Below are 114,462 nucleotides of genomic sequence, written 5' to 3' on the forward strand. Positions count from 1 at the left end.
ATGAACTTCCAGCCGAACCCGCACAGGATCGCGCCCACCAGCGGGGCAAAGAGGATGGTGGTTTCCATGTGCCCTTACCCCTTCATCATATTGACGTCTTCAACCGCGATCGAGCCGCGGTTGCGGAAGAAGCAGACCAGAATAGCCAGCCCGATCGCCGCCTCGGCCGCCGCCACGGTCAACACGAACAGCGTAAACACCTGCCCGACCAGATCGCCCAGGAAGCTGGAAAACGCCACAAGGTTGATATTCACCGCTAGCAGCATCAGTTCGATGCTCATCAGCAGGATGATGACGTTCTTGCGGTTCAGGAAGAGACCGAAGATGCCGATGACGAACAGCGTCGCCGCGACCGTAAGATAGTGTTCAAGTCCGATCATAGCTTCGCTCCTGGCGAGTCGGGGTAGTAGAGTTTGCAGCCGCAAAAAAGATCAAAACGATCCTTCTTGGGCACCTTCTTTCCGAAGTCATCCAAAAGAAGCTGTTCTAAAGCCTCATCTACGGTGACTTGATCCGAAAACTCTGACAGATGGCTTTTCAATCCGGTAAGATTTGAGCCCTCTGTCAGCATGAATGGTCCGTCTTTCTCCAACAATGGAACGGGCTCCCGCCCCACAAAGTTGCAAGCTGAGTCCAGCCGCTCGACCGACCACTCTTCAAAGCTGAAAACGCGAAAAACTTCACGCGAAGTACAGTCTGCTACAAGAACGTCGATAACCTTATCTTCATTACGACCAAGCACTTGGTAATATCGAGAATTGCCGAGAGAAATCGCGGGTTCTGCACTGACACGGTCCCTGATACCAGCATTCAAAAACTCGCAGCTTTTACCTACTAGGACAGGTTCGCTTGATGCGCGTGCTGCCCGGTTTTTCTCACGTTTCTCAGCCTTGGTTGGCTCTTCTATTGAACAGGCCTCCGAGGTCTCACCCACAAGTGAGACGGCTGTGACGGCAATCGCCAAACTTATGGTTTTGCTAAACCTCACAACCCCTGCCCCGGTTTCACGTCCTTCAACTCCATCGCCTTGGCCGGGTCGCGCATCATCTGGCCGACGATGTCCTGACGCTTGATGTCCTGACGGTGGCGCAGCGTCAGCACGATGGCACCGATCATGGCCACCAGCAGGATCAGGCCGGCCAGTTGGAAAAGAAGGAAGTATTGGTCGTAAAGGATGATACCTAGTGCCTCGGTATTGTGACGATCCACTGGAACCGGCTGTGCCAGATTGGCGGCAGCACCCTGCGCGCTGTCCCAAGCCCCAAAGGCCATGACAAACTGCATCAGGATAACCAGACCGATCAGCAGGGCCAGCGGCATATAGCGCGCCATCTCGGCCTTGAGCTCAGCAAAATCCACGTCCAGCATCATCACCACGAACAAGAACAGCACCGCGACCGCGCCGACATAGACGATGATCAGCAGCATCGCCACGAACTCAGCCCCCAGCAGCACAAACAATCCTGCCGCGGACAGGAAGGACAGGATCAACCACAGCACGGAATGCACCGGCTGGCGGCTGATCACCGTGAACAGCCCGCCGGTGATGGCGCTGATGGCGAACAGATAGAAGGCAAAGACGGTCATTGATCCTCATCCTCGTTATCGCCCATGACCTCTTGCGCCAATTCCAGCGCGCGGGTCATGGCCGGGATGCCGGCAAAGACCGACATCTGACCGATCGTTTCCACGATCTCTTGTTTCTTGGCACCGGCTTCCACAGCGTGGCGCACGGTCTGACGCACCGCCGCATCCGCCTGCGCGCCCTGACAGGTCAGCCCGGCCAGTGTCAGCAACAGGCGCGTTTTGGCATCCAACCCGTCTTTGTTGACGGTGTTGCCGAACATCATCTCCATGACTTCTTTTGGCATGGTCGGCCATAGAGTTTCGAACCCTTTGGGCGAGAAGCTCTCCATCGCAGGGTTCATCGCCTTGGCCATGTCCTGCGCCTGCTTCATCATCAGCTCAAACGGATTTGTCGGGGCGTCAGTCATCGGTACGGCGCGTCCATTTCCAGATTGCGGGCGATCTCGGCTTCCCAGCGCTCGCCGTTGTCGAGCAGTTTTTCCTTGTCGTAGAACAACTCTTCGCGGGTTTCCGTGGCGAATTCGAAATTCGGACCTTCGACGATGGCATCGACCGGGCAGGCCTCTTGGCAGAAACCGCAATAGATGCACTTGGTCATGTCGATGTCATAGCGCGTGGTACGGCGGCTGCCATCTTCGCGCGGTTCGGCGTCGATTGTAATGGCCTGTGCAGGGCAGATCGCCTCGCAGAGTTTGCAGGCAATACAGCGTTCTTCACCGTTGGGATAGCGACGCAGGGCGTGCTCACCGCGAAAACGCGGAGACAGAGGACCCTTTTCATGCGGGTAGTTCAGGGTGGCCTTCGGTGCGAAGAAATACTTCAGCCCCAACTTCATGCCGACCCAGAAATCCTGTAGAAGAAAATACTTGGCGGCACGGGTGTAGTCGATTTGGGTCATATCAGCCTCCTACGCTCCAGCGGGCGAAAGCACCCCAGAACCAGTCGAATTTCGCCGCAAAGGCCACGAAGACTACCCAAGCCAGCGAGAAGGGCAGGAACACTTTCCAGCCCAGCCGCATCAGCTGGTCATAGCGGTAGCGCGGCGTGATCGCCTTGACCATTGCGAAGAGGAAGAAGAAGAACGCCATCTTAGCGACCATCCACAACACGCCGTCGGGCAGGCCCGGGATCGGGGACAGCCAGCCGCCGAAAAACAGCAGCGTGGTCAGCGCGCACATCAGGAAAATGGCGATATATTCGCCAGCCATGAACAACAGGAAAGGCGTGGCCGAGTATTCGACCTGATAGCCCGCGACCAGTTCGGATTCCGCCTCTGGCAGGTCAAACGGTGGGCGGTTGGTTTCGGCCAGCGCCGAGATGAAGAACAGGAAGACCATTGGGAAATGCGGCAACCAGTACCAGCTGAAGAACCCAAAGCGACCGTCTTGCGCATGCACGATGTCACCGAAGTTCATCGACCCGGTCGACAGGATCACACCGATGATGATCAGACCAATCGAGACCTCGTAGGAAATCATCTGAGCGGCAGAGCGCAATGAGCCAAGGAAAGGGTACTTTGAGTTCGACGCCCACCCCCCCATGATCACGCCATAAACCTCCAACGAGGACACGGCGAAGACATACAGGATGGCGACATTTATATCCGACAGCACCCAGCCGTCGTTGAACGGAATCACGGCCCAGGCGATCATCGCCAGAACGAATGAGGTCAACGGCGCGAGGATAAAGACGGTGCGGTCTGCACCCGCTGGGATAACCACCTCTTTAACCACATATTTCAGCGCGTCGGCCACCGTTTGCAGCAGGCCATAGACGCCCACCACATTGGGGCCACGGCGCATCTGAACCGCCGCCCAGATCTTGCGGTCTCCATAGACAAGGAACAACAGCGAAATCATCACAAAGGCCACAACGGCAAGCACTTGTGCCAGAATGATGAGGGCTATTCCGCCTGGGGTGTTAAAGAATTCAGCCATTGGTCCTCACACCGTGGGTATTCCGTTTTCCGCACGAAATGCTAAGGCCATGTGCCTGCGCAAAGTGCGTCTGGGTCGGCGCGTTGGTGTAAACAGCATCTGCAGCCGCTACGCCACCCTTTTTATTCCGTTTCATAGGCAAAACAGGGGCGAGCCCCTGTCCGACCAGCACAGGGTCGAGATGCGATATGACAGAGTTTCGGTTCATTCCGCCGCGATCTTTTCGCCTTTGCGTGCCTGCGTCTGCGCCGATAGCTCAGCCATCAACTGCGAGGCCCGTGCAATCGGGTTGCTCAGGTAGAAGTCCTTGACGGTGTGACGGAAGCTCGCCTTGCCCAGAGGGCCGAGCTTCAGCGCCTGAACCTCGTTTTCGATCACCTCGTCGATACGGGCCAGATGCGGCACCGCCTCGATCAGCGCGGTGCGTAGTTGCGCCAGCGAGTCATAAGGCAGCGTCGCACCCAGTTCGGCAGACAAAGCGCGCAGGATCGCCCAGTTTTCCTTCGCCTCACCTGGTGCAAACCCGGCACGCATCGCCAGTTGCGGGCGGCCTTCGGTGTTCACGAACAGGCCGTTTTCCTCGGTATAGGCTGCGCCCGGCAGGATCACGTCGGCGCGGTGCGCACCTCGATCGCCATGGCTGCCCTGATAGATGACAAAGGCGCCGTCGCCGATTTCAACTTCATCGGCACCGAGATTATAGATCACATCCGCCGCGCTGATTGCATCCATGCCACCTTCGTTGGTGGCATCGACATCCATAGAACCAACACGTGAGGCGGCTGTGTGCAGGACAATCAAACCGCTTTCGGTATTCGCCGCAATGGTTTGCGCAGCGGCCAAAACCGCAGCGCCATCCGCTTCCTGCAATGCACCCTGACCAATGATGACCAACGAGCGTTTGCCCTTGACCTCATCATCTCCGCCCATATCCACCACCTGCTGCAACGCCGCACGATCATCGCCGACATGGTGGTAATCATAGGTCAGATCGACTGCCGGGCCGACCACAGCAATCTCGGCCCCATGCGCCCAGGCTTTGCGAATGCGCGCGTTCAGCACCGGCGCCTCATCGCGCGGGTTGGTTCCGATCAGCAGAATGCGCTCGGCGCTGTCGATATCTTCGATCGCAGCGGTCCCGGCATAGGCCGCGCGGTTGCCCGTTGGCAACTTGGCGCCATCGGTACGGCATTCGACAACCCCGCCCTGCCCTTCAATCATCTGCTTCAGAGCAAACGTAGCCTCGACCGGGGCCAAGTCGCCCACGATACCGACGGGCTTTTCAGCCCCTTTCAACGCCTCGGCCGCTTTGGTCAACGCCTCGGGCCACGTCGCCGGGCGCAGCTTACCGTTTTCACGCAAGTATGGCTTGTCCAGCCGCTGACGACGCAGGCCGTCCCACACAAACCGCGTCTTATCACTGATCCATTCTTCGTTCACGCCATCATGATTGCGCGGCAAAAAGCGCATGACTTCGCGCCCTTTGGTATCCACACGAATGTTCGAACCCAATGCATCCATCACGTCGATGCTTTCGGTCTTGGTCAGTTCCCAAGGGCGCGCGGTAAAAGCATAGGGTTTCGAGGTCAGCGCCCCGACGGGGCACAAGTCGATGATATTACCTTGCAGATTCGAATCCAGCGTCTGGTTCAGATATGACGTGATCTCGGCGTCTTCGCCCCGTCCGGTTTGACCCATCTGAGTGATCCCGGCCACTTCGGTTGTAAAGCGTACGCAGCGGGTGCAACTGATGCAGCGGGTCATCGCGGTGCCAACCAGCGGACCCAGATCCAGATCATCGACCGCGCGCTTGGCTTCCTTAAACCGCGTGCCCGACATGCCATAAGCCATCGCCTGATCCTGCAGATCGCACTCGCCACCCTGATCGCAGATCGGGCAATCCAGCGGGTGGTTGATCAGCAAGAACTCCATCACTCCTTCGCGGGCCTTCTTGACCATGGGCGAGTTGGTTTTGACCACCGGTGCCTGCCCTTCCGGCCCCGGACGAAGATCGCGCACCTGCATCGCACAAGAGGCCGCAGGTTTAGGCGGCCCCCCAACAACTTCGACCAGACACATCCGGCAGTTCCCGGCAATCGACAGACGCTCGTGATAGCAAAAGCGCGGCACTTCGACCCCGGCCTGTTCGCAGGCCTGAATCAGGGTCATCGCACCATCGACTTCGATTTCCTGTCCGTCGATGTTAACTTTGCGGAGGTCAGACATGATTTAAACTACCCTTTCAGGAATGTGCCGATAGCAGATTTTTTGGCGATTTCGCTTCGCCCTGCCGAGCACATCGTATCTGGAACGCCAATCACGATGCCGTTTCCTTGGATATAGCGAATAGCGTCGTCCTGTATCCGCTTCCGCGGCAAATTTCTTTCGAGATAGACAAAATCACTTTCCCGATACCCCTTGGCTTCTAGGTCGTCAGCTACCGTTTTCATGCTTTGCCTGATCTGCGAACGATTGAGCGACAAATTCGGACAACCGCCTGCAATCTGCTCTGCCATAGCGTTGGCAAAGGCCACATCATAGAGGCTCTGCGGAACCTGTGTACGAAACTGAGCGCGAGATGTGTCAGCGTCCAAAGCTTGGCTGGATGTTGACTCGCATCCAGCTAAGACCAAAAGCAAAACACCAGCAAAGCCCATCATCAAAGCTCTGAAACCCATACTCAATTCGCCCTCAAATACACGCCGATGGCGCTGTTTCTTTCAATTTCCGCACGCCCAAGCGTACAGAAAGAATTCGGCCGGCCATACGACACGCCATTTTGGGCCAGATAGGCCTCGCCCTTGGCGCGCATCCGGTCTTTTTCTGCATCCGAATCGACATAAGAGCGGATTTCACTGTCGGAATAGCCCAACTGGTTCGCTTTCGACCGCAAGCCCCACATCACACCAATCGCCTTCATACGCCGCCCGCTGATGGAGGGGCAGTATTCCGAAATTTCGTTCGCGATTGCGATGTAATAGAGTTCGTTGTCGATCTCTTTGACTTCGCGCAAGGGAGGTTTAGCCAAAGCAACCGCAGGCAGTGTCAGCGCCGTTGCAACGGCAAGCATTTTGATACCAGACATGACAAATCCTTTCGTCTTGGAAAGACCAAGACGACGGAGGCCAGCATTGCTATGCAATAGCAATGGGCCTGTCACGGCGTGATATGCAAAAACCCGCTTCATGGACGGCGGCAGCTCCCGGCAAAGGTTAGTCTGTCATCGTTGATCTGAAGGTTTTGTGGTTCGGTATCCGGCCCGACCTTCCAGTCGATCCTGGAGGATCCGAAATTCGCGATGCAAAACTTGGTGCCCTCATAACGGCCGGCCTCGCGTGCACCATCCAATGAGGCAGATACTCCTTTGATCACAACGGTGAAATCCGAAGGAGACGCTTTTTTGTTGATGTGCTTTGCTTTGGCTCTGAACGACTTGCCATCGAATAGAATACGATCTTCCGAAGGCTTAATCAGCCCGCAGGCCGAAACCGCCACCAGCAGTAAAACTGCGCCGATGAGGGAAACATTCTTGGTTCTGGTCACAAGATCAACAGTTCGTTCAATCATTAAAACGCCGCCACCAATGCCATGACCCCCATCACGAACATGCAAAGCCAGGCAACCACGTAAAGAACCGAGCGCAAGCCAGAGTTCGGTTTACCCAGTCCACGCAGATGAACAAACAGCATTGCCAGACGCGAAACCAGTGCCACCGAGGCGAGCAAGTTTACCCAAAACGGGCTGACCCCCACCAAAATTGCCGCGATCGTCACCGCCGCAAAAGCAGGAAGCGTTTCAGTGCCGTTCAGATAGGCACGGTTCAACCGATAGGCCCTGTCTGAATAATCTTGCTCGGGCGTGGCGCCTGGCGCCAGCCCCTTACCCTGTTTGGCCATTGCCGAAAATGGGGCTAGGAACAGGACGACGAGGGTGAAGATCATCACCGATGCAAGTGCATGGCCATAGTCCGAGAATACTTCCATTTGAATCACTCCGCTGCCATCGCACCCGTGCGGCCCGATTTCTGGGCCTTGATGCGGTCTTCGATTTCTTCCCGGAAATTGCGGATCAGGCCCTGGATTGGCCAGGCTGCCGCATCACCGAGGGCACAGATCGTGTGGCCTTCCACCTGTTTGGTTACGTCAAACAGCATGTCGATCTCTTCCAACTCGGCCTCACCGCGCACAAGGCGATCCATGACGCGCATCATCCATCCGGTGCCTTCACGACACGGTGTGCACTGACCGCAGCTTTCATGTTTGTAAAACTTCGACAATCGCCAGATCGCTTTGATTATATCGGTGGATTTATCCATCACGATCACGGCAGCCGTACCCAGGCCCGAGCCCAGATCGTTGCGCAGGTGGTCAAAGTCCATGATCGCGTCGCGCATATTCTCACCGCGCACACAGGGCACCGACGAACCACCCGGAATAACCGCCAGCAAATTGTCCCAGCCGCCGCGAATGCCGCCGCAATGGGTTTCGATCAGCTGTTCAAACGGGATCGACATTGCCTCTTCGACCACACAGGGGTTGTTCACATGGCCCGAGATCGCAAACAGCTTGGTGCCTGCATTGTTCTGACGGCCAAAGCCTGCGAACCAGTCGGCCCCGCGACGCAGGATCGTGGGCACAACCGCGATGGATTCCACATTGTTCACCGTGGTCGGGCAGCCATACAGCCCCGCGCCCGCCGGGAACGGTGGCTTCATCCGCGGCATGCCCTTTTTGCCCTCAAGGCTTTCGATCAGGGCAGTTTCCTCGCCACAGATGTAAGCCCCAGCCCCGTGATGCAGGAACAGATCGAAGTCCCAGCCTGACCCAGCGGCGTTCTTGCCCAACAAACCGGCGTCATAGGCTTCGTCAATCGCGGCCTGCAGCGCCTCACGCTCGCGGATGTATTCCCCGCGCAGGTAGATATAGCAAGTATGCGCATTCATCGCGAAAGAGGCTATCAGGCAGCCTTCGATCAGCGTATGCGGATCATGGCGCATGATTTCACGGTCTTTGCAGGTGCCAGGCTCGGATTCATCCGCATTCACCACCAGATAGGACGGGCGACCGTCACTTTCCTTGGGCATGAAGGACCACTTCAGACCGGTTGGAAAACCCGCGCCGCCCCGGCCGCGCAGCCCTGAATCCTTCATCGTCTGGATGATCCAGTCGCGCCCGTTGCCGATCAGGCCAGCGGTGCCGTCCCAATGCCCCCGGGCCTGTGCACCGCGCAATGTACGCTCATGCATCCCGTAGATGTTGGTAAAGATCCTGTCCTGATCCTTCAGCATCATGTGTTACCTTCAGCTGTCCTGACGCATGCGCCAGAGTTGAAAAATGTTGACGCCCGCATAGATGAACCCGGCCAGTGCGGCAAAATCAAACAGCAGCGCATAGCGTCCCGGCAGTTCCATCGCAGGGCCAATGAACATGGTCATGGCAAGCCAGACCAGCATGGTCACGGCGATGACCACTCCGATATGTCGACCCTTGCGGGCCATGGCCTGTTCCTTGTCCTTGTCCATCTTGTCCTAAATGCCCAGAGCGGGCACGCATCCTAGTCTTCGTATGTACCGTCGTCCTTGGCCCGCTTGGCGAACTCGGTTTCTTCACCCGCCGCCAGCTTGGTGGCCTGATCAATCCAGCCGTCACTCTCGATCCGGCCTTTGAACTTCAGCCGCGCATCAACCCAGGCAACCTGCTCGGGCGTCCATTTGGCGATCTGATCATAATGATAGAAGCCCAACTCGTTCAGCGTCTTCTCAAGCTTAGGCCCGACACCTTTAAGCAGCTTCAGATCGTCCGACTTGCCGTCCCGCGCACCCGAAAGCGTGTCGGGTTGGTCTTCTTTGACCGCCTTCGCTTCAGCCGCTTGTTTCACCGCAGGTTTGGCCGGTGCGGGGGCCTTGGGAGGATTCGGAGCAGCCTTTGTCGCCGCTGCCTTGCCATCCTTGCCCAGCCATGGCGTAAGGATCGGAACCTCGGTCCCGTCGATGCGTTTGACGGTATCCCCCAGATCAGTCGCCAACTGAACGCTGGCGTTATACTGGGTTCGGCCGCTGTCATATTCTGACAGGCTGGTCAGCCCCTTCAAAGGCTCTGCCGCATAGCGCCCGTTCTGAGGACCCGGTGTCGGCACTTTGCCAGCGGCCAGATCGTCGATGATCTTGCCAAAACCCTCGGCGGTCAGGTCTTCGTAATAGTCCTTGCCGATCTGCGCCATCGGCGCGTTGGTGCAAGAGCCCAGGCATTCGACCTCTTCCCAACTCAGCTTGCCATCGGCGGACAAAGCATGCGGCTTGGCGGCGATCTTATCCTTGCAGACCGCAATCAAATCCTCGGCCCCGCAGATCATGCAGGAGGTGGTGCCGCAGACCTGAATATGCGCCACCGAGCCAACCGGCTGCAGCTGGAACATGAAATAGAACGAGGCGACTTCGAGCACACGGATATAGGCCATTCCCAGCATGTCAGCGACGGATTCAATCGCCGGACGGCTCAGCCAGCCCTCCTGCTCCTGCGCGCGCCACAGCAGAGGGATCACCGCGCTGGCCTGACGGCCTTCGGGGTATTTGGTGATCTGCGCTTCGGCCCATTGCCGGTTGGCAGCGGTAAAGGCGAAGCTTTCGGGTTGTTCGGGATGAAGACGGCGGAGCATTAGCGGTCAATCTCTCCAAATACGACATCCATGGTGCCGATGATGGCGGCGACGTCGGCCAGTTGGTGGCCTCCGGCGATGTGGTCCATAGCTTGCAGGTGCAGGAAGCCCGGGGCGCGCAGTTTGGCGCGGTAGGGTTTGTTGGTGCCGTCAGCGACCAGATAAACGCCGAACTCACCCTTAGGGGCCTCAACGGCGGCGTAAACCTCACCCGCGGGCACGTGGAACCCTTCGGTGTACAGTTTGAAGTGATGGATCAGGCTTTCCATCGAGGTCTTCATGTCCGAGCGTTTGGGCGGGGTGATCTTGCCACGGGCCAGAACGTCTCCGGGGCATTCCCGGATTTTGGCGATGGCCTGACGGATGATGTGCAGTGATTGACGCATCTCTTCCATGCGGCAGAGATAACGGTCATAGCAGTCGCCGTTCTTGCCGACGGGGATCTGGAACTCGAATTCATCATAGCATTCATAGGGCTGCGCGCGACGCAGGTCCCATGCCAGACCCGATCCGCGCACCATCACACCCGAAAAACCGTATTTCTGGATGTCGTCCTCGGTCACCACGCCAATATCGGCGTTGCGCTGTTTGAAGATGCGGTTTTCGGTCAGCAGACCATCAATGTCGTCGAGGATGGTGGGGAATTCGTGGCTCCACGTCTCGATATCGTCCAGCAGTTCCGGCGGCAGGTCCTGATGTACGCCGCCGGGGCGGAAATAGGCCGCGTGCAGGCGGGCACCACAGGCGCGTTCATAGAACACCATCAGCTTTTCGCGCTCTTCAAACCCCCAGAGCGGCGGGGTCAGCGCCCCCACATCCATCGCCTGCGTGGTCACGTTCAGCAAGTGGTTCAGGATGCGCCCGATCTCGGAATACAGCACCCGGATCAGAGAACCTCGGCGCGGCACCTCAACTCCGGTCAGCTTTTCAATGGCCAGACACCAGGCATGTTCCTGGTTCATCGGCGCAACGTAGTCGAGACGATCGAAATACGGCAGGTTCTGCAGATACGTCCGGCTTTCCATCAGCTTTTCGGTGCCACGGTGCAACAAACCGATATGCGGGTCGCAACGCTCAACAATCTCGCCATCCAGCTCAAGCACAAGCCGTAAAACCCCGTGCGCCGCAGGGTGTTGCGGGCCAAAGTTAATGTTGAAATTGCGGATCTTCTGTTCTCCGCTCAGCGCGTCCGTGCTGCCGTCATCATATCTTGAGCCGTCCATCAACGCCCCCGCCTATTCTTTTTCGCTTCGGCCCGAACCCGGACCTTTTCGGCCTCGGCCGCCTTGGCTGCAGCCCCCGCCAGAAGGACCCCCAGCGCACCCAGCACGATCAGTTCCCCCAGCATCATCATCTCAGCGGCGCTCCAGCTCTTGCAGTTTCAGCCCGACCCACCACAACAACGCGATCGTGCCAAAGGGGATCAGACAGAGCAGGCACCAGTATTTGTTAATTCCGAAGAACGGCAAAATCTTCACCATCGGGATGATGGTCAGTGCAGATAGGATCAGCCACCAAATGCCACCCATTATTCGCTCTCCTGTTTCTCATCGCCGGGCAGGATGTAATTCGCACCCTCCCACGGAGACATGAAATCAAACTGACGGTATTCCTGCACCAGATTGACCGGCTCATAGACCACACGCTTTTGCGCCTCGTCATAACGGACTTCGGTATAACCGGTGGTCGGGAAATCCTTGCGCAGCGGATAGCCACGAAAGCCATAGTCGGTCAGGATTCGCCGCAGATCAGGATGGCCCGAGAAAAGGATGCCGAACATATCGAACACCTCGCGCTCGAACCAGTTGGCCGAGGGGTGAACGTCGACAATCGACGGCACCATGTCATCCTCACGGATCGACACGCGCAGCCGGATACGCTGGTTCTGGTACATCGACAAGAAGTGATAGACCACATCGAACCGCTTGGCCCGCTCGGGATAGTCAACGGCTGTGATGTCCACCAGGGTCGAGAACTTGCAACTGGCATCGCCGTTCAGAAATTCGATAAATTCCACAAGGTTCGACGGGGCCACGTCCACGTTCAACTCATCATGGGTGACATCCCAGGACAGAACGCAATCGGTCCGTTTGAGTTCCAGCTGCGCGCCGAGTTCTTTGAGTGCTTCGCTCATTGCCTCCTCCTCAGCGTACAATGGTGCCGGTGCGGCGGATTTTACGCTGCAGCTGCATCAGTCCATACAACAGCGCCTCAGCCGTCGGAGGGCATCCAGGCACGTAGATATCGACCGGCACAATGCGGTCACAGCCGCGCACAACAGAATAGGAATAATGGTAATACCCGCCGCCATTGGCGCAGGAGCCCATCGAGATCACATAGCGCGGCTCGGGCATCTGGTCATAGACCTTACGCAGCGCAGGCGCCATTTTGTTGGTAAGCGTTCCGGCCACAATCATCACATCCGACTGACGTGGGGACGCGCGTGGCGCGATACCAAACCGTTCTGCATCATAACGCGGCATCGAGGTGTGCATCATCTCAACTGCGCAACAGGCCAGCCCGAAGGTCATCCAGTGCAACGACCCGGTTCGGGCCCAGTTGATGATGTCCTCCGTCGAGGTCAGCAGAAAGCCTTTGTCCTGCAGCTCGGCATTCAGGGCCTGGGTGGCGACTTCTTTGTCGACGCCGGCGGTGTTTGCACCCGTCATCACTCCCATTCCAGGGCCCCCTTCTTCCATTCATAGGCAAAGCCGATGGTCAGAACGCCCAGGAACACCATCATGGACCAGAATCCGACATCGCTGATGTCTTTGAAAGCCACGGCCCAAGGGAACAGGAACGCAATTTCCAGATCGAAGATGATGAAAAGAATCGCGACCAGATAGAATCGGACGTCGAATTTCATCCGCGCATCGTCGAAGGCGTTGAAGCCGCATTCATAAGCGCTGACCTTTTCAGGGTCGGGATTGCGGACGGCCAGCACCACAGCGGCAAGAATCAAGACGATTCCAAGGCCCGCAGCGACGACCAGAAACACCAGGATCGGGAGGTACTCCCGCAGCAGGTCTTCCACGAATAGCTCCTTTCCTGCGCGTGCCCCGTAGGGGAGCGCCGTCAATTAGCGTGTTGACTGGACATTCTCTATCCGCGCGGGGTCAGAGGGTCAACCAAACACAACCGCATGGCACCCTAATATTCCGTTTCATTCCAGCCGAACTTCGATCCGTGAAACGCCCAAACCGACAGAACGTAAACCTAACTATTCCATACAGGTTTTCGCTTGTCGAAGAATGCGCTGATTCCCTCATGCGCCTCGTCAGTTTCCCAGCGCGCAACCAGCGCCCGGATCGTTTGGTCGATAACGGGATCGTCAACACGCGGCCCCAGACTATGGACCAAGGCCTTGGCCGAGGCCACCGCACCAGGCGCACATGACAAATAGGGTTCAACCTCGGCCTCGACAGCGTCCGCCATATCTTCTGCTGATACCGTTTTTGCCAATAGGCCCAAATCGACGGCCTCGGCCGCGTCAAACAATCGGGCCGACATAAAGACCCGCCGCGCACGTGCCGCCCCCATCCGAGCGACAACATAGGGGCCGATGGTAGCCGGGATCAGACCCAGTCGCGTCTCGGTCAGGCCCATTTTTAGGGTCTCGACACCTATTGCCACGTCGCAGACGGCGGCAAGGCCCACACCGCCACCAAAGGCGTTGCCCTGTAACGCTCCGATCAGCGGTTTGGGCATCACATTCAACGCCTGCAACATCTCGGCCAGTTTGCGTGCTTCGACAAAGCGTGTCTGAGGATCCGCTGCCATCTGGTCCTGCATCCAGCCCAGATCCCCACCGGCACAAAAGCTTTTGCCTGCTCCGGTCAGAACGACTACGCGCACAGTGCCATCGCTGCCCAACTGCACCGCCGCTTGTGTCAGTTCCCGGATCATCTGCGCGGACATCGCATTATGCTTCTCCGGGCGGTTCAGCGTCAGGGTTGCAACGCCACGTGGATCAACCGTGACCGAGATCGTTTCTAACATCGCCTACTCCGCCCTCATGGCCAGTGCCATTTGTGCCGCTTGTTCCACGATCCCCAGATCAAGTCCCGTTTCGTATCCAAGACGCTCTAGATGCGCGACCACGGCTTCGGTGGCCACGTTCCCTGCGGCGCCGGGTGCATAGGGGCAACCGCCCAGCCCCCCGACTGCTGAGTCAAATGTCCGCACGCCCAGCGCCAATGCAGCGTCGATATTGTCGATGGCCCGACCATTGGTGTCGTGGAAATGTCCCGCCAAGCGGGTAACAGGCACCGTCTCACGCACCGCCAGAAGCATATGGGCGATAGTGTCCGGTGTTCCTTGCCCGATCGTATCTCCCAGCGATACCTCATAGCAACCCAGCGCAAATAATGTGTCCGCAATCTCGGCCACCTTCTCGGGTGGGGTCGGACCATCATAGGGGCAGTCGGTCACGCAGGACACGTAACCGCGCACTGGCAGGTCAATATGGCGCGCAGCCTCTAGGATCGGTTTGAACCTCTCAATGGATTCGGCGATGGTCGCGTTGAGATTGGCCTTCGAGAACCCTTCCGAGGCAGATGCGAATACGGCAATCTCATCCGCTTTGGCAGACAAGGCGTCCTCGTACCCGCGCATATTCGGCGTCAGCGCCGCATAGCGCACCTTACCAACCCGCTGGATCCCGGCCAGAACATCGGCACTGCCAGCCATCTGGGGCACCCATTTCGGAGACACAAAACTGGCAACTTCGATCCGATTGAAGCCCGCCTTGCTCAGGCAATCGATCAGAGCGACCTTCTCGGCAACAGGAATTTCCCGCTGTTCGTTCTGCAGCCCATCACGTGGCCCTACTTCAAAAATGTCGACCCGTTCACCCATAGCTTTCGCCTCCCGTTATGCCGTGTTGTCCCGACTGTGCCACGTTGCGGCGCAGCGGGACAGATCATTCCTCCTCCAGCCGGACCAGCGCCGCGCCGGCCTCGACCTGAGCGCCCGTTTCGGCCAGCACCTCGGCGATCACGCCATCACGGGCAGCCAGCAAGGAATGTTCCATTTTCATCGCTTCCAGAATGGCCAGTCGATCACCCTCTGAAACGGCTTGCCCTACGGTGGCGAACATGGCCTTGACCAGACCGGGCATCGGCGCCTCGACCACATTGGTATCACCCAAGGCGCTTGCATCGCGATCCAGCGGATCGACATGCTCAAACACTTGCCCATAGTCATCGAATACTGTGATTGTCGCACCAGCCAGTGCCACGGGCGGCATCGGGCGGTCATCAATGTACCAGCCTCCATTGCGCCGTTGCGCCAGAACCGTTGTGTCCTTGATCTGCCAGACCTGCCGGTCAGGTCCTTCGACCTGTACGTCTAGATCAATGAGCTCGCTATCGCACTTCAACTGGACGGCCCGGTGCAGCGGCGCCCACAGGCTGAAACCCGTGTCGGGCCCGGTCTCGACCAGATCAAGCGCCGTCATGGCTGCTGCAACAATCAAGCGCGCGCGCGCATCAGAAGTTCGGACCAGCCCGTCGATATCCCGACCGATCAGCCCGGTATCGACATCGCCCGCCGCAAATCCAGGGTGCCGGGTCAGCGCGCCAAGAAACGAGAGATTCGTGACCGTCCCGGCAACCTCGGTCCGCCGCAGAACCCGGTGCAGGTTTTCCAGCGCCACTGCACGCGTCGGGCCATGCACCACGACCTTGGCAATCATCGGATCGTACCAGGGGCTGATTGTATCGCCGGACCGCGCTCCGCTATCGGCGCGGCATTCCGCAGGAAAGCGCAGATGTGTCAGCGTACCTGTTGCGGGCAGAAACCCTTTGGGCACGTCCTCGGCGTAAAGCCGGGCTTCGAACGCATGCCCGTTGATCGTCAGGTCATCCTGCGTTTTTGGCAACGCTTCACCCGAAGCGACTCGCAACTGCCATTCGACCAGATCAACGCCGGTAATCGCCTCGGTCACGGGGTGTTCCACCTGCAAGCGCGTGTTCATCTCCATGAACCAGAACCGATCCGGGCGCAGCCCGTCCGATGCATCGACGATGAACTCAACCGTGCCTGCGCCCTTGTAGCCAATCGCCTCGGCGGCGCGCACGCCAGCCTGCCCCATGGCCTCGCGCATTTCGGCTGTCATTCCAGGGGCCGGGGCCTCTTCGATCACTTTCTGGTGCCGCCGCTGCAGCGAACAATCGCGTTCGAACAAATGTACCGCTTGGGTGCCATCGCCGAACACTTGCACCTCGATATGCCGGGGCTTGGAAACGAATTTTTCGACCAGAACGGCGTCGTTGCCAAAGGCGGTTTTCGCCTCTCCCCGCGCACTGTCTAGAGCCTCAGTAAAGTCTTCGGGGTGCTCTACCAGCCGCATCCCCTTGCCGCCGCCCCCCGCAACGGCCTTGATCAGCACTGGATAGCCGATAGTCTGGGCCGCGCCCGCCAGATGATCAGGGTCTTGGTTATCGCCGTGATAACCCGGAACCACGGGCACGCCCGCCTGCTCCATCAACACTTTTGCCGCGTCTTTGAGGCCCATCTTGCGGATCGCATCCGCCGAGGGCCCGATAAAGATCAGACCCGCAGCCTCAACCGCGTCAACGAAACCGGGGTTTTCAGACAGAAACCCATAGCCGGGGTGGATCGCCTGCGCGCCTGTATCCAACGCTGCCTGAATGATCACATCACCCTTTAAATAGCTGTCCGCCGGGGCCGCTCCACCGATATGCACCGCCTCATCCGCCATTTGCACATGCTTGGCCGAGGCGTCCGCGTCCGAATACACTGCAACACAGGACACACCCATTTTCTGAGCCGTTTCCATCACCCGACAGGCAATCTCGCCCCGGTTAGCAATCAGGATTTTGTTGAACATTGATCGCCTCCTACCACCATGACCCACTCTTTTCGTCTGTCAAATGCACGCGAACAAAGTTCGGCAACGGCCATGCATCCCGATCCATGCCGCTAATCTTGCCAAGATGACCATCGCGATATGCGTGGTGATAAAGTTCGGGGTGAATAGTGATCTCGATCTCAGCCAGCGCGCCTTCGACCTTAGTCTTTGTTCTGTCAATTTCGTCCGCAAGCTTGGCTTCATCGCTTTTACCCATCAAGATGCGTGGCAAAGCGATGTCACCGAACACTTTCTTCCCTACGGATAGGGCGATTGCCAAAATTAAATTACCGACCAATCCGCCAACGATATCCACAGCCGAGTTCAATCCGAAACTCCAACTCAACCAACCACGCTTACCCTTCTCGGCTGCGAGTTCTGCACGCATCCGATCAAATTCACGCGCAAAAACCTGGCGAAATTCGCGCGCAAACCGAACGCGACTGAAATCGTCTCGCCCAGAGAATATCTTTAACGCCGGGCGAACGAAGTAGCCGCCATTCGACCGATCAACAAATTCCTCGAAATCAAAGAGAAAAAAGTAGTCCTCCGGATCGCGAGAGTTGTGCACCAGAAAAACAGAAATCTCGGCTCTTTTAGTGAGGTCCGGCACTTTGACCTCAGGCATGGTATCAAGAATTTTCTTTTTTAGATTCATCGTATCTACATCCTGAACACGCCGAAACGCGTCTCCTCAATCGGGGCATTCAGGGCGGCACTCAGCGACAAGGCCAGAACATCGCGACTTTTGCGCGGGTCGATGATGCCGTCGTCCCATAGGCGCGCCGAGGCATAGAGTGGGTGAGATTGTTCCTCGAACATATCCAATGTTGGGCGCTTGAATTCGATCTCTTCCTCAGCCGACCAACTGCCACCCTGCCGCTCGATCCCGTCTCGTTTGACGGTGGCCAGCACGCCCGCCGCCTGCTCGCCCCCCATTACAGAAATACGCGAGTTCGGCCAAGTCCACAGGAACCTGGGCTGATAGGCCCGCCCCGCCATGCCATAGTTCCCGGCCCCGAAAGAGCCGCCCACCAGCATGGTGATCTTGGGCACCGAAGTTGTGGCAACGGCTGTCACCATCTTTGCCCCGTGCCGCGCGATGCCTTCGTTTTCGTATTTGCGGCCCACCATAAAGCCGGTGATATTTTGCAGGAAGACCAGCGGGATTTTGCGTTGCGAACACAGCTCAACAAAATGCGCGCCCTTTTGGGCCGCCTCCGAGAACAGCACGCCGTTGTTGGCGATGATCCCAACGGGGCAGCCTTTGACATGGGCAAACCCGGTCACAAGCGTCTCACCAAAGCGCGGTTTGAATTCATCGAACCGAGAGCCATCGACGAGCCGCGCGATCACCTCGCGGATATCATAGGGCGTGCGCAGGTCGGCGGGAACAACGCCCAGAATTTCCTCGGGGTCATAAGCCGGGTCTTCGGGGCTGGCCCAATCCACGGTCTGCGGTTTGCGCAGATTCAGAGAACGCACCGCCTGCCGCGCCAAGGCCAGCGCGTGGGCGTCGTCCTCAGCCAGGTAATCGGCCACGCCGGACAGACGGGTATGGACGTCGCCACCGCCCAGATCCTCGGCGCTGACAACCTCCCCGGTCGCGGCCTTGACCAAAGGCGGACCTGCCAGAAAGATCGTGCCCTGATCTTTGACGATGATCGTCACATCCGACATCGCGGGCACATAGGCCCCGCCCGCCGTACACGAACCCATGACCACCGCGATCTGAGGGATACCCTTCGCGCTCATCCGGGCCTGATTATAGAAGATGCGGCCAAAGTGGTCGCGGTCGGGAAAGACCTCATCCTGGTTGGGCAGGTTCGCCCCGCCGCTGTCGACCAGATAGATACAGGGGAGTTGGCTTTCCTCGGCAATCTCCTGCGCGCGCAGGTGTTTCTTGACCGACATCGGATAATAAGTGCCGCCCTTCACGGTGGCGTCGTTGCAAACCACCATGACCTCGCGCCCCTGCACCCGGCCAATGCCCGCAATCACACCAGCGCTTGGCGCGGCATCGCCATACATCCCATGCGCCGCCGTCGCGCCGATTTCCAGAAACGGGGACCCTGGGTCCAGCAGGTTCGCAACCCGGCGCCTGGGGAGCATCTTGCCACGGGATTCATGCCGCGCGCGGGATTTTTCACCCCCGCCCAGACGGGCCGCTTCCGCAGCGGCAGAGATTTGCGCCAGCGCGTCGAGATGGGCCGCGCGGTTTGCTTTGAAACCCTCGGAGGCGGGCATGGATTTGGATGTGAGTTTCATTCCTGAACCTCTCTTTGAGCGTAAATCTGGAGTCGCTGCGCCGTACGCGCGTCTGCGAGGCGCATCGCCTCGGACAGCACACTGGTCAGTTGCGGTGGAACCGTAGGGCTTGGATCAAGGCGTATTGCCGGTTCTTTTGCGCGGGCAAATGCGAATCGGTAACTTCGGGATCGAAATGTGCCAGAGATGGTCTCGGGAAGATTCGTGATCGTTTTTTGTCGAATTTCGTCGATACTCATTTCGAGTTTAGAAAAGCACTGGTCCTGACTTTCCAGAATACCAACAGAACAAACATCGATTGCGAGCCCCGCACAAAGCGCCACATCCTGAGACGCTGCACCACGAACGTCAATCAATGTGCTTTCATCGGTCACTTTTTCCAGTGTCTCAATTAGGACCTCCGAAAAGGTTTGAAGGCATGATTTCATCAACGCATCAGCAAGGCGAAAATCTCCAGCTGCAACGAAAGACGGAAATGTTGCAAAGAAAAATGCGATGCTGACTAACATTCGACTCATTGCCTTACCTCACCCACCGCACGCGCCTTCAAATCCTTCCGGATCACCTTCCCCGTCACCGTCATCGGCAATTCTTCCAGAAACGCCACTTCGCGCGGATAGGAATACTGCGCCAGACGATCCTTGACCCAATCCTGCAACTCTCGCTCCGCAACCGTGGCTCCCGGTTTCAACACGACATAGGCCTTCACAATCTCAGTCCGCAAAGGATCAGGTTTACCGACCACACCAACTGTCGCCACCGCCGGATGGGTCAACAGGCAATCCTCGATCTCAGCAGGGCCGATGCGATACCCGGCAGAAGTGATCACATCGTCATCGCGGCCAACAAAGCGTAAGTACTCACCCTCCCACATGCCGCGATCTCCGGTGATCAGCCAATCGCCGCGGAACTTCTCGGCCGTGGCCTCAGGTCGGTTCCAGTATTCCAGCAGCATCGAGGCCGAGCCTCGGCGGATGGCCACGTCGCCCTCTTGATCTGTGGGCTGGCCATCCTGGTCGATCACTGCAACTTCATGCCCAGGAACCGGTTTACCGATGCAACCCGGGCGCACCGGAAAATCCTCAGCGCAGGAAGACACGACCATGTTGCATTCGGTCTGACCGTAGAATTCGTTGATCGTCAGGCCGAACGCCTGCTTCCCCCATTCCAACATCTCGGCACCCAGCGGCTCCCCTCCGGAAGCGACCGAGCGCAGACCGGGGATCGCCTGATCCGTGGCCTTGAGCATCCGCAATGCGGTAGGCGGAAAGAACACGTTCCGTACCCCGCCACGTGCGATCACATCCGCACAGGCCTCGGGGGTGAATTTCTCGAGCCGGGCCGCGACCACCGGAATGCCCAGCGCCAGCCCTGGCATCAGCACATCAAACAGCCCGCCAATCCAGGCCCAGTCGGCGGGCGTCCACAGGCAATCGCCATCGCGCAGATGGTTGTGGCTGATCGAGACCCCCGGCAAATGGCCGGTCAAAACCCGATGCCCATGCAGCGCGCCTTTGGGGCTGCCGGTTGTGCCGGAAGTATAGATCAGAACTGCCGGATCCTCGGGGCCGGTATCCGCAAAGGGCACCGGATCATCAGACGGAGCTATCTGATCGACCCGAACCGGTACGGCCAAATCCCCCAGCAGTGCAGCACCCTCTGCGTCTGTCAACACCTGTTGCGCCCCTGCATCCGCGACACGCGAGGCCAGCGCGTCATGTTTGAACAATTTAAACAAAGGCACCGAAATCGCACCGATCTTCCAGACCGCAAGATGCGCCGCCGCGCAGCCGGGTGACTGGCTGAGCAGTACTCCAACGCGATCCCCAGGCCGCACCCGATCGAGCAAGGCGTGTGCGATGTCATCGGCCAAGCGTCCGAGTTGTGCAAACGTGACAACCTTGCCCTCACCCCCGGTCAGGTCGATGATCGCCGTCTGCTCTGGGGGCTGTTCCAAACATTGCCGCGCCATGTTCAACCGGTCCGGCAGGTCCCAGCCCCCACCCTGATGCAAACCAGGTATGCCTTCAGCGGGACACATTGCCGAAACCCTTTGTTTTTCTAGGTCTTTTCTGAATTGAGCCGCCAAAGACGGTCACGGGAATTTGATGCAGATCAGAGTCGGCGGGCTTTGCTTCATGCAAAACCCGGTCATCAACAAATCCAAAGGCCGTAAAATGACCAAGAAACTCGCCGCTTTGACCCTTTCGACCGCGCTCATCGCGTTTGCTGCGCCCGTTTTCGCCCAAAATCAGGGCGACTGGACCGTTGGTGTCGGTGTCGGCTATCTCGACCCGAAATCCGACAATGGATCCCTCGCCGGGCTGGATGCAGATGTCGATTCCGACACACGCCCAATCTTTACTGCCGAATATTTCGTTCGGGATAATCTGGGTATCGAGCTGCTGGCCGCCACACCGTTCAGCCATGAGGTCACACTGGGTGGCAGCCTCGACGCAGGGACCGTCAAACACCTGCCGCCCACATTGTCGCTGAACTATCACTTCCCGACCAACTCGGTCTGGAAACCCTATGTCGGCGCGGGCATCAACTATACCATCTTCTTCGACGAAAAATCGGCTCTGGGTGATCTCGAACTCGACAACTCGGTCGGCCTCGCACTGCAGGCCGGTCTGGACTATATGGTCACCGAAAAAGGCGCCGTGCGTTTGAACGTACGCTGGTTCGATATCGACTCGGATGTCACACTGAACGGTGCCGATATCGGCACCGCTGAAATCGATCCTTGGCTGGTCGGCGTATCCTACGTTCACCGCTTCTGATCCTTTACACAGAACGCCCTGCCGTTACCTCGTCGGCGGGGCGTTTTTTTTGCTCAGAGCATTTCGTTCATCAGTTCCCGTCCGATCAGCATCCGGCGGATTTCGCTGGTGCCGGCGCCGATTTCCATCAGCTTGGCGTCGCGGAAAATGCGGCTGACCGGCGAATCCGACAGGAACCCCGCGCCGCCCATTGCCTGAACTGCCTGATGGGCCTGCGTCATGGCCTGTTCCGAAGCATACAGACAGCACGCTGCCGCATCTTGCCGGGTCACATCCCCGCGGTCACAGGCCTTGGCGACCTCGTAGACATAAGCCCGGGCTGAATTCATGGCCGTGTACATGTCAGCAATCTTGCCTTGCATCAGCTGAAAGCTGCCAATCGGTTTGCCGAACTGCTTGCGCTCGGCCAAATACGGCATGACTTCGTCCAGACAGGCGGCCATGATTCCGGTTCCGATCCCGGCGAGCACGACGCGTTCGTAATCCAGCCCTGACATCAGAACCGCGACACCCTTACCCTCCTCGCCCAGAACATTTTCAAAGGGCACCTCGACGTCATCGAAAATCAATTCCGCCGTGTTTGATCCGCGCATGCCCAGCTTGTCGAAATGGGGCGACGTGGAAAAGCCCGTCATCTCTTTTTCGACCAGAAAGGCGGTGATCCCTTTGGATCCAGCATCAGGATCCGTCTTGGCGTAAACGACCAGAGTATCCGCGTCCGGCCCGTTCGTGATCCAGTATTTGCTTCCGTTCAGCCGGTAGTGGTCGTTGCGCTTTTCTGCCTTCAGCTTCATCGAAACGACGTCTGATCCGGCGGACGCCTCAGACATGGCCAGCGCGCCCACATGTTCGCCGGAAATCAACCGAGGCAGATATTTCGCCTTTTGCTCTGGGCTGCCGTTCAGCTTGATCTGATTGACGCACAGGTTTGAATGCGCCCCGTATGACAATGAGATTGAGGCAGAGGCCCGGGCCACTTCTTCGACCGCGACGGTATGGGCCAGATAGGACATGGCCGCGCCACCATATTCCTCGGGCACTGTAATTCCCAGCAGGCCCAACTCACCCATCTCGCGCCAAAGTTCATTCGGAAACGCGTTCGAGGCATCGACCTTCGCGGCCATCGGCTTCACCCGCACTTGCGCCCAGCGATGCACCATTTCACGCAGTGCGTTCACATCTTCACCCAGATCGAATTGCATGGCCGCCGTGAACATCGAACTCTCCCAGTAAATGAACGATTGTTCAAATAATCTGCCATGACCATGAACCCGGGTCAAGCGCTGACCGAAAAAGGTTCACCCGCGAGCCGATCCGGAGCGTCACAAATTCACCATACTCGACGATTAGATCGCCAAAGCCGTTAAGGTTTTTGCTTCAAGGATTCTGCGAATGGCCCCAACCAATGTCATCGTAAATGGTACTTTTAATAGCGGTTCCGCAAATTGGTCTGGTACGGATATCGAAGCTGACCACACTGAGGGCGCCTATCTCGGGAATGGTTCATCGAATCGTGTGGCCGAAATGGATGGCAACGCAAGCCAAGTCACGGTGATGGAGCAAACCTTTACGCTGGATGACCCCAAATCCGGCGAGCTTAGCCTGGATTCCGCACTTAGGACGGCATCTAACTCGAATGCAGGCAGCGAAGGATTTACCGTCGAGATTCTGGACAGCAACGGCGTCGTTATCGCCTCGATGACTGTTCTGCCGACTGCGAACAGCTTTTCCACATTCACCATGCAGGTCGATTTCCCTTCCGCCGGTGACTATACCCTGCGCCTTACCGAACTTGGCCTTAATGATAGCCTTGGCGCCATTGTCGATAACATCGAGTTACTGGTATGTTTTTGTCAGGGCACCTTGATCGAGACGGAACTCGGGGAACGTCCCGTTGAAACCTTGCGTGAAGGTGATCTTGTGCTGACCCGATCCGGGCTGAAACCTGTCAGATGGATCGGACAGCGGCATCTTTCGGCAACCGATCTGGCAATCAATCCAAACCTGAATCCGGTTCGAATCGCGAAATCCGCATTGGGGGACGGTTTGCCGAAACAGGATCTATTGGTTTCCCGGCAGCACAGAATGCAAATCTCTTCGGCGGTGGCGCAGCGCATGTTCGGATCGCCGGATGTGCTGGTCGCGGCCATCAAGCTGTCGGAATTGCCGGGGATCGAGATAGAAAACAGCCTTGATCAGGTTGTGTATTACCACCTACTGTTCGACAACCATGAAATCGTTTTTGCAAATGGCGCCCCGAGCGAAAGCCTGTTGCTGACCGACACGTCGCTGGCATCCGTTACGGCGCAGGCCCGCGAAGAAATCCAAATGATCTTTCCGAATCTGCTGGAAGCCAAAAATACGGTGCCGTCTTATCCGATCCCTGAAAATCGGCTGCAAAAAAGACTGGTCGAGCGGCTGCGGAAGAACCAAAAATCCCCGCTCGAGTCACAGGTAATGTGATCAGGACTGGAACACCGCGCCGACTTCGGAGCGAATGATCCGTGCGATCAACCGGCAATCATCCAGTGAAAAGGTCAATGGCACCCGCATATCCATGATCCCGGTCAAAATGCGGTCACTCGCAGGCAGAGGCGCGCTTTCCACATATCGCCAACTGTCATAGCGCGAGGTAAACCCGGTGGGCTCTGCTCCGCCGAACCATTTCAGATCCACACCACGCGCCGCGCAGCGCTGCATCACAAGAGCAATCCGTTCGGGTGACCAGTCCAGCAGCAAGAACTGAATAGACGAGCCCACATAAGTTTCCGCCTCGGGCCGTTCGACAATGGTAAGACCCGGCGTGCCGCGCAGCCCTTTTTCGATCTCGACATAGCGCTCATTCCACCGGTCAATCTGTTGTTCCAGGTTGCGAAGTTGCGGCCTAAGGATCGCGGCCCTCAAATTGTCCATGCGCCCTGAGACATTGGGCGTGGTGTACTTGATCCGCTCGAACACCTCTGGGCCCGGCGCTGCAAGGTGGCGCTCATACAGCATGTAGGATCCTGAAAGGACCGTCGCCTTGGCAGCCAGTTCCTCGTCATCGGTAATCAACAACCCGCCTTCACCGGAATTTATGTGCTTGTAGGTCTGGCAGGAATAACACCCGATAACGCCCTGCCGTCCGGATTTTTGCCCGCGCCATGCGGCGCCCATCGTGTGCGCGCAATCTTCGATCACGGCCACACCGGCGGCATCGCAGATTTGCATCAACCGATCCATGTCGCACAGATGCCCGCGCATATGGCTGAGCATCAGCACATCTGACTGATCCAGTTTGCTTTCGAGATCATCCAGATCAATCGTCAGCGCTTCGGTCACACCGACAAATACCGGCTTGGCTCCGATCGAGGCAATCGCCCCCGGCACCGGCGCCAGGGTGAAAGCGTTGGTCAGAACCGTATCTCTGGGCTGCACCCCTATCGCGCGCAATGCTGTCGCCAGTGCATAGCCGCCCGAAGAGACCGCCAGACAGTATTTTGCGCCGGTCTGCGCGGCAAATTCCTGTTCTAACAGGGCGGTCTCGGCCAGTTCGCCGGGCGAGACGTTATATCTGTGCAGCCGGCCATGACGCAAAACGGCCAGAGCCGCCTCGATCGCCTCATCCGGGATTGGTTCCTGCTGGGTGAAATTGCCAGTAAACTTCTCAGTCATCTTTTCGCTCTTGAGGCCGCGATGGGCCGGGGTCAAGGGGTCAGGCTGCAGCTCCGACCAAATCAAAAACAAGTTTCGGCAGGTCATCAAAATGATGCAACAGCGCTTCGGGTTTCAGCGCAGCCATGTCGTCGCCAGATGGCCCGAATGTTACAAGCACCGAAGGTACACCTGCAGCACGCGCCGTATTCCGGTCGGTGTCGGAATCCCCGATCAGAACGCACAGATCCGGGTGTCCACCTGCCCGGCGGGCAGCTTCACGTAGGGGCTCCGGATCGGGTTTGCGAACCGGCAAAGTATCCGCACCGACGAGTGAGCCGAACCGGTCGCGCGCACCCATTTGGGTCAGCAGCTGATGTGCCAGAGCCTCGGGTTTATTAGTGCAGATACCAACGCCATAGCCGGCCTCTTTCAACTTTCCAACCGCGTCCAGCGCGCCTGGATAAAACCGGGTATGGGTGTCAATCGCCTCCGAGTACGCTTCTAAAAGCATCGGGTAATAAGCGTGAACAGCCTGCTCGTCATAGGCTCCGACCCGCTTCAAACCGTGGGTCAGCATCATCCGCCCACCACGCAAAGCGATGCCAGCATCCTGCCCGTGGACCAGCACATCGCCGTGCCCCATATCGCGAAAACAATGGTTTGCGGCCTCCAGCAAATCCCCGGAAGTATCCGCCAGTGTCCCGTCCAGATCAAAGATGACTGTTCTCATTACGCCTCCTGCCTCGGCGGGTTTTCGCCACGTCTTGTTGCAAACGGCAATCTAGTTTGATGGCTGAACCGCTTGCGACTTTACCCTCAGCGGATAAAACGGACTGCAACAAAACACAAAGAGAAAACGATTTCATGAGTATCGCCCTTGTCATCCTTGCTGCCGGTAAAGGCACCAGGATGAATTCGGATATCCCGAAAGTCCTGCACCCGATTGCTCAGGCGCCTATGCTGGTCCATGCCATGCGCGCTGGTGCTGTTCTGTCGCCCGAGCGGACCGTCATTGTCACCGGGCACGGGTCCGAAGCCGTTGCCAAAGCAACCCTGGCCGAGGACGAGACCGCACAAATCGCCATTCAGGCCGAACAGCTGGGCACCGCCCATGCTGTCGCACAGGCGCGCGAAGCGCTGCAGGGTTTCAACGGCGACGTGGTTGTTCTGTACGGGGACACGCCCTTTTTGCAACCCGATACGTTGGAACGTATGATCGAAGCGCGGACCAAGAACGATCTGGTTATTCTGGGTTTTAAGGCCGCAGATCCTGCACGCTATGGCCGGTTGGTCATGAACGGACAGACCCTTGAACGCATCGTCGAATACAAAGACGCCTCGGATAAAGAGCGCGATATAACACTTTGTAATTCTGGCCTTTTGGCCTGTGACGCTGAATTGCTGTTTTCGCTGATCGACAGCGTGGGAAATGACAATGCCGCCGGTGAATATTACCTGCCGGATGTCGTGGCAATCGCCCGATCCCGTGGCCTGAATGTCACCGCAGTCGCCTGTGACGAGGCACAGACGCTGGGTGTAAACTCACGCGTTGACCTGGCCGCTGCGGATGCGGTTTTTCAGGCCCGTGCCCGCGCCGAACTGCTGGATTTGGGGGTCACGCTGATGGCGCCGGAAACCGTCTATCTGGCCGCTGATACCGTCATTGGCCGCGATACGGTGATCGAACCCAACGTGGTCTTTGGCCCCGGTGTCACGGTGGAAAGCGGTGCAACGATCCGCGCGTTTTCGCATCTTGAGGGCTGCCATGTCAGCCGCGGCGCCATCGTCGGCCCCTATGCCCGCCTGCGCCCCGGCGCTGAGCTGGCAGAAAACACCCGCGTCGGAAATTTTGTTGAAATCAAGAATGCTGAGATCGCCGAAGGCGCCAAGGTCAACCATCTCAGCTATATCGGGGACGCAACGGTTGGGGCGGCGACAAATATCGGCGCGGGCACGATCACCTGCAACTATGATGGCGTGATGAAGCACCAAACGACCATCGGCCAGAACGTCTTTGTCGGATCGAACACCATGTTGGTGGCACCTGTCACCATTGGTGACGGCGCGATGACGGCCACCGGAACCGTGGTGACGCGCGATGTGGAAGCGGATGCTTTGGCCGTTGCGCGCGCCAAGCAGGACAACAAGCCCGGTTATGCGCGTAAATTGTTTGACATGTTGACGGCGAAGAAGGCTCGTCGCGACAAAGGAGCCTGACAGATGTGTGGGATTGTAGGCGTATTGGGCAAGCACGAAGCTGCCCCTATCCTGGTCGAGGCCCTAAAACGGCTGGAATACAGGGGGTATGACAGTGCAGGCATTGCTACGGTCAATGGCGGATCCCTGGGTCGGCGTCGGGCTGTAGGCAAGCTGGTAAACCTCAGCGACCTGCTGGTGCATGACCCGCTTCCGGGTAAATCCGGTATCGGCCATACCCGCTGGGCCACCCATGGCGCGCCGACAGTTTCGAATGCGCATCCCCACCGGGCCGGGCCGGTTGCCGTTGTTCACAACGGCATCGTTGAAAACTATCGGGAGCTGCGGACAGAGCTGGCGGAACACGGGATCGGGTTCGAAACCGAAACCGATACGGAAACCGTCGCCCTGATGGCTGAACATTACCTCAAATCAGGGCTGCCCCCGGTTGAAGCCGCCTATAAAACCATCGACCGGCTGGTCGGCGCATTTGCCCTGGCCTTTCTGTTTGACGGCGAAGATGACCTGATCGTGGCCGCGCGCAAAGGCTCGCCACTGGCAATCGGGCACGGGGACGGAGAGATGTTTGTCGGCTCGGACGCCATCGCGCTAGCGCCGCTGACGGATCGCATCACCTATCTGGAAGAAGGTGACCGTGCGGTTCTGACCCGCACATCGCTGGAAATCCGCAACGAGGCAGGTGAGCTTGCCAATCGCGAAACCCGCAAGATCAAAGTGGATCACAGCCGCGCCGACAAGGCCGGGCACAAGCATTTCATGGCCAAGGAAATCGCGGAACAGCCGATTGTGGTTGCCGAGGCGATCCGGTCCTACCTGCCCTCTGCCGGGGATCAGGTCGTTCTGCCGGGGGATCTGGATTTCACCAAGCTGGACCGTCTGACGATGGTCGCTTGCGGGACTGCTTTCTACGCCTGTTTGACCGCCAAATACTGGTTCGAGCAACTTGCCAGAATACCGGTCGAAGTCGATATCGCCAGCGAATTTCGCTATCGTGAACCTCCGATCCCGGAACGCACTATGGCGCTGTTTGTCAGCCAATCGGGTGAAACCGCCGATACGCTGGCCGCCCTGCGGTATTGCGACGGCAAAGCGGACAAGGTCGTCTCAGTCGTCAATGTTCCAGAAAGCTCGATCGCACGTGAAAGTGACATCGCCCTGCCGATCCATGCCGGGGTCGAGATAGGCGTCGCCTCGACCAAAGCCTTCACCTGTCAGCTGAGCGTGTTGCTGATGCTGGCGCTCAAGGCTGCCGCGGACCGTGGCACGTTGAGCGACGAGGAACTTGCCGATCACGCCGCCGCATTGCGCGGGCTGCCTTCGGTGCTGAACACCGCGTTGGATCAGAACCGGGCCATCAGGAAATCCGCCCAGCGCTTGTCCGAGGCGCGCGATGTTCTGTTTCTGGGACGCGGCCTGATGTACCCGCTGGCGATGGAAGGGGCGCTGAAACTCAAGGAAATCAGCTATATCCATGCCGAAGGTTATGCTTCGGGTGAGCTAAAGCACGGCCCCATTGCCCTGATTGACAAACACATGCCCGTGGTGGTTCTGGCCCCGCGAGACACGGTGTTCGACAAAACCGTGTCGAATATGCAAGAGGTCATGGCACGCAAGGGTAAAGTCATCCTGGTGTCCGATGATGACGGCATCGCCGAGGCCGAAGACGGGGTCTGGAGCACGATCCGCATGCCGCATGTGCACCCCAGCCTTGCGCCGATCCTCTATTCGGTGCCCGCTCAGCTGCTGGCCTATCATACGGCGGTGGCCAAGGGCACGGATGTGGACCAGCCGCGCAATCTGGCGAAATCCGTAACGGTGGAGTGACGCATGTCCAAGCAATTTCCGGCGCTGGATGACGCCCATCGCAAGTTTATCGAGGATCAGCATCTGTTCTTCGTCGGCACCGCCGGACCTGAAGGACGGGTCAATATCTCTCCCAAAGGGATGGACTCGCTGCGGGTACTGGGGCCCAATCGGATTGTCTGGATGAACCTGACCGGCAGTGGCAATGAAACCGCCGGGCATTTGCTTGAGGTCAATCGCATGACCCTCATGTGGTGTTCCTTCACCACACGCCCGCTGATCCTGAGGACCTATGGCACCGCGCGTACATTGCATGCCGGGGACGAGGGCTGGGACGCGTTGGCCGGGCTGTTTCCCGACCACCGCAGCGCCCGCCAGATCTATGACATTGCGATTGACATGGTTCAGACCTCTTGCGGGTATGCCGTACCGTTCATGGAATACCAGTCCGAACGGGACACGATGCAGAAATGGGTCGACGGTAAGTCCGATGACGATATCCGCGATTATTGGGTTGAGCGGAACCATCAGACGATCGACGGCAAGCCAACACGCGCTGCGGACCAATGACGCCCGTCACCTATCTTGACCAGATCCGGGCCCATGCCGACCCCGAGCGCGCCGTGCAGATGGCGGCTTATCACAAGGTCGAACGCCTCTATCTGGGCGTTGCAAATCCGGTTCTGAACGACCTGACCAAACTATGGCGACAGGAACTGGACGTTGCTGCGCGGGTGGATCTGGCTGACGCCCTCTGGCAGACCGATATCCACGAGGGCCGTCTTGCCGCAGCCAAGTTGCTGACCCAAGCCCGTATCCGCCCCGATGAGGCTGCTTGGGACCTGCTGCAAAGCTGGTTGCCGGATTTCGACGCCTGGGCGGTGGCAGATCACGCCTGTATGGCGATGCAGAAACGCTTGTCTGCGGACCCGGCGCGGTTGGATCAGGTCGAAAGCTGGACAGCGTCAGACCATATGTGGACACGGCGCGCCGCGCTGGTCGCCACCCTGCCCTGGACCAAGCAGAACCACCCTAAGCCAGAAGACCTGAACCGGCGCGACCGTATTCTTGGCTGGGCAGCGGGCTATGTGCCCGACCGTGACTGGTTCATCCAGAAAGCCGTTGCCTGGTGGCTGCGTGAGTTGTCGAAACATGACGCGGACCGAGTGGTTAACTTTCTGCGCGACCATAGTGCGGCCATGAAGCCCTTTGCTCGGCGTGAAGCTGGCAAATATCTGAAAGGTCAGTTGGAATAAACTTCCAGCTCGACAAGTTCGTCATAAGGCAAAAGCAGCGCCCGCATCGCATCCAGCGACAGCCTGCTTCCACTGCCTTGGGGCCCACGGGCCGGGACCAGCGTGATATAGGCCTGCGCCCCTGTTCTGGGCACGACAACGCGACCCGTGAACTCTGTCTCGACCAAAGGCGTTTCCATCCAGCGTCCCGGCGTTGTCGGGTCACCTAAGCTGGCAATGGTGGTCTTGGCGCCAACCCAACCTGCGGCGGTTGCGGGGACCCGAACGGATTCGGTGACGTCTGCTTCCGCGGCAACCTCTGGTTCAGCCGCAGGTTTGTCGCGACCGAAAACCCGATCAGTTGTCGAGCGGACAGTGTCACAGCCCGCAACAAGGATACAAATGGTCAGCAGAGCGTATTTCATGGCCTGAACTTAGCCCCCCTCACAGGACTGTGCCAGCACAAAGCACAGTTCAGGCTTGTCGCAGGCCAGTCGCCGCTTTACGTATGACGCATGACAGCTCCGCTTATCGACCCGTTCGCACGTGCCATCACCTATCTCCGCGTCTCCGTTACGGATCGCTGTGATTTTCGCTGTGTTTACTGCATGTCCGAAGACATGAAGTTCCTGCCGAAAAAGGACCTGCTGACGCTGGAAGAGCTGGACCGTATGTGCACGACCTTCGTGAAGATGGGCGTGGAAAAGCTGCGCATCACCGGGGGCGAGCCGCTGGTCCGCCGAAACATCATGTCATTCTTCAATGCCATGACCCGGCATCTGGACAGCGGCGCGTTGAAAGAGCTGACGCTGACAACCAATGGCTCGCAACTGCACCGCTTTGCTGACGATCTCTATGCGGCGGGCGTGCGCCGGGTGAATGTGTCGCTGGACACGTTGGATGATGAGAAATTCAGCCAGATCACCCGTTGGGGCCGGTTGAAACAGGTTCTGAACGGAATTGATACTGCCCAAAAGGCTGGCCTGCGGGTCAAGATCAACGCTGTGGCCCTGAAGGGGTTCAACGAGGCCGAACTTCCAACAATCACCCAATGGTGCGCTGAGCGCGACATGGATCTGACCTGGATCGAGGTAATGCCGATGGGCGATATAGGGAACGAGAACCGTCTGGATCAGTACTGGTCGCTCAAGGATGTCCGCAAGGAATACGAAAGCCACTATACCGTGTCCGATCTGGCAGAACGCACTGGTGGACCCGCGCGATATGCGCGGCTTGAAGAAACGGGCCAGAAGATCGGCTTTATCACACCGCTGTCGCATAATTTCTGCGAAAGCTGCAATCGCGTCCGCCTGACCTGTACGGGTGAGCTGTATATGTGTCTGGGGCAAGAGGACATGGCCGATCTGCGTGCCCCCCTGCGAGATCATCTCGATACCGAGGTGCCGCTGGAACAGGCCGTCCGCGCGGCGATAAATCTTAAGCCCAAAGGTCACGACTTCGACTATTCCCGCCAGGCGGTCGACGGCAAGATGAGCCGCCACATGAGCCATACGGGCGGCTGACATGACCGCCCCCTCTGGCCAGCCGACGCTGCTTTACCGTTTGTATTGCAGCCTGACCGCCGTTGCTGCACCTTTGGCTTGGCGCACCGTGCGCAAGAAACTCCTGACGGCAGATGTCCCGACAATTCGTCAGCATGAAAGGCTCGGCCATGCCAGCCTACCACGCCCCAAGGGCCGATTGATCTGGTTCCACGCTGCAAGTGTGGGGGAAACCCTGTCGGTCATCAGCCTGATCAAACGGCTGGGTGAACGCCTGCCGGATGCCCAGTTCCTGGTGACCTCGGGCACCCCAACTTCGGCGGCGCTGATCGAAAAACGGATGCCACCCCGTACGCGACACCAGTATCCGCCGCTGGACACCGCAGGGCCGGTCCGGCGATTTCTGGATCACTGGCGCCCCGAAGCCGGAGTATTTGTCGAAAGCGAAATCTGGCCACGCCTGATCGTTGACGCGGCTGGACGGGGAATCCCTCTGGCCCTGTTGAATGCCCGCCTGTCAGAGAAATCCGTCGAAGGTTGGAAAAAACGGCCGCAAACCGCACGATTCATTTTGGACAATTTCAGCCTGTTCCTGACCCAGAATGGCAAAACCGCCGCTAATCTGGTGGACATGGGGGCTGTGGCGGACCGCGTGCAACCGGGAACCAACCTCAAAGCGATGTCCGATCCGCTTCCGGTCGATAATTTTGTGTTGGAAGATATTCAGACCCAGATTGCAGGGCGTCCTGTGTGGATCGCCAGCTCGACCCATGCCGGAGAAGAAGAGATTGTTCTGGCCGCCCATGCGAAATTGTTGGAGCGCTGGCCCAACCTTCTGCTGCTGTTGATCCCGCGCCACCCCGAACGCAGGCAGGATGTGGCTGCGCTGTTGAAACAGGCTGTTCAAACTGCCGTATTCCGAACATCCGAAGGGCGTATCGACACCGAAACACAGGTCTATGTTGCCGACACACTGGGCGAGACTGGCACGTGGTACGCGCTTTGCCCGATCGTATTTCTGGGCGGTTCGCTGCATGAGATCGGCGGACATAACCCGTTCGAACCCGCTCAGGCCGGGGCGGCAGTAATAACCGGTCCCGGATACTTCAACTTTGCCGAAACCTTTGCGCCGCTCATCGAGGCCGGCGGCGCGGTTGAGGTGAACTCGGCGCAGGCCCTGGCAGACGCGGTCACGACCTGGCTCAGCGATCAGGACGCGCTGGATACTGCGCGCGATGCCGCAAAATCCTGCGTCAACACGCAGAAATCCGCGCTCGATTCCATTGTCGAGACCCTGTGCGACCGGCTAAATCTGAAGACCACCGGCGTTTAGGGACAGAGCATCTGCCTGCCCCTTGGGATCACGCCGCTGGCATCCTTTGTTCAACGATTTCGGCCCACCAACTGCATCCTGCAGGGATGGCCTCATCATTGAAGTTGTATTCAGGGTGATGCACTGCAGCGGTGTCCCCATTGCCCACCAGAATATAAGCGCCGGGGCGTTCTTCGAGCATAAAGGCGAAATCCTCGCCGCCCATGATCAGCGGAGCCTGGTCACAATCGCCCGAGACAGACCGCGCCACCTGGGCTGCGAAATCGGTTTGATCATCGCTGTTCACCATTACCGGATATCCCCGGTAATAGGTCACCTCAACAGCTCCTCCGAATGTGGCGGCCACTCCGGTGCAGATCTCGGTCACGCGCTTTTCAGCCATGTCTCGCATGTCCCGGCTCATTGTACGGACCGTACCGCGCAGCTTTACAGTCTGAGGGATCACGTTGAATGCGGTTGAAGAGGTTTCGAACGAGGTCACCGAAACAACCACCTGATCCACCGGGTCAGCGTTTCGCGCCGCGATGGTCTGGAGCGCCAGAACCGCCTGCGCCGCCATCACCGTTGTATCCACGGTTTCATGCGGCTTGGCTGCGTGGCCGCCTTTGCCTTCAAAAACGATGTCGAACTGATCAGTAGCTGCGAAAAATGCGCCAGGACGGATGGCGAAACTGCCCACCGGACGGCCGGGCCAGTTATGCATTCCGTATACTTCCTGAATGCCCCAGCGATCCATCATCCCGTCTTCACACATCTCACGACCACCGCCGCCACCTTCTTCGGCAGGTTGGAAAATGACCACCACTGTCCCGTCAAAATTCCGTGTTTCCGAAAGGTATTTCGCCGCCCCCAACAACATCGCAGTATGACCATCATGGCCGCAGGCGTGCATCGCCCCATCGGTATTCGAGGCATAGTCCAATCCGGTCGCCTCATGGATCGGCAGCGCATCCATATCGGCACGCAAACCGATAACCTTGCCGCCCGTGTCCGCCTTGCCCTTGATCATACCCACCACGCCCGTTCGGCCAATTCCGGTGACCACCTCATCGCAACCGAACTCTTTCAGCTTTTCCGCCACCAGCGCACTGGTGCGATGGGTTTCAAACAGGATCTCTGGATTTTGGTGGATATCACGCCGCCATTCCGTGATTTCACTCTGCAGTTCTGCGAACCGGTTTTTGATCGGCATGTGTATCTCCCAAAATCATCGTTCGTCGCTGTCACCGGGACGCAACGCGCCTGACAACAGGACAATGACAACAGCCAGCGGCAGCAAGGCCATGAATGCAACACGCAATGTAAGCATCTCTGCCAGAAACCCAATAAGGGGCGGGCCAATCAACAACCCGCCATACCCTAATGTGGCCACGCTGGCGATGGCTTGACCAGGCGGGACATGCGGATCATTTGCCGCCCTGCTGAACGCAACCGGCATGATCACTGCATATCCAAGCCCCATCAGTCCAAACCCAACCAGAGCAATCCCGGGGCCATCGGCCGAGACCACAGCCAGCACCCCCAAGGCGGCGCATACCCCTCCGAAACGGGCCGTTGCGGTTGGTCCGAACCGCGCGATCACGACGCCGCCTGCAAGACGGAAGGCGACCATCGTGACCGAAAACACCGCAAATCCCAGCGCCGCGACACTTTCGGGCGCACCGGTCACATCCCGCAGGAAGATCGCGCTCCAATCTGCGACGGCCCCTTCACCCAACGCCCCGCACAGGGCAAAGAACCCGACAAGTATCAACCCACCCGACGGGAGGGCAAAAACCGCCCCGCCCGAGGGCGCAACACGGCGCGAATTCCACTGCACCCGGGACAGGGCCAATGTCAGCCCAACCACGAGGCCACCGGCCAGCAAAAAGTGCTGCATCACCGTCAGGTCCGCTTGCACCGCGCCAAATCCGCTCAACGCGCCCAAACCCGCCCCCAAGCTCCACATGGCGTGGAACGACGACATGACGGGCCTGTCATAGGCGCGCTCAACCTCGGCGGCCCAGGCGTTCATCGCCACATCCATCGAGCCGTGGAAGGCCCCGAATACGAACAGGAAAAACGCCAGCGCCCAAAAGCTTCCGGCAAAGGCCAGCAAGATAAGGGATGCGGTATAAAGAATGGCGATGATCCGTGTGATCACCACAGCCCCGAACCGATCTGTCAGACGTCCGGTAACCGGGAACGAACACACAGCCCCAGCCGCCATGAACAGCAAGCCGTAGCCAAGCGCTTCGTGCGACAGGTCCAGGTGATCCCTGACTGCGGGAATACGCGAGGCCCAGATCCCGAACAAAGCGCCGTTCAAAATGAACATGGCCGCCACGGCCCGCCAAGCGGCCATAATTCCGATCACGTATTTTCCTTTGCTCCGCGCCCGCCCCTGTCAGTTCTACAGCCTAGGGAAGGTTTAGCAAACGCGGATCAGGCCAACCGCTTTCGTATATGCCTGATACCCAGCCAGACACACAGGACAACCGGCAAGGTTGCCGCCGCGGTCAGCATCCCCTTGCTGATCCCGGTGGCGGTCAACGGGTACAACAGATAGCTGGCCAGTGAGACCGCATAATAGCTAATCGCCACCACGGAAAGCCCCTCGACTGTGTGCTGCAACCTCAGGGCCAGATCAGCACGGCGGTCCATACTTTCCAGCAAGGCCTGATTCTGGGCGCTGCGTTCCACATCTACCCGGGTCCGCAGCAACTCACCCCCCCGGATCGCCCGGTCGGACAAGGTCTGCAGCCGACTTTCCGTGGCTTTCACTGTCCGAATTGCGGGCTCATACCTGCGCATCATGAAATCGGCAAAGGACTGACGGCCCTCGAACCTTTCCTCGCGCAAAACTTCGATCCGTTGGTTCACGATGGCTTCATAGGCCCCGGTAGCCCCAAAGCGAAATGCGCATCGGGCAGAAAGCGTTTCCAATTCGATGGATGTAGACAGCAGATCCGGCAGTAGTTCGTCAGGATGCGCCGAGTTATCTGTCATCTGCCCCATAAGCCGGGTCAGCTTTCCATCCAGCTCTCCGATTTTCGGCATCAGTTGCTTGATGCGAGCAAAGCCCAACATGGACATGGCCTTGTAGGTTTCGATCTCGCACAGGCGCTGGATGATGCGTCCGGTTCGGCGCTGTCCTGTTCCCTTGGTCACGAAGAGCGCGAACCGCATATGCCCAGCCGGATCAATCCGAAAGTCACTGGCACAAATCGCAGCATCATCCAGCACGCGCGCAACCGCAAGGCTTTCGGGTTCGAACCATTCGGCCAGCGCGGCTTTTACCGCCTCATCATCTGGTCTTTCAGTCACCCGAACCATGGCCGAGGTTATCCTCTGGCCCGGGCTGGCCATCAGCCAATCAGGTGGGAAAGCCTCAAAATCAGCGGGGTTGAAGGCCCGGTCACTGACATTCCGGGTGATCGCCGTATAGGTCACAAATTCCGTGTGCTGCTCCCACTTGAGCCAGTGACGCCCGATCTGACCCGCGTAATGCGTCGCGTCCGGCTGCGGGTGCTGCGCACCGTGACGGTCCAGAAGATTGACCAGATGGGCAATGTCTTCGCTCCGGTCCCGCGCAACCGCCGCCACGGGTTTCTTGATGGCCAAAAACGCAACGGTGCATGGCGTCGAGGCCACGGGAAACGGGCGCGCATGCAGCTCGTTGGCCAGCGAATAGCGCAGTGGATGATCGTCGATCGGCGTCATTGAATGCTCCGGCGTTGTCCGGCGCACTATACGACAGTTCAAAAATACATCAATTATCTTTTTATTTCAATAACTTACATGGATACTACGGTATACAAACCCCTTATGTCATTGATTTGGCTGCCACAGTTCGATTGGGTTGCCCTCAGGGTCGTGAATACGTGCGAATTTTCCAACCTCGCTATCCCATTCCGGATTGGTCTCGACGGCAATGCCTGCGGCTTGCAACTGGGTCGTCATGGCAGACAGATCGTCAACCCGAAAATTGATCATCCACTGCTGCTCGGCGCGGCCAAAATAATCGGTGTCCTGCGCAAACGGGGCAAAGACCGTATAGCCTTCGCGCTGTTTCCAGGGGACGGGATCGTAATGATGAACGCCAAGATGGGTCTCGTACCAATCCCGCAACGCTTCCGGATCTCTGGCGCGAAAAAACATGCCACCTATGCCGTTGACCTTTTCCATGGGGCACCTCCTAGTCTCTCTATAATAGCCCAAGGATACCACATTCCGCCCGCCTCATCTGGCCAAAAAAATCTTGGGGGCTTGGAGGCAAAGCCCCCAACATGACAAACAAGAAAAGGGCGCCCGAAGGCGCCCTTTGCATTTTGGTTAAGGCTTTAGATCAATCGATCATTGGCAGCAGCTTGTCCAGCGACTGTTTCGCGTCGCCATAGAACATGCGGGTGTTCTCTTTGAAGAACAGCGGGTTTTCGATACCCGAATACCCCGTACCCTGACCACGTTTGGACACGAACACCTGCTTGGCCTTCCAGCATTCCAGAACCGGCATACCGGCGATCGGGCTGTTGGGGTCTTCCTGTGCTGCAGGGTTCACGATGTCGTTCGAACCGATGACGATGGCAACATCCGTTTCCGGGAAGTCCTCGTTGATCTCGTCCATTTCCAGAACGATGTCATACGGCACCTTGGCCTCGGCCAGCAGAACGTTCATGTGGCCCGGCAAACGACCGGCAACCGGGTGGATCGCAAAGCGCACATTCTTGCCCTGCGCCCGCAGCTTGCGAACCAGTTCGGACACCGATTGCTGTGCCTGCGCCACGGCCATGCCATAGCCCGGAATGATCACCACGCTGTCGGCGTCATTCAGGGCTGCGGCAACACCGTCGGCCTCAATTGCAATCTGCTCGCCTTCGACAGCCATCTGCTCACCTTGCGGACCACCAAAGCCACCCAAGATCACACTGACAAAGTGCCGGTTCATCGCCTTACACATGATGTAGGAGAGGATCGCACCGGACGAGCCCACCAACGCACCGACCACGATCAGCAGGTCGTTGCCCAGCGAAAAGCCGATGGCCGCAGCCGCCCAGCCTGAATAGCTGTTCAGCATCGACACAACCACCGGCATGTCGGCACCGCCGATGCCCATAATCAGGTGATAACCAATAAACAAGGCGGCCAGCGTCATCAGGAACAGGGGCAGGAATCCGCCCGTGGACGTGTACCAAACCAGACAGATCAGCGAGAGCCCCGCCGCAGACGCATTCAGCGCGTGACCACCGGGCAGTTTGGTTGCCGTCGATGTGACCTTGCCAGCCAGCTTGCCATAAGCCACGACCGAACCGGTAAAGGTGATCGCGCCGATGAAGATGCCCAGGAACAGTTCCACGTGCAGGATTGCCAGCTCTGCCGCTGTCTTCTTGGCGATCAGCTTGGCAAACGCGCCCAGGTCGGACAGGTCGACGTCTTTGGCGGCATCAACAACCGCAAAAACTTCGGCGACATTCTTGATTTCAAAATGCGCGTTGAAACCCACGAACACAGCCGCCAAACCAACCAGCGAATGCATCGCAGCCACAAGCTGTGGCATCTCGGTCATCTGGACGCGCTGCGCCACATATTGACCGATCAGACCACCACCTATGATCAGCAGCAGTGACAGCAGCCACAAGCCCGAACCGGGGCCGACCAGCGTAGCGAAAACCGCCAGCGCCATACCGACGATGCCATACCAGACAGCGCGCTTGGCGCTTTCCTGGTTCGAAAGGCCGCCAAGCGAGAGGATGAACAGAACAGCCGCAACAACGTAGGCGGCAGTGGTGAAGCCATAATCCATGTGCCCGGCCTCCTTAAGATTTCTGGAACATGGCAAGCATGCGCCGAGTTACGAGGAAGCCACCGAAGATGTTGATCCCGGCCATGAATACGGACAGAGCCGCCAGCAGAATAACCAGGAACGACCCGGATCCGATCTGCATCACTGCGCCAACGATGATGATCGACGAGATCGCGTTGGTAATCGCCATCAGAGGCGTGTGCAGGCTGTGCGCGACGCCCCAGATCACCTGGAATCCCACGAAGATCGCCAGCACAAAGACGATGAAGTGCTGCATGAAGCTGGCCGGAGCAATCAGACCGATCAACAGCATTAGCGCACCGCCGATACCCAGCAAGGTGAACTGCTGTTTGGTTTGCGCCTTGAAGGCCGCAACTTCCTGCGCCTTTTTCTCCTCCGGGGTCAGCTCCCTGACCTCAGGCTTTTTCTGAGCGGCAATCGCCTGAACTTTCGGCGGCGGTGGCGGGAAGGTGATTTCACCTGCATGCGTCACGGTTGCGCCGCGGATCACGTCGTCTTCCATGTCATGGTTGATCTGACCGTCCTTTTCAGGCGTCAGGTCTGTCATCATGTGACGGATGTTGGTTGCGTAAAGCGACGAAGACTGTGCCGCCATCCGGCTTGGGAAATCGGTATAGCCGATGATGGTCACGCCATTATCGGTCACGATCTTCTCGTCAGCAACGGTCAGCTTGCAGTTGCCGCCTTTTTCCGCCGCAAGGTCCACGATCACCGAACCCGGTTTCATCGCTTGGACCATGTCCTTGGTCCAAAGCTCGGGCGCTTCGCGGTTGGGGATCAACGCGGTGGTGATCACGATGTCCATTTCCGGAGCAAGCTCGCGGAACTTGGCCAGCTGTGCCTCGCGGAATTCATCGGACTGAACACTCGCGTAACCGCCGGTTGCCGCGCCGTCCTGCTGGTCTTCTTCGAAGTCCAGATAGACGAATTCGGCGCCCATGGATTCAACCTGCTCCGCCACTTCGGGGCGTACGTCGAACGCATAGGTGATCGCACCCAGAGAGGTCGAGGTGCCAATGGCGGCCAGACCGGCCACGCCGGCACCTACGATCAGAACCTTGGCAGGCGGTACTTTACCAGCAGCCGTCACCTGACCGGTGAAGAACCGGCCAAAGTTGTTACCCGCTTCGATCACCGCGCGGTAGCCCGCTATGTTGGCCATCGACGACAGAGCGTCCATCTTCTGGGCACGACTGATACGCGGCACCATTTCCATGGCGATCACGTTGGCGCCCTTGGACTTGGCGGCCTCCATGCCCTTTTCATTCCCTGCGGGGTTGAAGAACGAGATCAATGTCTTGCCCTTGGCAAGACGCTTCAGCTCGGTTTCATTTGGCTGACGTACCTTGGCGACGATGTCGGCGGCTTTCCACAGCGCCGCCGCGGTTCCGATAACCTCGACACCCGCCTCTTTATATGTGGAGTCCGAGAACCCGGCCGCAGCGCCGGCCCCTTTCTCGATCAGGCACTCATACCCGAGCTTTTGCAGTTGACGGGCTGAATCCGGAGTCATCGCGACCCGGTTCTCACCGTCAAATGTTTCCTTTGGCGTTCCAATCTTCAACGGCGCGTCCCCCTAATTTTCGGTCAGTTCGCAAGGATAGTTGGCATTCTATCTGAAGAACCAGTTTTACCTGCGCAAGATTATTTCGCAAGCGCAGCATTGTTACGTCGTGTAAAATCCCGTCCACCTCAGATCCAGCGGCGGGTTTGCCTTTCATATCTGGCGAAATCCGTGCGAAAGGCACGGCGCATACGGCTTTCTTCCGGCACAATAAACCTGCGTTCCAAAATCCAGACAAAAACAGGCAACAACACCAAGGACAGCACCGCGTCGAAACGCAGAATCATGCCGGCCAGAATAAGTACATCGCCAACGTAGATCGGATTGCGGCTGCGCTTGAAGATACCTGTTTGAACCAGACTCGATGGAGTTTCATGCGGCAGGACGGTCGTTCGATGCCGACGAAACTCGGCAATCGCCAGCACGACAAGAACGACGCCGCCCCCGATCAGAAGGCCGCTGAGCAGGTCGGTAAACCCGCTGGCCAGCGACAGACCGAAGGACGCATAGGTCGCCTGCAGCCAGGCGAGAACAGCAAAGGCCACCAACCAAGCGGGCGGAATGTCGAGTTTGCGCTTCATGCTTGTTCCTCTGATCCTGCGGTATGGATGTCGCATTTGTCGGGGTATGTACCGCTTTGCATCCACGAAAGCAAAACCACAGTTGGTCGCATCTGTGCATTTTCGGCCGAACGCGTAGACACGGCAGAACTGATCAGATAGCCCTTTAGTCAGACATTTGTCAGAATTCTGCACAGGACCTCCATGACTGATTTCGCTGCAACCAAAGCCATGTTCGATCTGCCGAATGGAACCATTTATCTGGACGGCAACTCGCTTGGCCCATTGCCACGTGCTGCCGCCGAGCGGGTGAGTGGAATGATGACACACGAATGGGGTCAAATGCTGATCACCGGTTGGAACAAGGCCGGGTGGATGGGGCTTCCGACCGGGCTTGGCGACCGTATCGGGCGGTTGATCGGGGCGGAACCGGGTACCATCGTGACCGGCGATACCCTGTCGATCAAGGTCTATCAGGCTGTTGCCTCGGCGCTGGAGCTTTGCCCCGACCGCAAGGTTGTGCTGTCTGATAACGGCAATTTCCCTTCGGACCTTTATATGGTCGACGGCCTGCTGCGTTCACTCGGATCGGAATACGAATTACGGGTGGTCGCACCCGAGGAAGTTTCCGAAAACATCACCAAAGACGTCGCGGTTCTGATGCTGACCGAGGTCGATTACCGGTCTGGCCGGATCCATGACATGAAGGCGCTGACGGAACAGGCCCATGCGAACGGCACAATAACCGTTTGGGATTTGGCCCATTCCGCAGGGGCGATCCCGGTTGAGTTGTCCAGCTGCAATGCGGATTTTGCCGTTGGCTGCAGCTATAAGTATCTGAACGGAGGCCCTGGCGCGCCGGCGTTCATCTATGTGGCGCCCCGCCATGCGGATCGCGTGCGCCCTGCATTATCCGGGTGGCTGGGCCATGAAGCCCCGTTCACGTTCGACCTAGATTACCGCCCCGGACAGGGTATCGAGCGGATGCGTGTCGGCACACCTCCGATCATCCAGATGACCGCGCTGTCTGCGGCGATGGACATCTGGGACATGGCCAACATCAAAGACGTGCGCGCCAAGTCAATCGAACTGACCGAGCTGTTTATTTCGGGCGTCGAGGCCACCTGCCCTAACCTGAAACTGGCCAGCCCCCGCGACCCTGCGCAGCGTGGCAGTCAGGTCTCATTCCGTTTCGCCGATGGCTATGCCGCAATGCAGGCCTTGATCGCGCGCGGCGTGATCGGTGATTTCCGCGCCCCGGACATCATGCGCTTTGGGTTCACCCCGCTTTATATCGATGAGCAGGATGTAAAAGGCGCGGTGGACATTCTGGCCGACATCATGACCAACCGGTTATGGGACGCACCGGAATACAAAGTCAGACAGCGGGTTACCTGATTTCCAACGCTGCACCAATCATGGCGGCAAGGTTCGAGTTCATCCGGTCGAATTCTTGAAAATCCGTCGCGCTGATTTTGTTTCCCCGCAGCGCAGAGGCAATGGTCTCCGCAGTTTCTCTTGCGCCATCAAACAAACGGGCACGATCATTCGACGCTTCTTTCTGTAGCCACCCGGTATATAAAGATTGCAGCCGGGCCTCGCCCTGCGTGATGATATCCGAGGCCAGCGACTTTCCTGCATCTAACAGTTCCATCCCGTGTGGAGAGGACATGATCTGAGCCATACCATCGGTCTGCACGTGGATTGCCTGGCCGATGATCTGCGAAACCGAGCCGTCTGCCTGCAGGGCTTTCGCAACGGCTTCGATCTTCTCCTCATAGTGCAACTCGGTGAGTCTGCGCAGGATCGCCTCTTTGTTGTCGAAATACAGATACAATGCCGGGCGCGAGATCCCCACGCCCTTTGCGATTTCATCCATCGACGTCTTTTTAAAGCCGTAAGCCGCGAATGCCTTACGCGCCGAATCGAGTATGGCAAGGCACTTTGCGTCTAGCACGAAATCTCTCATCTGAACCTTTTGACACTTTTCACTCAATTTGTCAGTTGACACTCTGACACTCACACCCATTTATGTCAGAACGTCACTAAATGCCAAGAGGGAGACGCAGCCATGACGGCCAGCTTAAAGATAAATGGGACGTCATATGAGGTCGATCTACCCGAGGATGTCCCCCTTTTATGGGTTCTGCGCGACGAGATCGGACTGACCGGCACCAAGTTTGGCTGCGGGGTTGCGGCATGCGGCGCCTGTACCGTTCATATAGACGGAGAAGCCGTGCGCTCTTGCCAGGTTGCCTTGTCCGATGTCTGGGGTGACGTCACCACAATCGAAGGTCTGGGCAGCCCGGATGCGATGGCCAAGATACAGCAGGCCTGGGTTGACCATCAGGTTGCGCAATGCGGTTATTGCCAATCGGGTCAGGTCATGCAAGCCGCCGCGCTATTGGCCGAGAACCCCAGCCCCACGGATCAGGACATAGACGATGCGATGCAGGGCAATCTGTGCCGCTGCGGCACCTATCCCCGTATCCGTGCCGCGATCCATGACGCAGCCTCAAGACTGAAGGAGGCATAAGCGATGGCTTCCGTAGGAAAAATTCTTCGCCGCACGTTTCTTATCGGCTCAGCCGCCATTGTTGGCGGCGTCGCGTTTGGCGCCTATTATGTCAGCCGCCCGGCAGCCAACCCGCTGAAGCCGGGCGATGGGGAAACCGCGCTTAGCCCGTTCATCCTGATTGATCAGCAGGGCGTTACCCTGTTCGCGCCACGTGCCGAGATGGGACAGGGCGTAATGACCACTTGGGCAGCCCTAATTGCCGAAGAACTGGACGTCGAATTGGACGATATCCGGGTCCTTCACGGGCCTGCGGCAGCCGCCTATTACAACTCGGCCATTTTGGGTGAGAGCCTGCCGAACAAGGGATATGACATCTCGAATTTCCAGCACAATCTGGCACAGTCGCTGGGCGTTCTGGGCAAGGTTGTCAGTCTGCAGGTCACAGGCGGCTCGACCTCGATGCGCGATGGGTTCGAACGCATGCGGGAAGCCGGGGCAACAGCCCGAGAAACGCTGAAACAAGCAGCGGCTGATCGTCTGGGCGTGGAGCGTGACCAGTTGAAGACCGAAAACGGCGCCGTGATCGCGCCGGACGGGACGCGCATTCCCTATACCGAACTGGCTGAGGCCGCCGGGCAGATCGAACCCATGCAGGTCGAGCTGCGCGATCCCTCAGACTGGCGTTTGCTGGGACAGAACCTGCCGCGTGTCGATGTGGTCGGCAAATCCACGGGCACGGCCGAGTTTGGCATTGACGTGCGCCCCGAAGGTCTGAAATTCGCCTCGGTCCGGATGAACCCGAAACTGGGCGGTGCGATGAACGGCTTTGACGCCAGCGCTGCGGAATCCATGCCCGGCGTGGAAAAGGTGGTCGATCTGGGCAACGGCGTGGCCGTTATTGCCAATAACACCTGGCTGGCCATTCAAGCGGTTGAGGCAATAGACGTCGATTGGGCCGACGCCCCCTACCCGCCGGATACTGACGGTATATTCGCAAAAATTGCCGAGGCGTTTGACGACTCGCCAAATTCGACAATGCGCGACGATGGCGATGTTGAAACCTTGCCCGAAGGGGCCACCGAAATTACCGCTGAATATCAGGTACCCTATCTGGCGCATTCCACGATGGAGCCCATGAACGCCACCGCGCTGTTCACTGGTTCCAACCTCGAGCTGTGGTGTGGCAACCAGGCGCCGACCTTCCTTCTGACCCGCGCTGCAAACACGGCGAATCTGGATAAAGAAGCGGTCGAGATTCACACCACCTATCTTGGGGGCGGATTTGGTCGTCGCGGAGAACTGGATTTCATCGAAATCGCAACCAAAGTTGCCATGGCCATGCCCAATACTCCGGTCCAGACCACCTGGAGCCGCGAGGAGGACATGCGCCATGACTTCTACCGGCCCGGTGCACTGGCGCGGATGCGTGGCGCAGTCAAAGACGGCAAGGCGGTTTTGATCGACGCCAGAGTTGCATCGCAATCCTGCACGCAACAGGCCGTGGAACGCATATCGGGCTTGCCCGGCGCTGGCCCCGACAAGGTCCTGGTCGAAGGTCTTTTTAACCAACCCTATGCCGTGCCGAACTACCGCGTCAGCGGCCACATCGCCGATCTGGATGTACCTGTCGGGTTCTGGCGCTCGGTCGGCAATAGCCATAACGGGTTCTTCCACGAGACATTCATGGACGAGCTGGCCCTGGCTGCCGGTCGCGACCCGCTGGAGTTCCGTCTTGAGCTGGCCCAAACCGAGCACGCGCCGTCGGCAGCTGTCCTGCAAGCCGTCAAGGAAATGTCAGGTTGGACGGGTGAAACGCCTGCCGGTGTTGGTCGTGGCGTAGCAATGACCTACAGCTTTGGCACCCCGGTAGCGCAGGTGATCGAGGTGGTCGATGAGGACGGCACCATTCGCATCGCAAAGGCGTGGATTGCCTGCGATGTGGGTCTTGCTTTGGATCCGGGAACGGTCGAAGCGCAGATGTTCAGTGGCATGATCTATGGCCTGTCAGCAGCCGTGATGGGTGAGATCACCTTCGCCAACGGTGAGGTCGAGCAATTTAACTTCCCCGACTATGACGCGCTGCGAATGCATAACGCCCCGGTGACCGAGGTTCGTATTCTGGAAACCAACCGCCATCTGGGTGGTGTGGGCGAGCCGGGAACGCCTCCGTCGATGCCAGCGCTTGGCAACGCCCTGTTCGACCTTACCGGCAAGCGCGCCCGCAGCTTGCCGTTGATCAATCAATTCAATCTGCTGGTTTGATAGCAGAGCGCCGGTCCCTTCAATCAGGGCCGGCGGAGGGACTCAGGCGGTTTGTTTAACCAATCCCGATCGCACTCCTGCGGACCAGTCGCGTGCCGCATCGCCAAACGCCTCAAAAAGCGGCCGCGAGACAGGGTCATTGACCGCGTCCCATTCCGGGTGCCATTGCACCGACAGGGTGAAACCGGGCGCGTCCTGCACATAAATCGCCTCGGGCGTGCCGTCTTGTGCAGCGCCGTCAATCACAATGCGATGTCCAACCGTTTTGATCCCCTGCCCGTGCAGCGTGTTGGTCATCACCTCGGCAGCGCCCATCAACCGATGAAACACGCCCCCCTCGGTCAGGCTGACCACATGGCGCAGGGCAAATTTTTCTTCCAACGTGCCGTCGGGTGGCATCCGGTGGTTCATTCGCCCCGGCAAATTCCGGATTTCTGGATAAAGTGTTCCGCCCATGGCCACGTTGACCTCCTGAAAGCCGCGGCAGATGCCGAAAAAGGGCTGCCCTCTTTCGACACAGGCCCGCACCAAGGGTAACGTGATCGCATCGCGAGCCCGGTCGAAATCACCGTGCGCTTCGGTTGCGGGTTCGCCATATTCCTCGGGGTGAACATTGGGACGCCCCCCTGTCAGCAGGAAACCATCACAGACCTCAAGCAGTTCCTCGACACAGACATACCGCGGGTCGGCAGGGATCAGCATCGGCAAGCAACCCGAGACATTGGCCACCGCGTCCGAGTTCATCGTGCCGCCAGCATGAGTCGGATATTGATCGTTCATCAAATATGAATTGCCGATGATACCGACGACAGGTCGAGCCATTATTCTTTCCTAGTTCTTTCCGCACGTTCCGGGAAAGGTATCGACAGGGTCACAGGCGCGCAATAGCACATAGCCTGTGTGTCAGCGCAAGTCTCTGTTCACCCCTGCACAACAAGGGGCCTGATCGGACCACCGCCGAATAGGCCCTATTCGCTTTGCGCGCCGCTTGTGCCTCGTAAAGATCGGAGAGCCTTTGCCAGCTCTCCGAGTTCACCAAAGGTCAAACTTCGCCAGTCAGCCCGGCCGCTTCGATCCCGGCCATGGCAGCGATGGCGTCGTTATCCGACGTGTCGCCGGTCACACCGACTGCGCCGATTACGGCACCTTTTCGGTCACGCAGCAGAACACCGCCCGGAACCGGCACGACCTGACCGCCATAAACACCGTTTACGGCGGCCATGAAATAGGCCTGCGCCTCGGCGCGTTGCATCTGGGCTGTGCCCGCCATCCCCAGCATGACCGAGCCATAGGCCTTGCCCTGCGCAATCGCAAAACGACCAGGGGCAGCACCGTCTTCACGCTCAAACGCGATGACGTGGCCACCAGCATCAAGAACGATGACCGAGAGGGGTTTCAGCCCCAACTCGCGCCCTTTTTCAAGGGCTTTGCGGATAAGGGTACGGGCTTTGCGCAAAGAAATTACCATATTCGATCCAGTCATTTCTGTTGGGTTAAAGGCTGGCTTTCATCTCCAGACGGCGGGCGTGCAAGACAGGTTCAGTATAACCCGAGGGCTGAACACGGCCTTTGAAAACCAGATCACAGGCCGCTTGGAAGGCGATGCCGTCGAAACCGGGAGCCATTGGGCGATACGCCGGATCGCTATCATTCTGCCGATCGACCACTACGGCCATTTTCCGCATCGCGGCCATGACTTGCGCCTCATCGACAGTGCCATGATGCAGCCAGTTGGCCAAGGCCTGAGACGAAATCCGGCAGGTAGCACGGTCTTCCATCAGGCCAACATCATTGAGGTCCGGCACTTTCGAACAGCCAACGCCTTGATCGACCCAGCGAACCACATAGCCCAGGATGCCTTGCGCGTTGTTTTCGATCTCACGCGCAATCTCATCATCGCTGAGGTTTCGGCCGCCCAGCAAAGGCAAAGCCAGCAGATCATCCAGCGTTCCACGTGCGCCACCGGCAGCCAATTCGTCCTGGCGCTCTAGGACGTTGACCTTATGATAATGTGTTGCGTGCAGTGTCGCGGCAGTCGGCGACGGCACCCAGGCGCAAGTTGCGCCCGATTTCGGGTGACCGATCTTGGCGTCCAGCATGTCTCCCATACGGTCGGGCATCGCCCACATGCCTTTGCCAATCTGTGCCTTGCCCTTCAAGCCACATGCCAGACCGATATCAACATTGCGATCTTCATAAGACGCAATCCACGGCGTGTTCTTGATGTCGCCCTTGGGCAGCATTGGTCCTGCCTCCATCGAAGTGTGGATTTCATCCCCGGTCCGGTCCAGAAAGCCGGTGTTGATGAAGGCCACGCGCGATTTGGCGGCGCGGATACATTCCTTGAGGTTCGCCGAGGTGCGGCGCTCTTCATCCATAATACCGAGCTTTACGGTATTCCGCGGCAGGCCGAGGATGTCCTCAACCATATCGAAAATTTCGACGGCAAAGGCAACCTCTTCAGGTCCGTGCATCTTAGGCTTTACCACGTAGACCGAACCAGTGACCGAGTTGCCGCCATCGCGCTGCAGGTCGTGCATCGCAATCAGAGTGGTACACAGCGCGTCCATCAGACCTTCGCCGATCTCGCGCCCTTCGGCATCCAGAACGGCGGGGTTGGTCATCAGGTGCCCCACATTGCGGACCAGCATCAGCGACCGGCCCTTAAGAACACCAGCGCCACCGTCCGCCGCGGTAAAAGTCAGGTCATCGGCCAGTTTGCGTGTAAAAGTCGTGCCGCCTTTGCTGACCTCTTCGGTCAGATCACCCTTCATCAGGCCCAGCCAGTTGCCATAGGCAACCACCTTGTCCTCGGCATCCACACAGGCGACTGAATCTTCGCAGTCCATGATCGTCGACAGCGCCGATTCAAGATGCACGTCAGCAATACCGGCCGGGTCGGTGGCGCCAATGGTGCTGGAAGCGTCAATCACGACTTTGACATGCAGACCGTTGTTCTTCAGCAGAACAAAGTCCGGGTTTTCAGCGGCACCGCCAAAACCCACAAACTGCGCTGGATCTGCCAGCGCGGGCACCAGAACCCCATTTTCAACGCGCAGTTCTGACATTTCAGCCCACGATCCGCTGGCCAGCGGGGCGGCATCGTCCAGAAACGCTTTGGCCCAAGCAATCACGCGTGCTCCGCGCGCATCATCATAACCACCACCGACGGGAAGATCGCCCATCGCGTCGGTGCCATAAAGCGCGTCATACAAGCTGCCCCAGCGCGCATTCGCAGCGTTCAGTGCAAAACGCGCATTGGTAATAGGAACCACCAGCTGAGGACCGGGAATCAACGCGATCTCGGGATCGACATTGTCGGTTTCGATCTGAAAATCCCCGCCTTCAGCCACCAAATAGCCGATCTCGCGCAGGAAATCCTGATAGGCGGCAGCATTATGCGGCTGGCCATTGTTTTCCAGATGCCAGGCATCGACGCGCCCCTGGATATCGGCCCGCTTTGCCAAAAGTGTACGGTTCTTTGGGCCCAACTCGTGAACCATTTGCGCAAGCCCGTTCCAGAAGGTGTCAGCCGCAACCCCTGTTCCAGACAGAGCATGCCCTTCTATGAATTCGGTCAGAATCCCGTCGACCTTGAGTCCGCTCCGCATCTGTCTGCTGCTCATGCCACATTCCCTCGTATGTACGCCGTTGTATACAGGCCCCAATTAGGGCGGATATTTCCGATAGGCAACATGTCTTGGTCAGTTTGGGTCTTTGGTCGTCAGGCCACGTCGACATCGACAGATGCTTATCGCCTATTGAGCAAGCTTACTTGCACCGCTTGCAGCCCATCGCAGCAACCCATAACGTCGCGCCTGATACCAACCCATTCGAGGCCACCGATGCGCGACGCAGCCCCCACGACGATCTATCTGAAAGACTACACTCCGTTTGGTTATCTGGTGGACAGCGTACATCTGACCTTTGATCTGGCCCCAAATGCGACCCGAGTGACTTCGCGCATCGCCTTCCGGCCCAATCCTGATGCCTTAGACCGTCAGTTTTTCCTGCATGGTGAGCAACTGAAACTGATCCGTGCTACTGTTGACGGGGTTGAGATCACTCCAGACGTCACAGAGACCGGCCTGACGGCGGTTGTTCCCGACGCGGCATTTGTCTGGGAAGCCGAAGTCGAAATCGACCCAGGCAACAACACTGCGCTTGAGGGGCTCTACATGTCGAACGGCATGTATTGCACCCAATGCGAGGCCGAGGGGTTTCGCAAGATCACCTTCTATCCCGACCGGCCCGACGTGATGTCGATCTTCACCGTACGCATTAATGGCGCGTTGCCGGTTCTGCTGTCGAACGGCAACCCGACCGGCAAGGGGGATGGCTGGGCCGAATGGAATGACCCCTGGCCCAAACCCGCCTATCTGTTCGCCCTTGTCGCAGGCGACCTGATTACACATCCCGGTCAGTTCACAACCAAATCGGGCCGCGAGGTTGAACTGAACCTGTGGGTGCGCCCCGGCGATGAGGGAAAATGCGCCTTCGGTATGGAGGCGCTGAAGAAGTCGATGAAATGGGACGAGGACGTCTATGGCCGCGAATACGACCTGGATGTCTTTAACATCGTCGCCGTCGATGATTTCAACATGGGGGCGATGGAAAACAAGGGTCTGAACATTTTCAACTCGTCCGCCGTGCTGGCCAGCCCTGAGACATCCACCGATATGAATTTCGAACGGATCGAGGCGATCATCGCGCATGAGTATTTCCACAACTGGACTGGCAACCGCATCACCTGCCGCGACTGGTTTCAGCTGTGCTTGAAAGAGGGTCTGACAGTGTACCGCGATGCGCAGTTCACCTCGGACATGCGCTCGGCCCCGGTTAAACGTATCCACGATGCCATCGACCTGCGGGCGCGCCAATTCGCCGAGGATAACGGCCCGCTTTCACATCCGGTAAGGCCAGAGAGCTTTCAGGAGATCAACAACTTCTACACCGCGACGGTCTACGAAAAAGGCGCCGAGGTGATCGGAATGCTGAAACGTCTGGTAGGTGACGAGGCCTATGCGCAGGCGCTGGAGCTGTATTTTGATCGGCATGACGGTCAGGCCTGCACCATCGAAGACTGGATCAAGGTGTTTGAAGACACCACAGATCGCGACCTGACCCAGTTCAAACGCTGGTACAGCCAGTCTGGCACCCCGCGCGTATCGGTGACCGAAGATTGGACTGATGGCATCTACACCTTGACGCTGAAACAGCGCACCGACCCGACCCCCGGACAGTCAGATAAACTGCCGCAGGTTATCCCGGTTGCGGTCGGGCTGATCGGCGCGAACGGGGATGAAACCATGCCCACAACCATTCTGGAGTTCACGCAGGAAATCCAAAGCTTTGCTTTCGAATACACAGTAGAAGGCTGGCGTTTGCAGGGTTGCGAAGGACCGGAACGCGTGTCCGGTGCCAATCCGCCCAAACCCACGGCCTCAATCCTGCGCGATTTCTCGGCCCCCGTGATTCTGGAACATGACCAGAGCAGCGCTGAGCGAGCCTTTTTGCTGGCTCATGACAGCGACCCGTTCAACCGCTGGCAAGCAGGGCGATCTTTAGCCGAAGACACGCTGATCAAGATGATCTTGACGGATGCGGCACCGGAAACGGATTATCTCAATGGCATCCTCGCCGTATTGCGCGACAGCGATCTTGACCCGTCTTATCGCGCCTTGATGCTGGGGTTGCCGTCCCAATCTGAACTTGCTGCGATGATGCATGAACAGGGTGTCACGCCCGACCCGATGGCCATTTGGACCGCTGTTGAAACGCTGCGGCAGGTAACGGCCCAGCACGTTCAGGATCTGCTGCCCCGCCTGCATAGCGAAACCAGCATCGAAGCAGCCTTTAGCCCGGACGCAGAACAAGCCGGCCAGCGGGCTCTGGGTGGGGCCGCATTGGCGTTGACCTCACGGTTGGACGGGGGTGCAAAAGCGGCCGAGGATTATCAGCGCGCCGATAACATGACCCTTCAGCTTTCGGCTTTGTCCTGCCTGTTGCGTGCGGGCAAAGGGGAACAGGAACTGAACGCGTTTTATGACCGGTGGCAAGATGACCGGCTGGTGATGGACAAATGGTTCGGCCTGCAGGTGGCGATGTCAGCCCCGGCAGAGACTGCAGATATCGTAAGCCACCTGACCGGGCATCCGGATTTCAACTGGAAGAACCCGAACCGTTTCCGGGCTGTTCTGGGGGCATTGGCGACGAATCACGCCGGTTTCCACCGTGCTGATGGAGCTGGTTATTCTCTGCTGGCGGACTGGCTGATCAAACTGGATCCGGTCAATCCGCAGACTACGGCGCGGATGTGTTCGGCTTTCCAGACGTGGAAGCGCTATGACGCAGATCGCCAGGCCCTTATCCGCACCCAGCTGACCCGCATCGCCGAAACGCCAGACCTTTCACGGGACACGACCGAAATGGTGACGCGCATCCTGAACGCATGACCCCCTATTCCTATACACGGCATAACAGGTCACCGCAGGTCATCGCCATTCTGCTGTCGGTCTATTCCGCGCTGGCTGTGTTGGTCATCGCCTTTGATGCCGTCTGGTGGCTGATTGGCCTGCTGGCCCTGTTCACCCTGCCCGCATTATGGGACTTTGCACAAAACACCCGTTCGGGGCTCCGGCTGGATCAGGATGGGCTGCAGTGGTTCTCGGGGCGGCGCGAGGCTGGCGTAAGATTGAGCGAAATCGACCATGTGCGTCTGGATACACGCTGGGATTTCTCGGTGCGCATGTCGCTGGTGCTGACCTCGGAAAAGCGGATTCGCCTGCCCGATGAGTCGACCCCTCCGCATAAGAAACTCGAGACCCGCCTGAAAGAGGCTGGTCTAAAGGTTGAACGGCATCATTTCGGCCCATTTTGAAACGATCCCGAGCCTCAGGGCGCATTGACCGGAACAAAGCGACAATAAGACGGTTGTAGCTTGAATTTGAGCCAAATAGAGGCCAGTCTCTAAAGCTAGGTTACGATTTTTTTTGTTTCGAGTGTAAGCATGTTCCGGTTTCTGATGGCCCAAAAGGCCCGCGTTCCACATCCACCCTTGAAAATTGCGTCAGATTTCGACGCCGCCGATGCAGTGCTGGCCGCTGCTCTGCCAGATCAGGGTTCGGTAAATATCCCCGTCGCAAATGTCTCGGCCGATGAACTGATCGGTCAGGACGTCATCGAACTTGGCCGCGATCTGGCCCGCCAGGATCGGTGGGCAGACCTTTCTGCAAAGATGCGTGCCGCCGATGACGCGCGCGAAACTGCGCCCGATGGGATGCCAATCGCGGATTTGCTGGCATTCGGCGCTCGGTCCGATGTAGTGCTGGCGGTCGAACACGCTCTTTCCGATTATCGGGCATTGTCAGACTATGATCTTCTTGGCGGAATTTCTGAGCTAGAGGATGAAATGCGGGCGCATGAGGATGATCCGATGATCGCCCTTGTTGTGGCTATGGCGCATATTGACCTGGCCTGGGCGTGGCGCGGCACTGCGACAAACGCAGTTCTTCCCCCCTTGCACCGGTCTCGCTGCACCGCCCATTTCGACCGCGCGGCCGATATCCTGCCAAAATGCCGCGAAGCCGCACCCAACAATGCGCTGGTTGCAGCTGTTGGCTGTGCTCTGCTGGCAGGTCAGCGCAAGTCCAATCTGCGCGTGGCTGATCAGTATGAACAATTGATTACGTTGGACCCGCATAACCAACGCCATATGCGTGCAATGGGCACTCATCTGCTGCCACGCTGGTTCGGCAGCTATGAAGAGCTTGAGGTTCAGGCCCTGCGCAATGCAGCCCGTACCCATGACCTTTGGGGCGCCGGTGGCTACACGTGGGTCCAGTTTGATGCCATCGCCCTGGACGACGAAGCCTGCGCACGGCTGGATATCGAATATTTCCTGCAGGGTTTGCACGATATTCTGCGCAACCGCCCCGATCAGCAGATGGTCAATATGCTGGCTGCCTATTGTGCGATAACCATCCAGAACGGCCTTGGGGGGAATGAAAAGGCCGACGCGGTGCGCGCTCAGATCCACGACGCGGCCAACTGGCTGATCCGTGATCACCTGACCGAACTGCATCCGCTGATCTGGGCCCATGCGGCACAAGGGTTCAATAACTCGGTCCGCATCAACTCGCCCGAACGGTTTGCAGCCCGCGGGCACCGCGATGCGTTGCGGGCAATCGGTGACCTGTTTCGTGAGGAACTGCGCAGTGGCATGGATGTGACCTTTACTCCGACAGGGTTGCACCTGTCCGGACACTGATTCCCCCTTGCCCCTTTGGCGCGCCGGGCCTAATACGCAGGCTTAGACTTCTGCGGAAATGAGGCGCGCCATGCTCGACCTGACATACGAAATGCCTAAGCCCAAAACCATTGCCGGGGCCAAGCACGATTGGGAACTGGTAATCGGGATGGAGGTGCATGCGCAGGTCTCGTCCAATGCCAAGCTGTTCTCTGGCGCGTCGACCCAATTCGGGGCCGAGCCGAACTCGAACGTGGCCTTTGTGGACGCGGCAATGCCGGGAATGCTGCCGGTGATCAACGAATATTGCGTCGAACAGACCGTGCGCACCGGGTTGGGCCTGAAAGCCGATATCAACCTGAAATCGGCTTTTGACCGCAAGAATTATTTCTACCCCGACCTTCCGCAGGGTTATCAGATTTCCCAGCTTTATCAGCCTATTGTCGGCGAAGGTGAAGTTTTGGTCGAGATGGGCGACGGCACCGCGCGCATGGTGCGGATCGAACGCATCCATATGGAACAGGACGCGGGCAAATCAATCCACGACATGGACCCGCATATGTCCTTCGTCGACCTGAACCGAACCGGTGTTTGCCTGATGGAGATCGTCAGCCGCCCCGACATTCGCGGCCCGGAAGAGGCCGCCGCCTATATCGCCAAGTTGCGTCAGATCCTGCGCTATCTGGGCACCTGTGACGGCAACATGCAGAACGGCAATTTGCGGGCAGACGTGAACGTCTCGATCTGTTTGCCGGGGGCCTATGAAAAGTATCAGGAAACACAGGATTTCTCGCATCTGGGCACCCGTTGTGAGATCAAGAACATGAACTCGATGCGCTTCATCCAGCAAGCCATTGAGGTCGAAGCCCGCCGCCAGATCGCGATCGTCGAAGGTGGTGGCAAGGTCGATCAGGAAACCCGCCTGTATGACCCGGACAAGGGCGAGACGCGTTCGATGCGGTCCAAGGAAGAAGCGCATGACTATCGCTACTTCCCTGACCCTGACCTGCTGCCGCTAGAGATCGAGCAGGCCTGGGTTGACGACATCGCCGCCAACCTGCCCGAGCTGCCTGACGATAAAAAAGCGCGTTTTATCAGCACGTTCGGACTGACGGACTATGACGCATCGGTGCTGACTGCTGATGTTGAATCGGCTGCCTATTTCGAAGAGGTCGCGCAGGGTCGCAATGGCAAACTGGCTGCAAACTGGGTCATTAACGAACTGTTTGGCCGCCTGAAAAAGGAAGATCACGAGATCACCGACTCGCCGGTTTCACCTGCACAGCTTGGCGGCATCATCGACCTGATTTCCTCGGACGCGATCTCGGGCAAGATCGCCAAGGACCTGTTCGAAATCGTCTATACCGAAGGCGGAGATCCGGCGCAGATCGTCGAAGACCGCGGCATGAAGCAGGTGACGGACACGGGCGCGATCGAGGCCGCTTTGGACGAGATCATAGCCGCCAATCCGGCACAGGTCGAGAAGGCCAAGGTAAACCCGAAACTGGCCGGCTGGTTCGTTGGTCAGGTGATGAAGGCGACTGGTGGCAAGGCCAATCCCAAGGCCGTCAACGAGCTGATTGCCAAGAAACTGGGATCGTAGATCTTTCGGTTTTACTGATTTCGGCGGCGGGACTTTAGCCTTTGCGCAAAGTCCCGCCGCTTGTCATTTGTGGCACCAGGCCCGCACCAGCAGATGTGCCGGAATTCGCCCGCCGCGCTATGATGACTTTCCCATTGTGATCAACCTGCTAGATTACCCGGAACTTACAGGTAGGAATTCCGATGCCCCGCTACGAATACAAAGTTGTCCCTTCCCCCCAAAAGTCTGCCAAGACCAAGGGTGAAAAGTCAGCCGAGGGACGTTTCGCTGCTTCTATTGAACAAGTGCTAAACCAGATGGGGCAGGATGGCTGGGAATATCAACGCGCCGAGTTGTTGCCCAGCGAGGAACGCTCCGGCCTGACCGGCAGCACCGTGAACTGGCGCAATGTCCTGATATTTCGCCGTGAAATTGATATGCCTGTTGCCCCGACACCTGGCCCGACCGAAACGAAGGATGGCGTTGCTCTTGCTCAACCTGTTCCTGGTCCCGATACCGTTCAGGCCCCGGCCCCCATTGCAGAACAGGCCAAAGAGCCGCCTTTGTCGCTGAAAGGTGCTGAAACAGAAAAATCGGAAGACGAAACTGCAGAGACTGAAGGTCAAAAAACCTGATTGCCCTAACCGGGCCTGTCAAAAAAAACGGCTGTCAGGAGTAGCGTTTTGAATCTCAGCTCGTGACGTCGCGAATTAACGTGTCCCATTGGGCAAAGACCTGATCCGGGGACAGATCGGCCTTTAGCGTAGGTGACACCTTGGACATCTGCGCCCTGAGGTCGGGTTCATGGATCAGCTTCAGCACTGCCTGTTCCAAACCACTGACATCGTTGACGGGAACCAGATATCCGTTCCGTCCGTTTTGAATAAACTCTGACGGACCGTAATCGCAATTGAAAGACACGACCGGTATCCCGCTGACCGCCGCCTCAGCGACGACATTGTGAAACCCTTCGAACCGCGAGGTCGCTACCAGAATGTCTGCGCGCTGCGCCCATTCCCCGACCTCGATCGTATTGCCGGGCAGCCGAGCAACCGACTGTAGCCCCAGATCATCGCGCAGTTTCTGCAGATTTTCCCGCTCGCTGCCCTCACCATAGATAATCAGCCTGGTATCTGGAGCTTGGGAATGAATGCGCTGCATCGCCTGCAGCAGCATGTCGAACCCTTTTTGCCGAACGAGGCGGCCAACCGCGACCAGTTGCACACCCTGCCTCGTGCCAGAGGCTTCAACTCGCTCAAAGGGGAGGATCGGGTTCGGAATAACCATCCCCTTCTTGCGCAAAGTGAAGGGAAGATCCGCCAATCCGCGATGTGTCAGCCCGACAACCTTTGCTGCCTTTATCCCCGCAATCCCCTGAAGCGGTGCCCAAAGGGGATGTGCGTCCTGCCGCAGCGGATTATTGCGTTCAGAAATGATAACGGGAATCCCGGTTCCAACGCTTGCCAGAAGAGTCTGAACATTCACCTTGGTCAGGAATGAGATTACAACGTCCGGTCGAAATTTCTTTATGACAGAGCGGATATGCGTAATACGTGACGCCTGTCCCGTCGCCTTTTCTGCAACGCTGAGTTCAACATCGAGATGCATCGGGAAATAGGGACCATCGGTCGGCATCTGAAAACCGGTAACGTGAACAGCACAACCGCGCCGGGCAAAATGCCCTGAAACCATGGCGATTACTTTCTCTGCCCCCCCAGGCCCAAATCCAGCCTGCACAAAAAGAACTCTCAAAACCAAATACCTGAAAAACATCCCGTCAATGGAGGGTAGATTAGGGCCCGCGTTCGAGCAACTGTTATGCATGGAATGTTTTCACATTCAGGCTGAATTTCCTGATTTGTTGCAATCAGTGCAAGAAACCGGTCGAAATCACCAAAACGCCGAAAAATTACCGGCGGCTTTCACCTATCCAACCCGCGACCCTGTGCCAATCTCTGAACGATCACGGCAAAACCCGCGAATTGTCTTCGCTGCAGGGGTGCGACCGTTCCGGGCCGCGTTACAAAAGCCTGCCTAAACACCGATATCCAATGCCAGAGCATGGATCCGCGGCACGATATCTCCAAGCGCCTTGTGCACTGCGCGGTGGCGGGCAACGCGAGATTGCCCCTCGAATGCAGCCGCGCGGATTCGGATGTTGAAATGGCTTTCACCACCTTCTTGGAATCCAGCATGCCCGCGGTGGCTTTCGCTGTCGTCAACAATTTCAAGCTCATGTGGATCAAACGCCGATTGCAGGCGGCTTCGCATTTCTTCGGTCACGGTCATTTTTACGCTCAGCGGCAAAAATATTACCGCCCCCCTCTTCTACTTTCGGCTGCTTAGACTAAACTGCTGCCTCCGAGTCGAGAAGATGCGTTCTTAAGGATCATAGCATGACGAAATCAGACCCATTTGGATTCGATATGTCCGTCTCCAGCGCCAAGAAAAAAAACCCGCGTGGACGGCGTGGTATGTCTGGCGCGTCTGAAACTTCGGTGCGAATCTGTGACCATGAGGGCTGTGAAGAGCCTGGTAAATTTCGGGCCCCGAAAGCACCGGATGTTTTGGATGATTTCTTCTGGTTCTGCCAGCAGCATGTGCGCGAGTATAACCAGAAATGGAATTTCTTCGACGGCACGACCGAGGCCGAAATGAATGCTCAACAGTCTAAGGACAAAGTCTGGGAGCGTGAAACCAAACCCATGGGCGATCCCGAGGCACGTGCCTGGGCCCGTTTGGGAATCGAAGACCCGCACCAGGTGCTGGGCGCGAACAGTACCCAGAACAAAGGGCGCACTACAGGCGGAGGCGGCCGCCGCCTGCCCCCGACCGAACGTCGCGCTATCGAGATTCTGGAAGCCAATGACAGCTGGTCCAAGGCCGAAATCCGAAAGACCTATAAAAAGCTGATCAAGGTGTTGCACCCCGATATGAACGGCGGCGACCGCTCGCAGGAAGAGCAGCTGCAAGAGGTTGTCTGGGCCTGGGACCAGATCAAAGACAGCCGGAACTTTAAATAGGCGTTTTAATTGCTGGCCATACCCTGCAGCGCCAGCACTTCGGGGCGTTTCAAGCAACGTAACCGCGTTCGTGGAACCAACGCCTCAGCACACAGTTCAGGGAATAGCGCGCGCAATTCGTCGACGTCTTCGCGGTGAAAGGATTGCAGCGCCCTGTCGCCCAGAAACAGGCTTTCGCTGCGCACGCCATTGGATGTCAAAATCTCGTGCCGTTCGCAGGCAATGTGAAAATATTCTACCGGCTTATCGGGCGACACTTGATAGACCGTATCGCCATTGACCAAATGGATGGCAGCCGAAAAAACCTTTGCTTCGCCAAACAATAACTCGGCCCGCCAGCCTTCCAGCACGATCCGATGCTGAGGCGACACGTACAAATCCTGATCCGGCACCCCTTTGCCCAGGGCATTTCTCCGGATGCAGACAGGTCTGAACTTTGGCCTGCTGTGCAAAGCCATAGTGCTAAGAGCCCTTTTGCCGATCCAGACAATAGGCAGTGCCCCGCCATTCGAGACGAGCACCCTGTCGCCAACAACCAATTTCTCGACCGGGACCGGTCCGTTGTCGGTATCAATCAAAGTCCCGGAAACAAAACAGGGTGGGTCTGTTGGATCAAGGTCCGAGGTCGTGATCTTCCAGTTCCCCAATGTCATCGGGCCCGTCGGGTTCGCCGTGTCCCAGGCATAAACCTGGCCGCCCACCCGAATGAACTCGCCAGATTCCCCTGTGCCACGGTAATTGCCTTGGCCAAGATATGTGTAGGTCTGGAACGTTGCCCCACCATCGAACGAGATCGTAGAGCCAGAGATAATGGCAGGAACGGTCGTGTCCTGAACGATCAGGTCTCCGCGGCCGGTGCTGTTGACAGTATGGAGAAGGGCATCAAAAGCCATTGGTCAGTCCCAGGATGCTGACGACCGAATGCGCCAACAAATGACCATGGAATGTACAGAACTGAAAGCAGCCTGAACCAAGCTTCTCATAAACCACCTCACTCGTAACCCATCAAAACTCACCAATATGTTCAGTCTAAAACACAGTTACCCCCAAACTAAGTGATATTTTCATATTTGAATGCATATTGTTGCCTGCCGGCCAACAATATCGCCTAATGTAAGAGTGCAATTTCACCAAGACCATCTCCTTATGTGTAAACCGATTGGGCACTGTCCCTTTATCTGAAACGAACGGAGGCGGTGTGCCGAGTGCGTCAATATGAATGAAACTGCGCCCCAGCCTTTTAGCCTCGCCGCTTCCCCTTGCCCTTACCCGCAATATGTTGCACCACACACGGGTTCAGAAGCCCGCGCGGGGGCCGCGGTATCAGGATAAGGACGACAGGCATGGATTGGCCGATTGACGCAAACGCAAAACCAACAGAAGAGATTTCGGTCCGAGATGTGTTCGGCATCGATTCTGACATGCAGGTCAAACGCTTTTACGAACAGACAGAACGGGTTCCCGAGATCGACCCGACATATAAGTTCGACCCAGATACGACGCTGGCAATCCTCGCAGGGTTTACCCATAATCGCCGCGTGATGATTCAGGGTTATCACGGCACCGGTAAATCGACCCATATCGAACAGGTTGCCGCACGCCTGAATTGGCCGGCTGTGCGTGTGAATCTCGACAGCCATATCAGCCGGATCGACCTGATCGGCAAGGACGCGATCAAACTGCGCGACGGCAAGCAGGTTACGGATTTCCACGAAGGAATTCTGCCCTGGGCTCTGCGTAACCCTGTTGCGATCGTCTTTGACGAATACGATGCCGGGCGCGCAGACGTGATGTTTGTGATCCAGCGCGTTCTGGAAACCAATGGCAGCCTGACCCTGCTGGACCAGAACGAGATTCTGACCCCGCACAAGTATTTCCGCCTGTTTGCCACCGCCAATACTGTTGGCCTGGGTGACACGACCGGCCTGTATCACGGCACACAACAGATCAACCAAGCCCAGATGGACCGTTGGTCTCTGGTCGCGACGCTGAACTACCTTAGCCATGACGCAGAAACGATGATCGTTCTGTCCAAAGCGCCGCACTACAACACGGCCGAGGGCCGCAAGATCGTCGCTCAGATGGTCACCGTTGCCGATCTGACTCGGACCGCGTTCATGAACGGTGATCTTTCGACCGTGATGAGCCCCCGAACGGTAATCAACTGGGCCCAAAACGCCGAGATTTTCCGCAATGTCGGCTATGCTTTCCGCCTATCCTTTCTGAACAAATGCGACGAGCTGGAGCGCCAGACAGTGGCCGAGTTCTATCAGCGGTGTTTTGACGAGGAACTCCCGGAAAGCGCTGCAAGCACCAGCTTGGGATAACAAAATATACGGAATTTCCGGGGGCTTGTGCGTGGCACGGGCTTTCGGAAGCTCTGGCAGGGCCACATCATCAAAAGCTACGAAAGCTAGCCTTTATGCATTATTGGCCAAATGTGCCTGTGCAACTTCTTGAGCCGCATCTGGAGCCAGCAGTCCATCGTCGTCAAGTTTCCAGATTCCAATGTGATTGTCACAGAACTCGCGAAGATGACCGCGTTTACTGACGTCTTCCGCCAATTTGGTTAAACTATCCGCCGCCTCTGTGAAGTTATGCAAGGCATAATCATCAAAGTCCTGGGTTTTCCACGGCCGATCATCGCCGAAATGAAACGTCAGACTGACATTCTTGAGCATCAGCATTCGTTTCGAGTGCGCAGCGAGGTTGAATAGCATTGGTTGTATGACCCCAGACATCCCGAGGCAGGAATCTGTACGGACAAATTGATCGAAAACTTCTTTGGAAAAAACAAAGCAGTCGAAACCCGGATGCTGCATACCGACCTCGCCCATAGATAGGGGGTCATGGGAAAACCCATGCGCATCGCCAAATGTCCGACGATTGATCGTGATGGCATCGAAACCACCCGCAATAAGCTGACGTACCGCGCCATAAAAATAGGGCTGAAGACAAATATCTGCATTAGTGTAGATTACAAAATCTCCGGGTTTCGCAACGGATGCACCCTTTTCCAGAATATCAAACAAAAGTGGCAAAGGCCGAGGAATTCGAAACGTTCCGACATCCAGAACCGTGCGTTCCAGTTTTGTCGCAACTTGCAGGCCGTAATGGGCCTGAATCAGATCTTCGTCCCCATGCACCGAAACCTGCACCAAAGTTGTTTCACCTTCACCAGCCAACGGATCTGATTTGGCAGTCACCATGCTATCCAACGTAGCGCGCTGGACATCATTCATCGTTCCGTCGACAGAAAAGAAATTGACGATATGCACCAGGTTGACTGGGTCAGGATCTTTGTATTTGGGATCGAAAACGTGAACTATCTCACTCAGCGGCGTTGAGGGTGACTGACAGAAAACATTCTCGGCTAGCCAGCCGGAGGGCTGTAATTCTACGGTCTGTCTTTTGATCCCGAACAATTTTCGAAATTGTCTTCTGAGTCCCATAAAACCGTCCCAAACAAATAACTATATCACGCGTTCGTGTACCGTTCGTTTTGCATTGTACTGACGGAAAAGTCACCCCCAGTTAGAATCACAGGCCACGCAGAAGCCGGGCGTTGCCCCTTTTCTACAGGTCCGGCGTATTGCAATTCGGGCGTGCTGCTGATTACCCGGAAAACAAAGCCGACCCTATGGTCAAGACCTATGATTGGCTCTAGGTTGCCCGAGTAGAACAAGACCGGACCTGCCACCGATGAGCAAACCCAAAGACAACCCCGCTGATCCGTTCAAGAAAGCTCTGGCCGAAGCCACCAAAGTGATGGCCGACGATCCGGAACTCACGGTGAGCTATACGGTTGACCCGTCGGGCCTGTCGGGTGAGTCGATGCGGTTGCCTCAGGTCTCGCGGCGCATGACGCGGGAAGAGGTTCTGTTGGCGCGCGGGACCGCGGATGCTTTGGCTTTGCAGCGACGCTATCACGATGATGCTACTCATAATCGCTATGCGCCTCCAGGTGACATGGCCCGCGATCTGTACGAGGCGATGGAGGTTGCCCGGTGCGAAGCGATGGGTGCGCGGGACATGCCAGGCACTGCGTCCAACATCGACGTCAAGATCGGGCACGAAGCGATCCGGCGTGGGTATGATCAATGCAAACAGCCAGCTGACGCGCCTCTTTCGGTGGCCGCCGGCTATCTGATCCGGCATCTGGCCACTGGTCGCGACCTGCCGCCTGCGGCTGACAATGTCATGAACCTGTGGCGCGGGTTTATCGAAGATCAGGCAGGGGGCGTACTGGAGAACCTTGACGAGGTGCTTTCGGATCAGGCCGAATTCGCCAAGTTTGCACGCCAGATGATCAAGGATCTGGGCTATGGCGATCAGCTGGGCGATGACCCGGATGAGCTGGACGAAGATCAGGAAGATCAGGCCGAAGACGACGCCGAAGAACAGCCCGACCCCGACAGCACTGGCCAGGATGATCAGGACGAACAGGACGCGGATGCGACCCCTGAGCAGTCACAGGAAGAACAGCAGGATCAGTCTCAGGCCCAAGTCTCCATGGATGAGATGGCCGAGGATGAAATGGGAGAAGAGGCCGAGATGCCCGAGGGCGAGGCCCCGCTGGAGCCGCCTGCCCCTCCGCCTGCATCCGATGCTGATCCCGACTATAAGGTCTACCTGAGCACCCATGACGAAGAGATCGCCGCCGAGGATCTGGCGGAGCCCGCTGAGCTGGAACGCCTTCGGGCCTATCTGGATCAACAGCTAGAACCGCTGAAAGGCGCGGTCAGCCGTTTGGCCAACAAATTGCAGCGCCGGTTGCAGGCGCAACAGAACCGCAGCTGGGAGTTCGACCGCGAAGAAGGCATACTGGACGCGGGCCGTCTGGCGCGTGTTGTTGCAAGCCCAACCACACCGCTGAGCTTTAAGGTCGAAAAGGACACTGAGTTCCGCGATACGGTGGTGACGCTGCTGTTGGATAATTCGGGCTCGATGCGCGGGCGACCTATTTCGATCGCGGCGATCTGCGCGGATGTTCTGGCACGCACGCTGGAACGCTGCAACGTCAAGGTCGAGATTCTGGGCTTTACCACGCGGGCGTGGAAAGGCGGGCTGGCGCGCGAGGCCTGGCTGAACGATGGCCGCCCACAGCAGCCCGGTCGTCTGAACGATCTACGCCATATCATCTACAAAGGCGCGGATGCCCCGTGGCGTCGCGCCCGACCCAATCTGGGGCTGATGATGAAAGAAGGTCTGCTGAAGGAAAATATCGACGGCGAGGCGCTGGAATGGGCGCATCGCCGGATGACGGCACGGCGCGAGCAGCGCAAGATTTTGATGGTAATCTCGGACGGGGCGCCGGTCGATGATTCAACGCTCAGCGTGAACCCAGCAAACTATCTGGAAAAGCACCTGCGCGATGTGATCGGGATGGTCGAAAAGCGCAAGATGGTGGAATTGCTTGCCATCGGCATCGGCCATGACGTGACCCGGTATTACGACCGCGCCGTGACCATCACGGATGTCGAGCAACTGGCCGGAGCCATGACCGAGCAACTGGCCGCTCTGTTTGACAGTGATCCGCGCGCACGGGCACGGGTGATGGGAATGAAGAGAGTAGGCTGAATCGCCTTTTCCATAACATGGCGTCGCGCGCTCCAAACTGATAGAGGTATGACATGTTTCAGTCCTTCGCCGTGACCGCACGGCCGGAACAGGGCCCGCCCCGGCTGGCCGATCTGCGGACCGAATTGGCACGCGACGGGTTGGACGGTTTCTTGGTCCCGCGCGCGGATGTGCATCAAGGCGAGTATGTGGCCCCGCGCGACGAACGGCTTGCCTGGCTGACCGGGTTCACAGGTTCGGCCGGGTTTTGCGTGGTTTTGGCAGATAAGGCCGGCGTCTTCATTGACGGACGTTATCGCACGCAGGTCAAAGCGCAGGTCGCCGCCGATTACACACCTGTTCCATGGCCCGAGGTCAGCCTTGCCGCGTGGCTAAAGGAACAACTCCCGCAGGGTGGTCGGGTTGGCTTTGATCCGTGGCTACATTCGGCGGGTCAGATCGCGAAAACGCAGACCGACCTTGAAGGCCGAGATATTACACTGGTGCGCAGCGACAATCTGGTGGACCGGGTTTGGCGGGATCAACCCGATCCACCAATGAACCCGGTAAAGCTGCACCCGATCGAATTCGCGGGCGAAAGCGCAGACAGCAAAATCGCGCGTCTGGCGCAGTCCCTGCAGGACGCGGGCTGTGGCGCAGCGGTGATTACCCTGCCCGATTCGATCATGTGGTTGTTGAATATTCGGGGCTCCGATATCGGGTACAACCCGGTGGCGCATGGGTTTGCTATACTGCATGCGGATGGCCGCGTGGATCTGTTCATGGCGCACCAAAAGCTGAACGTGGCGATGGCCGATTCAGTCACAGTTCATGCGCCGGACACGTTTTTGACGGCTGTCGCAGCGCTTGACGGTAAGGTTCAGGTTGATCTTGGTACGCTGCCACAGGCAGTGGCCGATGTGCTAGAAGGGCAGATGGTCGATGGCGGCGACCCTTGTGCGCTGCCCAAAGCCTGCAAGAACCCTGCCGAAATCGCAGGCAGTGCCGAGGCACATCTGCGCGATGCTGTCGCTGTGATCGAAACGCTATGCTGGCTGGATGCGCAAGCCGCTGGCAATGTTACGGAAACGCAGGTGGTCACTCGGCTTGAGGAGAACCGGCGCAAGGATAATGCCCTGCAAGATATCTCGTTCGATACGATTGCAGGGACAGGACCCAATGGCGCGATCATGCATTACCGGGTGACCGAGGAAACCGACAGCCTGCTGCAAGACGGTCATATCCTGGTGCTGGACAGCGGCGGACAATATTTGGATGGCACGACTGATATTACCCGGACCATTGCTATCGGCAATGTGGGTGAAGAAGAAAAAGCCTGCTTTACTCGCGTGCTGAAAGGCATGATCGCCATGTCTATGCTGCGCTGGCCTGCCGGGTTGGCTGGACGTGATATCGAATCCGTGGCGCGTGTGCCCCTATGGGCAGCGGGTCAGGACTTTAATCACGGTGTCGGGCACGGCGTCGGTGCCTATCTGAGTGTGCATGAGGGTCCTCAGCGTCTGTCCAAAGCCAGCCATGAGCCCTTGCTGCCGGGCATGATCTTGTCGAATGAGCCGGGTTATTACCGCGAAGGTGCCTTTGGAATCCGGATTGAAAACCTTTTGGTGGTGCAATCTGCCCCTACCCTGCCCAGTGGTGACGCGGAACGTCCCATGTTGGAATGGCGCACATTGACCTATGTCCCTATCGACCGACGCTTGGTTCTGACCGATATGCTGACGGCAGTCGAACGCGACTGGCTGAACGCATATCACCGCGAAGTTGCCGAAAAAGTTCGACCAAGGCTGGGAGATGACGCCCAACTGTGGTTGGATGCCGCAACCGCACCGATCTGACACCGCATCGTTACATATACCGGGCAGTGGACAAGCGGGAAACCGGACCAGAGGAAAGAGCAAAGATGACCGAGATCACCATTCGCAAGACACCAGGCAAATGGAGCGTCCGTTCAGGAGGCGCCATTCTGGGTGAAACCACAAATGCTCTGGAATTGCTCGAGGGCGATCTTGATCCGGTCATCTATTTCCCTCGTACCGATATCGCGATGGCATTTCTGGATGTTACCGACAAGGTCACGCAGTGCAAACACAAGGGCCAAGCCACGCATTTTTCGATCGTCAACAAATCCTCGGTCACTGAAAACGCTGCTTGGAGCTATGAAGACCCGATCCATTCTGCCTTAGACATCAAAGGCCATGTCGCCTTCTACCCGCTTGATTCCGTGAAGGTCGAACAAATCTGACGTATGTCCCAGATGCGCAATACCTCTACTCAATCTAGTTGTTGCACAATATGAAAGGCCAGATCGCTTTGGCCTTCACGTCAAAATCTGGCTCGAAGTAAGAGAACGATCCTTTACGCTGGATACCACGAAAGTATCAAACGAGCCCGACCTGCACCTTGGGATTTCTCGCTGCGCCTACACTAATATCTGCTTTTTCCGGTATTCATGGCTCAGTTTCTTGGCAAAACCCACGCCCAAAATGGTCTGTTTTTCTGGCACCAAATAGATTTGCTTTTTGTCGATCTAATGCCGCAATCAAGGTGAGTTTAGAGAGTTAAACTGAAGCCTGCTCAAGATCTAAAACTCATCAAATTCCGGAACATTTCCAAGCCTAATGATGAAGCTTGGCGCCCCGACCTCGCCACTGTTCGGGTCCTCACTGACCATGTAGGCATCAGCGCCAGCGCAATCGTCGGATAGCGCTTCCCTTTCTGCTCTGTTTTGTGCTTCCGCCGCCGTGGAGTATTCAAATTGCTTGCCAATTTTCAAGCTTCCTTGCCCTCCGCGACCGGGCTTATTTTCTACGTATGTCTGGCAGATATAGTGAATTTTTTCTGAGCTCTCATCTGAGATTGTCATGGCAGTATCCGTAAAATGAGTATGGGTGCGATTGATGCATGGGAAAAACAATGCTCGCTAGCCGCTTTGTTCGTGTTTCGATCATTCAAGTCGGGCAAAAAGAAGGGGCGACAATCCTGTCACCGCTTTTTGACGGGCTTCGGCGGACAGGCTTCAGATAATGTATTCGCATCCCTTTCGAGCCGAGTTTTGCGGAGCCGGGCATTCTTGATCTGTCTTTGCTCTGCTTCTTCGTTGACCATTTCTCTAACGATCCGCGTTGTTTTGTCCATCGGTGTTTCCGCCTTGGGAACGTGTGCATTGAAGACAGTTTTTTTTGTCAGCTTTGCCAATGGTTATTCTCCTAACCGTTTTCAACGGTTCATTTATCAGTTGAGTGTTCAAATCGATGCCAGGTGATTGCCTGATCCTTGAGAGACATGCGCGTGTCGTGAATGACTGCCACGGAGCAGCTTTGTCTTAACGTCAGGAGCGGACATAGCATTCATCAATGCACTATAGTTCATTTGGAACTTCATTTCCGATCCTACGCTTTGCGTCGAATGGTAAGTGCCAACGACAAGATGATCGCTTGTTGCACCAATAAGCCTATATCCAGGGGGCATCGAAAGCCCCAAAATGTCCGTATCTTGCTGACCAACGGCCAGGATTATTTGTGTGCTCTGTCCGCTTTTCGGGACGAGGTGAAGTCTTTTGAATACCGGATCGCAGATGCTCTGAGGGTGAGATGCAGGTTTGGACCCTGTTTCAATTACCTCAGCGACAAGCGTAAATGCATCTGTATACATCCCGCCTATCTGATCTCCGGAAACCGGATCAACGCCCAGAAGTATTGCTTCCCCCAGCCTTAGATCATTGATGCGACAAACTGGGTGTCCGCCGAGGGCCCAAGGAAGGTTGGCCGAGTTTCCGCCAGATACCGTGTGAAGGAAGGGACCACACTGCCCCTCTGTTTCATTCGCCAGTTCAGATAGGGCCTCCATATCTGCAGCATTCGGGGCAATTCCCCCCAGACATGCAAAGTTCGCTCCGATGCCTTTCAGCGTAACGCCGGGCATGTCCACCACTTGCTGTGCAACCGAGCCGAGGTCCTTTGGCATGATCCCTTCGCGCAGATCGCCCATCTCAACCATCAGGATAATGCCGTGAATGCAGTCTTTCCGGATCGCGGCGGCGGCCAGAGCGGTAATCACGAGGATTTCTGTATTGTAGCTCGCCTCACAGTATTGGATGACCTGATCGACCTGGCTCAGCGTTGGTGTACGGATCAATGTGATCGGGCATGTCATGCCCGCGTTGCGTAACCTTCGCACGTTACTAAGCCGCGCTTCCGCAAGCCCCACAGCGCCGCCGTCGAGCATTGCCTGAGCGATGGCCGGATGCCCGCACACTGCCTTGGTCACACCGGTGACACCGATGCCGCGTGTCTTGAGGCGCTCGACAACAGTCTTCGCATTGTGACGTATCTTGCTCAGATGCACCTCAATGCGAGGGGTACTCATATCGCAGCCACGGGTGTGGAGTGACGTAACCCAGGGTAAGCGGCAACAACCATTGCAAGCAAATGCGAAGCCGGCCGGCTGAGTACATCCGTTACAGGCAGCCCGAGTATTTGTGACTGTGCGGCGATCGTGTCGGTTACCTCGGCCTCGGACATCCCCTCATGATTGAGCGTGACACCAATGACCTTTGTGTCAGCAAATGCTTCGATTAGGGCAATCTCACTTGCAGGCTTGGGCATCGGCATATTGGGAAAGTCACAGCGATGCGCGCGCTTTGGAGCGTGCTGGAGGATTACGGCGTCCGGCTGGCTGCCCCGCAGGATAAAGGCGGATGTGCAGAATGCCGGATGGCTCAACGCCCCTTGACCTTCGATCAATATGACATCGGGTCGTTCAGACTCGGAAGCGTCGACGATCGCGCCTTCAAGTTCGCCGCAACAGAACTGCGGTGGTACGGCATCCATTGCCACCCCATATTTTGCACCCTGCATCAAACCTGTCTGGCCCGTACCAACAAGGACAGTCTTGATGCCTCTTGTGTTCAAGGCACGGGCTAAAACAGTCGCTGTTGTCCGCTTTCCGATGGCGCAGTCGGTCCCAAGAACCGCTATGCGCAGTGCTTTCACACCAGAAATACTCCCATCGAACAGGCGCATATCCTTGCTGGGTTTAGGTTTGCGAATATCTCGGATGGTGACTTTGCGTTCGGCCGCAAAAGAGGCGATTTCTGGATCATCGCCCAGATACTCATGCAATCCACTGACGATGTTCATACCAAGTGATATCGCGTCGAGAACAACGTCACGATCTGTCGATGAGAGCCTGCCCGTAGATGGTGCCATCCCGTAAATGAGGGTATCCGGGATTACAGCTTCATGGACAACAGCAGCGTCCAGACTTCTGAAGACCGGAATGTGGTTTACAGTATCGTCAAGAACCAACCCGCTGTCTTTGCCGTCGTGATCGCTATCTATGACAGACAGGATCCTATAGGCCTCTGAATGGCGAACGAGGCCATTTGCAGTTTTGCCATCCGCCTTGGCAAAGTTACCTTGGCAATAGACAATCGCAGTTGGCGGCAAGATGATCTGAGTGGCAGAAGTTGATCTTATGGGTTCGTCGCTGGTAAATGGCGGCGCCTGCGCCCCGCTAACAGGACGACGGATCGTGTTTGCCACGTTAAAGTCGGTTTTCATGATGTTTCCTTTGTGTGGTCGACACCCAAGGCAACACGGTCGTCACCATCGGATACCAAAGTCGAAATAGTCGCGCCGCGCGCTCAGTTATCGAGAACGCACAGGCCTTTAGATGACTTGAAATTCTTGTTGCAGTTCCAACGGTTTCCGGACCTGTCAAGATGGGCATTCGCAGGAAGCTCTATTGTTTCGCAATTCACACCTGAGGTCGCGTATCCCCGCTCGCACTTCCATCCCGTGCCGTACGTTGCATCGTCCAAGTAGGCATGTTCAGGGATCACGACGGCCGCGCACGTGCCATCCTGTACAAAATATCCACGTTCACATGTCCAAGGTTGGCCGTATCCTGATGAATTCAAATACGCGTTGGCCGGGACCACAATGGCGACGCAACGGTCGTCCAATGCTTCGAACCCACGTTTGCATTCCCACGCGGGTCCATAGGTCGTATCAGCCAGATAAGCGTTTGCGGGTACGACAATTTCTTGGCACGTATCGTCGATTTTGAGAAAACCGCGAGAGCAATGCCAACGTTCACCTGATGAATCAAGGAATCCGCCATCGGGTACAATCACCGCAACACAGGTCGCTTCATCGTTCTCGCGAAAACCATGAAGACATTCCCAACCCAAACCATAGGTACGGTTGGTCGGATAGGCATTTTCTGGCACTACGACAGCTGCGCAGACGTCGCCACTCAACCTATACCCGGCGTTGCATTTCCAACCGTCACCGTAACTCGTTGCAGTGGCATTTTCTGGCACCGATTGCGATGTAGATTGAGCGAATGCAGGCATCGAAAATAAAAGCAAAGCACCGAGTGTAAACCCGATCAGCGCCGCACTCATCTGAATGCCTAGTAACAGATTTGCGCGCCAAGTCGTCCGAAAGAGTTGCGGCATTGCCTTTGCCTTATGATCCATCCAGCTCAAGCCCCGCGATACAGGCATCTGCGAGGTCGCGGCTTGGCGAATCTGACCCCGGCAGTGTTGCCCAACCTGTATCCATCATGGCCTTGCGGCGGTTGAAGCCCGAGGCCTCTTGCAGTGTTTCGATTATTTCTTCGCGCTTGGGGTCAGCGGTTGACCTGTTCAGGCAGACCGGCACCATCGCAAGCGTTACTTCTTCGCTAGCATGGTCTTTCGCCAACTCTTGAGCGCTGCCGCTGGTTGTCCATCCGCCCCAGGTAAAGCCAAGGATTGAGACCGCAACCGCACCACACAAAGCACCGTAGATGCCTGGTTTCGTCCATTCTGGAAATGTCATTTTAGATCCTCTGGCGGAGAAAGCGCCGCCTCGCTGTTTTATGTCTTTCTGCGCAATCTTGATCTTGCGCCCAGGCCATTCCCAGGACGCGATGGTCGATAGGCGCAGTTCTTGCCTATCGGAAGCTCATTTGATCAACGGTTGCGTTGTGGTTTATTGGCAAGCCATCGGTGCGTCTGATCACCACAAACGGATCAACTAACGTCACAAGCGATGTGGTCGTGCGCGATAACATCGGCAACTTTCCCAAACATCATATCCAAGTAGAGGACGTGACAGCTGAATTTTCATGATGGAAGAACTTAGTTCACTCTAGCAGGCGATACGCCTGGGCTGCAGAAAACCAGAACTTTAGTGGTTCCTATATAACCACTTGGAGACGCAATTACAACGCTCGTGGCCTTACCGCTGTTCCCAAGGCCCCGATACCGATCAAAAAATTGGTTTCAAGCTGGCATTTGCTTTGTGTATCGGCAAATCCGTGACCACTTATGTAGCCTTTTTACTATGTCACTCTGAAACTGACATTCGCTGCATCAAGGAAAACATGTGGTGAGGGCAGATAATGCTTGGACGTTTTACCGAAAAGTGTGGGTTTGTCTCTGATCTCACATGCTGTTTTGAGTGTGCCTCGCCAAATATTTCTGAGCGATTTTTTGGATGATGACAGGTTGGACTGACGCGCAGGGAAAAATCGGAATTTGGCGAGAAAACGGGTGTGGGTAACGCCTGAGACGCGCCGTCAAACGGATCGGCTGGGCGCCTCACCGACCTAGCCACGACCGATTTCGTCAAGCAGTTCGGTTGTCGTCACCTGACGGCAGTAGCCTTTGATCGTTTGCAGGGAATTGTCGTGACGCTCTTGCGTGTAGGTCATGCAGGCATCCGTCACTTGGGTGACCAGATAGCCCAGATCACAGGCATCGCGAATTGCGCTTTCGACGCATTGATCGGTCACGATCCCTGCCAGCACCAATTGCTTTATGCCGAGATTGCGCAGCACGTAATCTATGTGGGTCGAGACAAAGACTGAGGACGAAGATTTTGGAAACACGATCTCATCATCGGCTGGTGCCAGTTCGTCGATCACCTTGCCGTCCCAGGATCCTTTGGGCACGTTGAAGCCCGTGATTTTGTAATCCAGAGATCTGTCGCGCCCGTCTTTGGTCAGACTTTCAATCGTTGTGTAAAGAACCTCGATTCCCGCCGCGCGAAATCCCTTTTGCAAGGCTTGCATATTAGGTACGATACGGGATTTCAGCTGCTCAAAAAACCAGCCAAACTTTGCGTCAAACTCGGCATTTGTCAGCCCTTCGAATTCGGCACCATCCCTGTGGGCTGCAAAGTTCTGCACGTCAATAAACAGCAATCCCGATTGGTCATGTTCTAGTGGAAGATCGCGGGTCAATTCCATGTCTGTCTCTGCTTTCAAATGTATGCCCAAGAGGTCTAATTTTATGAATGAGGGGGATCATGACGTCCATACTAAAAGAAAATAAAATTCCAAAGTCAATTCAATTTAGATTGACAGAAAATATTTTTCCACCACCATATAGCGCATGTTGATCAGAGACCGCATCGAAAACGCAGCCGATATGCTAACCAGCGGAGAGCGCAAACTTGCTGCAGCTATCCTGTCGGATTACCCATTTGCTGGCCTTTCCTCGATCCAGGAGCTGGCAAAACACGCCGAGGTGTCACCGCCTTCAATCTCACGGTTTGTTACCAAGATTGGACTTGATGGATATCAGGATTTCCAACGTGATCTTATCGCGGAATTGAAAGAAGGGCACCGCTCGCCTGTTCAACTCCACCAGGCGGAACGGCCCGTTCATGGGGGATATCTGAAGGACTTTATTTCCAAATCGGCCAGCCAGATGGCCATGGCGGCTGATGCTATCACCGAAGATCAGTTTAACCAGATCTGCACCCTTCTGACCGACCCGAAACGCAGCGTTTACGTGCTGGGTGGCCGGATCAGCGATACGATCGCCAAGCATCTTTCGTTCCACCTGCGTCAGATCCGCAAGGATGTGTTTCATCTGCCTGATACGCCTGAAGGCTGGCCAGAATATCTGTTGCGGATGCGGCCCGGGGATATCCTTTATGCTGTTGATTTTCGCCGCTACCAACCGGCGCTGGAGCAGCTGTCGCTTGTTGCCTCACGCGATCGGAATGCCCGTGTGATCCTGATGACGGACAAATGGATTTCACCGATTGCCAAACACGCCCATGAGGTCATGCCGGTGCCAATTGATAGCGGCACCTTGTGGGATACTTACTCGGCGGCTCTCTCGGTGACCGAGGCCATCGTGACGCGGATTGCCGAGGACAACTGGGAACAGACCCGAGACCGCATCAAGGCCTGGGATGCTTTGCGCTTTACTCAAGAGGAAAATGAAAAATGACCCTGCCGCTAATTTTTGCTGCCATATCCGATGTTGCCGGAAAGGTGCGCGGCAAAGCCTTTCCCGCTGATCAGTTGGAAAAACGGCTGGTGCGGGGGGTCGGCTGGACCCCTACCAATGTGCAGATCACCTGTTTCGACATAATCGCTGACAGCCCGTTCGGCGCGCTAGGTGATTTGCTTTTGATTCCCGATGCAAACGCAGAGGCCCGGGCGACATTTGGAGATGTGACCGAGCATTTCCTGATGGGCGATGTCGTCACGCTTGACGGGGATCCTTGGGCCTTTTGTACGCGCGCTATCCTCAAATCCGCGCTGAAGCGCCTGCATGATGTAGCAGGCGTTCATCTGATCTCGGCGTTCGAGCACGAGTTTCAACTGAAAAGCCCACCGGCGGTGGAAAACCAGGGATACGGACGCGAAGGGTTCGAGATTCAGCGGAAGCTTTGCGAAGTGCTGATGGCGACACTAGCCGAAAACGGGCTCGAGCCAGACAGTATCATGAAGGAATTCGGCCCCAATCAATACGAGGTCGTTATCGGCCCTGCCAAAGGTGTGCGCTCGGCAGATGAGGCAGTAATCCTGCGCGAGCTTACTCGCTCGGCAGCGCGTCACCTGGGTGAGGCCGCAACCTTTACGCCAATCCGCGATGTGGCGAGCGTCGGCAATGGCGTTCATATCCACATGAGCTTTGTCGACGATGCCGGTGAGCCGGTCACATTTGATGCAAGCGGCCCCTGCGGGATGTCCAGACTTACTGATGGGTTCGCTGCTGGCGTGCTAAAATACCTACCTAACATTTTAGCGCTGACAGCACCGTCTGTCGTGTCATACGAACGCCTTACTCCGCACCGGTGGTCGGCTGCGTATAACAATCTCGGGTTCCGAGACCGCGAGGCCTCGTTAAGGGTCTGCCCTGTGACGGCAAAGGACCCCGCTTCAATCGCCAGACAATTCAACATTGAATACCGCGCGGCGGATGCAGCGGCGTCGCCCTACCTGGCTTTGGCCGCTGTTGTACATGCTGGTGTTCAGGGGATCGAAGATGGGCTGAAAGCGCCTGCGCCGACCGAGGAAGACCTGTCGCTTCTGTCAGCGGATGATCTCACGGCGCGTGGTTTTGTGCGCCTGCCCGAAACGCTTGAGGCCGCCCTTGAGGCGTTTCAGGCGGATACGACCGTCACCAGTTGGTTCGGACCAGATTTCGCGAGCGTCTACGCCGCCCATAAGGCTGCAGAAATCGACGCGGTAAAAGACATGGACACAGCACAGAAATGCGCCGCGTATGAAGGAACATACTGATGAGTGCGCCCTCTGACAGAGCATTAGTTCCATTTGTCAGCGTCGAAAACATGCGGGACCTGGTCCACAAGCATGGCCTACGGGACTGCCTTGCGGAATTGGCCAATATGATCGAAGCCGATTTCAAACGCTGGCCGGTATTTGACAAAACACCGCGCGTTGCGTCCCATTCTAAGGTCGGTGTGATTGAACTGATGCCAACCTCTGATGGTGTGGATCACACCTTCAAATCCGTGAACGGGCACCCATCGAACACCAAGGTCGGCCTGCAAACCCTAACCGCCGTTGGTGTGCTGGACTCTGTTAATACCGGCTATCGACGACTCATTTCTGAAATGACCCTTCTGACGGCGCTTCGCACGGTGGCAACATCGGCGATGGTGACGCGTATACTGGCCCCCAAATCAGCTAAAACCGCTGCGAGTATCGGCTACAGGATATTCTGATGCGCAATGACATTTCTGTAGAGTACGCAAAACAGGCGCGCATCGAGGGCGATATCCAGCAACTCGACCCGGATCACGCGGTCAACGAACTGTGGCAGGTTCTAACCGGTTCTAAAAAGGGACGAACCTCCGAAGATCAGATCACGGTTTTTGATGGTGTTGGCTTTGTGGTCGAGGATTTCTCGGCCACACGCTGGCTGCATCAAAAAGCGACTGACGGCGCCCCAAGCAAAATGCTGGATCTGATTGCCGACCCGCACGATCCCAAGGATCTGCTCGGTATGATAAGACGATACACACACCGTGCGGTCCAAGCTGCATGAATTTGTGTACTCATACCTTATTGGGGCCGAACGATCCTGCGCCGATTGACGTCGTTAATGCGGATAGCACGTCGGAGATCGTGCTGCTGTGTGAGCATGCAGGCAATGCGGTCCCCGAGATGCTTGGAGATTTGGGCGTCCACCGCGACGTCATTGAAAGCCACCGCGGCTGGGACATTGGTGCTCAGAATGTAGCGCGCCAGTTGGCTGAACAGTTGAACGCGCCTCTCGTCGTCCAAAATTACTCACGGCTGGTATTTGACTGTAACCGTCCCCCTGACAGCCCCTTGGCGGTCCCTGCGATCAGCGACCAGGTTGAGGTGCCGGGGAACAGCGCGATCACCGAATTGAGCCGGGCCATGCGTGTCGATGAAATCTTCCGACCTATGGATGCAGAGTTGAATCGGCTCTTTGCCAACCGTCCGCGTCGTGCCGCGTTTTCGATCCATTCCTTTACACCGCATCTCGATGGGAAGGACCGGCCTTGGCAGGCAGGCTTTTTAAGCCGCGGTACAGGCGGTGCTGCCAAAGCATTGATGGCACATATCGCGCAGCGCCGCCCTGACATGACCTTTGCGTTGAACAAGCCCTATCAGATCGAAACTGAGGGCGATTGGTTTATTCCAGCGCATGCAGAACCCCGTGAGCTTGTGCATTGCCTGATTGAAATTCGAAACGATCAAATCCGCGAACAATCGCAAGTCGGGCTGTGGGCGGATCTGCTGGCAGACGCAATCCTTACAGCAGTAGGGGACATTCCCTCATGAGCATCGCCCCCCTTCATACACATCCCGGACGCTTGCGGGCGTCCAACTTGCTCCGGACGGCGGCGGCGGTTGCTGTGCTGCTGGCTGTGGTGCTTGGGCTGACGTTGATTTTTGGACGCACTGGCGAGCGGATTGCTGTACAGATGTGTGTCAATGTGGTCGCCGTAGTGGCCCTTGCGATTTATTGCGGCAACACGGGCATTGTGTCTTTCGGGCATGGCGCGTTTTTGGCGCTAGGCGCTTATCTGTCAGGCATTCTCACCATGCCTGCTGCTCTTCAACGTTCTGCCCTACCGGATCTACCGTCATTTCTGGCAGGCCATGAAGTAACGATCTGGGTGTCGCTGCCGGTGGTCGCCCTTGCGGGACTTGCCTTTGCAGCTTTAACCGGAAGCGCCATCGCTCGGCTTGTGGGTGCGTCTGCCACGATTGCCACGCTTGGCCTGCTGATCATCGCCCATGGCGTGGCCATCGCCGCACGCGAAATCACACGCGGCAGCCAGACGTTTTACGGTGTGCCAAGGGTGACAGATCTGGTTCTGGCCCTCGGCGCGGCCACGGTCGCAATCCTGCTGGCCCGTTGGTATCGCGAAAGCCGTTTGGGCCTGTTTTCCCGCGCGGCCCGTGACGATGAGGATGCCGCAACAGCACTTGGCATCAATGCCCGACGCACAAGATTCATCGCTTGGTGTGCCTCTGGTACCATGGCGACAGTCGCAGGTGCACTTTACGGGCATATGCTAGGGGCATTTTCACCCGCATCCTTCTACCTTGGGCTCGTCTTTGCGCAGGTGGTCATGATGATTGTCGGCGGAATGTCATCGGTTGGCGGCGCAGTGGTCGGGGTGATCGCGGTGACGCTGCTGCAGGACACTGTGCGCCAGTTCGAAGGCGGCTCAACTGTGCTTGGCGTCACCTTGCCCGAGGTCTTTGGCCTGACGACGATTGTCCTGGGGCTTGCCATCCTGCTGGTGATCTGGGCGCGACCTCAGGGTCTGGTCGGAGGCTTTGAACTTGGCCCTGGCTCCGATGCAAATCTGCTCGGGCGCCTGAAGTCCCGAGTAACTCCTGCGCGCACGCCCGAGCCCGTCGTCCCAGCCACGCTGAAAGCATCAAACCTGTCAAAAAGTTTCGCAGGCGTCAAAGCCGTAAGAGACGTCAGTTTCGAAGCTCCGACTGGGCGCATCACTGGCCTGATTGGCCCCAACGGTGCTGGCAAGTCCACGCTTGTTAACTTGCTGACACGCGCCTATCAGGCGGACACCGGTTCTGCGCATATGGGCGAGGTTGATCTGACCCGTGTCTCGCATCACAAAGTGCCAGGCTTTGGTGTCTCGCGTAGCTTCCAGAACTTGCGCCTGTTCAGCGGTCTGACAGCCTATGAAAATGTTCTTGTTGCCGCTTTGGCCGCAGGTCACGACCGCAAGACTGCCGCGGCTATCACCCTGCGTGAACTAGATGCCTTTGATCTTGAGGAAGTCGCCGGGTATCGCGCCGACAGCCTGCCATATGGTGCCCGCAAGCGCCTGGAAATCGCCCGCGCTTTGGCACAAGACCCGAAGATTCTTTTACTGGATGAACCGGCCGCTGGCATGAATCCCGGCGAAACAGATGACCTGGCTGATCGGCTGATTAAGGTCGGCAAAACACGCGGCCTCGGTGTCCTTCTGATCGATCATGACCTGAGGTTCGTGAACCGCCTGTCGGACTGGATCGTGGTGATGCACCAAGGTGGCGTCATCGCGCAAGGCACGCCTGAAGACGTGCGCGCAAATCCCAAAGTCATCGAGGCTTACATCGGCAAAGGGCGCACAGCCCAAAAAGCAGAAATTAGCGAAACCAACCGAAGTCAACCAACAGAGGTAGCAATAAAATGATACGTAATGCCCTTCTTCTTTCAACAGCAGTTATCACCGGCCTGGCTGGAACAGCGATGGCTGAGAGTTATAAAATCGGCGTAATGTCCGCGCAATCGGGCTATCTGGCCCCCTATGACGGACCCGCCTATGCCGGGTTCCAGTTCTGCATTGACGAAATGAACGCCAAGGGGGGCCTGAACGGCACAACACCGGTTGAGTTGATTGTGCGCGACACCCGGTCTGACATCGCCGAAGGCGTTAAAGTTGTACAGGAAATGATCGATGACGGCGCGCAGTTCATCGTGGCGTCAGCCGATGCCGATCCGACAATCGCCGCGGCCCAGATCACAGCGGCTGACAGCATCCCAACAATGACCTTTGCCGGAACAGCCCCGGTTCTGACGCAAGTCGGTGAACATGTCTTTGGCAGTTACCCCGCGGACAACCAACAGGCCGCCGTACTGGCAGGCCACGCACGCGAGCAAGGGTTCGAACGTGTCTGGCTCGTGAAATCCCCAGACAGTGCCTACACATTGGGTGGGCCCGAGTACTTTGGCGAGGCCTTCACATCGCTTGGTGGTGCCGTTGTCGGGGAAAGCAACTATTCGCTGAACCAGCCGGACTTTTCTGCCATCGTGACGACCATCAAGAATGCGGATACCACCCCGGACGTGATCGTCACATGGGCGTGGGAGCCTGATTTCCCGGCCTTCATCCGTGCGCTGCGGGGTGCCGGGGTTGATACCCAGGTGATGGGAGGTGACGTACTCGATTCACCAACCGTACGCGGCCTTGGTGATGTCGTCACAGGCGTAACGCATACATCTGGTGGCTTCCCAGACGAAGGCTCTGCCTATGCCGATTTCATCGCGCGGTTCTCTACTGCAAAGGGGATCACGCCTGACAACAATTACTACGTCAATGGCTGCGATATTGCGCATATGATCGAGGATGCCGTCGCAGCGGCTGGCACGACAGACCCTGCTGCCGTGACTGCCGCAATGGCCGGCATTGAGAATGGTGAGGGTATCATGTCCAACTTCACTTTCGCGGGGACCGACCGGATGCCTCTGCGTGATGTTGTGGTCGCACGGATTACCGATGCAGGCGAAAAAGAGTTTGTCCTGCGCACCTCAGCTGATCCCGCAATCCTGCCACAGCCGTAAGGTCTGAACCCAATGGAAACAGCACTCGATATCCAAGGCTTGCACGTCCGCTATGGCCCAATCCGCGCGGTTCAGGGCATTGACCTGATCGTCCCCAAAGGCGGCATAACGGCGCTTTTAGGGGCCAATGGCGCAGGCAAGACAACGACGGTCATGGCGATCGCAGGTGCATTGCCCGTGGTATCGGGCGCTGTTTCCCTTTTTGGCAAGGATATGACAGGGGCCGCACCCGACGCCATTGTGCGGGCGGGTGTGGCCATCTCACCGGAAGGACGCCGCGTGTTTGCGCAGCTGACGGTCGAAGAAAATCTTGTGCTGGCCGGATCAATTCTGGGCGACGAGACGCTCAGCGCCAAACGTTTGGCCGAGATGAAAGAGCGTTTCCCGATCCTGGGCGAACGCCGCCGTCAGATGGCGGGGCTTTTGTCGGGGGGCGAACAACAGATGCTGGCGGTGGGACGTGCCTTGATGAGCGGACCGCGCTTGCTGTTGCTGGACGAACCGTCGCTTGGCCTTGCGCCGCAGGTCGTGGATCAGATTTTCGACATCGTAGAAGAATTGAAAGCCGACGGTATTTCAGTGCTTCTGGTCGAGCAAAACGCGGCTCTTGCCCTGGACATTGCCGATCATGCTGTCGTGCTGGCGAATGGCGCTGTTGCCGCTGCCGGTGCACCGTCGGAACTAGCAAATGACGCGGTCTTGCAATCCGCATATCTGGCGGCTTGAGCGATGGATGTTCTTCTTCAACAAATGATCAACGCGCTTAGCCTTGGGGGAATTTATGCGATGCTGGCCCTGGGGCTGGCGATTGTGTTCTCTATTGTGCGATTGATCAATTTCGCGCATGGCGAAATCATGACGTTCGGGGGCTATGGCATCTTTCTGGCCATGAGCTTTGGCCTGCCGCCGATCGCCGCTCTTGTTGTCGGGCTTGGCGCTTCTGTGTTCATGGCCATGGCAATGGAGCGTACAGCGTTTCGCGCCATGCGCGGCGCGGATGTCGTTGCACTTTTGATCACATCTTTCGCGGTATCCGAGATCCTCAAAGTTCTGTTCCAGAACGGAATTTCCGCCAGACCCGTCCCGATCTCTTTTCCAGCGTCATGGTCTGGCACCTATCATATCGGCCAGACGACATTTGGCATTATCCCGACCGTATCAATCATCGTAACATTTTCAGCCCTTGCAGGCCTGACATTCGTGTTGCGGCGCACAACGATTGGCATGGCCATGCGCGCCGCTGCCGAAGATATCGAGATGCTCAAACTGCTGGGTATCAAGGCCAACCGGGTCGTTGCTGTGGCTTTTGCCCTGTCAGGGCTACTTGCGGGTATTGCCGCTGTCATCTGGACGGCACAACGCGGGTCAGTGGATCCACTGATGGGATTTTTCCCCGTTCTCAAGGCCTTCATTGCGACCGTACTTGGGGGTTTGGGCAGCTTGGGCGGCGCTGTCCTTGGTGGGTTCATCGTCGGCGGGCTGGAGGTTCTGCTACAGGCTTTCCTGCCAGACAGTCTGGCCCCATACCGGGATGCAATGGTTCTGGCCTCAGTCATCTTGTTGTTGCTGTTACGCCCGGATGGCCTCCTTCCAGCGGCGAATGCCAACAGATCGTAAGGAGCGGTGTTGGCGCAAAGTTCATCACTCGCTCGGATTGTTGCCCTCAGAGCGCGATGACAGACAAAGAGTGTGCAAATCGGATTCTGCGGAAATTGAATCTAACTTCCAAAATCAGACATTGGCGCAGCCGCCGCGGAATTGGGCTGTGCCACACTGCCGTTCTTTGACCAGATACCGACAAAAGTCCGCAATAGATCAGAATTTCTCGATGTTACGGCCAATATTGCATGACCCGCTGGCTCGAAAATATCCTGGGAAGCTGTCGACGGCTCAAAGTTGCGCGTCGTTCCACAAATTCCAGAGCGTCAGTGAGGTAAAGTTAGTCCTTCACCAGCGCTCCAAGGCCTAATGTTTTTCAGCTAGAAAGCTCAGTTCTGCACAGCTTGTCAGATCGAACACATGAGCCTCTGGATTTCGACTGGCCACGCCCGGCAAGTGCAGATCCAAAGATCGTATCGCGTTAATACCTCGCCTGTTTCAAGGAACAAGATTGACAAGGACCAATGTTGCAGGGGCCCCTGTTATGAATGTTCTTCTGCAGCCGTGGCTGCCAACGCGCGGTTATAGGCCTTTAGCGCATCAATATGGTAGAGCGTACCGACTGGGGTCTCAGCTCCGTCATCACCGCTCACAACCACCGGTATGCAGAGGATTTCGTCTCGGTCGAAGAACGGCATCGCCGCCTCAAGCGTAGCGCTTGCTTGAACAAAAAGACCTTGATCAATCAAAACCTGTGCTTCTTCCCGGGTGATTGAACGTGCATCGCCAAGCGGTCGCATCACTGCGCCTGCGCGCAACATTGCCAGAAGATAGGCCTGTGGCCCCGCGGCCAGATGCACATTGCGCCGTTCCAGTTGTGTCAGGAAGAAGGATCGATCCACGAGGCGCGAAGCCAGCGCCGTGGACATTGAAACCGACACCATCACCGCCAGACCGATCTGCCAATCTCCGGTCAGTTCAAAGACAATCATCGTGGTCGAAATCGGGGCACCAAGCACGGCAGCGGCCACCGCGCCCATCCCGGCAAATGCGTAGAGGGTATGGGTACCCGATACATCGGGCAGTAAACCCGTTGCAATCAACCCGAATGCCAACCCGGTCAACGCGCCTATCATCAGCGAGGGTGAAAACACACCGCCACCCATACGTCCCCCCATCGTGATCGCAACAGCCACAGTTTTGATGATTGCGAACAGGATGGCGGTTGTCAGAACCAAATCTCCGGCCAGAGCCCGGATCGTGGTTTCGTATCCAACGCCGATGATGTGGGGAAACCAGATCGCGATCAGTCCCAACATTGCGCCTGATACAGCAGGACGCAGCCATCCGGGCAAGGACAGCCGGCTTTGAATGTGATTGCCAATATCTTCTGCAAAGAAGATCGACCGCATCAGAAGCAAGGCCACCAACCCGCAGATCAACCCAAGGATCAGAAACGCGGGCAGCTCGACATAGAATTGCAGGGATCCGGGCGTATCCAGAATGAATTCGGTCACGTCGCCGTATTCCAGCCGGTTAATCACCGTCCCGGCGACCGAAGCGATAACGATGGGCGCAAAAGCATGCACCGCGAAATGGCGCAACACCACCTCAAGTGCGAACAAAGCACCGGCAATGGGTGAGTTGAAACTGGCCGAAACTGCCGCCGCCACCGCACATCCCAGCAAATCACGCCCGGTAATTCCGTCGGCATGGATACGATTACTGACCCAGGTCGAGATCACGCCTGCCATATGCACAACCGGCCCTTCTCGACCCGTGGACCCACCTGTGCTGAGCGTAATCAGCGAGGAGAAAAAAGACGCGATACCCGCCTTGCCTTCGACCCGACCATCGGTGAGGGCAGCGCCTTCGATTACGTCGGCAACTGAACGCACGCGCCCGTCATCGGTATACCGGTGCAGGATGATGCCAACGATAAGACCGCCGATGATCGGTGTGATCAGGATCAGGAACCAGGGTAGCTTTTCCACATGGCTGTGTAGTAACGAGATATCCCCGGTGTCGTAAACATAGGCCTGCAATGCCTGAATTGCCTTACGAAATCCCAATGCCATAAAGCCTGCGGCAATCCCGATCGCCAGCGCGATGAACCAGAACTGGATTTGGCTGGGCCCACGCCTGCGCATCACCCGCCACGCGTCCTTTATCGCGGCCAGAGCCTGATTGAGCTGGTTGCGCAGAACGGTGCGGGTTGACTGGGTCATTTGCCCTCGGGGGATCAGGATACACCCCTTACTAAGCCACGGAGGGCACGGATAAAAGCCGGATCGCGCGTCTGTGAGGGCCTATGCGTCCAGAAGAGCACGGGCAGCGGCGCGCGCTTCGTCCGTGATCGTGTCTCCGGCGACCATCCTGGCGATCTCGTCCACCCGGTCGGCCTGGGCCAAGGGCACCACGGTCGACAGAGTTTGCCCATCGGTCACATGTTTCTGAACACGCCAGTGATAGGCGGCACGTGCGGCGACCTGCGGGGAATGCGTCACGACCAATACCTGCCCGCCCTGTGCCAGCGATGCCAGACGCCTGCCGACGGCGTCCGCGGTCGCGCCGCCAACACCCCTGTCGATCTCATCAAAGATCATCGTGCGCACGCTGTCATCGCCGGTCAGACAGACCTTGAGCGCCAGCAAGAAGCGGCTCAGTTCACCGCCCGAGGCGATTTTGTTTAACGGTCCAGACGGTGCACCGGGGTTGGTGGCAACGGTGAACGCCACAGCATCCGCACCTTCGGGGCCGGGATCGGACGGGGTGATCTCGGTCTGGAACACAGCGCGTTCCATTTTCAGCGGTGCAAGCTCGGCCATCACTGCGGTGTCGAGTTTCGACGCTGCCCGCTGACGCAAGGTGCTGAGCGCCTTGGCAGCTTTGTTGTAGGCGGCCTGTGCGGTTTCAACCGCAACGCGCCTGTCGGCCAGATCAGCGTCACCAGCATCCAAACGGTTCAGCCGCTCACGCAAGGTGTCCGCGAACCCGCCCAAGTCGTCCGGGGCAACGTCATGCTTTCGGGCCAACGCACGAATGGCGAAAAGCCGTTCCTCGACTGCTTCCAGTTCAACCGGATTGAAGTCCAGCGCCTGAAGACTGGCATTAACGCCATCTTGCGCCTCGCCCAATTCGACCAGTGCACGCCCCAGTGCGGCAACAGGCTCTTCCAACTGCCCGCCCGCATTATCGGACACGCCTTCCAACCAGCGCAGAGCATCAGACATCGCGCCCTCGGCCCCATCGCTGCCAAGCAAGTCATAGGCACGGGCGACGTCATCGCGAATCCGCTCTGCCCCCTGCATCATGCGGCGCCTTGCATCCAGTTCGGCATCCTCGCCGGGCTGCGGATCAAGCTTATCAAGCTCAGTGACCGCATGGCGCAGAAATTCTTCCTCTGCCCGCATGGCAGCCAAGGCAGATTCGACCTCAGACAAAAGCTTGCGCGCACGCGACATCTCGGACCATGCAGAGCGCACAGTGGCCAGTTGCCCCCTTGCCTCGGCAAAATCATCCAGCATCGCGCGGTGGCCACGTGGGTTCAGCAGGCCGCGATCATCGTGCTGGCCATGCAGTTCCACCAGGGTTTCCGACAAGGCCCGCAGCACCTCGCCCGAGCAACGCCGGTCATTGACCCATGCGGTTTTCCGGCCCTCGGCTGTGTTCACGCGGCGCAAGATCAGCTCTTCGCCTCCGGGCAATCCGGCTTCGGCCAAAATCGCATGTGCGGGGTGGTTTTCGTGCAGCTCGAACTCGGCCACAACTTCGCCCTGAGCGGCCCCCTGACGCACCAGCTCTGCCCGCCCGCGCCAGCCCAGAACGAACCCAAGCGAATCCAGTAGGATCGACTTGCCCGCGCCGGTCTCGCCGGTCAACGCGTTCAATCCCGACTGGAACGTCAGTTCCAACCGGTCGATGATCAGCATATCGCGGATATCAAGGGCGCGCAGCATCGGGTCTCAGCGTCCCACGCCTTTAGCCATGGCGATTACAACCACTGACCTTTGACGGTCTGGCGATAAATCGTGCTGAGCCAGTTGTTGCCGCGGCTTTTGAGTTTCAGCCCGCGAGAGGTCAGCAGCTTATAGCCAGCGTCATACCATTCCGAGGATTGGTAGTTGTAACCCAGAATTGCACCGGCCGATTGCGCCTCATCCACCAGACCCAACGAGAGATAGGCCTCGATCAGGCGATAGAGCGCTTCAGCGGTATGCGAAGTTGTCTGAAAATCCTCTACCACAACGCGGAACCGGTTGATCGCGGCAGTATAGTGATCCTGACGCAGATAATAACGTCCGATCTCCATTTCTTTGCCAGCCAGATGGTCAAAGGCCAGATCGAATTTCAACACGGCGGAGGTTGCATATTCGCTGTCCGGATAGACTTCGATCACCGTGCGCAATGACTGAAGCGCCTGGAACGTCAGGCCCTGATCGCGGCCCACCTCGTCAATCTGGTCATAATAGCTGAGTGCCAACAGATATTGGGCATAGGCCGCATCTTCGTCGGTTGGATAGAAATCTATATAGCGCTGTGCCGCTGCACGGCTTTCTTCGTAATTCTCATCTGCATGGTACGAAAACGCCTGCATGATCAGCGCGCGCTTTGCCCAGTCAGAGTAAGGGTAAAGACGTTCAACCTCAGAGAAGTACCACGCCGCATCGTCGGAACGATTCTCCGACAGCTCAAATTCCCCACGCGTGAAAATCTGTTCGGGGGTGAACCCTTCTAGGTTCTGATTGCGGTCAGCGCCCCCGCTGTTGCACGCTGTCAAAACTGCTGTCAGAAGTACCGCCCCTGCGAATCTGACCGCCGCTTTGGTGCCTATCATTCCGCCAATCCTTGTCGTCTTGCTTAATGGGAATACCCCGGTTTGGGCCTTGGTCTAGCACATAAAATTCCAGTGCAAAACGCCTTAGTAGGCCCTTTGGCGGATTTGTCAGCAGAGTGGAACCAATCAGGCGACTTCGGGGATTTCGTCCCAGACCAGACCCTGCCCGGGCAGACGCGCGGCCTGTTCGGGGGTACACAGGATCGGACGCACAGCACCGGGCGTTTCAAACAGCTTGCGCAGCAGCGTGTTTGTCATCGCATGACCAGACTTGTCGCCGGTGAAATGACCCAGAATCGGTCCACCCGCCAAATACAAGTCACCCAGAGCATCTAGCATCTTGTGACGCACTGCCTCGTCTGCGTGGCGAAGGCCACCCGGGGTCAGAACTTCGTCGCCCTGAACGACCACAGCATTTTCAAGCGTGCCGCCAAGAGCCAAGCCGTTCTCGCGCATCGCTTCGACGTCGGTACGACGGCAGAATGTCCGGCAATCACTAAGCTCGCGTGCAAAAGAGCCATTGCACATATCCAGCCTCTTAGTCTGACGACCAATGGCGCTGTCTTCAAAATCGATATGAAAATCGATAATCAAACCGTCCGCAGGCGCAATCGAAGCACTGGCACCCTCACGGGTTGCGGTCACAGGTTTAAGAACTTCATAGGCCAGGACCGGGCTTGCCTGACGACGCACGCCTTTCAACATGATGCCACGAACGAATTCAATCGAAGACCCGTCCATGATCGGCACTTCGGGGCCATCGATCTCGATCAGCGCATTGTGGACACCGCATCCAGCCAAAGCTGCCATGATATGCTCGACGGTGGAAACCGTAACGCGCGCTTCATTGACCAGTCGGGTACAAAGCGGGGTACGATCGACCACATCGTAGATTGCAGGGATCAACGCATTGCCCAGCTCGATATCCGTCCGTTTGAACCAGATGCCGTGGCCAGCAGCAGCCGGCTTCAGGATCATCGTCGCAGGCTTACCGCTGTGCAGCCCCAGGCCTGTAAACGTGATCGGAGATTTGAGCGTATGTTGCAAGTGTGACCTCGGTGAGTGGCGTCCGACCTGTGATGGCCGTGTTGGCATTCAACTAAGGAAGCAGGTCAAAAGGCTCAACTCACTCTTTGCAACCGAATGAAACATGAATGTGACAGGTCGGCAAAACCCTGCTCACATAGGGATAATGCACTGTTTTAAAATAAGAAAGGGCCGCCAAATGGCAGCCCCTCTTTAGTATATTGTTACCGCGATCAGTTGGCTTGACGGCGAAGGAAGGCCGGTATTTCGATCCGATCCTGCTCCGGGTCGTCCTCGACATGTGCAGGTGCCGTAGCGTCAGATTGGCGCAATACCGGCTGCTGGCGGGCCGGTTGCTGCGCCGGAGTATCGGCTGCGTGGCCGGTCATGCGATCAATCAGGCGGTTAAAACCAAATCGCGGGCGGTCGGCATCCCCATGATTATCGGAGACCTCCTGCGGTCGAGGCGCAGGATGACCTCTTTCAGCCGGAGGTACATTCTGGACGGCTGCCTGCAAGCGCCTCAGCGCTTCAGGTGACGGCGATCCTGCGGGTGCTTGCGGCTGAGGTGCGACAAAGCTTTCTGGGGCGTATTCGACCGGCTCGGGAGTCGGCTCGAATTCGGCCACGCGCGGCTGATAGGCCGGGGGTGGCAGGCCGTCATCATCCTGTTCTGCGCGCGGTTGGAACAGCGGTTCCATCGGCTCTTCAGTTGTTTCAAACAGCGAAGGTTCACGCGTTGGTTCGGGCTGAGGTTCAGGTTCGGCGCTTGCCGCCACTGACATTTCTTCCAGGGCCGCTTCCTCTGCAGAAACCGAACGGGTCAGCGGTGCCGACATCGAACGACGCGCGACAGGCACATCATCCTGCTTTTCGCTGGCGTCGATACCTGTTGCCACAACCGAAACGCGCATGCCGCCTTCCATTGCGGTATCCAGCGTGGAGCCGACGATGATATTCGCCTCTGGGTCCACTTCCTCACGGATACGGTTTGCGGCTTCGTCCAGTTCGAACAGGGTCAGGTCGTGGCTGCCAGTGATGTTGATCAGAACGCCCTTGGCGCCCTTGAGGCTGATTTCGTCCAACAGCGGGTTGGCGATGGCCTTCTCGGCGGCCTGAACCGCGCGATCTTCGCCGGTGGCTTCGCCCGTGCCCATCATCGCCTTGCCCATCTCGTCCATAACGGCGCGAACATCCGCGAAGTCGAGGTTGATCAGGCCCGGACGCACCATCAGGTCGGTCACGCCTTTGACACCCTGATACAGAACGTCATCCGCCATCGAAAACGCCTCGGTAAACGTGGTCTTTTCGTTGGCCAGACGGAACAAGTTCTGGTTTGGAATGATGATCAGCGTGTCGACTACGCGCTGCAAGGCTTCAACACCGTCTTCGGCCTGACGCATCCGCTTGGCGCCTTCGAACTGGAAAGGCTTGGTCACAACACCGACGGTCAAAACACCCAATTCACGCGCTGCCTGCGCGATGATCGGTGCGGCACCCGTGCCGGTGCCACCACCCATACCGGCCGTGATGAAGCACATATGCGCGCCTGCCAGATGGTCTACAATCTGCTCGATGCTTTCTTCGGCCGCTGCCGCACCCACTGTCGGACGCGCGCCCGCACCCAGACCTTCGGTGACTTTCACGCCTAGTTGAACTCGTGACGAAGACTGGCTTTGCTGCAGCGCCTGGGCATCGGTGTTGGCAACGACAAAATCGACACCGTCCAACTGTTTTTCAATCATGTTGTTGACGGCGTTACCGCCCGCTCCGCCAACGCCAAAAACTGTAATCCGAGGCTTCAGCTCGTCGTGCCCGGGCATCGAAAGATTCAATGTCATGCTTCTGTCCGCCTGTTTATATAACCCGCCAACGCGGTGTTTTTCTTACCTATCCACTAACAATCCTACCGATCCAAACGGCAAACGTCACGCCAAAAATCGCGAAAATCCACAAAATATGGAGGAAATAAGGCACTTGAAAACAGTATTTGGCAGAGATTGCCAGATGTTGCGGAATTATCTCAAAGCACCACAAAACATGCGACGCTCGCGCCACCGCTGACGGGCGCGTCACTTGCAATTCATTCACATGTGTTTGCGGAAAACTGCTCAAGCCCTCTCGCAAGGCCTCTGACGGGCCCTGTGGATATCTTGCGGGATTTTGACAGCCCCTGCAAGATATTTCTTTAGCTAATTGGGGCACTTGGGCAGTTAAGACCTTTCTCAGAAATGTCCCTGACCTCTTGAATTTCTGTCCTGGAGAAACCGACCATTCGCACCATCAACTGGTCTTCATACAAAAACGGCCACCAGCAAACTGGCAGACCATCCTCGTCATCGTCGTACAGAAAGCAAATCTGCCCATTAGGAGTTGTAATTTTCCCGTACACACAACCCTTGCCCTCCATACGCCAGACCGAGAGAGTCGGGCTCAGGAACTCTTCGGTGCCGACCAGCATACCGCTGTTATAGACGTGAAACTTTACGGTCTTTCCTTGAACGGCCCCCAGGAAGGCTTCGGGTGTGATACGGGTCTGAGCCTCTATCGCTGACGGCACAGCCATGACCAGCGCCGCGATCGCGGCCTTACCAGTTGTCACGGAACCACCGCACAGCGCGCTTGAACGGGCGTGCGGAATAAGTGTCTACGGGGATTTCAAAATCCCACCATTCATCCTGTGGGTTGGCTGCAAACAGGCTTAGCCCCACAACCGAAGAGAACCCCGGCCCTGTGGCCGATTGCGGCAACCCATGGACCCGCAGCGGGCGACCAAGGCGAACACGCTGGCCCAGAATACGAGAGGCCAACCCGTCCAGCCCCATGATTTGGCTACCGCCTCCGGTCAGGACGATCTGCTGACTGGGCATGTGCTCAAAGCCAGCCGCATCCAGCCGTACACGCACTTCTTCCAGGATTTCTTCGACACGTGGACGCATGATACCTATCAACTCTGCCCGGCTGACGGTACGGCGGTCATGTTCCCAATCGCCGGTATCACCGCCAATGTCGATCAGGTCGCGGTCATCCGCGCCTGTCGCGTGAACGCCGCCATTGAATGTCTTGATCCGTTCGGCAACAGACGCCGGAACGCCCAGCCCCATCGAGATGTCACTGGTCACATGATCCCCACCCATGCGCACGCAATCGGCATAGATCATGTGTTTCTTCATGAATATTGACACGCTCGTGGTGCCACCGCCCATGTCGATACAGGCCGCACCCAGTTCCTGTTCATCCTCAACCAGCGCCGAAATACCCGAGACATAGGCCGAATTTGCGATACCGGCCAATTCGAGATCGCAACGCTTGATACAGCGCACGATATTCTGGATTGCAACCGCGTCCACGGTCAGCATGTGCATATCGACGGCCAGCGATTGCCCCATCTGACCCCTTGGGTCGATCAGGCCCGATCGGTTATCCAGCGCAAAATTCACCGGCTGAGCATGTAGGACTTCGCGGCCCGCACCATAGTCGGGCACGTCACAGGCATTCAGAACCCGGCCGACTTCGGCCTCGGTTACCAGCTGACCTTCCAGATCCACCTGGGCATCCAAACCATAGGACCGCGGGTTTGCCCCCGAGAAACAGGCGATCACATGGTCGACACGGATATCTGCCATTTTCTGCGCGGCCTGAAGCGCGGTTCGAATGGCGCGCTCGGTCTCCTGCATCGCAGTGACTTCGCCAAATTGCACACCACGGGACCGCGTGGTCGCGGCACCGATCACCCGAAACCCGGATTGTCCGGCCAGAGACCCGATGCCACTGTCCTCGTGCAAACGCCCGGCGCCGTCGAACCGCAGAACAAGGCAGGAAATCTTTGAGCTCCCGACATCCAGAATAGCGACAACGCCGCGTTGCATCGCCTGCCTGCGCATTTGCCGCATGGCCCGTTGGGACTGATAAAGATCGGTCATCATTGTCGTTACTGCCCACTACTCACATCTACTTTTGTATTCCACCAGTCTTCGCTGGCGGCTTTGGTCATTCGGATTGTTGGTCGCTGACCCAGGCGCATATCCACCACGGCCACATCGCGTTCCAGAAGATCCTGAACCTCGTTCACGGCCAACACGCGTTCCAATGCGCGCACTGGCCGTTCTGTCGGCAACATGATGCGCTGACCGCGATCCAGAACCAGATCCCAGCGACGTTCGCCAATTCGCACCAGACCGCGCACCCGATTGCCAAGACTGCTGGCTGTGGCAGTCAGTTGCAGCGCTTCGGGTACATAGGAATCCGCGCCCTCACCCGCGATCAGTGGCAGATTGGAGTGATCCTGCCGCGATGCGATGATTTCAACATGCGCGCCAGTTTCATCCAGCAATTCGACCCCTCGGCGGGTACGCCAGACAAAGGCGGGCTGCCGTTCGACAACATCCACCTGCAGGATACCTCCTGGACGGATGCGCACAGAGGCTGATTTAACCGGATCCAATCCTGTGATCGTTTCGCGCATCTGTTCGACATCCAGGTCCCAGGAACTGATTGGGAAGTCCAGCGGCACCACTTCACGAATGTCTTCCGAAAGGTTGGTTCCCGCCCCATCAATCGCCATCAGGTTGACCATGAATTCTGGTCGCTGCTGGATCGAGATTTTCACATCATGGACATGAGCCACAATCGCTTCGCGCCGGTCCTGAGAGCTGAAATACCCGCCAAGCGCAGCACACACAGCGAAGACCGGCAGCCCGTATTTCAGGCCACGGCGAACACCAGGCGTCAACATCCAGCGCTGCAACCGATAGCTTAGGCGGGACGGCGCCGGATCAAACGCCGATGACTTACGCCCCCAAAGTCGCCGCAGGCGGAACTTGGGTTCTACATTGTTGCGGTCCCCCGAAGCGAAATCGGCATCCGGACCGGCAAGTGGCTTTGACCGATGGATAACCGGCGCACGGGTGGCTGTCAGCGGTCGCATGATGCGTCCTCCACCATCCATGCGCAAAACTGGCCGAAGGTTATCCCGCAATGCGCGCCCTGTTCCGGAGCCAGTGACGTCGGCGTCATTCCTGGCTGGGTGTTGGTTTCCAGCAGGAACAAGCCCTCTGCGCCCTTGCTGTCATCCCACCGAAAATCTGTGCGGCTGACGCCTTTGCAACCCAACAGATCATGCGCCTGTTTGGCAAAGCCCATACACAGGTCAAAAATGTCCTGCGGGATTTCAGCAGGCAGCACATGCCACGACCCGCCCGGCTTGTACTTGGCATCGTAATCGTACCAGCCATCCGTCATGATTTCTGTCACGGTCAGGGCGCGGTCGCCCATGACTGTGACGGTCAACTCGCGGCCAGCCACATATTGTTCGACCATTACCAGTTCGGGCATGTCGTCTGCCAGTTTCGGTGGAGTGTTGGCGCCCTCATGCACCAGATAAATGCCGACGCTGGAACCCTCGTTGTTGGGCTTGACCACATAGGGCGGTTCCATCGTGTGACGCGCGGCAACTTCGGATTTGGCCTCGATCACACTTTCGGCGACTGGCAGACCCGCGATACGGAACGCCGCTTTGCTGCGCTGCTTGTCCATGGCCAACGCCGAAGCCAGCACACCCGAATGGGTATAGGGAATACGCAACCACTCCAGCAGACCCTGCACGCAGCCATCCTCGCCCCAGCGACCATGCAGAGCGTTGAAGACCACATCCGGCTTGATATCCAAAAGGCGCGCATAGAGGTCCGGACCCGCGTCCAGTTCGACCACTTCAAAGCCTTCTCCCCTTAGGGCGGCTGCGCATTCGCGCCCAGAGCTGAGAGACACCTCACGTTCCGCCGAGGGTCCACCCATCAATACCGCCACTTTGGGGTTTGTCCTGCTCGAACTACCCACGTCGTGCGCCTCAAATCCTGCGGACCTTATGTGGTGGTCCGTCCTGCTTTATGCCTTTGATCCGTCGCCCTATTTTGCCTGTTTTGGGTCTGACGGTCGGAGCTTTAATCTGTCAGCGGATCACCGACCCGCATGATTTCCCACTCTAGCGTGATGCCGCTTGTTTCGTAAACCTTTTTTCGCACATCTTCGCCCAACCCTTCGAGGTCGGCAGCGGTGGCAGAGCCGGTGTTGATCAGAAAATTGGGATGCTTGGGGCTCATCTGCGCTCCGCCCCGCATCACGCCCCGCATTCCCGCGTCGTCGATCACCTTCCAGGCCTTGAGGTCATGCACATCATCTGCGCGGCCCGTCGAGGAAAACCCGGCCGGATTGCGGAAGGTCGAGCCCGCGCTGCGATCTTTGGTCGGCTGGGTCTCATCCCGCTTTTTCAACTGCGAGTCCATGCGGGCATGCAGTTCATCAGGATCATCTAGGGGGCCTTCGAACGTGGCCGAGATCAGCACTGCCCCCTCAGGCAGATCCGACTGACGATAGCGAAAATTCAGTTCTTCGGGCGTCAGATCGACGACCTGCCCTTGCCGCGTGATGATCGTCGCCTTGCACAGAACATCCGCCGTATAGCTGCCATAACATCCCGCATTCATCCGCACAGCGCCGCCAATCGACCCCGGAATGGTTCGCAAAAACGTCAGGTCCAAGCCCGCATCAGCTGCCTTGCGCGCCACATGCCCATCCAGCGCCGCCGCGCCTGCGGTGACAATGTTGCCCTCAATCGAGATGCCATTAAATCCCCGGCCCAACCGGATCACTACGGCGCGCAGCCCTCCGTCCCGGACGATCAGGTTCGAGCCGACGCCCATCGGGAAAACCGTGATATCGTCAGGTAAGTCGCGCAGAAACTGCTGCAGGTCTTCCTGGTCGGCGGGTTGAAAGAGGTAATCCGCCGGTCCTCCGACCCGCAACCAGGTCAGATCATTCAGCGGGCGGTTCTGGGTGAGCTTGCCGCGTGGCGAGGGAACAGAAGTCATGGCCGCTAATTCGCGGATTTGAACCGCCAAAGCAAGCTGTATCCGCTATTGCGCGGCACCCAGGATCCGACGCAACCACCGGCCCAGATAAATCACGGGCCAACGCAGTACCGAGATCCCAGCAACCAGAACAATCAACCCGATCCATGGGCCGTTCTGCAGCGTGACATAGCCAACGATAGGAATACCCGCAGCAATCAAGAAATAGGCGCGGGTCCAGTGATTATCCTTGCTGGGGATCATCGCCAGCACATTCGCAACAACTCCCCACAGGGCGGCAAGGGCAATGGACCAATTCATTCGTCGTCCCCTCGGCCTGTCCAACGTTGCCAATAGTGGCGAATTGGGTTGCGGAACATGGATGCAAAAGCCGCAAAGCCCAGGACCGAAAAGAACCAGCCGAAATCGTAACCCAGCCAGACAATCAGCGCCGGCGCAACGATAACCAACACAATCCCCGGTGGAAATTGCAGGCGCATCGGTAGCATGGCCACGATAGTCGACGCTATGACCCACAACCCTGCAAATAATACCGAGTACGCCAAATCTTGCCTCCGAGACCGCTTTTTCTGCGGTTGCACGATCACTCTTTAGGGTTGCACCACAAAAGAGTCCATTACGTCACATCGCCTGTTATTTCTGCAAGCGCGAAGGCAGGCCATTGGCCCAGGCGCTGATCGTACCGGCTCCAAGGCAGACAACCATGTCTCCGGGGCGGGCCTGTTCACGAACCAGACGTTCAAGATCGGATTCGTCCATCAAAGCGCGGGCATGTCGATGCCCATGCCGGATGAGCCCCTGAACCAGGTCATCGCGGGACGCCCCTTCGATCGGGTCCTCTCCGGCAGCGAAAATATCGGCGATGGCAACAACGTCGGCGTCATTGAAACAGGTACAGAAATCATCGAACAGATTAGACAAACGCGAATACCTGTGGGGTTGATGGACCGCGATCACACGGCCTTCGGTGGCCTGGCGTGCGGCTTTCAGAACCGCTGCGATTTCAACCGGGTGGTGACCGTAATCGTCGATGATCGTGACACCATCGACCTCACCCACTTTGGTAAAGCGACGATTGACGCCACCGAAATTAGCCAACGCTTCGCGGATTTCGGCGGCTTTCATGCCCAGATGGCGGGCAACAGCAACCGCAGACAACGCGTTCGAGACGTTGTGGTCGCCTGGCATCGGCAGGGTGCAGCCCTCGATCCTCTTGTCTTCGTATTGCAGGTGAATGTCGAAATGTGCGACGCCGCCCTTATAGGTCAGGTTCTCGGCCCGCACATCCGCCTGCGCGTTGAAACCATAAGTCCGCACGCGCCGGTCTGTGATGCGACCCACCAGTGTTTGCACTTCGGCGTGGTCGGTGCAGCAGACGGCAAGCCCGTAAAACGGCAGGTTCGAGACAAATTCGTAGAACCCGTCGCGCAGCTGGTCGAAATCGCCCCAATGCTCCATATGCTCGGGGTCGATATTGGTGACAATGGCAATGGTCGCAGGCAGACGGTTGAACGAGCCGTCGGATTCGTCCGCCTCGACCACCATCCATTCGCCCTGCCCCATTCGCGCATTCGAGCCATAAGCGTGAATGATACCGCCATTGATCACGGTCGGGTCAAATTCCCCTGCCACCATCAGTTCAGCCATCATCGTGGTGGTGGTGGTCTTGCCGTGGGTTCCGGCAATGGCAATGTTGGATTTCAAGCGCATCAACTCGGCCAGCATATCGGCCCGACGCACCACTGGCAGGCCCCGCGCACGGGCACCGTCCAGCTCCGGGTTGCCCGGTTTGATCGCGGTCGACACCACAACCACGGCGGCGTTCTCAAGGTTTTCAGCGCTTTGACCGACAAAGATCTCGGCGCCCAGACCAGCAAGGCGGTCGGTGATTTTCGACGCTTTCAGGTCCGAGCCCTGCACCCGGTAGCCCAGATTCAAAAGCACCTCGGCAATGCCCGACATCCCGATCCCGCCGATACCCACGAAATGGATCGGCCCGACATCCTGCGGCAGTTTGGTTGCTGGGGTCATGCGGTCTCCTTCTGGGCCAACTGTTCGACCTGGGCGACCAAACGCTCGGTCGCGTCCGGTGCGCCGGTCGATAAGGCGGCATGGGCCATCTTTTGCGCGGCTTCGGGGTTTGTCAGAACTGCGGTGATTTGCTGTGTCAGCGAAGGAACGTCAAGCAGGTTCTCTGGGATCATGATTGCCCCTCCGGCCTGAACCAGCCCGCGTGCATTGGCGGTCTGATGATCGCCCGCTGCGGCGGCATACGGGATCAGGATCGAGGGCCGTCCGATGACGGATATATCCGCCACACTTGACGCGCCTGAGCGTGATATCACCAGCTGCGCATCGGACATACGACGGGGCACATCCTGAAAGAACGGTTTCACTTCGGCACGGATACCGTGGTCGTCATAAAACGCGGAAACACGGGCGCCGTCTTCGTCGCGGGCCTGATGTGCGACACGAATATGTCGGCGCATCTCATCAGGCAGCGCGGCAATCGCTTCGGGCACAATCTGACTAAGGATGCGCGCCCCTTGCGAGCCACCCATCACCAGGATCGACATCGGGTAATCGCCCGGTGGGATATAGCCTGCCGCAGCCCGGTCCAGCACAGCGGCCCGAACCGGGTTGCCGGTATGTATGCCCTTTGCACCGTCCGGCAGATCAGTCGGCCAGACACCACAAGCCACCTGCGCCACGCGAGTCGCAAACAGCTGATTCACACGGCCCAAAACGCCATTCTGTTCATGGATCATACGCGGGATCTTCAACATCGTCGCAGCGCCCAGCGCCGGGATTGAGGGATAGCCGCCAAAGCCGACCACGACGTCCGGTCGGTCGCGCAACATCTGAAACGCCATACCGGCGACACCACCTGCGATCTTGGGACCGACCATCAGTTTGGCGGGCAGTCCGCCACGGGCGAATGTGGCCGAGGACGCCTCGACAATTTCAGTCGAATGCGGAAAGCCACCCGTATATCGTGCGCCGCGCGTATCGGTGGACAAGCGCACACGCCAGCCCCTGTGCAGCATCGCCTCGGCTAGCGCCTGAGCCGGGAACATGTGGCCCCCGGTCCCGCCAGCCGCAATCAGAAGGTAGGGTTTGCCCATCAGCCTCGTCCGCGTAGAATATCACCAAGTTCGCCCTGTGGGCGGGTGCGGGTAAACGCCAGAAGCATGCCGATTGCAATACCACCTGCAATCAGCGAGGACCCACCATAGCTGACGAACGGCAAAGTCATGCCTTTGGCAGGCAAAAGGCGCACGGCGACGCCCATATTGATCATCGCCTGAACCCCGAACATGCAGGCCAGACCGGTGCCCGCCAGGCGGATGAACATGTCGCGCTCGCGCATCAGCCGCAGCAATGACCGCACGACGATCAGCGAATACAGTGCAATGATGATCAGCACCAGGATCAGGCCATATTCCTCGGCCGCGACAGCGATGATGAAATCCGTATGGGCATCGGGCAGCGACCATTTCACCTGCCCTTCACCCACGCCGACACCGAAAAGCCCGCCCTCGCGGATCGCATTGGTGGCATAGCCCAGCTGGGTGGTCGGATCGACCTCTTGGTTCAGAAACCCGTCAATGCGTCGGGCGAAATGTTCCGAGTTGGAATAGGCGAACATACCGCCAAGCACGACAAACCCCGCCATACCAACCAGCAACAACATCGGCGCACCGGCAACGAAATACATCACGCCCCAGCCAAACAGGATCAGGCAGGCCTGACCAAAATCGGGCTGCATAACCAACATGGCGACAATCGCCATGCACAGCGCAAAAGACCATAGCCGACCGGGCGGGCCGTTGATCTGTTGTGACGCGGCCAGCAACCAGGCCGCCACAACGATAAACCCGGGTTTCAGAAATTCAGACGGCTGCAGCGAGGCAAAGCCAAGCGAATACCAGCGCACCGCACCTTTGCCAAAATCTGTGCCAAAGACGGGAAGGAAGACCAGCGCGACAAAAGCAGCAAGAAACCCCAACACCGCCAGACGTCGAACCAGTGTGGGCGACATCATCGAAGTCAGCAGCATCGCAACAAGCGCCATTCCGCCGAACAACGCCTGGCGTTCGACGTAATGGAACGGATCGAACCCGTTGCGACCAGCCAGCGGCGGCGATGAGGCCAGCCCCAGCAACAGCCCGATGACAAACAGGATCAGTACGCAGGACATCGTCCAACGATCAATCGTCCGCCACCACTTTGGTAGAATCGGTTCTCCGCGCTGGTCCTGGACCGCGCCATACACCATCTCAGTCATGAGATACCGCCACTATCTGCCTCGTCAACGCCCCGTTTTCGGGGTCTATGTGCGAGTCTACAGGGGTTTTAGCGTTTGGGCTAGTGGAATGACGCCGCGACAGGGGGAAATTAGCGCCTTCAAGCCAGTGATCCGCTTCAGGGCTTCCCGTACCGGGCGTTCGGATCACCTAGGGAACAAGATCGTAGTGCTTTATCCTTCTGGATTCGACCAATTCAGCCTTTTTTCCCAGTCGAACTGTGACTTGGGAAATGCGCGTGATCACTGAACCGCCCTCCTGTGCAGTGCGTCAAATTGAGCTTCCTTGTCGGGCGTATTCTGGCACATGGTATTCCGGCCAACATCACAAGTGTTCCAACTGCCAATTTCAGACCATTTTCCCAAACCAATCAGAGGACGGAGCCACAGTCACGGACAGACGTTTGCAGCGCGTGTTTACGTCTCCCCCTTGCCATCCCAGTCATTCCACGCCATCCCCCGAGCATGACTTATGATACGATCATCCTGGGCGCCGGTGCTGCTGGCTTGATGTGTGCAGCCCATTGCGTTGGGCGCGTTCTGGTGATCGATCACGCGAAGGCGCCGGGTGAGAAAATCCGCATCTCGGGCGGCGGGCGGTGCAATTTCACCAATATGTATGCCGGGCCGGGCAACTTCCTGTCTCAGAACCCGCATTTCTGTAAGTCCGCATTGGCGCGCTACACGCAGTGGGATTTCATTGAAATGGTCGGGCGTCATGACATCGCTTGGCACGAGAAAACACTGGGACAGCTGTTCTGCGACGGTTCCTCGAAACAGATCATCCAAATGTTGCTGGATGAAATAGAGCGCGCCGGGGCCGAGCTGTGGGTAAGGACCGAGATGAAGGACCTGTGCAAAACCGACACTGGTTTCGCGTTGACGGTTGAACGCGAGGGACAGCGTCATGCCCTGACCTGCACCAATCTGGTTCTGGCCACGGGTGGCAAGTCGATCCCTAAAATGGGGGCGACGGGTCTGGCTTATGACATCGCACACCAGTTTGGATTGCGGATGACCGAGACACGCGCGGCTCTGGTGCCGTTCACCTTTACCGACGGCAGATTCAAGGACCTGTCCGGTGTCTCGCTGCCGACGCGGCTGTCGAACGACCGGACCAGCTTTGACGAGGCTTTGCTTTTCACCCATCGCGGCCTCAGCGGACCAGCTGCGCTGCAACTATCCTCATACTGGCGCGAGGGTGAGGCGATCCGGGTCAACCTGATCCAGGATATGCCACTGTTCGACCTGCTGCGAGATCAGCGCCAAAACAGCGGACGCAAAGCCCTGACTACTGAACTTTCCCGGCAGTTACCCGCGCGATTGGTCGATTTCCTGAGCCAACACATTCCCATGCAAGGCAATTTGGCCGACCAATCGGACACCGCCCTTTCGGACCTGGTCGAGGCCCTGTCGAACTGGCATCTGACCCCGTCCGGGACCGAAGGCTATCGCACCGCCGAGGTCACGCTGGGCGGCATCGACACCGATGATCTGTCGTCAAAAACGATGGAGGCCAGGGATGTCCCCGGCCTCTATGCGATAGGTGAAGCGGTGGATGTCACCGGTTGGCTGGGCGGGTACAATTTCCAATGGGCATGGTCCTCAGGCCATGCCGCTGGAACTGCAATCGCCGGTCGCGTTTAACCTACGACGTTGTACCCACGGCCACGCATGCAGTTACGCACCAACACTTCTTTGTTCTGGTTCTTGTTGATCACATCCGCACCGGCGCCAACCAACGCACCTGCAACTGCAGCACGGCCCAGATTATCGCTGCTGTCCTGTACGATCCCGGTCACTGCGGCTGCGCCAACGGCGCCGATGGCTGCATTCCCGGCCGTGGTGCCATCAACAGATGCCTGCGATGCCGCAAGCTGTTGGCACTGCTGCAGATCAACGTTGTAATTAGGGCCAACCGGACCATCGATGATCGGCTGGTAGTTTGCGCCAGTGTTGGTGCAGGCACCCGCAATCAGAATGGCAGGCAGGATCAGGGAAAACTTACGATATGGCATAGTCATAACCTCGTGTTGAATTTGACGGGTAGCAAAACCAAAAAATATGGCGCGTCAAGCTGATAGCATCTCAGCTTGGCCCAACCGGCGATCTATTGCAAATGGCGTGTCCTAAAGCCGTTTACGAACCTGTTCTGCAAAATCCTCACCGCGTTGTTCGAAATTGTCATATTGATCAAAACTGGCTGCGGCAGGGGCCAGCAAAATCGTCTCGCCCGACTGCGCGTCGTTCATTGCCTGTTCAACGGCTTCTGCCATTGTGGTGCAAACCAGGGTATCTGCCTGTAACTGCATTGCAAATCCGGCAGCTTCGCGCCCGATCACATAAGCCTTGAGCACATGTTCACTGGCTGAGTTGAGTGCAGACAACCCGCCCTCTTTCTCAAGCCCGCCACAGATCCAGCGGACCTTCTTGAACGCGTTCAACGCCTTTACTGCGCTGTCGACATTGGTCGCCTTTGAATCGTTCACATAGGTGACCCCATCCGCTTCGGCGATGATCTGACTGCGATGCGGCAGGCCCGGATAGCTGTGCAACGCATCCTGAATGATCCGAGGGGCCAAACCCAACGCGCGGCACGTGGCGTAGGCGGCACAGGCATTCTGGTGATTATGTGCACCGGGCAGACCTTTGATCTCGCGCAGGTCAATCGACCCCGCCTGTCGCCCTTTGCGATATTCCGACAGGAACCCTTTGCGCGCGAATACCTGCCATCCGGGTCCGGTCAACTTGCGGGCAACCGAGATACGGATCACCCGGTCATCCGTTGGCGCTTCGGCCAGTTGACCGGCCAGAAAGGCGCCTTCGTCCTCATCCACACCGATCACGGCCCGGTCAGGGCCGCCTTCGGCAAACAAACGGCGCTTGGCGGCGAAATAGCCCCCCATGCCGCCGTGACGATCCAGATGATCCGGCGACAGATTGGTGAAAACGGCCACATCGGGTGTCAGCGACCGCGCAAGCTCTGTCTGATAGCTGGACAGTTCCAACACCACGACCGAGCCATTGCCCCCCGGTTCAATATCCAGAACGCCGCGGCCTATGTTCCCGGCCAACTGCGCCTCGCGGCCAGCTTCGGTCAGGATATGATGGATAAGTGCTGCGGTGGTTGATTTCCCGTTCGAGCCGGTCACCGCAACCACGCGGGGCGGAGTATCGAGATTGTCCCATTCCGGCCCAGCGAACGAGCGGAAAAACAAACCGATATCGTTATCCACCGGTACCCCGGCCTCAAGCGCGGCAGCCACGACCGGGTTAGGCTCTGGGTACAGATGGGGGATCCCCGGCGACACGATCAGAGTGGCGACATCATCAAATGCCCCGTGACGGCCTAAATCGCAGCATGTGAACCCTTCGGCTTCGGCCGCCGCGCGTGCAGCCGGATTATCATCCCAGCAGACGGGTTCGGCCTTACCGGCCCGCAAGGCGCGCGCCGTGGTCAGGCCAGACCGACCCAGCCCCAGAACCGCAACTTTCTGTCCTGAAAACCCTTTGACCGGGATCATTCGTGCACTCCATCCTTGCAGTTTGCCGCGCAGACTACCCTGTACAGGCCGCGAGGTGGAATGCAAGCGCGGTTAGCTGGGCCTGTTTGCGCGCAAGTCATTCAAGTTTTTCTGGACGGTTAACGTATCTGGATGCTGCGAACCAAGTGCCTTCTCAAGAATCTCCAGCGCCTCGTTATAAAGCGGCTCGGCCTCATCATAGCGACCAGTTTTTTCCAGCAATCCGGCTAGATTGTTGAGGCCAGTTGCGTAGGCAGGATGCTCGAAACCGATCGTTTTGCGACCAATATCAAGCGCCTCGCGAAAAAGCGGTTCGGCCTCTTCGTACCGACCTGTTGTCTTAAGCAACAAGCCGAGGTTGTTAAGGTCCGTTGCATAACCAGGGTGTCCGACTCCAAGCGCTTTACGGTCAATCTCAAGCGCCTCACGATAAAGCGGTTTAGCCTCATCGTAACGACCCATTGACCGTAGCAACCCCGCGAGGTTGCTCAGTCGGGTGGCATAGTATGGATGCCCGGCACCGATCGTTTTGCGACCAATCTCCAGCGCCTCACGATAGAGCGGCTCGGCCTCTTCGTAACGACCCGTTGCATTGAGCAACAAGGCGAGGTTGTTAAGATGGATGGCATAAATGGGATGCTCGACACCAAGCTTTTTGCGGTCAATCTCCAGCGCTTCACGATAAAGCGGCTCGGCCTCTTCGTATCGACCCAACGCATTTAAGTTGATTGCGTGTTCGTTGAGAGCCTGAGCGAGGCGTTCATGTGCTTCATCCAATCGAGCAACTTCTAGAAGTTCACCACTGAAGCGCAAAGCTACGTCATAGTTGCCAGAGCGCTCGGCAAGATCACTGGCCTTTCGCAAGTTCTCAAAACGTGCATCCAGTTTTGCCGCGCGGGCGTAGTGCGCAGCGGCATCGGCCCAGCGGATTTCAGCCTCGGCGATCTCTCCACGGCCAAAGGCCGCGCGCGCGGCTTCCTCGATCTCCAGTTTGCGGCGTTCCTCAATCTCGGCAAACAAATTATCCGCAATGGAGTAGTCGCCTTTTTCCAAAGCTTCCCGCGCCTCTGCCAGACGGTCTCCGCCGATTTCATTGCCGGATCGTTCCAGCAGCGCTTCTAACTCGGCAATACGTTTTCGCGCTGTTGCAAGCGACGCGTCTGGATTGGCCATCTGATTTTTAAGCTCAGAGATCTGCGCAGTTAACTGCGCTTTCTCATCATCATGGGCAGTTGCCAGTTTCTGCTCTAACTGATGCTCTCGTTTCTCTAGAATCGCCAAATGCTGATCCAGAGTCAGCACGTTGACGTCCGGAAGCGGAATTGGTTTTTGGTCGTTCTGCAGGGGTTTTGGTTTTGGCGATATCCATTGAATACAAAACCAGATCGCCCCCAGTACCATCCCGATTAACGGCAAGAAAACTGCGACCGCAGCCGAAATTGCCGTCACCCTGTTTTGGTGATCCTCATCCCCAAACCAAGCCCAAATGGAAAACCCAAAATCTGCAAGCCAATCCAACGCCGCACCAATCCATAATCTATTGCGCCACCATACCGGCATGTGGCGCGTTTGGAAGGTGGATTTCGCCTGAGTTCGGGCGAAACCTGCAGAGAACGGGCGTTGTTAGCGCACTTTCAACGTGGCCAGACCGATCATCGCCAGGATCAGAGAAATGATCCAGAACCGGATCACGATGGTGGGTTCTGCCCACCCCTTTTTCTCATAGTGATGATGGATCGGGGCCATCAGAAACACGCGACGACCTGTGCGTTTGAAATACAGCACTTGGATGATCACGCTCAGCGCTTCGACCACGAACAGACCTCCGACGACAGCCAACACCAATTCGTGTTTGGTGGCCACCGCAATCGCTCCCAAAGCGCCGCCCAAGGCAAGCGATCCAGTATCGCCCATGAACACGGCAGCAGGCGGCGCGTTGTACCATAGAAACCCAAGGCCAGCGCCGAACAGGGCCGAGGTGAAAATAAAGATCTCGCCGGTTCCGGGCACGTAATGCACATCCAGATACTCGGTAAAGTCGACCCGGCCCACTGCATAGGCGATAATCCCCAGGGTAGATGCGGCGATCATTGCGGGCATGATCGCCAGCCCGTCCAGCCCGTCAGTCAGGTTCACCGCATTTGCGGACCCAACGATCACGACAATCGCGAAGGGAATGTAGAATATCCCCAGATTGAGCAGCGTGTCTTTGAATACCGGCACCGCAAGCTGATTCTGCAGCGCCTCAGGGTGGTGCATCGTGGCCCAAATAGACGCCAGAACCGCGATAATCACACCAAGTCCTAACCGCATTTTTCCAGAAACACCTTTGGTGTTTTGCTTGGAGACCTTGGCATAGTCATCTGCAAACCCAATGGCGGCATAGGCCAACGTTACGAATAAGACCATCCAGACATAGGGGTTGTCCCACCGTGCCCAAACCAGTGTCGATGTGACAAGCGCGCCCACGATCAGCAAGCCGCCCATGGTCGGCGTACCCGCCTTGGAAAAGTGCCCCTCGGGGCCATCATCCCGGATCGGTTGCCCTTTGCCCTGCTTGCGGCGCAGAACATTGATCAGCGGTTTGCCAAAGATAAACCCGAAAATCAGCGCTGTCATAAAGGCACCGCCCGCCCGGAACGTGATGTACCGGAAGAGATTGAAAAAATCCCCTCCGTCCGACAGGCCGGTCAACCAATAGAGCATATCAATACCTTTCCCGTGCGGCGATCATGGCTCAAGCGCGTCCCCTTGCCCCATTTCCCGCAAACCGTCAACAATTCGCGCCAGCGCCATGCTGAGTGATCCTTTGGCAAGAACAGTGTCGCCTGCGCAGATCAGCTCTGGCAGCCGTTCAGCCATCTCAACGCTGGTCTCAAACCAAAGTCCGCGCTTTTCCGCTGGCAACGCATCGTAAAGCGCTTTCATAAGCGGGCCAATGCAGTGAACCTGATCCATCTGCGTCATAGCCGCGACATGCGCCATCGCTGCATGCATGGGGATCTCTTGCGCGCCCAGCTCTTTCATATCACCTAGAAACGCGATCCGGCGCCTGCCCTGTGAGGCGGCCAAAACTTCCAAGGCAGCCTCCATCGAAGTTGGATTGGCGTTATAGCTGTCGTCCAGCAATTCGACCTGACCACCATCCGCCAGTGAAATCTGCTCGCGAACGCCGCGACCTTTTACCGGCAACCAGTTGCCCAAGCCTGCGATGGCTTCGTTCAGGTCAACACCAAGTTCAACGCAGGCCGCCAATGCCCCAAGTGCATTCATAGCAAAATGAGTGCCTGCTGATTGCACATCAAAGGAGATGGCTTTTCCGTCGACCCTGGCCGTTGCATGGACCGAGTCCGGTTTCTGCACAACATCGGTCAGCACGTAATCTGACGCAGCGCGCCCAAAATCGACGATCCCTGCTCCGGCCTCATCTGCGTATTGGCGCAGGATGTCGGCGTGTTCGATATCCGCATTCACGATGGCCGCACCGCCTGGGACCAACCCTTCGAATACTGCGGCTTTCTCTTTCGCAATACCTGCGACGGACTCGAATGCTTCCAGATGGACTGCCGCGACGGTGGTAACCAAGGCCACATGCGGGCGGGCCTGACGCGCCAGCGGAGCAATCTCTCCGGGGTGGTTCATCCCGATTTCTATCACGGCAAATTCAGTGTCGCGCGGCATCCGGGCAAGCGTCAGCGGCACACCCCAATGGTTGTTGTAACTGGCAACGCTGGCATGGGTCTTCCCCTGCGTTTCCAGAATATTGGCCAGCATTTCCTTGGTCGATGTCTTGCCGACACTCCCGGTCACGCCAATCACGCGCGCCTCTGTCCGCGCGCGGGCCGCCTGCCCCAGCGCCTCAAGCCCGGTCTGCACGTCCTCGACGATCAGTAACGGCGCGTCCGGGGAAACGCCTTCGGGTATCTGCGAGACCAGCGCTGCACCTGCGCCCTTCTCAAGCGCTTGCGCCACAAAATCGTGGCCGTCGCGCACCGCCTTCAGCGCAACAAACAGATCTCCGGGCTGCAATGCGCGGGTGTCGATGGATACGCCATTGACCTGCCAATCGGCGGTGGCACGCCCGCCAGTGGCCGCAACAGCCTCAGCCGCAGTCCAGAGCGTCATGCCACCCTCCCATCGAGGGCGGCCACGCTGATGCTGGCCTGTTCTACGTCGTCGAAAGGTAAAACCTGATCGCCCACGATCTGTCCTGTCTCGTGCCCTTTACCGGCGATCAGCAGCGCATCACCCGGTTGCAGGGCATCTATGCCGCGCAGGATGGCTTCGGCACGATCACCCACCTCGGTCGCCTCGGGCGCGCCCAGCATCACCGCAGTACGAATGGTGGCCGGGTCTTCGGTGCGGGGATTGTCGTCGGTGACAAATACCACATCAGCGTTATTGGTCGCAGCCTTGCCCATCAGCGGGCGCTTGGTCGCATCACGATCTCCGCCGGCACCGATGACGGCAATCAGCCGGCCCATAACATGAGGGCGCAAAGCCTTGAGTGCCGTGGCCACAGCATCTGGCGTATGGGCGTAATCGACAAACACAGCAGCCCCGTTTTCACGCGTCGCAGCCAGTTGCATCCGTCCCCGGACCGTCGTCAGATGCGGCAGGGTCTCGAAAACACGCGTGGGATCTTCGCCACCAGCGATCACCAGCCCACATGCCAGCAGGATGTTTTCAGCCTGGAACCCACCGATCAGGTTCAATCGGGTCTGATAAACCTTACCCTGCCACGAAAACCGCAGATCCTGCCCGGTTGCATCAAAGCGCTGATTGAGCAGACACAGATCTGCATCACCCAATCCAACGGTCAGCACATTTTGTCCACGGGTTTCAGCGATACGACGAACCTGCCCACCCTTTGGATCGCTCATGTTGACCACAACCGTGCCGTCCTGAGGCAACACGCGGTCGAAAAGTCCTGCTTTGGCGGTAAAATACGCCTCGAAGGTTTCGTGATAATCCAGATGATCCTGGGTGAAATTCGAGAAACCCGCTGCCGCCAACTGTACCCCGTCGAGGCGGCGCTGCTCGAGACCATGCGAGGATGCCTCCATCGCCGCATGCGTCACGCCATTCTCAGCCGCCTCGGCCAAACACCGATGCAGGGTGATCGGTTCGGGCGTTGTATGCGCCAAAGGGGCCGTCCATGCGCCTTCGACCCCGGTTGTGCCCAGGTTGACGGCGGCATGACCCAGTTCCATCCAGATTTGGCGGACAAAGGTCGCGACAGAGGTTTTACCATTGGTCCCCGTCACAGCCACGATGGTCTGAGGCTGCTTTCCGAACCACAGTGCTGCGCATCCTGCCAGCGCCTGCCTTGGGTCTTCAACCACCACCAGCGCGGCATCCGTCCCCGCAAGCACGCCCGCTGCGACCTCGGCCCCTTCGGCATCGGTGAGGATTGCGGCGGCCCCCATGCGCAGAGCATATTGAATGAACTCTGCGCCATGGACCCGCGTTCCCGGAAGTGCCGCAAACAGATAACCGTCTTTGACCTCGCGGCTATCAACGGCCAACCCGGTGATGTCGGGGTTCGCACCTGCGCGCGCAGTCAGGGCCAGTTGGCTGAGTTTCTTAGTCCTAGTGCCCATGACCCACCTTTCGCCGGACGCCTAATTCGAGGTCAGCGTTATAGCAGCGCGCGCCTCAGGCTCAAGCCGGGGACGCAGGCCCAGCAGTGGGGCAATCCGTCCGATCAATTCCGCGGCCACAGGGACGGCTGTCCACCCCGCCGTCCGGCGCTTTTCGCCATAGGCCACGATGGACGGTTCATCCAGCGTGACGATCAGCACGTATTTCGGATCATAAGCCGGGAAGATCGTGGCGAATGTGGCAATGACCTTGTCATCATAATACCCGCCGCGCGGCTTGGGTTTGTCTGCGGTACCGGTTTTGCCCGCCACGTCATACCCGGCGACATCGCCAAAGCTGGCCGTGCCATCGGTGACAACCTTGCGCAGCATCTTCTGTGCCTGCGTCGCAGCCCCCAGAGACATCACGCGCGGGCCATATTGTGACCCGCTCCGGCGCAAAATGGTCGGGCTGACATAGTATCCGCCATTGGCAATCGCCGCATACCCCGCAGCCAGATGCATCGGGCTGGTCGACAAGCCATGGCCATAAGAAATGGTCACGGTGCTCAGCTCACCCCATTTCTTGGGCTTGAGCGGTTCGCCACCTTTTGCTTCGACAATCTCGAACGGGGTGGGTTCGAACATGCCCAGCGAACGCAGGAATTCCTGTTGCCGCTGCGCGCCAATTTGCAGCGCCAGACGCCCAGTACCCCGGTTCGAGCTGTGGACGATCACATCCGCCACGCTGATCTTGCCGTAATTCTTGCCGTTGAACTCACCAATCGGAAAACGCCCGATTTTCATCGGACCCGAGGTGTCGATGATCGTTTCAGAGTTCACCAGACCAAGCTGAATTGCCTGCGCGGCGGTGAATATCTTGAACACCGATCCCAGCTCGTAAACGCCCTGCACATAGCGGTTGAACAAAGGGCTGTCCGATGGATCGAACCCCGACGTCGGGGGGCGCGGGCGATCATTGGGATCAAAGGATGGCAGCGACGCCGCCGAGATGACCTCGCCCGTATGCGCATCCATCAAAACGGCTGAGGCGCCTTTGGCGTTCATGATCTTCATGCCACCAAAAAGCACCTGTTCGACAGCGGCCTGTACAGTCAGATCCAGCGAGAGTTGCAGCGGCTTGTTTCCGTTGGCAGGGTCCCGCAGATAATCGTCAAACTGCTTTTCAATCCCGGCCACGCCTATCACCTCGGCAGCGCTCACGCCTTCACGCCCAAAACCTGACCCGCCAAGGATATGTGCTGCCAGCTTGCCATTCGGGTAAAGGCGCATTTCGCGGGGGCCAAACAGAATACCTGGATCACCGATGTCATGCACGGCTTGCTTCTGCTCGGGCGAGATACGCTTTTTGATCCACAGGAACTTGCGGTTGCCGGTGAAATCCTTGATCAGACGCTCTTTTTCCAAATCCGGGAAGATTGCCACCAGTTGATCCGCGGCGGCAATCGGATCGATCATCAACGGCGGCTGGGCATAGACGGAATAGGTGTCCAGGTTGGTCGCCAGAATGCGCCCTTCGCGGTCAACAATATTGGCGCGCTGCATCGCGATTGTGGCACCGGGGGCGTTGGCCAAGGGCTCTTGCGCCTCGGATGTCGCAAGCATCCCCATCCGAACGCCAACCACCGAGAAGGCGCAAAAGAAGAAAAGACCCAGCACCAGCAAACGGCCCTCGGCCCGAGCGCGGGCCCTGTCCTTCATATCTTCATGGCGCTTCTGGATGTTTTCGCGCTCGATAACCTTGGGGTTTTCACCGCGTGCGCGCGCATCCAGGACACGGGCCAGAGGGCGGAGGGGCGTGCGCGTCATGGGAACTGCACCTCTCCCAACGCCTTAATGTTGGTTATCGCCTGCAATTCGATGGGATCGACAATCGGAAGATCCGGATCCTCGGCATAGGCAACCTGATCCGCGCGTCCGAACTGCTCTGCTCGCAAGGGCAGCAGGCCGAGACGTTCAAAATTCAGATCCGCCAGCTCTCGAAGACGATCAGGACGGTTCAAATAAGCCCATTCCGCATTCAGAACGGCCAGTCGGACCTGTGCCACGCCGATCTCTCGTTGCAGTGTTTGCGTTTCTTTCACAACTTGCTGGGTGCGGTAGTTCTCTTGATACGCCCAAAGGGCGACCCCGAACACGGCCAAGGCAGTCAACACATACAATACACTCTTCATTTTGCCCTTCCCCCTAGTTGCGGCATCCCAATGGCACGGGCTTCAATTTCCCCTGCCGGAGCCTCGGTGCGCACAGCAACACGCAGCTTGGCTGAGCGCGAACGCGGATTTTCCTGCAATTCCTGATCGTCCGGCCCCACCGCCTTACGGGTTTTAAGCGTAAATTGCGGCAGGTCCTGCTCAATTTCGGGCGCATAGCGATTGGCCCGGCCGGTTTTGCCCGCCCGCGACTGAAAGAACCGCTTTACCATGCGATCTTCGATCGAATGGAATGTCACAACAGCCAGCTGCCCGCCCGGTTTCAGCGCGCGCTCAGCGGCCATCAGGCCCTGGAACAATTCTTCATATTCTGCATTCACCGCGATGCGCAGCCCCTGAAAGCTGCGTGTCGCGGGATGCGATTGACCGGGTTTGGGCCTGGGCAGACAGGATTCGACAAGCCCCACCAACCGCAAAGTGGTTGTGATCGGCTCTTCCGCCCGCGCCTTTACGATAGCCCTGGCAATTCGCCTGCTGGCGCGTTCTTCACCATAGTGAAACAGGATGTCGGCGAGCTGCGCTTCGCTTGCAGTGTTGACCAGATCAGCCGCGCTTTCGCCGTCCTGGCTCATGCGCATGTCCAGCGGGCCGTCCTTCATAAAGGAAAAGCCACGCTCGGCCAAATCCAGCTGCATGGAGGAAACCCCAAGGTCCAGCACCACCCCGTCCAAGTCCTGCGCGTATTCGTCCAGACGCGAAAAGACGCCGGGCTGCATCACCAGCCGATCGCCATAGCCCTTGGCCCAGTCCGCGGCCATTTCAAAGGCCAGCGGATCACGATCAACACCGACGACCTTGTCCGCGCCTGCCTCGAGCAGGCCACGGGTATATCCCCCGGCACCAAAGGTTCCGTCCAACCAAACACCCGACACCGGAGAGACTGCAGCCAGCAAAGGGCGCAATAATACCGGAATATGTGGTTTGTCAGAAGAGGTTTGCGCACCGGCCATGCCGTCACGCGTCCCCGACGCCATCAAGGAACACCAGAGGGTCAAAATCTTCGGGCTGATCATCCAGCCATTCTTCGGCCGCCGCCAATTCATCAGACTCGTAGGTTTCAGGCTTCCAGATCTGGAACGTGTCCCCAGCGGCAATAAAGAAGGCTTCACCCTCTAGGTCAATCTTGCTGCGCAGCTTGGCGGGTAGAACCAGACGCCCGGTCTCATCCACGTTTGTCGGAAAGGATTGTCCGTGGAACATGCGCTGCAGTGTCTTCCGCTGCATTGAACCCCGTGGAAGCGCATCAATCTTGGCGTCAACTTCGTCAATCGCCTGCATGGTATAGCATTCAAGGAATTTGCGCCGGTGGTCGCCATAAACAATTACAAGTTCGGGATTGTCACCGGGCTGCCAGTTGGGGTCAGAAGCCTCAAGCACACGGCGAAACGAGGCCGGGATCGAGACCCTGCCCTTCGTGTCCACCTTATGGTGGCTTTCACCTCTAAACCTGCGCGCCAAGACGACTGTCCCTTTCGCTTGCGCCCCACTTGAAATTCTCACTCCCCCCAGAATTAAAACGGCGGGTTGATCTGCTGCCACTGATCAACCCGCCGCATTGACCCGCTTTGCGGGATGTCCAGCTGCGCGCGCCACCTGGGGGGATGTCTGCTCGCCCGCGCGCCGGATCTCTTGATTGATGAAAGCGAGATGCCTGTATGAAACCTGATTTTATTGGTTCGGGGTCGTTTAGCGCCCCATGTGCCTCGTCCTCATCGGATAACCAAGGGATGGCATGGGAATTCATGGAAATCAATAGAAAATTTCTCACACTCACGTCCCAACTCACAATGTAATCGATAAGAAAATGAATGGAAACTCTATTTATACACCAGAATTAGAACACAACTACCTCAAAGCAACCATATATAGACAAATCAGAGAAATTATGAGCATCCCATGAATTCCCAACATTTTTTCACTTTCATCGATTCCCGGTAGATAGAGCCAGCAAATCCTCCATTCCAAACTACGAATCAACAAAGGTGGCTCGGTTCCCACGCACTCCCAAGTTACTAAAAACCACCTGAACCCACGATTTCCCATATACGCACGACCACAGCCATTCGGCTTCTTCGATAACCGTACCGAAGCAATCGGACCTTACGTCACGATCCTATGGTTTTCAGTGGAACCGCATTAGAAGCGACACCCTTGGCGCAACTCAAACCCATATTTTTAAGGCATATTCGATTGCCAACATTCAACTCTTCGATATCCATGCATTTGCTGCATAGCAGCATTGACGACGTCAACTATTGTGCAATCGCAGCATTTGCTTATTTTCATCCTCAAGCAAACGCCGAAACACTTCGGCACCAACACACGAAACGGGTTACGCAGATGGGTGTAGCAACACAACAAACCGCTCTGAGAAGCGCTCCGGCATTCGGCCTGGCTTCGATGATCGAAACCGCAAAGATCCGGTTTGCACGCTATCGGGCCTACCGCCAGACGGTTAACGAACTGTCCGAGCTGTCCGATCGCGAGTTGGCCGACCTGGGCCTGCACCGCTCAATGATCCGTCGGCTGGCAATGCAGGCCGCAGAAGAACAATTCGCGCGTTAAGCGCACAGCAATACAGAGATCAGACCCTACTCCTCCCTTGGGTCTGTAATCTGCGGCAACGTCTCTCCTCCTCCCTGACGTTGCCGCCTTTTATACCGGCCCTGGACGCCGGAAGCAGATACATCGGGGCTCTCCTCCTCCCTGCCCTGATGTTGAAAGTACGCGGCGACGTCTCTCCTCCTCCCTGACGTCGCCGCGTCTTCCTCATACCGGGATCAAACCCGGGTTCGGATACATCGGGGCTCTCCTCCTCCCTGCCTTGGTGTTGAAAAGAACGGCGGTTTCCTTCCTCCTCCCTGGGAACCGCCGTTTTTCGTTTCCCCCAAAGAAAAAGGCGCCCACCCAGGCGCCTTTCAAAACATTGAGCATGCGCCGTCAGGCGCATTCCTTTTGGTTAAAACGGAACGTCGTCCTTCGGAAAAAGATACTGGGCAACAACCTTCTTGGTGCCCGCCTTGTCGAACGCGACCTCAACCTTGTCGCCCTCGATGCCCTCCACTGCGCCATAGCCGAATTTCTTGTGAAACACCCGTTCACCCAGCGTGAAACTTGCCACCGCGGTTGCGTCGATCACCGTGTTGCGGGTTTCGCGCGGTTGCGACATGCCATATTGTCCCTGCCGCGCCTGCAGCCGTTTCCAGCCGGGTGAGTTATAGACATTAGCCTCAGCCGCGCGGGTTTCGATCCCGGCCGAGGGCTGCCCCCCGCCATAGAGCCCCGGAGGCGTCAGAACCTCGACATGCTCCTCGGGCAGTTCGTCAATAAACCGTGATGGCATCGAATTCTGCCATTGCCCGAACACCCGGCGGTTGGCGGCAAAGGAAATCGTACAGACCTCTTCGGAACGGGTGATGCCCACATAGGCTAGACGCCGTTCCTCTTCGAGCCCCTTAATTCCGGTCTCGTCCATCGACCGCTGCGACGGGAACAACCCGTCCTCCCAACCCGGCAGAAACACGGCGGGAAACTCCAGCCCCTTGGCCGCATGCAACGTCATGATCGAGACCTTTGCCCCGTCCGTTTCCTTTTCATTGTCCATGACCAGGCTGACATGTTCCAAAAACCCTTGCAGGTTCTCGAAATTGTCCAGCTGGTTGACCAGTTCCTTGAGGTTTTCCAGCCGCCCCGGCGCCTCGGGCGTTTTCTCATTCTGCCAATGGGCGGTATAGCCGGACTCGTCCAGCACGATCTGCGCCAGTTCGATATGCGTGTGCTCGGGCGCGCCATAGCGGATCGGAGACACCCCGTCATCAATGACGGTGTCATCATCCACTTCGATACGTGGTCCGCGTGTCATCGCATTCCACCGAGCCAGCCCGTCGATCAACTCGCGCAGCGCCTTGCCGCCCTTGCCCTTGATCAACCCCTGCTCGACCACGATCCGCGCGCCTTCGACCAGGGAGACCCCGTTTTCACGCGCCACCACCTGAATGGTCTGCTGCGCCTTGTCACCAAGGCCGCGCTTGGGCGTGTTCACGATCCTCTCAAACGCCAGATCATCCTCGGGGCTGACCACCAGCCGGAAATAGGCCATGGCATCGCGAATCTCCATCCGCTCATAAAACCGTGGCCCGCCGATCACCTTGTAGGGCATCCCGATGGTCAGGAACCGGTCCTCAAATGCGCGCATCTGGTGCGAGGCGCGCACGAGGATGGCTATTTCGTCCAAGTTCATCGGGCGCACGCCACGCGTCCCGCTCTGCATCGCGTCGATCTCTTCTCCGATCCAACGCGCCTCTTCCTCACCATCCCAATGGCCAATCAGGCGAACCTTTTCACCCTCTTCTCTGTCGGTCCAAAGTTCTTTGCCCAGCCGGCTTTCATTGCCCCGAATAACGTTCGAAGCCGCCGCCAGAA

110 protein-coding genes and 1 pseudogene (2 of these 111 only partly in view) are annotated in these 114,462 nt (G+C 57.5%); 31 read left to right on the forward strand and 80 right to left on the reverse strand.

Translation table 11 applies throughout. The annotated features are described in order from the left end of the window. The 28 genes from nuoL to AC2FH0_RS13070 all read right to left on the reverse strand — a co-directional run. A protein-coding gene (nuoL, locus tag AC2FH0_RS12935) for an NADH-quinone oxidoreductase subunit L (protein WP_496789504.1) crosses the window boundary here: on the reverse strand, positions 1–68 show its start. It extends 2,083 nt beyond the left edge of the window; only the first 68 of its 2,151 coding nucleotides appear in the window; it begins with the start codon at positions 66–68; its stop codon lies off the left edge, out of view. 6 nt (positions 69–74) lie between these two features. Beyond that, positions 75–380, reverse strand: coding sequence for an NADH-quinone oxidoreductase subunit NuoK (gene nuoK, locus AC2FH0_RS12940; protein WP_050602759.1), 306 nt, complete (start codon positions 378–380; stop codon positions 75–77). Next, positions 377–964: a hypothetical protein gene (locus AC2FH0_RS12945; RefSeq protein ID WP_496750163.1), complete on the reverse strand. Its 588-nt coding sequence runs from the start codon at positions 962–964 to the stop codon at positions 377–379. The genes nuoK and AC2FH0_RS12945 overlap by 4 nt, the downstream gene beginning before the upstream one ends. A gap of 20 nt (positions 965–984) precedes the next feature. Further along, positions 985–1,587 carry an NADH-quinone oxidoreductase subunit J gene (locus AC2FH0_RS12950; protein ID WP_496789506.1) on the reverse strand — a complete coding sequence of 201 codons (603 nt, stop codon included), beginning with the start codon at positions 1,585–1,587 and terminating at the stop codon, positions 985–987. Next, a complete protein-coding gene (locus AC2FH0_RS12955) occupies positions 1,584–1,994 on the reverse strand; it encodes a carboxymuconolactone decarboxylase family protein (RefSeq protein ID WP_142634878.1) in 411 nt (136 codons plus the stop codon). The genes AC2FH0_RS12950 and AC2FH0_RS12955 overlap by 4 nt, the downstream gene beginning before the upstream one ends. Beyond that, positions 1,991–2,485: an NADH-quinone oxidoreductase subunit NuoI gene (gene nuoI / locus AC2FH0_RS12960; RefSeq protein ID WP_037307839.1), complete on the reverse strand. Its 495-nt coding sequence runs from the start codon at positions 2,483–2,485 to the stop codon at positions 1,991–1,993. Before nuoI ends, AC2FH0_RS12955 begins: the two co-directional genes overlap by 4 nt. 1 nt (position 2,486) lies before the next feature. Continuing rightward, the gene (gene nuoH / locus AC2FH0_RS12965) at positions 2,487–3,524 is read right to left on the reverse strand and encodes an NADH-quinone oxidoreductase subunit NuoH (protein WP_496690845.1); all 1,038 of its coding nucleotides are present in this window, start codon (positions 3,522–3,524) and stop codon (positions 2,487–2,489) included. Positions 3,525–3,728: 204 nt separating this feature from the next. Then, positions 3,729–5,750 (reverse strand): NADH-quinone oxidoreductase subunit NuoG, encoded by a 2,022-nt coding sequence (gene nuoG / locus AC2FH0_RS12970; protein WP_496789508.1) that lies wholly within the window; start codon positions 5,748–5,750, stop codon positions 3,729–3,731. Positions 5,751–5,758: 8 nt separating this feature from the next. Continuing rightward, positions 5,759–6,202, reverse strand: coding sequence for a DUF5333 family protein (locus tag AC2FH0_RS12975; protein WP_496749729.1), 444 nt, complete (start codon positions 6,200–6,202; stop codon positions 5,759–5,761). A gap of 2 nt (positions 6,203–6,204) precedes the next feature. Continuing rightward, positions 6,205–6,609 (reverse strand): DUF5333 domain-containing protein, encoded by a 405-nt coding sequence (locus tag AC2FH0_RS12980; RefSeq protein WP_496690848.1) that lies wholly within the window; start codon positions 6,607–6,609, stop codon positions 6,205–6,207. A gap of 98 nt (positions 6,610–6,707) precedes the next feature. Beyond that, entirely contained in the window at positions 6,708–7,091 is a 384-nt protein-coding gene (locus AC2FH0_RS12985) for a hypothetical protein (RefSeq protein ID WP_142634885.1), read from the reverse strand. Next, positions 7,091–7,507: an MAPEG family protein gene (locus AC2FH0_RS12990; RefSeq protein WP_496789509.1), complete on the reverse strand. Its 417-nt coding sequence runs from the start codon at positions 7,505–7,507 to the stop codon at positions 7,091–7,093. Before AC2FH0_RS12990 ends, AC2FH0_RS12985 begins: the two co-directional genes overlap by 1 nt. 5 nt (positions 7,508–7,512) lie before the next feature. After that, positions 7,513–8,811 (reverse strand): NADH-quinone oxidoreductase subunit NuoF, encoded by a 1,299-nt coding sequence (gene nuoF / locus AC2FH0_RS12995; RefSeq protein ID WP_142635179.1) that lies wholly within the window; start codon positions 8,809–8,811, stop codon positions 7,513–7,515. A gap of 12 nt (positions 8,812–8,823) precedes the next feature. Next, positions 8,824–9,045 carry a DUF5337 domain-containing protein gene (locus tag AC2FH0_RS13000; protein WP_142634889.1) on the reverse strand — a complete coding sequence of 74 codons (222 nt, stop codon included), beginning with the start codon at positions 9,043–9,045 and terminating at the stop codon, positions 8,824–8,826. Between the two features lie 32 nt (positions 9,046–9,077). Next, complete coding sequence (gene nuoE, locus AC2FH0_RS13005) at positions 9,078–10,178, reverse strand: NADH-quinone oxidoreductase subunit NuoE (protein ID WP_496789511.1); 1,101 nt, start codon at positions 10,176–10,178, stop codon at positions 9,078–9,080. Beyond that, positions 10,178–11,401 (reverse strand): NADH-quinone oxidoreductase subunit D, encoded by a 1,224-nt coding sequence (locus AC2FH0_RS13010; protein ID WP_281994873.1) that lies wholly within the window; start codon positions 11,399–11,401, stop codon positions 10,178–10,180. The genes nuoE and AC2FH0_RS13010 overlap by 1 nt, the downstream gene beginning before the upstream one ends. Beyond that, positions 11,401–11,532 carry a hypothetical protein gene (locus AC2FH0_RS13015; RefSeq protein WP_281972810.1) on the reverse strand — a complete coding sequence of 44 codons (132 nt, stop codon included), beginning with the start codon at positions 11,530–11,532 and terminating at the stop codon, positions 11,401–11,403. The genes AC2FH0_RS13010 and AC2FH0_RS13015 overlap by 1 nt, the downstream gene beginning before the upstream one ends. Position 11,533: 1 nt before the next feature. After that, on the reverse strand, positions 11,534–11,707 hold the full coding sequence (locus tag AC2FH0_RS13020; RefSeq protein ID WP_170433422.1) for a hypothetical protein: 174 nt from the start codon (positions 11,705–11,707) through the stop codon (positions 11,534–11,536). After that, positions 11,707–12,312 (reverse strand): NADH-quinone oxidoreductase subunit C, encoded by a 606-nt coding sequence (locus AC2FH0_RS13025; RefSeq protein ID WP_496708804.1) that lies wholly within the window; start codon positions 12,310–12,312, stop codon positions 11,707–11,709. Before AC2FH0_RS13025 ends, AC2FH0_RS13020 begins: the two co-directional genes overlap by 1 nt. A gap of 10 nt (positions 12,313–12,322) precedes the next feature. Then, positions 12,323–12,856 carry a NuoB/complex I 20 kDa subunit family protein gene (locus AC2FH0_RS13030; RefSeq protein ID WP_037307875.1) on the reverse strand — a complete coding sequence of 178 codons (534 nt, stop codon included), beginning with the start codon at positions 12,854–12,856 and terminating at the stop codon, positions 12,323–12,325. After that, on the reverse strand, positions 12,847–13,212 hold the full coding sequence (locus tag AC2FH0_RS13035; RefSeq protein ID WP_496690852.1) for an NADH-quinone oxidoreductase subunit A: 366 nt from the start codon (positions 13,210–13,212) through the stop codon (positions 12,847–12,849). The genes AC2FH0_RS13030 and AC2FH0_RS13035 overlap by 10 nt, the downstream gene beginning before the upstream one ends. A gap of 182 nt (positions 13,213–13,394) precedes the next feature. After that, a complete protein-coding gene (locus AC2FH0_RS13040) occupies positions 13,395–14,177 on the reverse strand; it encodes a crotonase/enoyl-CoA hydratase family protein (RefSeq protein ID WP_271950204.1) in 783 nt (260 codons plus the stop codon). A 3-nt stretch (positions 14,178–14,180) separates the two neighbouring features. Beyond that, positions 14,181–15,035, reverse strand: coding sequence for a hydroxymethylglutaryl-CoA lyase (locus tag AC2FH0_RS13045; RefSeq protein ID WP_142634903.1), 855 nt, complete (start codon positions 15,033–15,035; stop codon positions 14,181–14,183). A gap of 64 nt (positions 15,036–15,099) precedes the next feature. Beyond that, on the reverse strand, positions 15,100–17,031 hold the full coding sequence (locus AC2FH0_RS13050; protein WP_496789514.1) for an acetyl/propionyl/methylcrotonyl-CoA carboxylase subunit alpha: 1,932 nt from the start codon (positions 17,029–17,031) through the stop codon (positions 15,100–15,102). A gap of 10 nt (positions 17,032–17,041) precedes the next feature. After that, on the reverse strand, positions 17,042–17,710 hold the full coding sequence (locus AC2FH0_RS13055; RefSeq protein WP_496701731.1) for a hypothetical protein: 669 nt from the start codon (positions 17,708–17,710) through the stop codon (positions 17,042–17,044). A gap of 5 nt (positions 17,711–17,715) precedes the next feature. Continuing rightward, complete coding sequence (locus AC2FH0_RS13060; RefSeq protein WP_496690856.1) at positions 17,716–19,320, reverse strand: carboxyl transferase domain-containing protein; 1,605 nt, start codon at positions 19,318–19,320, stop codon at positions 17,716–17,718. Next, positions 19,317–19,829 carry a hypothetical protein gene (locus tag AC2FH0_RS13065; RefSeq protein WP_142634912.1) on the reverse strand — a complete coding sequence of 171 codons (513 nt, stop codon included), beginning with the start codon at positions 19,827–19,829 and terminating at the stop codon, positions 19,317–19,319. Before AC2FH0_RS13065 ends, AC2FH0_RS13060 begins: the two co-directional genes overlap by 4 nt. Positions 19,830–19,834: 5 nt before the next feature. Then, on the reverse strand, positions 19,835–21,361 hold the full coding sequence (locus tag AC2FH0_RS13070) for an AMP-binding protein (protein ID WP_496789517.1): 1,527 nt from the start codon (positions 21,359–21,361) through the stop codon (positions 19,835–19,837). A 136-nt stretch (positions 21,362–21,497) separates the two neighbouring features. Here AC2FH0_RS13070 and AC2FH0_RS13075 point away from each other — a divergent pair, with 136 nt between their 5' ends. Further along, positions 21,498–22,103, forward strand: a complete 606-nt coding sequence (locus tag AC2FH0_RS13075) for an OmpW/AlkL family protein (RefSeq protein WP_496789672.1) — start codon at positions 21,498–21,500, stop codon at positions 22,101–22,103. A gap of 53 nt (positions 22,104–22,156) precedes the next feature. Here the strand turns inward: AC2FH0_RS13075 and AC2FH0_RS13080 are convergent, their stop codons facing one another. Continuing rightward, positions 22,157–23,320 (reverse strand): isovaleryl-CoA dehydrogenase, encoded by a 1,164-nt coding sequence (locus AC2FH0_RS13080; RefSeq protein WP_496789518.1) that lies wholly within the window; start codon positions 23,318–23,320, stop codon positions 22,157–22,159. Between the two features lie 175 nt (positions 23,321–23,495). Between AC2FH0_RS13080 and AC2FH0_RS13085 the strand changes: the two genes are divergently transcribed. Continuing rightward, positions 23,496–24,566 (forward strand): Hint domain-containing protein, encoded by a 1,071-nt coding sequence (locus AC2FH0_RS13085; protein ID WP_496789520.1) that lies wholly within the window; start codon positions 23,496–23,498, stop codon positions 24,564–24,566. Here the strand turns inward: AC2FH0_RS13085 and AC2FH0_RS13090 are convergent, their stop codons facing one another. Beyond that, positions 24,567–25,757, reverse strand: a complete 1,191-nt coding sequence (locus AC2FH0_RS13090) for a DegT/DnrJ/EryC1/StrS family aminotransferase (protein ID WP_496789522.1) — start codon at positions 25,755–25,757, stop codon at positions 24,567–24,569. It lies immediately after the preceding gene. A gap of 40 nt (positions 25,758–25,797) precedes the next feature. Continuing rightward, a complete protein-coding gene (locus AC2FH0_RS13095) occupies positions 25,798–26,469 on the reverse strand; it encodes an HAD-IA family hydrolase (protein WP_496713055.1) in 672 nt (223 codons plus the stop codon). A gap of 134 nt (positions 26,470–26,603) precedes the next feature. On the opposite strand from AC2FH0_RS13095, the gene glmU reads away from it, so the two are divergent. The 4 genes from glmU to AC2FH0_RS13115 are packed head-to-tail and all read left to right on the forward strand — an operon-like array spanning position 26,604 to position 31,015. Continuing rightward, complete coding sequence (gene glmU / locus AC2FH0_RS13100) at positions 26,604–27,956, forward strand: bifunctional UDP-N-acetylglucosamine diphosphorylase/glucosamine-1-phosphate N-acetyltransferase GlmU (protein WP_496789524.1); 1,353 nt, start codon at positions 26,604–26,606, stop codon at positions 27,954–27,956. A gap of 3 nt (positions 27,957–27,959) precedes the next feature. Beyond that, entirely contained in the window at positions 27,960–29,780 is a 1,821-nt protein-coding gene (gene glmS / locus AC2FH0_RS13105; protein WP_281994883.1) for a glutamine--fructose-6-phosphate transaminase (isomerizing), read from the forward strand. 3 nt (positions 29,781–29,783) lie between these two features. Beyond that, positions 29,784–30,329 (forward strand): pyridoxamine 5'-phosphate oxidase family protein, encoded by a 546-nt coding sequence (locus AC2FH0_RS13110; RefSeq protein ID WP_496702129.1) that lies wholly within the window; start codon positions 29,784–29,786, stop codon positions 30,327–30,329. Then, positions 30,326–31,015, forward strand: a complete 690-nt coding sequence (locus AC2FH0_RS13115; RefSeq protein ID WP_496789525.1) for a DNA alkylation repair protein — start codon at positions 30,326–30,328, stop codon at positions 31,013–31,015. The genes AC2FH0_RS13110 and AC2FH0_RS13115 overlap by 4 nt, the downstream gene beginning before the upstream one ends. Here AC2FH0_RS13115 and AC2FH0_RS13120 read toward each other — a convergent pair. Next, positions 31,003–31,419, reverse strand: a complete 417-nt coding sequence (locus AC2FH0_RS13120; RefSeq protein ID WP_496690863.1) for a hypothetical protein — start codon at positions 31,417–31,419, stop codon at positions 31,003–31,005. The two genes, AC2FH0_RS13115 and AC2FH0_RS13120, sit on opposite strands and share 13 nt — an antisense overlap. 90 nt (positions 31,420–31,509) lie before the next feature. Here AC2FH0_RS13120 and moaA point away from each other — a divergent pair, with 90 nt between their 5' ends. Then, positions 31,510–32,517 (forward strand): GTP 3',8-cyclase MoaA, encoded by a 1,008-nt coding sequence (gene moaA, locus AC2FH0_RS13125; RefSeq protein WP_496694854.1) that lies wholly within the window; start codon positions 31,510–31,512, stop codon positions 32,515–32,517. Position 32,518: 1 nt separating this feature from the next. Then, the gene (locus AC2FH0_RS13130) at positions 32,519–33,829 is read left to right on the forward strand and encodes a 3-deoxy-D-manno-octulosonic acid transferase (protein WP_496789526.1); all 1,311 of its coding nucleotides are present in this window, start codon (positions 32,519–32,521) and stop codon (positions 33,827–33,829) included. A 28-nt stretch (positions 33,830–33,857) separates the two neighbouring features. Here AC2FH0_RS13130 and AC2FH0_RS13135 read toward each other — a convergent pair whose 3' ends face one another. The 7 genes from AC2FH0_RS13135 to AC2FH0_RS13165 all read right to left on the reverse strand — a co-directional run bounded on the left by AC2FH0_RS13135 (position 33,858) and on the right by AC2FH0_RS13165 (position 41,777). Continuing rightward, positions 33,858–35,021: a M20 aminoacylase family protein gene (locus AC2FH0_RS13135; protein WP_281972795.1), complete on the reverse strand. Its 1,164-nt coding sequence runs from the start codon at positions 35,019–35,021 to the stop codon at positions 33,858–33,860. A gap of 15 nt (positions 35,022–35,036) precedes the next feature. Next, a complete protein-coding gene (locus tag AC2FH0_RS13140; protein WP_496789528.1) occupies positions 35,037–36,185 on the reverse strand; it encodes an MFS transporter in 1,149 nt (382 codons plus the stop codon). Between the two features lie 68 nt (positions 36,186–36,253). Then, positions 36,254–37,531 (reverse strand): DUF3422 family protein, encoded by a 1,278-nt coding sequence (locus tag AC2FH0_RS13145; protein WP_142634941.1) that lies wholly within the window; start codon positions 37,529–37,531, stop codon positions 36,254–36,256. Positions 37,532–37,639: 108 nt separating this feature from the next. Beyond that, positions 37,640–37,996: a VOC family protein gene (locus tag AC2FH0_RS13150; RefSeq protein WP_496689734.1), complete on the reverse strand. Its 357-nt coding sequence runs from the start codon at positions 37,994–37,996 to the stop codon at positions 37,640–37,642. A 160-nt stretch (positions 37,997–38,156) separates the two neighbouring features. Continuing rightward, positions 38,157–39,611 (reverse strand): NAD(P)(+) transhydrogenase (Re/Si-specific) subunit beta, encoded by a 1,455-nt coding sequence (locus AC2FH0_RS13155; RefSeq protein WP_496690868.1) that lies wholly within the window; start codon positions 39,609–39,611, stop codon positions 38,157–38,159. A 13-nt stretch (positions 39,612–39,624) separates the two neighbouring features. After that, positions 39,625–41,196 (reverse strand): Re/Si-specific NAD(P)(+) transhydrogenase subunit alpha, encoded by a 1,572-nt coding sequence (locus AC2FH0_RS13160; protein WP_496708795.1) that lies wholly within the window; start codon positions 41,194–41,196, stop codon positions 39,625–39,627. Between the two features lie 128 nt (positions 41,197–41,324). Beyond that, positions 41,325–41,777 carry a methyltransferase family protein gene (locus tag AC2FH0_RS13165; RefSeq protein ID WP_496789530.1) on the reverse strand — a complete coding sequence of 151 codons (453 nt, stop codon included), beginning with the start codon at positions 41,775–41,777 and terminating at the stop codon, positions 41,325–41,327. A gap of 183 nt (positions 41,778–41,960) precedes the next feature. On the opposite strand from AC2FH0_RS13165, the gene kynU reads away from it, so the two are divergent. Next, a complete protein-coding gene (gene kynU / locus AC2FH0_RS13170; protein ID WP_496789532.1) occupies positions 41,961–43,154 on the forward strand; it encodes a kynureninase in 1,194 nt (397 codons plus the stop codon). Here the strand turns inward: kynU and AC2FH0_RS13175 are convergent. Further along, positions 43,147–43,725 carry a TetR/AcrR family transcriptional regulator gene (locus AC2FH0_RS13175; protein ID WP_142634953.1) on the reverse strand — a complete coding sequence of 193 codons (579 nt, stop codon included), beginning with the start codon at positions 43,723–43,725 and terminating at the stop codon, positions 43,147–43,149. The two genes, kynU and AC2FH0_RS13175, sit on opposite strands and share 8 nt — an antisense overlap. Before the next feature lie 102 nt (positions 43,726–43,827). On the opposite strand from AC2FH0_RS13175, the gene AC2FH0_RS13180 reads away from it, so the two are divergent. Continuing rightward, a complete protein-coding gene (locus AC2FH0_RS13180; RefSeq protein ID WP_496690871.1) occupies positions 43,828–44,292 on the forward strand; it encodes a (2Fe-2S)-binding protein in 465 nt (154 codons plus the stop codon). 3 nt (positions 44,293–44,295) lie between these two features. Continuing rightward, complete coding sequence (locus AC2FH0_RS13185; protein WP_496789534.1) at positions 44,296–46,536, forward strand: xanthine dehydrogenase family protein molybdopterin-binding subunit; 2,241 nt, start codon at positions 44,296–44,298, stop codon at positions 46,534–46,536. A gap of 42 nt (positions 46,537–46,578) precedes the next feature. On the opposite strand, the gene AC2FH0_RS13190 is transcribed toward AC2FH0_RS13185, so the two are convergent. The 3 genes from AC2FH0_RS13190 to AC2FH0_RS13200 form a co-directional block, all read right to left on the reverse strand. After that, positions 46,579–47,358, reverse strand: coding sequence for a gamma-glutamyl-gamma-aminobutyrate hydrolase family protein (locus AC2FH0_RS13190; protein WP_496701703.1), 780 nt, complete (start codon positions 47,356–47,358; stop codon positions 46,579–46,581). A gap of 220 nt (positions 47,359–47,578) precedes the next feature. After that, positions 47,579–48,004, reverse strand: a complete 426-nt coding sequence (locus AC2FH0_RS13195; protein ID WP_271950308.1) for a GlcG/HbpS family heme-binding protein — start codon at positions 48,002–48,004, stop codon at positions 47,579–47,581. Positions 48,005–48,029: 25 nt separating this feature from the next. Next, positions 48,030–50,162: a malate synthase G gene (locus tag AC2FH0_RS13200; RefSeq protein WP_496789535.1), complete on the reverse strand. Its 2,133-nt coding sequence runs from the start codon at positions 50,160–50,162 to the stop codon at positions 48,030–48,032. Positions 50,163–50,381: 219 nt separating this feature from the next. Between AC2FH0_RS13200 and pepN the strand changes: the two genes are divergently transcribed. The 5 genes from pepN to AC2FH0_RS13225 all read left to right on the forward strand — a co-directional run bounded on the left by pepN (position 50,382) and on the right by AC2FH0_RS13225 (position 57,001). Further along, positions 50,382–52,991, forward strand: a complete 2,610-nt coding sequence (pepN, locus tag AC2FH0_RS13205) for an aminopeptidase N (protein WP_496789537.1) — start codon at positions 50,382–50,384, stop codon at positions 52,989–52,991. After that, positions 52,988–53,416, forward strand: a complete 429-nt coding sequence (locus tag AC2FH0_RS13210) for a hypothetical protein (protein WP_496789539.1) — start codon at positions 52,988–52,990, stop codon at positions 53,414–53,416. Before pepN ends, AC2FH0_RS13210 begins: the two co-directional genes overlap by 4 nt. 129 nt (positions 53,417–53,545) lie before the next feature. Further along, positions 53,546–54,805, forward strand: coding sequence for a hypothetical protein (locus tag AC2FH0_RS13215; RefSeq protein WP_496789540.1), 1,260 nt, complete (start codon positions 53,546–53,548; stop codon positions 54,803–54,805). A gap of 70 nt (positions 54,806–54,875) precedes the next feature. Further along, positions 54,876–56,387, forward strand: coding sequence for an Asp-tRNA(Asn)/Glu-tRNA(Gln) amidotransferase subunit GatB (gene gatB / locus AC2FH0_RS13220; RefSeq protein ID WP_496677547.1), 1,512 nt, complete (start codon positions 54,876–54,878; stop codon positions 56,385–56,387). 182 nt (positions 56,388–56,569) lie between these two features. Then, entirely contained in the window at positions 56,570–57,001 is a 432-nt protein-coding gene (locus AC2FH0_RS13225; RefSeq protein ID WP_496677550.1) for a DUF4177 domain-containing protein, read from the forward strand. Between the two features lie 55 nt (positions 57,002–57,056). Here AC2FH0_RS13225 and AC2FH0_RS13230 read toward each other — a convergent pair whose 3' ends face one another. Together AC2FH0_RS13230 and AC2FH0_RS13235 are read right to left on the reverse strand one after the other, a co-directional pair. Next, positions 57,057–58,118 (reverse strand): glycosyltransferase family 4 protein, encoded by a 1,062-nt coding sequence (locus tag AC2FH0_RS13230; RefSeq protein ID WP_496789542.1) that lies wholly within the window; start codon positions 58,116–58,118, stop codon positions 57,057–57,059. A 282-nt stretch (positions 58,119–58,400) separates the two neighbouring features. After that, complete coding sequence (locus AC2FH0_RS13235; RefSeq protein WP_142634975.1) at positions 58,401–58,655, reverse strand: BolA family protein; 255 nt, start codon at positions 58,653–58,655, stop codon at positions 58,401–58,403. A gap of 107 nt (positions 58,656–58,762) precedes the next feature. On the opposite strand from AC2FH0_RS13235, the gene AC2FH0_RS13240 reads away from it, so the two are divergent. Continuing rightward, positions 58,763–59,389 (forward strand): J domain-containing protein, encoded by a 627-nt coding sequence (locus AC2FH0_RS13240; RefSeq protein WP_496689725.1) that lies wholly within the window; start codon positions 58,763–58,765, stop codon positions 59,387–59,389. Positions 59,390–59,394: 5 nt separating this feature from the next. On the opposite strand, the gene AC2FH0_RS13245 is transcribed toward AC2FH0_RS13240, so the two are convergent. Then, complete coding sequence (locus tag AC2FH0_RS13245; protein WP_496789543.1) at positions 59,395–60,282, reverse strand: Hint domain-containing protein; 888 nt, start codon at positions 60,280–60,282, stop codon at positions 59,395–59,397. Between the two features lie 450 nt (positions 60,283–60,732). Between AC2FH0_RS13245 and cobS the strand changes: the two genes are divergently transcribed. Then, positions 60,733–61,716 carry a cobaltochelatase subunit CobS gene (cobS, locus tag AC2FH0_RS13250; RefSeq protein ID WP_496690879.1) on the forward strand — a complete coding sequence of 328 codons (984 nt, stop codon included), beginning with the start codon at positions 60,733–60,735 and terminating at the stop codon, positions 61,714–61,716. A gap of 93 nt (positions 61,717–61,809) precedes the next feature. Here cobS and AC2FH0_RS13255 read toward each other — a convergent pair whose 3' ends face one another. Beyond that, entirely contained in the window at positions 61,810–62,841 is a 1,032-nt protein-coding gene (locus AC2FH0_RS13255) for a hypothetical protein (protein ID WP_496789544.1), read from the reverse strand. 250 nt (positions 62,842–63,091) lie between these two features. On the opposite strand from AC2FH0_RS13255, the gene cobT reads away from it, so the two are divergent. From cobT to AC2FH0_RS13270, 3 genes are all read left to right on the forward strand, one after another. Beyond that, positions 63,092–64,969, forward strand: a complete 1,878-nt coding sequence (gene cobT, locus AC2FH0_RS13260; protein WP_142634986.1) for a cobaltochelatase subunit CobT — start codon at positions 63,092–63,094, stop codon at positions 64,967–64,969. 53 nt (positions 64,970–65,022) lie between these two features. Next, on the forward strand, positions 65,023–66,804 hold the full coding sequence (locus AC2FH0_RS13265; RefSeq protein WP_496789546.1) for an aminopeptidase P family protein: 1,782 nt from the start codon (positions 65,023–65,025) through the stop codon (positions 66,802–66,804). 65 nt (positions 66,805–66,869) lie between these two features. Beyond that, on the forward strand, positions 66,870–67,211 hold the full coding sequence (locus AC2FH0_RS13270; RefSeq protein WP_142634990.1) for a DUF427 domain-containing protein: 342 nt from the start codon (positions 66,870–66,872) through the stop codon (positions 67,209–67,211). Positions 67,212–67,550: 339 nt separating this feature from the next. Here AC2FH0_RS13270 and AC2FH0_RS13275 read toward each other — a convergent pair whose 3' ends face one another. From AC2FH0_RS13275 to AC2FH0_RS13305, 7 genes are all read right to left on the reverse strand, one after another. Continuing rightward, positions 67,551–67,832 (reverse strand): hypothetical protein, encoded by a 282-nt coding sequence (locus AC2FH0_RS13275; RefSeq protein ID WP_282021446.1) that lies wholly within the window; start codon positions 67,830–67,832, stop codon positions 67,551–67,553. Positions 67,833–67,951: 119 nt separating this feature from the next. Then, positions 67,952–68,164, reverse strand: a complete 213-nt coding sequence (locus AC2FH0_RS13280; protein ID WP_281972780.1) for a hypothetical protein — start codon at positions 68,162–68,164, stop codon at positions 67,952–67,954. Positions 68,165–68,212: 48 nt separating this feature from the next. Further along, complete coding sequence (locus AC2FH0_RS13285; protein ID WP_496789548.1) at positions 68,213–69,334, reverse strand: alanine/ornithine racemase family PLP-dependent enzyme; 1,122 nt, start codon at positions 69,332–69,334, stop codon at positions 68,213–68,215. Beyond that, complete coding sequence (locus tag AC2FH0_RS13290) at positions 69,331–70,530, reverse strand: N-acetyltransferase DgcN family protein (RefSeq protein ID WP_281972778.1); 1,200 nt, start codon at positions 70,528–70,530, stop codon at positions 69,331–69,333. The genes AC2FH0_RS13285 and AC2FH0_RS13290 overlap by 4 nt, the downstream gene beginning before the upstream one ends. An 83-nt stretch (positions 70,531–70,613) precedes the next feature. Continuing rightward, on the reverse strand, positions 70,614–71,378 hold the full coding sequence (locus tag AC2FH0_RS13295; protein WP_496789550.1) for a hypothetical protein: 765 nt from the start codon (positions 71,376–71,378) through the stop codon (positions 70,614–70,616). Between the two features lie 64 nt (positions 71,379–71,442). Beyond that, positions 71,443–71,796, reverse strand: coding sequence for a hypothetical protein (locus AC2FH0_RS13300; RefSeq protein ID WP_142635000.1), 354 nt, complete (start codon positions 71,794–71,796; stop codon positions 71,443–71,445). Positions 71,797–72,568: 772 nt separating this feature from the next. Beyond that, positions 72,569–73,210 carry a cysteine hydrolase family protein gene (locus AC2FH0_RS13305; protein ID WP_496785555.1) on the reverse strand — a complete coding sequence of 214 codons (642 nt, stop codon included), beginning with the start codon at positions 73,208–73,210 and terminating at the stop codon, positions 72,569–72,571. 145 nt (positions 73,211–73,355) lie between these two features. On the opposite strand from AC2FH0_RS13305, the gene AC2FH0_RS13310 reads away from it, so the two are divergent. From AC2FH0_RS13310 to AC2FH0_RS13345, 8 genes and pseudogenes are all read left to right on the forward strand, one after another. Continuing rightward, positions 73,356–74,204 carry a MurR/RpiR family transcriptional regulator gene (locus AC2FH0_RS13310; RefSeq protein ID WP_271950266.1) on the forward strand — a complete coding sequence of 283 codons (849 nt, stop codon included), beginning with the start codon at positions 73,356–73,358 and terminating at the stop codon, positions 74,202–74,204. After that, positions 74,201–75,505 (forward strand): glutamine synthetase family protein, encoded by a 1,305-nt coding sequence (locus tag AC2FH0_RS13315; protein WP_496789552.1) that lies wholly within the window; start codon positions 74,201–74,203, stop codon positions 75,503–75,505. The genes AC2FH0_RS13310 and AC2FH0_RS13315 overlap by 4 nt, the downstream gene beginning before the upstream one ends. Continuing rightward, a pseudogene (locus AC2FH0_RS13320) lies at positions 75,505–76,274 on the forward strand (Rossmann-fold NAD(P)-binding domain-containing protein). The gene AC2FH0_RS13315 and the pseudogene AC2FH0_RS13320 overlap by 1 nt, the downstream one beginning before the upstream one ends. Next, positions 76,271–77,041 (forward strand): N-formylglutamate amidohydrolase, encoded by a 771-nt coding sequence (locus tag AC2FH0_RS13325; protein WP_496690888.1) that lies wholly within the window; start codon positions 76,271–76,273, stop codon positions 77,039–77,041. Before AC2FH0_RS13320 ends, AC2FH0_RS13325 begins: the two are co-directional and overlap by 4 nt. After that, positions 77,038–78,918, forward strand: a complete 1,881-nt coding sequence (locus AC2FH0_RS13330; protein ID WP_496690889.1) for a branched-chain amino acid ABC transporter ATP-binding protein/permease — start codon at positions 77,038–77,040, stop codon at positions 78,916–78,918. The genes AC2FH0_RS13325 and AC2FH0_RS13330 overlap by 4 nt, the downstream gene beginning before the upstream one ends. Continuing rightward, positions 78,915–80,066, forward strand: a complete 1,152-nt coding sequence (locus AC2FH0_RS13335) for an ABC transporter substrate-binding protein (protein WP_496789554.1) — start codon at positions 78,915–78,917, stop codon at positions 80,064–80,066. The genes AC2FH0_RS13330 and AC2FH0_RS13335 overlap by 4 nt, the downstream gene beginning before the upstream one ends. Positions 80,067–80,078: 12 nt before the next feature. Next, on the forward strand, positions 80,079–80,792 hold the full coding sequence (locus AC2FH0_RS13340) for an ABC transporter ATP-binding protein (RefSeq protein WP_496789556.1): 714 nt from the start codon (positions 80,079–80,081) through the stop codon (positions 80,790–80,792). 3 nt (positions 80,793–80,795) lie between these two features. Beyond that, on the forward strand, positions 80,796–81,683 hold the full coding sequence (locus tag AC2FH0_RS13345) for a branched-chain amino acid ABC transporter permease (protein WP_496690891.1): 888 nt from the start codon (positions 80,796–80,798) through the stop codon (positions 81,681–81,683). 524 nt (positions 81,684–82,207) lie between these two features. On the opposite strand, the gene AC2FH0_RS13350 is transcribed toward AC2FH0_RS13345, so the two are convergent. From AC2FH0_RS13350 to ftsW, 15 genes are all read right to left on the reverse strand, one after another. Further along, on the reverse strand, positions 82,208–83,893 hold the full coding sequence (locus tag AC2FH0_RS13350; RefSeq protein WP_496789557.1) for a chloride channel protein: 1,686 nt from the start codon (positions 83,891–83,893) through the stop codon (positions 82,208–82,210). Positions 83,894–83,974: 81 nt separating this feature from the next. Then, a complete protein-coding gene (recN, locus tag AC2FH0_RS13355; RefSeq protein WP_496706531.1) occupies positions 83,975–85,624 on the reverse strand; it encodes a DNA repair protein RecN in 1,650 nt (549 codons plus the stop codon). Positions 85,625–85,659: 35 nt separating this feature from the next. Then, the gene (locus tag AC2FH0_RS13360; RefSeq protein ID WP_142635022.1) at positions 85,660–86,502 is read right to left on the reverse strand and encodes an outer membrane protein assembly factor BamD; all 843 of its coding nucleotides are present in this window, start codon (positions 86,500–86,502) and stop codon (positions 85,660–85,662) included. A 126-nt stretch (positions 86,503–86,628) separates the two neighbouring features. Continuing rightward, on the reverse strand, positions 86,629–87,549 hold the full coding sequence (gene lpxC / locus AC2FH0_RS13365) for a UDP-3-O-acyl-N-acetylglucosamine deacetylase (RefSeq protein WP_496690894.1): 921 nt from the start codon (positions 87,547–87,549) through the stop codon (positions 86,629–86,631). Between the two features lie 212 nt (positions 87,550–87,761). Then, a complete protein-coding gene (ftsZ, locus tag AC2FH0_RS13370; protein ID WP_496789559.1) occupies positions 87,762–89,369 on the reverse strand; it encodes a cell division protein FtsZ in 1,608 nt (535 codons plus the stop codon). Between the two features lie 347 nt (positions 89,370–89,716). Continuing rightward, positions 89,717–90,130, reverse strand: a complete 414-nt coding sequence (locus AC2FH0_RS13375; protein WP_496789560.1) for a hypothetical protein — start codon at positions 90,128–90,130, stop codon at positions 89,717–89,719. Next, positions 90,117–91,451: a cell division protein FtsA gene (ftsA, locus tag AC2FH0_RS13380; protein WP_281972769.1), complete on the reverse strand. Its 1,335-nt coding sequence runs from the start codon at positions 91,449–91,451 to the stop codon at positions 90,117–90,119. The genes AC2FH0_RS13375 and ftsA overlap by 14 nt, the downstream gene beginning before the upstream one ends. Before the next feature lie 8 nt (positions 91,452–91,459). Continuing rightward, entirely contained in the window at positions 91,460–92,455 is a 996-nt protein-coding gene (locus AC2FH0_RS13385) for a cell division protein FtsQ/DivIB (RefSeq protein ID WP_496789561.1), read from the reverse strand. Beyond that, a complete protein-coding gene (locus tag AC2FH0_RS13390) occupies positions 92,443–93,363 on the reverse strand; it encodes a D-alanine--D-alanine ligase (protein ID WP_496789563.1) in 921 nt (306 codons plus the stop codon). The genes AC2FH0_RS13385 and AC2FH0_RS13390 overlap by 13 nt, the downstream gene beginning before the upstream one ends. Before the next feature lie 104 nt (positions 93,364–93,467). Then, positions 93,468–94,394 (reverse strand): UDP-N-acetylmuramate dehydrogenase, encoded by a 927-nt coding sequence (gene murB / locus AC2FH0_RS13395; RefSeq protein ID WP_496789565.1) that lies wholly within the window; start codon positions 94,392–94,394, stop codon positions 93,468–93,470. Positions 94,395–94,439: 45 nt separating this feature from the next. Next, on the reverse strand, positions 94,440–94,694 hold the full coding sequence (locus AC2FH0_RS13400; protein WP_142635031.1) for a DUF2484 family protein: 255 nt from the start codon (positions 94,692–94,694) through the stop codon (positions 94,440–94,442). After that, a complete protein-coding gene (locus AC2FH0_RS13405; RefSeq protein ID WP_142635033.1) occupies positions 94,691–94,939 on the reverse strand; it encodes a DUF2484 family protein in 249 nt (82 codons plus the stop codon). Before AC2FH0_RS13405 ends, AC2FH0_RS13400 begins: the two co-directional genes overlap by 4 nt. 88 nt (positions 94,940–95,027) lie before the next feature. Further along, positions 95,028–96,425 carry a UDP-N-acetylmuramate--L-alanine ligase gene (murC, locus tag AC2FH0_RS13410; protein ID WP_282021454.1) on the reverse strand — a complete coding sequence of 466 codons (1,398 nt, stop codon included), beginning with the start codon at positions 96,423–96,425 and terminating at the stop codon, positions 95,028–95,030. Then, positions 96,422–97,519, reverse strand: coding sequence for a UDP-N-acetylglucosamine--N-acetylmuramyl-(pentapeptide) pyrophosphoryl-undecaprenol N-acetylglucosamine transferase (locus AC2FH0_RS13415; RefSeq protein WP_142635037.1), 1,098 nt, complete (start codon positions 97,517–97,519; stop codon positions 96,422–96,424). The genes murC and AC2FH0_RS13415 overlap by 4 nt, the downstream gene beginning before the upstream one ends. Then, on the reverse strand, positions 97,519–98,682 hold the full coding sequence (gene ftsW, locus AC2FH0_RS13420) for a putative lipid II flippase FtsW (protein WP_496689711.1): 1,164 nt from the start codon (positions 98,680–98,682) through the stop codon (positions 97,519–97,521). Before ftsW ends, AC2FH0_RS13415 begins: the two co-directional genes overlap by 1 nt. A 483-nt stretch (positions 98,683–99,165) precedes the next feature. Here ftsW and AC2FH0_RS13425 point away from each other — a divergent pair, with 483 nt between their 5' ends. After that, positions 99,166–100,347 (forward strand): BaiN/RdsA family NAD(P)/FAD-dependent oxidoreductase, encoded by a 1,182-nt coding sequence (locus AC2FH0_RS13425; protein WP_496789566.1) that lies wholly within the window; start codon positions 99,166–99,168, stop codon positions 100,345–100,347. On the opposite strand, the gene AC2FH0_RS13430 is transcribed toward AC2FH0_RS13425, so the two are convergent. The 10 genes from AC2FH0_RS13430 to mraZ form a co-directional block, all read right to left on the reverse strand. Next, complete coding sequence (locus AC2FH0_RS13430; RefSeq protein ID WP_246097157.1) at positions 100,344–100,718, reverse strand: glycine zipper family protein; 375 nt, start codon at positions 100,716–100,718, stop codon at positions 100,344–100,346. The genes AC2FH0_RS13425 and AC2FH0_RS13430 overlap by 4 nt on opposite strands. A gap of 111 nt (positions 100,719–100,829) precedes the next feature. After that, positions 100,830–102,224 (reverse strand): UDP-N-acetylmuramoyl-L-alanine--D-glutamate ligase, encoded by a 1,395-nt coding sequence (gene murD, locus AC2FH0_RS13435; protein ID WP_496789567.1) that lies wholly within the window; start codon positions 102,222–102,224, stop codon positions 100,830–100,832. A gap of 72 nt (positions 102,225–102,296) precedes the next feature. Further along, a complete protein-coding gene (locus tag AC2FH0_RS13440) occupies positions 102,297–103,625 on the reverse strand; it encodes a tetratricopeptide repeat protein (RefSeq protein WP_496789569.1) in 1,329 nt (442 codons plus the stop codon). Positions 103,626–103,847: 222 nt separating this feature from the next. Continuing rightward, positions 103,848–104,930: a phospho-N-acetylmuramoyl-pentapeptide-transferase gene (mraY, locus tag AC2FH0_RS13445; protein ID WP_142635045.1), complete on the reverse strand. Its 1,083-nt coding sequence runs from the start codon at positions 104,928–104,930 to the stop codon at positions 103,848–103,850. A 24-nt stretch (positions 104,931–104,954) separates the two neighbouring features. Further along, positions 104,955–106,349 carry a UDP-N-acetylmuramoyl-tripeptide--D-alanyl-D-alanine ligase gene (locus AC2FH0_RS13450; protein WP_496789570.1) on the reverse strand — a complete coding sequence of 465 codons (1,395 nt, stop codon included), beginning with the start codon at positions 106,347–106,349 and terminating at the stop codon, positions 104,955–104,957. Continuing rightward, positions 106,346–107,827 carry a UDP-N-acetylmuramoyl-L-alanyl-D-glutamate--2,6-diaminopimelate ligase gene (locus AC2FH0_RS13455; RefSeq protein WP_496789572.1) on the reverse strand — a complete coding sequence of 494 codons (1,482 nt, stop codon included), beginning with the start codon at positions 107,825–107,827 and terminating at the stop codon, positions 106,346–106,348. Before AC2FH0_RS13455 ends, AC2FH0_RS13450 begins: the two co-directional genes overlap by 4 nt. Positions 107,828–107,848: 21 nt before the next feature. After that, complete coding sequence (locus tag AC2FH0_RS13460) at positions 107,849–109,636, reverse strand: peptidoglycan D,D-transpeptidase FtsI family protein (RefSeq protein WP_496690904.1); 1,788 nt, start codon at positions 109,634–109,636, stop codon at positions 107,849–107,851. Continuing rightward, positions 109,633–110,001, reverse strand: coding sequence for a cell division protein FtsL (gene ftsL / locus AC2FH0_RS13465; protein WP_142635053.1), 369 nt, complete (start codon positions 109,999–110,001; stop codon positions 109,633–109,635). The genes AC2FH0_RS13460 and ftsL overlap by 4 nt, the downstream gene beginning before the upstream one ends. After that, on the reverse strand, positions 109,998–110,990 hold the full coding sequence (gene rsmH, locus AC2FH0_RS13470) for a 16S rRNA (cytosine(1402)-N(4))-methyltransferase RsmH (protein WP_496706729.1): 993 nt from the start codon (positions 110,988–110,990) through the stop codon (positions 109,998–110,000). Before rsmH ends, ftsL begins: the two co-directional genes overlap by 4 nt. 4 nt (positions 110,991–110,994) lie before the next feature. Further along, a complete protein-coding gene (gene mraZ, locus AC2FH0_RS13475) occupies positions 110,995–111,462 on the reverse strand; it encodes a division/cell wall cluster transcriptional repressor MraZ (protein WP_246097158.1) in 468 nt (155 codons plus the stop codon). Positions 111,463–112,380: 918 nt separating this feature from the next. Here mraZ and AC2FH0_RS13480 point away from each other — a divergent pair. After that, positions 112,381–112,605, forward strand: coding sequence for a DUF1127 domain-containing protein (locus tag AC2FH0_RS13480; protein WP_496708769.1), 225 nt, complete (start codon positions 112,381–112,383; stop codon positions 112,603–112,605). Positions 112,606–112,999: 394 nt separating this feature from the next. Here AC2FH0_RS13480 and AC2FH0_RS13485 read toward each other — a convergent pair whose 3' ends face one another. Beyond that, positions 113,000–114,462 carry the 3' portion of an ATP-dependent helicase gene (locus tag AC2FH0_RS13485; RefSeq protein ID WP_496789573.1) on the reverse strand. 934 nt of this gene lie beyond the right edge of the window, so 1,463 of the gene's 2,397 nt are visible here — the last part of the coding sequence; its start codon lies off the right edge, out of view; it ends in the stop codon at positions 113,000–113,002.

It is taken from the genome of Ruegeria sp. CDSC051 (genome assembly GCF_059610665.1).

Bases quoted from the DNA above. Each gene is read 5' to 3' on its own strand.
- nuoK (WP_050602759.1), bottom strand. From the start codon at position 380: ATGATCGGACTTGAACACTATCTTACGGTCGCGGCGACGCTGTTCGTC.
- AC2FH0_RS12950 (WP_496789506.1), bottom strand. From the start codon at position 1,587: ATGACCGTCTTTGCCTTCTATCTGTTCGCCATCAGCGCCATCACCGGC.
- AC2FH0_RS12955 (WP_142634878.1), bottom strand. From the start codon at position 1,994: ATGACTGACGCCCCGACAAATCCGTTTGAGCTGATGATGAAGCAGGCG.
- nuoI (WP_037307839.1), bottom strand. From the start codon at position 2,485: ATGACCCAAATCGACTACACCCGTGCCGCCAAGTATTTTCTTCTACAG.
- nuoH (WP_496690845.1), bottom strand. From the start codon at position 3,524: ATGGCTGAATTCTTTAACACCCCAGGCGGAATAGCCCTCATCATTCTG.
- nuoG (WP_496789508.1), bottom strand. From the start codon at position 5,750: ATGTCTGACCTCCGCAAAGTTAACATCGACGGACAGGAAATCGAAGTC.
- AC2FH0_RS12975 (WP_496749729.1), bottom strand. From the start codon at position 6,202: ATGGGTTTCAGAGCTTTGATGATGGGCTTTGCTGGTGTTTTGCTTTTG.
- AC2FH0_RS12980 (WP_496690848.1), bottom strand. From the start codon at position 6,609: ATGTCTGGTATCAAAATGCTTGCCGTTGCAACGGCGCTGACACTGCCT.
- AC2FH0_RS12985 (WP_142634885.1), bottom strand. From the start codon at position 7,091: ATGATTGAACGAACTGTTGATCTTGTGACCAGAACCAAGAATGTTTCC.
- AC2FH0_RS12990 (WP_496789509.1), bottom strand. From the start codon at position 7,507: ATGGAAGTATTCTCGGACTATGGCCATGCACTTGCATCGGTGATGATC.
- nuoF (WP_142635179.1), bottom strand. From the start codon at position 8,811: ATGCTGAAGGATCAGGACAGGATCTTTACCAACATCTACGGGATGCAT.
- AC2FH0_RS13000 (WP_142634889.1), bottom strand. From the start codon at position 9,045: ATGGACAAGGACAAGGAACAGGCCATGGCCCGCAAGGGTCGACATATC.
- nuoE (WP_496789511.1), bottom strand. From the start codon at position 10,178: ATGCTCCGCCGTCTTCATCCCGAACAACCCGAAAGCTTCGCCTTTACC.
- AC2FH0_RS13010 (WP_281994873.1), bottom strand. From the start codon at position 11,401: ATGGACGGCTCAAGATATGATGACGGCAGCACGGACGCGCTGAGCGGA.
- AC2FH0_RS13015 (WP_281972810.1), bottom strand. From the start codon at position 11,532: ATGATGATGCTGGGGGAACTGATCGTGCTGGGTGCGCTGGGGGTCCTT.
- AC2FH0_RS13020 (WP_170433422.1), bottom strand. From the start codon at position 11,707: ATGGGTGGCATTTGGTGGCTGATCCTATCTGCACTGACCATCATCCCG.
- AC2FH0_RS13025 (WP_496708804.1), bottom strand. From the start codon at position 12,312: ATGAGCGAAGCACTCAAAGAACTCGGCGCGCAGCTGGAACTCAAACGG.
- AC2FH0_RS13030 (WP_037307875.1), bottom strand. From the start codon at position 12,856: ATGGGAGTGATGACGGGTGCAAACACCGCCGGCGTCGACAAAGAAGTC.
- AC2FH0_RS13040 (WP_271950204.1), bottom strand. From the start codon at position 14,177: ATGTTAGAAACGATCTCGGTCACGGTTGATCCACGTGGCGTTGCAACC.
- AC2FH0_RS13045 (WP_142634903.1), bottom strand. From the start codon at position 15,035: ATGGGTGAACGGGTCGACATTTTTGAAGTAGGGCCACGTGATGGGCTG.
- AC2FH0_RS13050 (WP_496789514.1), bottom strand. From the start codon at position 17,031: ATGTTCAACAAAATCCTGATTGCTAACCGGGGCGAGATTGCCTGTCGG.
- AC2FH0_RS13055 (WP_496701731.1), bottom strand. From the start codon at position 17,710: ATGAATCTAAAAAAGAAAATTCTTGATACCATGCCTGAGGTCAAAGTG.
- AC2FH0_RS13060 (WP_496690856.1), bottom strand. From the start codon at position 19,320: ATGAAACTCACATCCAAATCCATGCCCGCCTCCGAGGGTTTCAAAGCA.
- AC2FH0_RS13065 (WP_142634912.1), bottom strand. From the start codon at position 19,829: ATGTTAGTCAGCATCGCATTTTTCTTTGCAACATTTCCGTCTTTCGTT.
- AC2FH0_RS13070 (WP_496789517.1), bottom strand. From the start codon at position 21,361: ATGTGTCCCGCTGAAGGCATACCTGGTTTGCATCAGGGTGGGGGCTGG.
- AC2FH0_RS13075 (WP_496789672.1), top strand. From the start codon at position 21,498: ATGACCAAGAAACTCGCCGCTTTGACCCTTTCGACCGCGCTCATCGCG.
- AC2FH0_RS13080 (WP_496789518.1), bottom strand. From the start codon at position 23,320: ATGTTCACGGCGGCCATGCAATTCGATCTGGGTGAAGATGTGAACGCA.
- AC2FH0_RS13085 (WP_496789520.1), top strand. From the start codon at position 23,496: ATGGCCCCAACCAATGTCATCGTAAATGGTACTTTTAATAGCGGTTCC.
- AC2FH0_RS13090 (WP_496789522.1), bottom strand. From the start codon at position 25,757: ATGACTGAGAAGTTTACTGGCAATTTCACCCAGCAGGAACCAATCCCG.
- AC2FH0_RS13095 (WP_496713055.1), bottom strand. From the start codon at position 26,469: ATGAGAACAGTCATCTTTGATCTGGACGGGACACTGGCGGATACTTCC.
- glmU (WP_496789524.1), top strand. From the start codon at position 26,604: ATGAGTATCGCCCTTGTCATCCTTGCTGCCGGTAAAGGCACCAGGATG.
- glmS (WP_281994883.1), top strand. From the start codon at position 27,960: ATGTGTGGGATTGTAGGCGTATTGGGCAAGCACGAAGCTGCCCCTATC.
- AC2FH0_RS13110 (WP_496702129.1), top strand. From the start codon at position 29,784: ATGTCCAAGCAATTTCCGGCGCTGGATGACGCCCATCGCAAGTTTATC.
- AC2FH0_RS13115 (WP_496789525.1), top strand. From the start codon at position 30,326: ATGACGCCCGTCACCTATCTTGACCAGATCCGGGCCCATGCCGACCCC.
- AC2FH0_RS13120 (WP_496690863.1), bottom strand. From the start codon at position 31,419: ATGAAATACGCTCTGCTGACCATTTGTATCCTTGTTGCGGGCTGTGAC.
- moaA (WP_496694854.1), top strand. From the start codon at position 31,510: ATGACAGCTCCGCTTATCGACCCGTTCGCACGTGCCATCACCTATCTC.
- AC2FH0_RS13130 (WP_496789526.1), top strand. From the start codon at position 32,519: ATGACCGCCCCCTCTGGCCAGCCGACGCTGCTTTACCGTTTGTATTGC.
- AC2FH0_RS13135 (WP_281972795.1), bottom strand. From the start codon at position 35,021: ATGCCGATCAAAAACCGGTTCGCAGAACTGCAGAGTGAAATCACGGAA.
- AC2FH0_RS13145 (WP_142634941.1), bottom strand. From the start codon at position 37,531: ATGACGCCGATCGACGATCATCCACTGCGCTATTCGCTGGCCAACGAG.
- AC2FH0_RS13150 (WP_496689734.1), bottom strand. From the start codon at position 37,996: ATGGAAAAGGTCAACGGCATAGGTGGCATGTTTTTTCGCGCCAGAGAT.
- AC2FH0_RS13155 (WP_496690868.1), bottom strand. From the start codon at position 39,611: ATGGATTATGGCTTCACCACTGCCGCCTACGTTGTTGCGGCTGTTCTG.
- AC2FH0_RS13165 (WP_496789530.1), bottom strand. From the start codon at position 41,777: ATGAAGCGCAAACTCGACATTCCGCCCGCTTGGTTGGTGGCCTTTGCT.
- kynU (WP_496789532.1), top strand. From the start codon at position 41,961: ATGACTGATTTCGCTGCAACCAAAGCCATGTTCGATCTGCCGAATGGA.
- AC2FH0_RS13175 (WP_142634953.1), bottom strand. From the start codon at position 43,725: ATGAGAGATTTCGTGCTAGACGCAAAGTGCCTTGCCATACTCGATTCG.
- AC2FH0_RS13180 (WP_496690871.1), top strand. From the start codon at position 43,828: ATGACGGCCAGCTTAAAGATAAATGGGACGTCATATGAGGTCGATCTA.
- AC2FH0_RS13185 (WP_496789534.1), top strand. From the start codon at position 44,296: ATGGCTTCCGTAGGAAAAATTCTTCGCCGCACGTTTCTTATCGGCTCA.
- AC2FH0_RS13190 (WP_496701703.1), bottom strand. From the start codon at position 47,358: ATGGCTCGACCTGTCGTCGGTATCATCGGCAATTCATATTTGATGAAC.
- AC2FH0_RS13195 (WP_271950308.1), bottom strand. From the start codon at position 48,004: ATGGTAATTTCTTTGCGCAAAGCCCGTACCCTTATCCGCAAAGCCCTT.
- AC2FH0_RS13200 (WP_496789535.1), bottom strand. From the start codon at position 50,162: ATGAGCAGCAGACAGATGCGGAGCGGACTCAAGGTCGACGGGATTCTG.
- pepN (WP_496789537.1), top strand. From the start codon at position 50,382: ATGCGCGACGCAGCCCCCACGACGATCTATCTGAAAGACTACACTCCG.
- AC2FH0_RS13210 (WP_496789539.1), top strand. From the start codon at position 52,988: ATGACCCCCTATTCCTATACACGGCATAACAGGTCACCGCAGGTCATC.
- AC2FH0_RS13215 (WP_496789540.1), top strand. From the start codon at position 53,546: ATGTTCCGGTTTCTGATGGCCCAAAAGGCCCGCGTTCCACATCCACCC.
- gatB (WP_496677547.1), top strand. From the start codon at position 54,876: ATGCTCGACCTGACATACGAAATGCCTAAGCCCAAAACCATTGCCGGG.
- AC2FH0_RS13225 (WP_496677550.1), top strand. From the start codon at position 56,570: ATGCCCCGCTACGAATACAAAGTTGTCCCTTCCCCCCAAAAGTCTGCC.
- AC2FH0_RS13235 (WP_142634975.1), bottom strand. From the start codon at position 58,655: ATGACCGTGACCGAAGAAATGCGAAGCCGCCTGCAATCGGCGTTTGAT.
- AC2FH0_RS13240 (WP_496689725.1), top strand. From the start codon at position 58,763: ATGACGAAATCAGACCCATTTGGATTCGATATGTCCGTCTCCAGCGCC.
- AC2FH0_RS13245 (WP_496789543.1), bottom strand. From the start codon at position 60,282: ATGGCTTTTGATGCCCTTCTCCATACTGTCAACAGCACCGGCCGCGGA.
- cobS (WP_496690879.1), top strand. From the start codon at position 60,733: ATGGATTGGCCGATTGACGCAAACGCAAAACCAACAGAAGAGATTTCG.
- AC2FH0_RS13255 (WP_496789544.1), bottom strand. From the start codon at position 62,841: ATGGGACTCAGAAGACAATTTCGAAAATTGTTCGGGATCAAAAGACAG.
- cobT (WP_142634986.1), top strand. From the start codon at position 63,092: ATGAGCAAACCCAAAGACAACCCCGCTGATCCGTTCAAGAAAGCTCTG.
- AC2FH0_RS13265 (WP_496789546.1), top strand. From the start codon at position 65,023: ATGTTTCAGTCCTTCGCCGTGACCGCACGGCCGGAACAGGGCCCGCCC.
- AC2FH0_RS13270 (WP_142634990.1), top strand. From the start codon at position 66,870: ATGACCGAGATCACCATTCGCAAGACACCAGGCAAATGGAGCGTCCGT.
- AC2FH0_RS13275 (WP_282021446.1), bottom strand. From the start codon at position 67,832: ATGACAATCTCAGATGAGAGCTCAGAAAAAATTCACTATATCTGCCAG.
- AC2FH0_RS13285 (WP_496789548.1), bottom strand. From the start codon at position 69,334: ATGAGTACCCCTCGCATTGAGGTGCATCTGAGCAAGATACGTCACAAT.
- AC2FH0_RS13290 (WP_281972778.1), bottom strand. From the start codon at position 70,530: ATGAAAACCGACTTTAACGTGGCAAACACGATCCGTCGTCCTGTTAGC.
- AC2FH0_RS13295 (WP_496789550.1), bottom strand. From the start codon at position 71,378: ATGAGTGCGGCGCTGATCGGGTTTACACTCGGTGCTTTGCTTTTATTT.
- AC2FH0_RS13300 (WP_142635000.1), bottom strand. From the start codon at position 71,796: ATGACATTTCCAGAATGGACGAAACCAGGCATCTACGGTGCTTTGTGT.
- AC2FH0_RS13305 (WP_496785555.1), bottom strand. From the start codon at position 73,210: ATGGAATTGACCCGCGATCTTCCACTAGAACATGACCAATCGGGATTG.
- AC2FH0_RS13310 (WP_271950266.1), top strand. From the start codon at position 73,356: ATGTTGATCAGAGACCGCATCGAAAACGCAGCCGATATGCTAACCAGC.
- AC2FH0_RS13315 (WP_496789552.1), top strand. From the start codon at position 74,201: ATGACCCTGCCGCTAATTTTTGCTGCCATATCCGATGTTGCCGGAAAG.
- AC2FH0_RS13325 (WP_496690888.1), top strand. From the start codon at position 76,271: ATGAATTTGTGTACTCATACCTTATTGGGGCCGAACGATCCTGCGCCG.
- AC2FH0_RS13330 (WP_496690889.1), top strand. From the start codon at position 77,038: ATGAGCATCGCCCCCCTTCATACACATCCCGGACGCTTGCGGGCGTCC.
- AC2FH0_RS13335 (WP_496789554.1), top strand. From the start codon at position 78,915: ATGATACGTAATGCCCTTCTTCTTTCAACAGCAGTTATCACCGGCCTG.
- AC2FH0_RS13340 (WP_496789556.1), top strand. From the start codon at position 80,079: ATGGAAACAGCACTCGATATCCAAGGCTTGCACGTCCGCTATGGCCCA.
- AC2FH0_RS13345 (WP_496690891.1), top strand. From the start codon at position 80,796: ATGGATGTTCTTCTTCAACAAATGATCAACGCGCTTAGCCTTGGGGGA.
- AC2FH0_RS13350 (WP_496789557.1), bottom strand. From the start codon at position 83,893: ATGACCCAGTCAACCCGCACCGTTCTGCGCAACCAGCTCAATCAGGCT.
- recN (WP_496706531.1), bottom strand. From the start codon at position 85,624: ATGCTGCGCGCCCTTGATATCCGCGATATGCTGATCATCGACCGGTTG.
- AC2FH0_RS13360 (WP_142635022.1), bottom strand. From the start codon at position 86,502: ATGATAGGCACCAAAGCGGCGGTCAGATTCGCAGGGGCGGTACTTCTG.
- ftsZ (WP_496789559.1), bottom strand. From the start codon at position 89,369: ATGACATTGAATCTTTCGATGCCCGGGCACGACGAGCTGAAGCCTCGG.
- ftsA (WP_281972769.1), bottom strand. From the start codon at position 91,451: ATGACCGATCTTTATCAGTCCCAACGGGCCATGCGGCAAATGCGCAGG.
- AC2FH0_RS13385 (WP_496789561.1), bottom strand. From the start codon at position 92,455: ATGCGACCGCTGACAGCCACCCGTGCGCCGGTTATCCATCGGTCAAAG.
- murB (WP_496789565.1), bottom strand. From the start codon at position 94,394: ATGACTTCTGTTCCCTCGCCACGCGGCAAGCTCACCCAGAACCGCCCG.
- AC2FH0_RS13400 (WP_142635031.1), bottom strand. From the start codon at position 94,694: ATGAATTGGTCCATTGCCCTTGCCGCCCTGTGGGGAGTTGTTGCGAAT.
- murC (WP_282021454.1), bottom strand. From the start codon at position 96,425: ATGACCCCAGCAACCAAACTGCCGCAGGATGTCGGGCCGATCCATTTC.
- AC2FH0_RS13415 (WP_142635037.1), bottom strand. From the start codon at position 97,519: ATGGGCAAACCCTACCTTCTGATTGCGGCTGGCGGGACCGGGGGCCAC.
- ftsW (WP_496689711.1), bottom strand. From the start codon at position 98,682: ATGACTGAGATGGTGTATGGCGCGGTCCAGGACCAGCGCGGAGAACCG.
- AC2FH0_RS13425 (WP_496789566.1), top strand. From the start codon at position 99,166: ATGACTTATGATACGATCATCCTGGGCGCCGGTGCTGCTGGCTTGATG.
- AC2FH0_RS13430 (WP_246097157.1), bottom strand. From the start codon at position 100,718: ATGCCATATCGTAAGTTTTCCCTGATCCTGCCTGCCATTCTGATTGCG.
- murD (WP_496789567.1), bottom strand. From the start codon at position 102,224: ATGATCCCGGTCAAAGGGTTTTCAGGACAGAAAGTTGCGGTTCTGGGG.
- AC2FH0_RS13440 (WP_496789569.1), bottom strand. From the start codon at position 103,625: ATGGTACTGGGGGCGATCTGGTTTTGTATTCAATGGATATCGCCAAAA.
- mraY (WP_142635045.1), bottom strand. From the start codon at position 104,930: ATGCTCTATTGGTTGACCGGCCTGTCGGACGGAGGGGATTTTTTCAAT.
- AC2FH0_RS13450 (WP_496789570.1), bottom strand. From the start codon at position 106,349: ATGACGCTCTGGACTGCGGCTGAGGCTGTTGCGGCCACTGGCGGGCGT.
- AC2FH0_RS13455 (WP_496789572.1), bottom strand. From the start codon at position 107,827: ATGGGCACTAGGACTAAGAAACTCAGCCAACTGGCCCTGACTGCGCGC.
- AC2FH0_RS13460 (WP_496690904.1), bottom strand. From the start codon at position 109,636: ATGACGCGCACGCCCCTCCGCCCTCTGGCCCGTGTCCTGGATGCGCGC.
- ftsL (WP_142635053.1), bottom strand. From the start codon at position 110,001: ATGAAGAGTGTATTGTATGTGTTGACTGCCTTGGCCGTGTTCGGGGTC.
- rsmH (WP_496706729.1), bottom strand. From the start codon at position 110,990: ATGGCCGGTGCGCAAACCTCTTCTGACAAACCACATATTCCGGTATTA.
- AC2FH0_RS13480 (WP_496708769.1), top strand. From the start codon at position 112,381: ATGGGTGTAGCAACACAACAAACCGCTCTGAGAAGCGCTCCGGCATTC.